This window comes from Paraclostridium bifermentans (genome assembly GCF_019916025.1).
GTDB lineage: Bacteria > Bacillota > Clostridia > Peptostreptococcales > Peptostreptococcaceae > Paraclostridium > Paraclostridium bifermentans.
Genome location: NZ_CP079737.1, coordinates 2,306,858 through 2,422,200 on the forward strand (window position 1 = coordinate 2,306,858; position 115,343 = coordinate 2,422,200).

Below are 115,343 nucleotides of genomic sequence, written 5' to 3' on the forward strand. Positions count from 1 at the left end.
ATATATTTATTTTAATTTTTACTATTTAATTCTTTATTATATTATATTTTATAAAGAACTTTTATTCTGTAACTTTATCACATTTCTGTAAATTAATTACTCTTATTAAGATATTCTAATTATACCCATACACTGTTTTCTAAATCAATTATTTTTTAGCTTTTTCGGTAAAATTATATTAAATTCTGTGCCCTCATTTAGTTTAGAATAAACTTTTATATTTCCTTTTAAACTCTTTACAATCATATTGGCAATACTAAGACCTATTCCCGATCCATCAATTCCACTTTCTCTTACAGCATCACTTCTAAAAAATCTATCAAAAACTAAATTTATATCTTTTTCATCAATTCCTATTCCACTATCTCTTATAGATATGATGCATATATTTTCTTTATTGTTTACACTTATATTTATATTGTCACCTTCATTTGTATATTTAAATGCATTATCAATAAAAATTATTAATAGCTGTCTTAACTTGCATTTATCACTTACTATAAAAGGATTATTTCCATTAAAACTGTAACTAAATTTCTTTTCATGTATATCTGAAATTTCCATATAGTCATTACTTATATTTTTTATTAACTCATATACATCAAATTCCTCTAGATTCAATTTTGTTATACTCTCTTCTTTCGTTAAATCTAGTAAATCGTTTACCATTTTTTTTAATCTTCTATTTTCTTTCATCGCATCTGCAATAGTTTCAATTTCATCACTTATAGAGTTTTCAGGATTTTTTAATAAACTTTCTAGTTTAGATGAAATTATAGTTATAGGTGTTCTCAGTTCATGAGATGCATCTTGTATAAATTTTACTTGATTGCTCCATGTTTTTTCAATTGGAACAAGTGCTTTTTTTGTTAAGTATAAAGCTATAAAATAAGTTGTTACTATAGCTAAAACTGTTCCTATAAAAAATATAACTAATAGTTTGTTTAGAAGTCCCATTTCAGAATCTATATTTCTTATAATTTGAATTGTATACCCATTTACATTAAATTTAAGCTCTCTAAATGTATATGAGTTATGTTTATAGGTATTAAACCCTAATCCATTACTGTTATTATATGGTATAGAATCTTTAAAATAACCATTTGGAGTAAAGAATTTCACCTTACTATCTTTATATATATATACCATATTTTTAGGATCTAATAGTTTAGGCGTAGAATATAAGTTATTTACATCTAGTTGCATTCCTATATATTCTAATTCTTCTTTTAAGTGTGTATCTACATTATTATATGTTTGAACCTTAAAATAACTATATATACAAAGTGAAAATATTATTAAAAAGCTACCAACAACAGCTATATTTATTTTTATAAGGTTTTTTCTAGTGCTATATAATATATCGTTATTTATCATCAAACATATACCCCACTCTTCGTTTTGTGATTATGTATTTATGATACCCATATTTACTTAGCTTTTTCCTAAGATTGCTTATGTATACTTCCACTATATCTATAGTTGAATCACTTTCCATTCCCCAAATCCTATCAAAAATTTGCTCTTTTAACAATATCGTTCCTTTATTTAAAAGTAAATATTCTAATAAATTAAATTGTTTATTTGGAATTTCTATCTCATTGTCATCTATAGTTACGACTTTTTTATTTAAATCAAGCTTCAACCCTTTAAATTCCAAAGTATTTTTACTATCAATTTTGCCTTTAGTTCTTAACATTGCATATATTCTAGCTACTAATTCTTCCATATAAAATGGTTTAGTTAGATAATCATTTGCACCTAACATAAATGCTTTAACTTTATCATCTAAACTTTCTTTTGCTGTTAAAATTAAAACCAATACATCTTCATTTTCTTTACGTATTTTTTCTAATATCTGAATTCCATCCATTCCAGGAAGCATTAAATCTAATACTACAAGATCATAAATATTTTGCTTTATAAGAAAATATGCATCTTCACCGTTACCTGTACACTCAACTTGAAAGTGAGTTTCTAATTCTTTTTTAATACTTTTTAATAAACTTAAATTATCTTCTACCACAAGGATTTTCATAATTTTTCCTCCATAATATTTATATGTATATATTATTATAAAGAATAAATTTTTTCTATATTTAAACATATAAAATAAAAGTGTTATCTAACACATTTTAGATAACACTTTTATTTTAAACCATATATTCTTTAAGATAAACACTTGAAAATTCAATAATTTCCTTATGAATAATATTTAATTCATGAAGCTCCCCATTTTTCAAATTATATACTCTATTAGATATTTCATCTAGTAAGCTAAAAAAAATTTCACATTCTATATCTCCTAGATTATCTATTTTCTCACTTATATCATTAGGTATATTTAATTCATCACTTTCTATACCATAAATTGATTCATTTTTTATATCTTCAACCATAGCCATAACAATAGTTATTATTTCATTTGTATTAAATGTACTACTTACCATTTACTAAAAGTTCTCCTTTTGATTTTAATAGTATAAGTTCTTTACAGTTTGTCTTTTTATACCAACTACAACTTTTGCAAACTTCTTCAATTATCTCTTCACTTATATTATTATATATCAAATTTTCAATTTTTTCATATTTATATATGCCTTCTTCTATATTGAAATAATTCATTATCTTTTTATCCATTTCAATTACTTCTTTATCTGTAGTACAAAACTTATAATCTATATTATTAGGACATTTATAACATACACTATCTAAGCTAGCAGTAATTTTTATATCTTGATTTTTAGATTTATTTAAACTTAAAATAATATCTGTCATATTATCAGTGAAGTCTTTACTGTAACCTCTTCCTATAAAAGCTTTCATGCAAAAAAGATGGTGAGGCCTAATTTCTAGCATAAAAATGCCTCTTTTTTAATTCTTCTTTTTACATTAATTCCAATAGTAGTAGCTAGTGCTACTTTAAATAAGTCTACCACTATAAAAGGTGCTACACACACCATAAATCCTTCCATAAATCCAACTCCAGCTACAAATGAATACCATAATGTTCCTATGGTATAATTTATCATAAGAGACACACTCATAGCTATCATTATAGGTAATATAGCATCATATTTATCGCTTACATATCCTATTAATAATGCCATCAATGGAAAAGCCATTATAAACCCACCTGTATATCCAAATAATATACCAGCTCCTCCGCTCATTTGCGCAAATACGGGCATTCCTATGGCTCCCAATAATATATATATAACCTGAGTTATAAATCCTTTTTTAGCCCCAAGTATTACTCCGCTTATTGTTACTGCAAATACTTGCATAGTAAGTGGAACTGTTGAAAATGGAAGGGGTATTGCAATTTGGGCTAAAATAGCTGTTATACTTGCAAACATGGCACAAATTATTAATTCTTTAGTGTTTAGTTTCATATATCCTCCTTATTAGTTAACCATATAAATTAAATAGTTTACATTTTTATTGTACATAGATTAAAACCTTTTTGTCAACTATTTAAAATTTTAAGTTAACGATAACTACAGCTAAAAAGCTATTTCAATATAAGAAGTTCTAAATCTAGAACTCATATCTTATATCAAAATAGCTTTTATTTTTATTATTTAACAAATAATTGTAATAAAACTCCTGCTGCTACAGCTGATCCTATAACACCTGCAACATTAGGTCCCATTGCATGCATAAGTAAGAAGTTTGAAGGATTTTCTTTTTGCCCAACCTTTTGAACAACTCTTGCTGCCATAGGAACTGCTGAAACTCCTGCTGCTCCTATCATTGGATTAACCTTTCCGCCGCTTACTTTGTACATTATTTTACCAAATAAAACTCCTGCTGCTGTTCCTACTGCAAACGCTACAAGTCCCATAGCAGTTATTCCTAACGTTTGTGAAGTTAAAAATGTCTCTGCATTTGCTGTCGCTCCAACAGTTAATCCTAATATTATAGTTATTATGTATAGCATAGGCCCTGTTGCAGTTTCAACTAACTTTGGAACCACTCCACTTTCCTTTATTAAGTTTCCAAACATAAGCATTCCTATAAGAGGTGCTGCTGTTGGCAATAACCCTATAACTAATATCATTATAACTATTGGGAATATTATTTTCTCTGTCTTTGAAACAGGTCTTAATTGCTCCATTTTTACCATACGTTCTTCTTTAGTAGTCAGAGCTTTTATTATTGGAGGTTGTATAACTGGAACTAATGCCATATAAGAATATGCTGCAAGAGCTATTGTTCCTAATAAGTGTGGTGCTAATTTTCCTGTTAAATATATAGCTGTTGGTCCATCTGCTCCACCAATTATACCTATAGATGCAGATTCAGGACCTGTAAATCCTAATAATATAGCTCCCATAAAAGCAAAGAATACACCAAATTGAGCTGCTGCTCCTAGTAAAAGTGTTTTAGGATTTGCAATTATCGGACCAAAATCTGTACTTGCACCTATGCATAAAAATATTAGAGGTGGGTAAATTCCTAATTTTGTTCCTTGATATAAGTAATATAAAAGTCCTCCATTTTCCGAATCGGTAGCTGCTTTCATTAAGTCAACTCCTGGCATATTAGCAAGAAGCATACCTATAGATATAGGTATTAAAAGATATGGTTCATACCCCTTTGCTATAGCTAAGTATAAAAATACACATGCTATTAAAATCATTATTATTTGTCTATAATCTACTATTGCAAATCCAGTGTTTGCAAAGAAAGTCTGTAACATTTCTAACACAGTAACGCCCCCTATTTTCTATACGATTATCCTATTTGTAATAAGCTATCCCCAAGATTTACATTTTGACCTTTTTCAACATCAACAGAAATAACTGTTCCATCTATTGGAGCTACTATTTCATTTTCCATTTTCATAGCTTCAAGTATAGCTATAACTTGGCCTTTCTTTACTTTGTCACCATTACTAACCATTATATTTACTATAGTTCCTGGCATTGGAGCATCTATAGCTTCTTCTGAACCTGCAACTTGAACTTCCTTCTTAGGTTGTGGTGCTTTATCTTGGATTGTAGGCTGTGGTCTTTCTCCTTTTTTTACTTCTTCAATTTCAACTTCATAAACTTTCCCATTTAATGTTATGTGATATGTTTTAGCGCTCATTTTTATCTCTCCCTTAAAAAATTCATTATTATATCTATTATTTTATTCTTGTTATTCTCTTTACATGAAGGTTAGGATTTATGTTTCCTTCACCTGCCATTATAGATGCCGCAAGTGCAACTACTACTCTATCTTCTTCATCATCTTCATCAAAAGCTATTTGTTCTTTTTCTACTTCTTTTTTAATAACTGTTTTTACTTGTGGTTTTGTTTTAAATATATATTTAAACGAAGATAATACAAGAGATATCAATATTAAAGTTAAAAATACTATAGTCATACTAGATATAGTTATATTGATAGCTTCCATTATACTTATTTCATTACCAAACATTAATTATCACCCATTTTCTACATAGTTACTGTTATATAGTGAATTTTATTTTCTTCACTTAACTCTTCTTCTTTTTTTGGATTGTATTTATTTTCTAAGAAGTTCGGTGCTACTTGTGGGAATAATGCATATGTTAATACATCTTCATCACACTTAGCTAATTTCCCAGCTTCAGACTTTATCTTTTCAAATTCTGGTTCTAAAAGATCTGCCGGTCTTATAGTTATAACTTCTTCTTCACCTATTATTTTTTTCTTAATATCTTTATCTATAGGTGCTGGAGCTTTTCCATATTGTCCTTTTACATAATCTTTTATTTCTTTTGGAACTAATTTATATCTCTCTCCAGTTAATACATTGAATAAAGCTTGAGTTCCTACCATTTGACTCATAGGCGTAACTAATGGAGGGTATCCAAGATCTGCTCTAACTCTTGGAACTTCTTTTAATACATCTTCGTATTTTTCAGTTGCATTTTGTTGCTTTAACTGAGAAAGTAAATTAGAAAGCATTCCGCCTGGAACCTTATAATTTAAAGTTTGAGGCTCTGTTAGTAACACTTTTGGATTTAAAGTACCTTGTTCCATATATTTATCTCTTATAGGTTTAAAGTATTCTGCAACTTCTAGTAAAGCTTCCATATTTAATCCTGGATTTCTTTCCATTTCACTAAATGTTACAGCTAAGGATTCTGTTGGAGGTTGAGATGTTCCTCCCGAAAATGGAGATATTGCGGTATCTATTATATCTACTCCAGCCTCAACAGCTTTCATATATATCATATCCGCTATCCCACTAGTACAATGCGTATGTAATTCTATTGGCAGGTTACTTATAGATTTCATCTTTTTAACTAGCTCATAAGCGTTATACGGAGTTAAAACTCCAGCCATGTCTTTTATACATATAGAATCTGCCCCCATAGATTCCATGTCCTTTAAAAGCCCTAAGTAATACTCTGTTGTATGAACATCACTTGTAGTGTAAGAAATTGCACACTGGCAATGCCCACCATATTTTTTGATAGCTTTCACAGATGCTTCGATATTTCTAACATCATTTAACGCATCAAACACTCTTATTATATCGATACCGTTTTCCAGTGAAAGTTTAATAAATTTATCAACTAGGTCATCTGCATAGTTTCTATATCCAAGAAGATTTTGTCCTCTTAAAAGCATTTGTAGTTTAGTATTTTTTACTCTTTTTCTTATTTCCCTTAATCTTTCCCATGGGTCTTCGTTTAGAAAACGTATGCATGCATCAAACGTCGCTCCACCCCAAACTTCCATAGAGTGATATCCTACCTTGTCCATAGTTTCTAATATAGGTAGTATTTCTTCTGTGGTTAACCTTGTAGCAATTAAAGACTGATGCCCATCCCTTAATGCTGTTTCAGTTATTTTTAACTGATTCACTATATCCTCACACTCCTAATTTTATAAATATATACCCAATTTAAAATTTTACCTCAATTACATTATATATTGTTTTGTTTAATTTCTAAAGCCTTTTTAACATTTTTTACTATTTTTATTAGTTGTTTTTCCATTTTAGACTTTTTTATTAAGCATTTCTTATTATTTTACTTATAAATAAAATATGCGTACTATAATACATATGTATTATGGTACGCACTTTAATATTACAAATTATCCAATAGTCCCAACTTCTTTAAATGGAAATAACCTCATACTTACTTCCCCCACTATTTCATTTTTATTCACAACTCCAACGTCTGAATCCCTACTATCTTTACTTACTAATCTATTATCACCCATAGCAAAATAACTATCACTTGGTATTTTTATATCTATATCTCCAGCTGTGTAAGTACCTTCTAGATAAGGTTCATCTATTAATTTATCATTTATATAGACTTGCCCACTTTTGATTACTAAATGATCATTTGGAAGTCCTATAATTCTTTTCACTAAACTTTTTTTCTCTCCATCCCTACTTTTCAAATCAGTTTTAAATACTACTATGTCTCCTCTATTCGGATTTCCAGTTTTGTATGCTAACTTATTTATTATCAAGTAATCCTTAGTATTTAAAGTTGGATACATCGATTCTCCACTTACAACTGTAGGTACAATAAAATATGTAACTATAAGCCCCATACATATAGCTAACGTTATAACCTTTGCCCATTCAATAGTTTTTTCTATAACTTTTTCTTTCATATTATCCCCCCATACATTTATTCATGTAATTAGTTTTCTATTTTTATAAATGTATGTCCTTCGCTAATTCCAAGCTTTCGTACTCTATTTTATTGCATAAAAAAAACCTAGATAACAATTTGTTACCTAGGTTTACATATATATTCATTATATTAAATAATAGGGTTTATCATTCTCTCTTTTAATACTTCTTTCGCTTTTTCATGGTATTTCATGTATTTTTCTTTCGGATAATCTCTAAAATTAGAAAGTTCTCCTTTTACTCCATATTGCCTAAATGGTATTAATTTAAACTTAGTATATCCATTTAAATTTTTTATATATTCAACCTCATCTATAAATGTATCCCAATCATCATTTATATTTTCGATTAATACAGTTCTTATTTCATATAGTTTTTCAGTCTTAGCACATTTATTTATATTATTAAAAACTATATTACTTTCTATTCCTGTAACCTTGATATGAGTATCCCCTTTAAACGCCTTTAAGTCAAACATAAATCCATCTACACGTTCTATAAGCTTATCAATATCTTTTTCTTTTACATTTCCATTTGTATCAACAAAAACATTTAGATTTGTTTTTTCATGAATAATATCAGCAAATTCTATTATAAAGTCACTATAAATAGTACACTCTCCTCCAGAAAACGTAATGCCATCTATAAGATTTTTATATTTATTGATATAGTTAAATAATTCAGTTGTATCGTAATAAGTAATTTTAGGTGAAGCAAATTTCTTACAAACACCTATACATTCATCACAATTTATGCATTTATTTTTATCATATTTTATTTTTCCTTCAAATGTAAGTGCCCCCGCCTTGCATACATCTATACACTCTTTGCATGAAAAGCAAATATTTTGGGTTTCTGGATTATGACAATATATACACTCCATATTGCAGCCTTGCAAAAATATACTTATCCTACATCCAGGCCCATCTATAAAACTCATATTTATAATTTTATTAACAGGAGCGTTCATTAAACAGTTCTTACCTTTCTTTCTTCAATTCCATTTTTCATACTTAATGCACCTAAAACAACTGAGTCTTCTCTTAAGTTTTTGCCTTCATTAAATTTATTTATATCAGTCTTTTTAACTAAGTATCCAGTTATTCTTACGAATTCTGAAGAATCACTGTTTATAGATAATACTCTTATTCCATTTTCAAGAGCTCCTTTTACAACTCTAAGCATTCCATCTATATTATTTTTTGCAGTTTCATCAAATAAATATATATCACTACACCCTGTATCAAAATACTTGTGAAGTTTTCCTGATAAATTAATGTGATCAAATATATCAGGCTCACATCCATACTTAATTCTAATTGCTGGAGTTGTATCTGTGTCCGATTCTAATCCCCCTTGTGCATGGACTCCATGCTTACCTTTTGTCCCTCCACAATATAGCGCATCTTCATTTCTAACTAACTCAGCAAATCGTTTGCATATTTCTTCTGCTACATCATTGGCTCTTTCATCATGACCCATTTGTTTTCCTGTAAATATTTCAACACATTCAAAAGTTCCATATATAGCTGGCATAGATGTAAACTTATTTAAATCTATTAACCCCTCTTTTGCTAAGAATGAACTTTCAAAGAACTTAACATCTTCAACTAAATATTTGATTCTAGCATTTGTAAGTTCTGATAGTGATTTTACTGCCTTTGGAAGTTGTACATTCATAAAATCTTCATAATCTTTACTTTCTTCTGCTAATGCTTTTAAATTTAATCTAGTTAGTGTATGTGCTCCACCACCTATTCTAAGTGAGTTATAACAACTAACTACACCATAATCTTCCCCTAAATCATTAGTCATTAATTTATGATTTACAAAATATGGCTTTATATTTTCAAGAGCTGATTCTATACCATACTTTATAAGGTCATCTGGAGTTTCTTCACTACACTTTAAAGTAACATTAGGTATAGCTTTTCTAAGTTCTCTTTCTATTTGTATTACTAGTCTTCCTACTCTGCTATCTTTTGGTCCTATATTCATATGAACAAATGCATCAGGTAATGTTCTATCTATGTTTATAAGTAGCATTTTTATTAAATTGTAAGCTTCTTTTTCACTTACAGTATCCATAAATTGTTCTAATACATCATCTATTTGCCCTACATAAACAGGATACCCAGTTATAGATGGCACATATTTATAAAGTATTAACATTGCATTAACAGCCTCATATAAATCTTTTGGTGGCTGTATATCTAAGTACTCACTGCCTTGTTTTATAAACTTTACATAGTCAGGTAATACGTATCTAGGTCTATATGGTCTAGCACCTTCATTCATATCACATAATATTTTTCTATCTAAATAAGACTTTGTTTCTTCGCTTATTTTTAAAGGCGCTAAAGAATCTTCTGCTAATCTTGCCATATTAGCTCTTTTTTCATGATATTGCATATCCATAGAGTGTAATATTTGTTCTATACTGTTCATTATTTAGTCCCCCATTATTTTATATTTATTATGTCAATTCTACCACACTAATAAACATTTGTTAATAGGAATAAACATTTATTTATATTTTTTATAATTTAATTTTATTATGCACTTAAATAAAGTAGCAGCTTAATCATATCGATAAGCTGCTACTTTTATTAAAATCCTATGTATAATCCAATTGTTAAAAATGCTATACACACTACAATTATTCCTCCTATTAATGGAGCGATATGTCTTAACCATTTAGACCATGGTATTTTAGCAAATGCCAGCGCTCCCATTAAAACTCCTGATGTAGGTGTAATTAAATTAATAATACCAGTTCCAAATTGATATGCAGTTATTATTAACTGGCTAGATACTCCAACTAAATCTGAAAGTGGAGATAATACAGGTATTGTAAGTGATGCAAGTCCTGAAGATGACGGTATTAAAAATGCCAATACAGATTCTAGCGCAAAAGATAAATTAATAAATATAAATTTAGGCAATCTACTTAATAAATCAGCTGAATAATTTAATAAAGTATCTATTATATGTCCATTCTGAGCTACTATGACTATACCACGAGCTAATGCAATAGCAAGTGCTGCAGATATTAAATCTGAAGCTCCATTTAAAAATGAATCAACTATTTCATCTTGCTTAAGACCTCCAAATATACCTGAAAAAATTCCTATCATACAAAATATCATAGCTATCTGAGGTATGTACCAGTCTAAATTTAAAACCCCATAAACCATCATGCACATTCCACCTATAAATATAGCTAGGACAATACCTTCTTTTTTTGTAAACTGCTTTATTGATAAATCCTCTACAATAAATTCACCTTTATTTTTTTGGTCATATTCATAAACAATCGACTTTTTAGGATCTTTCTTAACTTTATGGGCATGTAACATAACAAAACTTATTGAAAGTGCCATCAATGCCACAAAAATTAAGCTTCTATATCCTATTCCAGATCCAGGTGTTATATTGGCTAAAGCTTGCGCAATTCCAACTGAAAATGGATTTATAGTGGACGCTATTACACCTGTTCCAGAACCTATGAAAACTGTACTTATAGCTGTTAACGAATCATATCCTAAGTTCATCATTAAAGGTATAAATATCATATAAAACGGTAGGGTTTCTTCATTCATACCAAAAGTAGATCCCCCTAACCCAAATAAAATCATAGACACCGGTATTATTAACACTTGTAGCTTGTTAAGTTTTTTAACTGTATGGTTAATTCCTGATTCTATAGCTCCTGTTTTATTAACGATTCCAAAAGCACCTCCTACAAGAAGTACGAACCCAACTACTTCAGCAGCATCAATAAATCCATCTATAGGAGCTTTGAACACATCTTGAATTCCCTGAGGATTTGGTGCTACCTGTCTATATGTTCCTGGTTTTACCACCATTCTTCCATCTACATTTATTCTTTGAAATTCCCCACTTGGAATAATCCATGTAAGAATAGCAATTACTACAATAAGTAAAAATATTATAGTAAATGTATGTGGTATGGTGATTTTTTTCTTAAGTTTACTCATTTCCATTTCTCCTATTTTTTTACATTTTAAATTTTATGTAGAATTATATCATAATTTGTAGAAGAAATAACTATACTTTTAAAATTTAGAAATAGTCTAAACTTTCACCAATTTCACATTTATTATAAATTTTCACTTATAAAAATTAATACTCAACTAAATATAACATGTATGTATTTCATAATCATAATTACTTTAGTTTTAATCAAAAAAAGACACTACGTGTCTTTATGAGTTTTTTTTATTCTACTTTTTATTATATAAACTATCGTAAATATAACAGCTATTATACATACTAATAAAGAGTACTGTTTCAATATAGTTGTTATAATATGTATTTTATGTCCTAGCAAGTATCCTGCTGAAATTAAAGCCAAGTTCCATATTCCAATACCTATAGTTGAGTAAATTATAAAAGTTATTATATTCATTTTTATAACCCCAGCTACTATAGAAATAAATGTTCTAGCTACTGGAACTACTCTTGAAATCATTACAGATATTTTATCGTATTTTTTTATCCATGAATATGACGACATTACAGATTTTTCAGTCTTAGGAAACTTCCCTATTATAATTTCAATTAAAGGCTTACCAAATTTATATCCTAAATAATAATTGACTATACACCCAGTTATTCCTCCTAATATGGATATAGTTACTACTTGTGTAAAATTCATATTATATTTAAATGCAAATATCCCTACTAATGGTAAAACTAATTCACTTGGTAGAGGAAGGTTTGCATATTCTAATGCTACTACAATAAAAATACTAATTAATCCATAGTTTATTATAAACTCTTCAACTAATGACCTAAACTCCAACCTCTCCACCTCTTTTACTAAACTTTCTAACTACTGTGTTTTAAACAGTACTATATTTACTATCATATCATAGCTAGCCTAAATATATCAATATTATATTTTTACCCCATATTTTATAATCATAATTATAATTTAGTTATTATAGTTTTGAACTTTAGGGATTTATATAATTTTTTCTCGCATATTGTATTTATTAATTCTTTGAAATTTCAGACTATAGGTTGTACAATTTAATTATAGGAACATATATTTATAAACTTTGTGGGGGGGTTTCTATATGTCTATATTTTTTTTAATTTCTTTTATGATTTTTTTAATATATTTTTTATCTATAGTTTGTATAAGGTATAGTTATATATCTAATTTAGCTATAAAAAACAAACTTGATTTTAATTCATTTTACATAAGAAACAATATTTTAGCATACGATACAGGGTTTAATAAAATTACAGATAATATAGCATTTTCATTATATAAAATATATAATAGATGTTAGCCTAAAAAAAGCGTTAATTAAGTTTAATTAACGCTTTTTTTGTTAAAGTTTATCTATATATTCCTTCAAATCAACTTGAAATTCTTCTATTTCGTATTCATTCATACATACATCTTTTGAATTTTCAAATATTCCTTGATCTATTCTTATAATTTCTTTGCTAGCTTTTTCGTATATATCTATTAATATATTTCTTATCTCAAATTTTATATTATCTTTGAAGCTTTCTATATCTTCTATTATATCTTTATTCATCTGATCTTGTTTTAACTTATCATATAATACTTTTCCAATTCCTCCAGTTACCGTACCTGCTAAAAGTAGTGGTGGACAATAAGTAAGCATCGCTGCCCCTATTGTTACGCTTGGAGCTGACGCAGATAAAGCAGCTGCATATACAGCTAGTGCACTACCAGATGTAGCTCCAAGTAAAGCACCTGTTCCAATAGTTGCTAGCATTTCGTTCATATCTATTTCTTCTTCATTTAATTTAACCTTAGGTAAGTCTATATTGTAATCTCTATAGTTTATATCTTTTATAAACTCTTTTATTTTATTATTAGTCATGCTATTAACTTCTTTTATACATTCATTCCACTCTTTAAAAAATAATTCATCCAATTTTACTTTTTCATTGTTTATGACATTATTTATATAGTTATCATTTATATATTCTCTAGCTATATCCATATTTTTATTTATTCGATGTATTTCATCTTCTAAAAAGCTTTTATCCAACCACTCATTTATCTCAAATTCCATTTTAGCTTGTATATAATCAAACTTTCCATTTAATAAATTTTTATGATTTGATAATTCTTGTGATAGCATTTCTAATGACTTTAAGTATTCATAATGATATACCTTTTCTTTGTGTTTTAAGGCTTCTATAGATGAGTTTACGCTTTGAAGTTTTATTTCATCATTACTAGTTCTAATACTTTTTAAAAATTCTATTAATGATACAAAGTTTCTTTTTAATTCATCCGAGTATTCTGATACTAAATCATGTTCTTTTGCTACAGCATTTTTTATTATATTATTTTGATATTCTAAATGAGATGATATTATAAAAAATTTATCTATATATAGGTCATATTCATCTTCTATATACTCTAAAACTTCTTGATGATTATCATGTAGCAAATCTCCTTTGTTTAACACTCCAACTATAGGTTTCCCATAAGATGCAATTAATTCTACAACATCTTTTATATCTTCTTGCCCTATGTGAGTTGAATCAAAAACATATAATATTATATCGGCATTTTGTATATATTTTATAGATTTATTTTCATTTTCTGATGTAATACTTTTTAATCCAGGCGTATCCACTATACTAATATCCTTTAATACATCTGAATTTATACCTATATTTATGCAGTTTTGATCTATATCATAAGTTTCTTCTTCATTGTAAAAAATATTTATAATCGATGATGTAGCTTCTAATACATCTACCTCAGATACCTCTCTTCCTACAATAGCGTTAACTAATGTAGATTTTCCTGACTTAACCTCTCCCATAATCGCTAATTTTAATTGGCTATATGGTTTCTCTAACAAAATATCAAAATTATTCATTACTTCTTCTAGGTTATGTTTAATAATCTTTTTAAAAGGTACATCTTTTTCTTTCATTAAATAATTTCTAACTGGAGATTCTATAAAAGTACATCTAGCTTCTTCAATACAATTATTTAAGTTACCCAACATAATCGCCCCATTTTTTTAAAATATTATCGATATCATTAACTTGACTTAAATGTTCTTTTATTATCATATAATCTGTATATTTTCTTCTAAATGCTTTGGTGGATTTATTAATTATATCCTTTTCTATACTGCTTAATTGGATATCTAAATAATTTAATAAATTTGACCTTAATTTATTCCTTTCATCTATAATTAAGTACACATTTGTTTCATAATTTTTTATTTTTTTAAGTTTACTTAGAAAAGCTATTTCTTTATATTGATTGTTTTCTTCTTTTATTAAATATTCAATATTTAATATCTCTTTTGACTTGCTTATATTTACATTAATATGGTTTAAGTCATCTGTTTCATCACAACATAAAATTTTCTTATTTAAACTTAAATACATATTGTTAAGTTCTATTTCTAGTAAGTTTTCTAAATTTTTTAATTGAGTGTAAACACCATTAGTTTTTAAATTTTCAATATTTGTACATACGTTTATTTTCTTTTCAAAATATGATTTTAACTTTTCAATTTCATAGTTTATACTTCTTTTTACCTCGTCAAATTTGTATAAATCCTCATATAAATCTCTTTTATAAATATTGATTAGTTTTTTTAAATATTCTCCACTAATTTTTAAATGCATATACTTTGACTTAATTTGCATTTTTTCTGAATTTATCTTAAAATTGCTATCTATACTATTTCTTAGTTCTTCTATATTGCTTAAATTGGTAAGTTTCTTATCATTGCTTATATATCCATCAATTGCTTCTTTTGAAGATACAAAAACTATATCTATAAAATAGTTTTTATATAAATTTTTGACTTCTTCCTTAACTTTTGATAAATCATTGTCTTTATTTCTTATCTCATCGACTTTATTCACTGCACAAATTATATTATTATAATCATCGCTTAATATATAATTTTCATTCAATTCAACTATCATATCATTGCTTGATTTTGAAACTATATTTTTTGCATCTAAAACCCAGATTATGCCATCTGCTCTTTTATAATAATCAACCATTCGTTCTTTGGTATTTTTTAGTAAGTTTTGATTTAAACCAGGAGTATCTACTATAATAAAATCATTTAAAACTCCGCTTTTGTTTATATAATGTTTTACCTCTACAATATCATATTTATATAAATACTTTTCTTCTAAAGACTTTTTACACTCCTTTAAATCATAAATGCTTAAATCATTATGCTTTTTTATTTTTTCAAATTTGTCTTTTATAACTTTTTTTGAGTTCTTAACTTTTTCTTCTTCTGCTTCTAAAATTGATAGTCCTTCATTATAATTATAGGATTTTGTTTCATATCCACGGACAATATCCATTTTTTTATAATTAGATGATGTTACTATATCTAATCTCCAGGTATTCGGAATATCTTTTGTCTTTAATTTATTATCTTTTATCAATGAGTTTATTAGAGTTGATTTGCCATATTTTCCAGGACCCATAACAAATAATAAAAATGGTTCTTTAAGTTCAATTATACTTTTAGAAATTGCAGTTATTTCTTTTTCAATTTCAGCTATAAGCTTATACGTTTTGCTTGACTCTAAAAAAGATTGTATCTTCATATTTTTTAGATTATCTTTAATAATTTGAATATCCGAATGAATTTCTATATAAACTTTTTCTCTATTTGAATAGTACATAGCATCAATCCTTGAAATAAGTTTTTTATATACTTTACATTATATTAATATATATCCTATTAATATGACTTACTTTCTAAAACTAATTTAATTAAGCATAAAAAAGCTATGCAAACATTTAAATAACGTTTACATAGCTTTTTAAATAAATAGATATATTTTAATAAAAATGCTTTAATTGCTTTAATCTACTTGGATGTCTTAACTTTCTTATAGCCTTAGCTTCTATTTGTCTTATTCTTTCTCTAGTAACGCCAAATACCTTTCCTATTTCCTCTAATGTCTTAGGTATATCATCATCTAATCCAAATCTCATTCTAAGTACTCTTTGTTCTTGTTCACTTAGCCCTGTTAATAGTTCTTCGATTTTCTCTCTTAGATTATGTTGTTCTACTTCATGCATAACTACATCTCCAAAATATGCATCTGAAGGTATAAACTCAACTAAGCTACTATCTTCATCTTCTTTTATAGGTGTATCCAATGAAACTATGTTTTTATCTCGTTTAAGTAAATCTATTATTTTCTCTACTTCTATTTCACATGCTACTGCTAACTCTTCTATTTTAGGTTCTCTTTGTAGCTCTAGTGATAATTCCTGTTTTTTTCTTTTCACAAAGTTAATTCTTTGATGAAGATGAACAGGTATTCTAATAGTATTCTCACAATCATCTATGTATCTAGTTATACTTTGTTTTATCCACCATGTAGCATAAGTACTAAATTTATATCCTTTTTTATAATCATACTTTTCTACAGCTTTTATAAGTCCTATATTTCCTGCTTGAATTAAATCAAGCATATCGATATTTTCTTTTCTATATTTTTTAGCAATACTAACAACTAATCTGTAATTTGCATTGATAAATTCTTCCTTAGCTCCTATAAATGACTCATCTATTTTTTTAGCTAATTCAACTTCCTCTACCGCAGACAACATTTTGTACTCTTCAATTTCTTTTAAGTACATTTTCATAGCATTTGATGAATTTGATGAATCACTGTAAATGTAATTTTCATAAGTATGTTCTCTTTTAGCCCCCATAATCTACCCCTTCTATCTCTAATAATTTGTTAATCAAATTTAAAAAGTGTCTGTAGTTTCATCCTCATGTTAATAGTATGTAAACTTTTCTTAAAAAATACTTTTTAGTTGTCAACAAATTCCTATATCTATTATTCTACACTTACATGTCAAATTCCTTGATTTTTTTTATATTTTTTTAAAATAATATTTTATTAACTAGAATATTACTATAAAGAACAAAAGACTGCACAATGTGCAGTCTTTTACCCTCGAACGACAAAGTCAAATCCCTATTAATAAGTCCAATAATAATCTTGCCCCTATATTACGGTAAAATATTAATGAGATTATAACAGATTTATAATACCATTAATAAAAGGGTTTAGTCAAGCTAAACCCTCATATCATCGCAAATTTAAGCATATTTTATTATTTATTGTCGTGGTTACATCCGCAACTTCCACCACAGCATTCATGGTCTTCACCATGACTATGTCCTCCGCAACATTCATGATCTTCATGGTCATGATCTTCTCCACATCCACAATCATGAGATGCTTCATGCTCTTTTACTAATTCTTCCATTTCGAAGAACTCTTTTACCATCACATCATACTCTGGAAGTGATTCTTCTGTATCATATTCTTCACCAGTCCAATTTGCATACATCATTTCATTTCCATTAGTTAAAACAGCTCTTCCTGCTAAAGTTATATTATCTACATCTTCTAAGAAATCTACCGCTTTTTGAGCTACTTCCCCTTGTAAAGGAGTCTCTTCATCTAAACATTTTATAATCATAACAGGAGCGTAAAAATCTTCATTATCTTTTACGTTTACCATTATGTCTATTACACCTTCTGCACCTTCTTCAAATTCTGATAACGCTACATCTGTATCTATCATCTCTTGTGGAACAAATAAATCTTCCATTAAGTATTTTATAACTCTATCTTTTACTAATTCTTTTGACATAGTAAATCTCCTTTCATCTTTTGGTAATTTTACCTTTTAATAGTATACCATTTTTTTAATAATTTAACTAAATTTTTTGCTATTTATATGTAAATTTAAAGGTTTAATGCTTTTATACCCATCAATATAGTTTTTACTCTATTTTTGTATATATACTCTAATTTTTACATTATTGTAATTTATATATAATATTTACATAACTTAACAATGCATAAATGCTAGGCTTTATGATACTATAGTTACATCCAAGATATAGGCGCTGGGGGTAGCGCATCTTGCAGGTTACAATTCGGTAACATTTTCAAACAATTCATTTATAAAACTATAACATTAAAGAGGTGACTTAATTATGAATATCAAAGTAAAAACATTATTATCATTAGGTGTAGTATCTATAATAGGAGTTTGTTCTACACTACCTATCAATGCGGCATCAAATGAAACTGTATGCAAGAAAGTTCTTTGCGACAATAAAAGTTATGAGGAATACTTATCTGTTAACGTAAATGGTAAAGACTGTGCAACACCTATAAAGCCTTTACACTATTTAATACAAGATATTTTAAATAATAAAGGGAAGTGTCCTACTTCACAAGCTAAACCATCTACTCCTAATGTAGATAACAATACTGAATCTAAGCCTGAAGAAAAGCCTGAAGGCAATACTGGTTCTAATGCAAGTAAACCATCTACTCCTAATGTAGATAATAACACTGGATCTAAGCCTGATTCTAAACCAGAAGGCAATACTGGTTCTAATCAGGAATCTAAGCCTGAAGAAAAGCCTGAACAACCTTCTAATCCATCTGGTAACTTTGCAAGTTTCCAAAAAGAAGTATTAGATTTAGTTAATAAGGAAAGAACAAGCAGAGGTCTTCAAGCTCTTAAGTTTAACTCTGAATTATCAAATGTAGCTACTTTAAAATCACAAGATATGATTGATAAGAACTACTTTGACCATACATCACCAACTTATGGTTCTCCATTTGACATGATGAAGAAATTCGGTATAAGCTATACTTCAGCTGGAGAAAATATAGCTATGGGACAAGAAACTCCACAAGAGGTTATGAATGCTTGGATGAATTCTGACGGTCATAGAAAGAATATACTTAACCCAGATTTCACTGAGCTAGGTGTTGGTATAGCTGCAAAAGGTTCTTCTTTATACTGGACACAAATGTTTATAGGTAAATAATATAAAATAAATATAAAGCCTATAGCTTAAATTATTTAATAATTTAAGCTATAGGCTTTAATTATGTATATCCATCTATATACTTTCTTGTCTAATATTTTCTATTATACTTTCTTTGTTTAACTTTTTCATAGGTATATACGATGCAATAAATGTAACAGCAAATATGCCTAAAACACATACTAAAACTGACTTCCATGGAAATATCATACCAAATTCTACAACATCTCCAATAGTTTTATTCATAATTATATCTATTGCAATTGCTATAGGAACTCCATACACTAATGCTAAAACTCCATATAACAGACTTTCAAAATATATTATCCTGTTGAATCCACTAGGCGTTGTACCTATAGATTTAATTATTGCAAACTCTCTTTTTCTTAGATTTATATTTGTACTTATTGTATTTACTATATTTATTACACTTACTAAAGATATAATAAATATAAATCCATATACAAATGTTTTTATTATCTTAATTGATTGCTCAGTTTTTAATGATTCTTCTACTTCATCATATACATTATATGAATATTTTTTACCTATATCATTTACTGCTTTTCTTGTATTTTCTTTTTTATCAGAGTATATGTATATATTTGAATCATTTATTTCATAGCCTAATTTTGTACCTACCTCATTATAAGTTATAAAATCTATTCCCATATAATTATAATCTTTCATTCCTATAGGTAAATCTTCAGTAGTGGCTAAAACTTTTAACTTTATAGGTTCTATTATTTTTTTATCATTTTCATCACGATGCATTGTATATACATCTATTGTATCTCCAACTTTATAATTAGTTAATGAAACATAATAAGCTTTACCAGAATCTCTATAATAACTTTTATCTCTAAGTATTATACCATTTTCTTTTATAGCTGTTTCTTTATCAAAGTTCCCATCTTTCAATTTTATTGATTTTATATCTTTATCTGCTATAAATTGGAATCCATTGTTTTTTTCCATATCAAAGTCATATACAACTTCATTATTTTTGCTTTTTTTAGTATAAAAGTTATCTATTATTTTTTTATATTTTTTATTTATATTATTTTCATTAACATTTATACCCACTCCATAAGTCATAGCAACAATAGTTTTTTTTATTCCATTTATTTTATTTAAATCTTCTATTATATTATTCTTTTCTTGTATACCACTTTTCCATAATCTTATATCATAAGTCATTTTACCTGTATTGATTTCATTAGCTTTTTCAAATAAAGTTAAAAATCCACTAAATGATATAAATATAACTACACTAATTATTAAAGAAAATAATGTTATTCTAAATTTTTTCTTGTTTCTTCTTAAGTTTTTATATGCAAGAACACCTTCTGTTTTAAATAATAATTTAATTAACTTAGAGTTTTTTACTTTTCCTAATTTTAGATTACTACTATTTCTTATACATTCAAGTGGTGATGTTTTAGCTGATTTAATAGCTGGAAATACTGCTGATACAAATATTGTAAATATTACAATTACTGCACTTACTACTATTACGTATGGGTTATAAACTAATCTTAAATTCATATTTCCAATTTGTGAATTATTAAATAATGCTTGTATCAATTTTAATACTAAATCAATAGCAAAAGTACCTATTATTAACCCCAATGGTATTCCTATTAAACTAACTATAATAGCTTCTATAAATACTAATTTCATAACTTGATTTTTAGTAGCACCTATAGAATTTAATATTCCGAATTGTTTTCTTCTTTCACTTATTGATATGCTAAATGAGTTATACACTGTAGCTATTGTGCATATAACAACTAATACTATTACAATAAATATTGCTATACTTACTGCTTTATCAATATTTGCATAAGCACTTGCACCTTTTAATCTTAGTAAAGGTTCATTAAATGATAGATTCTTATAATGTACACTGTTATCATTATTTTTCTCATCTAAACTATTACTTTCAACTTCTTCTTCTTTTAACCCTAAGTTTTTTGCTATAGATTCTGATATTTCATAAATTTCTTTTGGGTTATTGGCTAATACACCTACTTTTAATATATCCTTTTTGGATTTACTATTTACATCTAAGTATGTTATTGAACTTACAACATCATTACCTATATCATTTTTAGGTTTTTTCATAATACCAACTATTTTAAAATCTTTACTTTGTTTATTTACTATAGTTTCATGATCCCATACTATTGGATCTTCTAGATTTTTTCCATCTGCTGATATTCTTTTTCCAATTTCTAATGTTATATTATCTCCTATTTTTTTATTAATTAAAGGTATAGCACTTTCACTTAATACTATTTCACTATTATTTTTAGGAAGTTTACCTTCTTTTAGTTTTACTTGATAACTTTCAAAAGTATTTTTATCATATTCTTTTACTTCAACCAAGTTTTTATTTTTATTATTTAATTTTGAATATCCTAAACTATCATACACAAAGTTTTTAGATAAACCTGCACTATTTGTTATAATATCTAAATCATCTTTTTTCACATTATGAAACATAGCATGATAATCTCCCTTATCAGCTATTGTTTCTCTAATCTGATAATCTATAAAACTTTCAACCATATTACCTATCCCACATATTAAAGCTGTAGATAATATTATTCCTATTATTGTAACTATTGTTCTTTTCTTATTTTGTTTTAAATATCTTAAAGTTAAGCTGTAATATAAGTTCATTTATATCACCTCATTAGCTATAATCATTCCATCTTCTATGGATATCACTCTATCTGCTTGTAATGCAATATTATTATCATGAGTTATCATTATTAAAGTTTGATTGTATTTTTTTACCGATAACTTTAAAAGTTCAATTACCTCCTTAGAGTTTTTGCTATCTAAGTTTCCTGTTGGCTCATCTGCTAGAACTATTGCTGGTCTATTTATAAGGGATCTACCTATAGAAGTTCTTTGCTGTTGTCCTCCACTTAATTCATTTGGAAGGTGATTTTCTCTTTCTTTTAATCCTAAAGTTTTTAATAAATCATTTAAATATGCTGTTTCTATTTTTCTATTATCAAGTTCTGCTGGTAGTAGTATATTTTCCTTTACACTAAGTACTGGTATCAAATTATAAAATTGATATATAATCCCTATATTTCTTCTTCTAAATATGGATAAGTCTTTTTCTTTTAAGTTGTATATATCTACATCATTTATAAATACATTTCCACTAGTTGGTTTATCAACTCCACCTAATAAATGAAGTAAAGTACTTTTCCCACTTCCACTAGGTCCTACTATTGCAACAAATTCCCCTTTATTTATTGATAAATTAATATTTTTTAAAGCATCTACTTTTGCTTCTCCCGTGCCATAACTCTTTGTTAAATTTTCAACTTTTAAAATTTCCATATAACCTTTACTCCTCATTTTGTAAATTTCACCTTATTTAGTTCATAATACTTATGTTACTTTTAATTTCTTAACTTAATTTTAAAGATATAAAATTACTTTAAAGTGAATTAAATATTACAAATTAGTCACTTAGATTTTATGGAATATTATATTAAACTGAGTTCCTTTGTTTTTTTCACTTTTGACATAAATATCACCATTTTGTCCTTCAATTATAGACTTTGCCATAGCTAGTCCAATACCTACGCTATCTTCTTTTGAACTACTTTTTCCTTTGTAAAATCTTTTAAATATATGAGGTAAGTCTTTTTTATCTATCCCTTCTCCACTATCTTTTATTACAATTTCTGTGTATAAATAATTTTCTTCATAACTAATATCTAAGCTTCCACTAGAAAAAGTATGTTCTACACAATTTTTAATGATATTAACTAAAGCTTCTATAGACCAATTCATATCTCCTAAAAACATAGCTTCACTATCACCATTTATACTCACATCTATATTTTTAAGTTCTATTGGAATTAAACTTGGCTGAATAGACATTTTTATTAATTTTTTAACATTTACTTTTTCACTTTTAAAATTTATTACTTTAGCTTCTACTTTCGAAAGTTTTAGCATGCTTTTTATCAGCCATTCCATTCTATTTAACTGAGATTTTATCTTTTCTAAAAACTCTATTTTAGATTCTTCTGGCAGGTCATCATACATTAAGTCATTAAGTATTATAAGTGATGTCATAGGTGTCTTTAACTGATGTGAAATATCAGAAATAGTATCATTTAGAAATATCTTTTCCTTACTTAAAAGTTCTACTTTTTCTTTAAGTATATTAGTCATTTTCAAAAGTTCCGTTTTAAGAAGACCTATCTGACCTTCCTGATTTTTATTTTTCATCTCAAATTTTTTACCTTCTGAACTATTGTATACATATTCAGTCATATCTTTTATATCACTGTATATAGTCTTAAAATAATGCATAACTAAGATTAAAATAGAAATAAATAGCACAAATATAGATAACAAATTCATACTAAATATATCCTTTATACTACCTCTTATAATTGGCTCATTATTTAATCTTATATTTTTATCATAGCTATATTTTTTTAGTATTTCTTTACCTAAACTTATATCATCTTTTGATTTTCCTTGAGTTACTATTCCTACAATATTATTTTCTAAATTAGGATGCTGAGATAATATAGATCCTATTATAGCTTGATTATTTTCTACTACTTTATCTTTTATTATATTTACACTTATAAAACTAACTCCTACGCAAAGCATTACAGTAATCACAAATAATATAGTGTAATTTTTTATAAAACTTTTTATTTCAGCATTAGATAGAAACACTATTTTCACTTCCGTTCCACTTATATCCTAATCCCCTTACTGTAAGTATGTATTTGGGATGACTTGAATCATCTTCTATTTTTTCTCTAAGTCTTTTTATATAAACAGTAATTGTATTGTCATTTACAAAATCACAAGCAACATCCCATAATTTTTCTAGTATTTTAGTTCTACTTAATACAACATTATTATTTTTAATTAATATTAATAATAGCTTGTACTCAACAGAGGTTAACAAAATTTCCTCTTCACCTTTGTAAACTCTAGCTTCTAAAGTATTTATAGTTAAGTCTTTAAATTTAATTACCTTTTTATTTTCATTGCTACTGCCTTTTCTCCTAAGTACTGCATTCATCCTAGATATAAGCTCCCTAACTCTAAAAGGTTTGGTTATGTAATCATCTCCTCCAATATCTAGCCCCATAACTACATTCACTTCTTCATCACAAGCACTTAAAAATATTATAGGAGTATCTTGAGCTTCTCTAATTTCCTTGCAAAAATCGTAACCATTTCCATCTGGTAGCATTACATCTAAAAGGATTATATTATACTTTTTATCTTTAATACAGGTTCTACTTTTCTCTAAATCATTGCATATATCAATATTAAAGCCTTCTTTCTCTAGTGCATACTTTACTGCAAAAGATATTGCAATATCATCTTCTATCATAAGTACATTTGTCATTTTCTCACCCAATTTCATGTTTATTTTAATCAACGTATAAAGTAATTCAAACTATATATTAGTTTCTTTCAAGTTAGTTAATCCAATCTAATATTTTCATATAACTATTATCATATATTATTTTATTTAAAATCAATGTCGAAGTTTGTATTATATTCGATTTTTTTATATTAATTAAAATAACCTTAAAAAAGATAGTCATTAACAACGTTAAACAAATAGAGATATTATCTGTTTAACATATAAATATAAGCATCTTACTCTTATTTTTTATTTTGTTAATTAATCATTCATTAGATGCATATATAATATTTGAGTAAGAACCCTAAAAATGTTATAATTTTGTAATCGTCAAAATTTACAAAATGCTTTATTATATTAGTATCTGTTTAAATTATTTTAAAGGAGATTAAATATGAGTTTAAAAAAGAGAGTTACGTCAATTATTATATGTTGTACTGTTATATTAGGAAGTTTTAGTTTAGTATTCGCAGATTCTTCAAGAGTTGTTACTTTAGGAGCTAACTTAAGTCCTGATCAAAAACAAACTATGCTAAAATACTTCGGTGTAAATCAAAATGATGCAGTTATACTTGAAGTAAATAACAAAGAAGAAAGAAAGTATTTACAAGGTATAGCCCCTGAAGCTCAAATAGGAACTAAAACTTATTCTTGTGCTTATGTTGAACCTACTAAGGCAGGAAGTGGAATAAACGTAAAAACAGCAAATATTACATGGGTTACTTCAGCTATGATAGCTAGTACACTTGCTAGTTTAGGTATAACTGATGCTAACTGTGTAATAGCTGCTAATTTCCCTGTAAGTGGAACAGGAGCCCTTACTGGTGTAATGAAGGCCTATGAGGATGCTACTGGTAAGCCTCTAGATGAAAACAAAAAGGAAATAGCTACAGAAGAACTAGTTGTAACTGGAGACTTAGGCCAAGATATAGGTCAAGATAAAGCTACAGGAATAGTTAATGATGTAAAAACACAAGTTATTAAAAATAATACTAGCGATACAGTTCAAATCGCAGATACAATAAATAATATTACTAATAACTATAATGTAACATTATCACCTGAGCAACAAAAACAATTAGAAGATTTAATGCTTAAAATTTCTAAGCAAGATTATGACTACGGTAAAATGAAAGATGCTTTAAACAGCGTATCAGATACTGTAAATGAAAACTTAAAAGATCTAGGCGAAAGTGTAAATAATTCAGGTATATTAGATACCGTTAAAGGATGGTTTACTGGAATTGGAGATTGGTTTGCTGGATTAACAGGTTCTAAAGATGAAAATCTAGGTATATTAGAAAACACAAATGATAGTTTACTTGGTGAAAATGCACACATAGATGCTACTAACAAAGATGCTATAAATTTACCTTCTAGCGAACAAGTTGAAGGATTCTTTGGTAAGGTATGGCATTGGTTTACAGGATTATTCAATGGAGATTCTAACAACTCAGAAAATAGTAAAAACAATAATACGACTGAAACAAGTTCTCCAAATGAAAGCCCTGAGCAATCTAATGAATCTAATTCTAATGAAGTTAATAACAATGAAAATGTAGATTTAAATAATAATTCAAATACAAATCCAGTTGAAAACCAAAATAATAACGTAGACAATAATACACAACAAAATAACTAAAATAAAAAGGCAGATAAATTATTATCTGCCTTTTATATTATCCTATAGTCTTTACTAACTCTTCTTCACCTAATATACGCGTTATTCTAACTCCGAAATTTTCATCTACAATTACAACTTGCCCATAACCAATTTTTCTACCATTTACATTGATTTCAACTTCTTGTCCTTCAAATGTATCTAGCTCAATTAAAGACCCTTTTGATAACTCAAATACATCTTTTAATGCTATTTTCGTTCTACCAAGTACCGCACTTACTTTAAGTTCTATATCTAATACTCTATCAAAATTTTCACTCATATGATTACACTTCCTTTTTTACACTATCTGTTATGATAACACCACGCTTATTTTTAATAAGACCTGGTTTGCATTTAAAAGATCTTGCTCCTCCTACATTAAGGTCTATATCTCCATCTATTTTAGTATCTAGAGTTATAACATCTCCAAGCTTTAAGTCTAATAACTCTTCTACACTTATTTCAGTTCTACCTAATACTGCAATCATTTCTGCACTTGTTCCACAAATTTTATTATAAATAGCATTTGTGAATTCAAAGTCATATTCAATATTTTTACTTTTAAAAAGTCTTTTTGGCTCTAATTGCTCTAATACTGGTTCCATACAACTGTATGGGTTGCAGAAAGACATTCTACCTACTTCTTTATTTCCATCCATCATTCTCATGTGAGATATTAATACTGACTCACTAACTGGATATTTTTTACTAGAACCTACATTTGTGTAAACATTAGAAACCTCTCTATGATCACAACCTTCAAATATATGCATTTTAGTTAAAAACTTACTACCTATATAAGATATTAACTCTCGGTCTACTTCTGTTAACTCTCTATTGTAATCACTGAATACTCCATCTCCTCCAAGTATTAAATCTACAAATGTAAGCGCAACACTCTTATCAATTTGATATATAAGACCTTGAATTAGTGGCTGTATTGAATGTTCAATAATTACTGAGTCATTAGAGATCATATTCATAAACTCTTCGTAGTTTGTTTGTTCTATTTTTTCTAATTTACACACTATATTAGGTCTTTTTAATTCATAAGCTACAAATAAATTTATATTCTTACAAAATTCTTCTTCTATTATAGATAAGAATCTCATATTTCCTGTAGAATATCTTTGCGGCTTTTTAAAGTCATATACAACAATTCCTTGGCTCATAATATATCTTTATCTCCTCTATAAATTTCATTACTTTAAAAGGTCATATACAGTTTTCTTACTTTAAAGACTATAAATAAATCTTTGGATAATATAAAATAACCTCTTATACTTTAATTTTATAACTTAGATAAAGCTGATACTATGATTTCCTCTTTAAATGGCTTTACTATAAATCCTTTTGCTCCATATATTATAGCTTCTTTCATTCTAGCTTCTTGTCCTAATGCTGAAACCATTACTACAGAAGCTGCTGGATCAATTTTTTTAATTTCTCTTAATGCTTGTAAACCATCCATTTCTGGCATAGTTATATCTAGTGTTACTATATCTGGCTGTAATTCTTGGTATTTTTCAATAGCCATTACTCCATTTTCCGCTTCTCCTACTATTTCAAAATCATAATTTTGAAGCATCGTACGTATAGACATACGCATAAATGCTGCATCATCAACTATTAATACTCTTTTCATAATTTCTTCCTCCATTTATGTCAATTATTATCTTTTTTTATTTTATATTTTTCTATACACTGATGGTTTAACTCTTTGAAAATCAGTTTGCAGGTTAGATAAATTTTCTGACATACCAATAATTAAATACCCTCCAGGTTTAAGCGAGTCATATAATCTTTTTATTAATCTTTGCTTTGTAGGTGTATCAAAGTATATCATTACATTCCTGCAAAAAATAACATCATATTTGCATTTTTCCCAACCTAAACTATTATTTAAATTAAAGTATTTAAAATCAATTAACTGTTTTACACTATCATCAATTACATAGTTTTTTTCACTTACTTTTTTAAAAAAACTCTTTTTCCATACAGCTGGCAATTTTGATATTTTATCTTCTGAATAAATGCCAGCCTTAGCTTGTTTTAATACATTATCAGAAATATCTGATGCAGTTATATTAACTTTAAATTTTGAACTTTTTCCAAGTATAGATGATACTAACATAGCAATACAATAAGGTTCTTCTCCTGTAGATGATGCTGCTGACCAAATTTTAATTCCGCCAGCATGAGGCCTTTTTAAACTAGGCATTATTATTTCATTTTTTAAAAAGTCATAATGTTGCTCTTCTCTCATAAAATATGTAAAATTTGTAGTAAGCTTCTCTACAAGTGTTGATGCTTGTTCTCCTGTGCTATCTTTCATTAAATTATCTATATAACTTTTAAAATCCGTAAATCCTAATTTTTTTACCATTAATAGTAATCTGGTTTCTATTAATGTTCTTTTATTTTCTAAGTTTATTCCATAGTTGTTATACATATAATTTTTTAAGCGTAAAAAATCTTGATTAGTTAGTTCCATCGTTAGTATCCTCTATAATTTTAACTAAAGAATCGCAGTCTAATATCATTTGAACATCATCATTAATTTCACTAACACCTTTTATAAAGTTTTGTTTGTAATCGTCTTTACTTGAGTTCATTTTCATAATTTGGTTAGGTAAAATAGTAATAACTTCATTTACTGCGTCAACAATCAGTCCAATTTTTTCCATACCATTCTCTATTATAATTATACACGTTCTTTCATTATAGTCTATAGGTTCTATATCAAATCTCATTCTAGCATCCATAACAGGTATAATATTACTTCTTAAATTTATAATACCCTTCATATATTCAGGAAGAAAAGGAACCTTTGTTATTGGCAATACCTCAATAATTTCTATAATGTAATTTGATGATAATGCGTATTTTTGACCGTTTATAATAAATACCATATATAAATCATCAATTTTGCCCTCTATTATTTCATCATTTGCATTCACAAATAATACACCCTCCTTTTAAATAACTTTTTCGCGTTTTCCAACACTCTTAATAGTTAGCTTATTTGTAAGAGTATCAAAGACAATAGTCCTTCCACAAGAACCTAATACATCTTCAGAAACAATAGAAATATTCAACTTAGCTAATGTCTCTTTGCATGATTTTACATTTTTTTCTCCAATGGTAAAAATACTACTACCAGAGTTTTTAAAATTAAACATATGTGCACCACCAGCTAACTTAGCTTTTATAAGTCTTTGGTTAGCCCCGGATTTTATCATTTGCTCATATAATAAATAAATTCCACTATCTGCATATTTCGATTTATTATCCATTTTCTTATCAACCTTTGAATCTGGAAGTAAAATATGTACTAATCCTGCAATTTTATTTATTTCATCATACAAAACAACTCCACAACATGACCCAAGTCCAACCGTCATTATTTTTTCTGGTGCTCTTACAATGTTAGATTCTGCTATTCCTACTGTTATAATTTTCATTAACTGTTCTCCTAACAAGCAAAACCTAATGAAGATAGTAATTTCTCACATGACTCAACTTTAGGAATAAAGTAATATTTACCTTCTATATTATTATCTGTTGTAAAGAAATCAGTTTCTATACATAGTATTGAATCTGAAACTGGACCATATAGTGATATAGGTAGATTCATAATTGCTCTAACCATATCTACACTAAAATACGGAATAGAAGGATCAATACTTAAACTAGTCATATCTGATATTGCTGTTAAATATGTACCACATAATATGTTACAAATTTCTCCTATTGAACTTAATTCTTTACGCACTAAATCATAATCTTCTTTATCAAATTCTAAATTAGTTCCAGTTACTTTCGATAATAAATTAATAGCAGAATCAAGTTTCATTATAACTAGTATAAAGCCTTCCATATCTCCTGATAATTGTAAAACAGTTCCTACAACTAACTCTTCTGGAGAGTCATAACTATTAGTTATATCTGAAAAACTGATTAAATCACTCTTTGGGATTCCTATATCTACAATCTCATTCAACATCATACCTAATGAAGTAGATGCATTTCCTGATCCTATATTACTAATTTCTCGAAATACATTTAATTTATCACATTCAAAGTTCATATATACCTACTTTCTATCTACTCTTTATCTCTTATTGTAGATTCTGATCTTTTTAATTGATTTAGTATTGCATTTGGTATCATATCTAAAGAAGTTTCTTTCAAAACTGCTCCAATATTTTTTGCTGCCATAGGCATTCCATAAACAACACACGAATGCCTATTTTGCCCTAATGTATATCCACCTGCATTCTTTATATCAAGTAGTCCTTTAGCTCCATCGGATCCCATCCCAGTTAAAATAATACCTATAGTATTTTTTTTCGAAGCTTTTGCTACTGATTGAAATAAATAATCTACTGAAGGGCAGTGTCCAGTGACTTTTTCACCCTCTTTAATTTCTAATACATATTTATTATTTCTTTTTTCAACTCCCATTTGTAAAGCTCCAGGAGCTATATATGCATGTCCACTTAAAATTTCTTGTCCATCTTTACCTTCACATACATTTATAACACACTCTTTATCTAACCGCTCTGCATATCTTTGAGTAAATACAGGTGGCATATGTTGAGTTATTACTATTCCTGGTAAGCCAGCTGGTAACTGTTTTAAAAGTTTTCCAACAGCCTCTACTCCTCCCATGGAAGCTCCAATAGCAATTATATCTGTATTAGATTTACTTTTTATATTTTTTGTCACACTTTTTTTATTTGCAACAGTATTAGGTTTATTTAAATTATTTCTTGAATAATTATCTTTAACTAGTTTAGCTACAGATGCCTCTTTTATTTTGCTCGCTAATTCATTTGCAAAATTGTTCATTCCTCTTGAATCTGGTTTTTCTACAAATCCAACTGCCCCTGCATTTATTGCCTCAAAGCATCTATCATCTGCACCACTTATAACAATAGTTGGTATTGGACATTGTTCCATTAAAATTTTTAAAAACTCAATACCACTCATGCCTGGCATTTCAATGTCTAATGTCAATACGTCTGGTCTTAGTTCTATTATTTTATCTCTAGCTTCATAAGGGTCTTTAGCTGTTCCTACAATCTCTAATTCTGAAAATTCTTGAAGATACTTAGCTATGACACGACGAAATATACTAGAATCATCAATTATTAGAACTTTTATTTTTTTATTTACTTCCATATAACGTCTCTCCTTCTGAGTATTTACGATGTCTTATAACTTTAGTTTGATCTTTTTTATTACTCACTTATAATTGCATTTGCATCAATTATCAAGCTAATAGATCCATCTTCTAATATAGAACATCCAGACATATATGATTGAATTTTTTCAAATTGCGTTAATAATTCTGGTATAGGTTTTATTACCACTTGTTGCTGTCCAATAATTCCATCAACAATAATACAAACATTACCTATTTCAGATTCAACTAAAATCATAATTCCATTGTCATTTTTTTCAGTATCTATTCCTAATATGTTTGATAGTCTTCTAATCTCATAACAGTTTCCTCTTATTATACTGTGTTCTTCTCCATTTGGATTTTTAACTATCTCATAAGCACCTTCTCTAAATACTTCTTTTATGTTAAGTGATGGTATTATATATATTTCATTACCTACTCTAACTTTCATTCCATCAACAATTGCTAAAGTTAAAGGAATTCTAATTACTATATTAGTACCTTGTCCTTTTTCACTATCAATAGCTATCGAACCTCTTAGTTGCCTTATGTTAGTATATACAACATCCATTCCAACTCCTCTACCAGAGTACTCACTTACAGCTTCCTTTGTAGAGAATCCAGGTGCTAGTATAAAGTTATAAGCTTCTTTATCACTTATTTCATCTATACTTTTACTTGTAATTCCTTTTTCTATAGCCTTTTTAACAATTGCTTCTTTATTTAATCCTCTACCGTCATCTTTTATTATTATAACTACATCTCCGCCAGTGTTTTTAGCTTCTAATAGTATAGTTGCTTTCTCTGGTTTTGAAGTTTGTTGACGTTCCTCTGGAGTTTCTATTCCATGGTCCATACTATTTCTAATCATGTGCATTAATGGGTCCGATATGTTCTCAAGAATATTTTTATCAACTTCAGTTTGATCTCCCACTAATTTTAACTCTACTGATTTACCAGTTTTTCTGCTCATATCTCTTACAACTCTTTGCATTTTTGTAAAAGTTGAAGATATAGGAACCATTCTCATAGACATTACTACATCTTGTAATTCAGTTGTTAACTGATGTAATCTTCTAGCTTGCTTTTCAAAATTATCACGATTGAAATTTTCTAGCTGAGATTGTTTTTCTACCATAGATTCAGTTGTTACAATCTCGCCTACTAAGTTCATCAACATATCAATTTTACTTATATTTACACTTAGGTAGTTATTCTTGCTATGTGTGTGATGTTGATTTTCCTCTTGTTTTGAATCTTTTTTTACAGACTTATTTTCATCATTTGCTTTTTCATTTTTTTCTTCTTTATTAGGTTTGTTTTCTTCTTCAATATGTTGAATTTTTTCTTCAACAACTATTTCTTCTTTTATTTCCTCTGTTTTAACTTCAGGAATAATAGTTTCCTCTATTACTGTCGCAGCTATTTCTTCTTCAAATGTTTCTTTACTTGAAGAACTTATATTAAATACACTCTCTAATTCATCTGCATCTGTAACTTCTTGTATTTCTAAACTTTCTAAGAACATAGTTTCTTTTATGCATTGTTCTATTGACTCTTTTTCTTCTTGTGTACTTAAATATATTCTAAATCCATCATTTATTATTTCATTATCACATTCAACTTCTAAGTTTTCGGGAATTGTTTTTATAAATGAACACTTACTTTCTATCATAGCAAGTACTCCTAGAGCTCTAATTCCCTCCATGCCGCAACCATTTTCAAATGAAACTTTAGCATAAAACTGTTTTTCTCCATCCTTAGGCATTTTTATCTCAATTTTTTCTTCTAACTCACTACTTTGCGCTATATCTTTTTCTTCACTTTCAGACTCTTCTTTTAATAACCCTCCTACTCTTTCAAGTAGTTCATCTATACTGGCTTCTGGAAGTAATCCATCCTGAACATTTAATATTTCTTCCTTTAAAAAATCTATACTTACTAAAACTACATCAACTAGTTCTTCCCACTTATTGTTAGAAAGTTCTCTTCCATTTCGTATTTCATCAAAAACATCTTCTATGCTATGTGTAAGCTTAGTTAAACTATCATATCCCATCATAGCTGAAGACCCTTTAATAGTATGCATTGCACGGAAAATTTCTTCAATTTCTTCTTTTCCTAATTTTCCTGTATCAGATTGCCCAACAAGTAGAATTTCTTCTAATTGTTCTAGTAATTGCATATTTTCATGAACATAAAATTCATTTAAAGAATCCATTCCGCTCATACTCTGTCTCCTTTATTAATTAAACTTTTAAATTTTTAATCATTCGTAGCAAAATAATTTACTTCGTTTTTGTTAAAATCTATATTTTTATTTGAATCTCTTAAAACAAACTTATCTATAAGTGATTTTAGCATTTGAGCTTGTCCACTTAATTCTTCACTTGCTGCTGCACTTTCTTCTGATGTTGCTGAATTTGTTTGTACAACTTCAGAAATTTGATCTACACCTACTGTAACTTGAGCAATTGAATTAGCCTCATCTTCAGATGCTTTTGCTATATCATTAACTAGTGCAGTAGTTTTGCTTGTTGTATTTATTATTTTTTGAAGCGACTGAGCTGTGTTATCTACAATTTTTGTTCCATTTTCTACTGCTTCTATTGAATTTTCAATTAATGTAGATGTATTTTTCGCTGCTTCTGCTGATTTTGCTGCTAGATTTCTTACTTCATCTGCAACTACTGCAAATCCTTTACCAGCTTCTCCTGCTCTTGCAGCTTCTACTGCTGCATTTAATGCTAATATATTAGTTTGGAATGCTATATCATCTATTGTTTTTATTATTCTTCCTATTTCATTAGATGTAAATGATATATCTTCCATTGCTTTAACCATTTCTTTCATTTGCTCATTACCATCTTTAACTTGATTAGCTGCATTTACAGTTAATGAGTTAGCTTTTTTTGCATTTTCTGCAGTTCCTTTTATTTTTTCAGATATTTCATTTATAGTAGAAGATAATTCTTCAATTGCACTTGCTTGTTCTGTTGCTCCTTGTGATAACATTTGAGATCCACTAGCAACTTGATCTGATGCAGCTCCAACCTCTTCAGATGCTATGTTTATTTGTTCCATTGTTTCGCTTAAATCATTTGTTATCTTACTTATAGATTTTTCAATATATTTAAAGACTCCTATATATTCAGCTTTAGTATCTGTATTGAAATTTCCCGATGAAACATCACCTAAAACTCTAACAGTATCTTCTATAATATCTTTTATTTTATTGCTCATTTGAGTCATGCTATTTGATAAAACCCCTAATTCATCCTTTGACTCATAATTTAAATCAATATCAAAATCTCCAATAGCCATTTTATTAGCAGCTACTTCTAATTCTTCAATTGGTTTTTTTAAGCTCTTTGTAATGTAAATACATATAATAGCTCCTGATACTATACTAATAACATTTAAAGTTGTTGATATAATTTGTGAAGTTTTCACTGATGCAGATACATTCTTATCAAAATCATTCCCTATTTTTTCAGCCTCTTTAAAAAGATTTTCTGATGTTTCTGTACATGCAGTAAATACTTGTGCATATCCAGTAAGATCTATTTCAGTCATAGGTCCTTTAAAATTTGGTTGTTGAGTTGTATTATATATTTTTTCATACTCTTGCTTTAATTGTTTTGCATCTTCCTCGATACTATCAAGATATTGACTAATTTTTTTATTTTCTATAGCTTTTTCAGGTCCACTTCTTATATTTTGAATTGTTTTTTCAAGACTATCAAACTCTGCTAAAACTAACTTTCTTGTTTCTACGTGCTCATTATCTGCAAATCCACCATTTATTCTTCTTGAAATTCCAACTAAATCTCTACGTATTCCCATGGCATCAGTTGTTAATTCATATGGTCCTTCAAATAACTCGTGACTTACTCTCCCTGCTTCTTTCAAATTATATAATGTATATAAATTTGAAACTGTTGTAAGCACTAATAAAATTACAAAACAGATACCTAACTTTTTACCTATTTTTAAATCCTTCATGTGTATGCCTCCCCGTACTTCATTTTGAATAAAGTTAATAAAATTAGTTCATTTAATAAAACAGTTTATCTTATTTTTTATACGGATAAATACATGCATACTTTAGAATATAATTATATAAATAAAAATTTTTTTCACTTTGAAATTAATTTTTCTATTCACAAAAATAGAAGCCTCAAAGCTTCTATTTTTTATAAATATTTATTAAGAATATTTAACTTTTAATATTAATTTCTAGCTAAGACTTGCTCATCATCTCTAGAAAAACTTATATTATTCTTAAGTTTATTTTCATCCTTTATTTTAAAATTCTCTATTAAAGATTTTAACATTTGAGCTTGTCCATTTAACTCTTCACTTGCTGCTGCACTTTCTTCTGATGTTGCTGAGTTTGTTTGTACAACTTCAGAAATTTGTTCAACACCTAATGTAACTTGAGATATTGAATTAGCTTCTTCTTCAGACGCTTTAGCTATATCATTTACCAATTTAGCTGTTCTATTTGCTGTATTTATTATTTTTTGAAGCGATTCTGCTGTATTATCTACAATTTTCGTTCCATTTTCTACTGCTTCTATTGAATTTTCAATTAATGTAGCTGTATTTTTTGCTGCTTCTGCTGATTTTGCTGCTAGATTTCTTACTTCATCTGCAACTACTGCAAATCCTTTACCTGCTTCTCCTGCTCTTGCTGCTTCTACTGCTGCATTTAATGCTAATATATTAGTTTGGAATGCTATATCATCTATTGTTTTTATTATTCTTCCTATTTCAGTTGATGTAAATGTTATATCTTCCATAGCTTTAACCATTTCTTTCATTTGGTTATTACCTTCTTGAACTTGTTTTGCAGCATTTAAAGATAGTGAATTAGCTTGCTTAGCATTTTCAGATGTATCTTTAATCTTTTCAGATATTTCAGAAATAGTTGAAGATAACTCTTCAATAGCACTTGCTTGTTCTGTTGCTCCTTGTGATAACATCTGAGATCCACTTGCAACTTGATCCGATGCAGCTCCAACCTCTTCAGATGCTATATTTATTTGTTCCATTGTTTCACTTAAATCAGTTGTTATTTTCCCTATAGAATTTTCAATTTGTTTAAAAACGCCTATATATTCTGCATTTGTCGCTACATTGAAATTTCCTGATGCAACTTCGCCTAAAACTCTAACTGTATCTTCTATAATATCTTTTATTTCATTACTCATTTTAACCATACTGCTTGATAAAGTTCCTAATTCATCCTCTGATTCATAATTAACATCAATATCAAAATCTCCACTAGACATTTTATTAGCTGCTACTTCAAGTTCTTCTATAGGTTTCTTTAAACTTCTTGTTATATATACACATATAACCACACCTATTATTACTGAAATAATATTTAATGCTATAGATATTGTTCTTGAAGTTGACGATGTTTCTTTCACACTTTGATTAAATTGAGTTCCTAATTTTTCTGCATTTTCATTTAATTTTACAGATTGATCAACACAAGAACTATATACATCCCAATACTTTGTATTTTGTGCTGTCATTTCTTCAGCATGTTTATAATCTTTTTTTTCTAAAAATGCATAAACTTGTTCATATTCATTTTTTAAGTTATCCATTGAACTTCTTAAATTACTAATTGATGTCTGGCTATTTTTTACAAGTTCACTTTCTTCACCTGAAAAAGATTTTTCAATTAAATCGATTCTTTTATTTACACTCTCAAAATCTTCTAAAATTGTTTTTCTATACTCCACTGGCTGTTCTCTAAGAATTGAATTACCTATATTTCTACCTATTGAAACTAAATCTCTACGTATCCCCATACTTTCTGTTGTGACCACATACGGTCCTGTAAATAAATCATTATTTAATTTTTCAGATTTTTTTAAGTTTGATATAGAATAAAGATTTGCAGCTACCGTAACTAATAATACTGCAATAAAAGACAAACTTAATTTTTTACCTATCTTTAAATTTTTCATATTTAGCCCTCCTTGCTTTAACTTTGCTGATATTACAAATCAAAATAATTTGCTCTATCTTTATACGGATAAATACATATATGCTTTAGAGTTTAATTATCGGAAATTAGACTTATTAAATATTAAAATATTTTTATTCAATAATTGTTTACTTTAAACTAACTACTATATATTCAAATATTTTTTCTTAGCATAAATAAAAAAAAGAAGCTTTAAAGCTTCTTTTTTAAATAATTTATTTAATAATTATTAAATGCTAATTCATTTTCTTCATCTTCATTAAAATTCATATTGTTATTTGATCTATTTACACCTTTCAAGCTAAAGTTATCTATAAGTGATTTTAACATTTGTGCTTGTCCATTTAACTCTTCACTTGCTGCTGCACTTTCTTCTGATGTTGCTGAGTTTGTTTGTACAACTTGTGATATTTGATCTACACCTAACGTTACTTGATTTATAGAGTTTGATTCATCCTCTGATGCTTTTGCTATGTCATTTACTAAAGAAGTAGTTCTATTAGTCGTACTTATTATTTTTTGAAGTGATTCTGCCGTATTATCTACAATTTTTGTTCCATTTCCTACTGCTTCTATTGAATTTTCAATTAATGTAGCTGTATTTTTTGCTGCCTCTGCTGATTTTGCTGCTAGATTTCTTACTTCATCTGCAACTACTGCAAATCCTTTACCAGCTTCTCCTGCTCTCGCCGCTTCCACTGCTGCATTTAATGCTAATATGTTAGTTTGGAATGCTATATCATCTATTGTCTTTATTATTCTTCCAATTTCATTTGATGTAAATGTTATATCTTCCATTGCTTTAATCATTTCTTTCATTTGATCATTACCTTCTTGAACTTGTTTTGCCGCATTTAAAGTTAAAGAGTTAGCTTGCTTTGCATTTTCTGAAGTTCCTTTTATCTTTTCAGATATTTCATTTATAGTAGAAGATAATTCTTCTATTGCACTTGCTTGTTCTGTTGCTCCTTGTGATAACATTTGAGATCCACTAGCAACTTGGTCTGATGCAGCTCCTACTTCTTCAGCTGCAGTATTTATCTGCTCCATTGTCTCACTTAAATCAATTGTTATTTTATTTATAGAGTTTTCAATATATTTAAAAACACCTATATAATTTGCATTTGTCTCTGTATTAAAGTTCCCTGATGCAACATCTCCTAAAACTCTAACTGTATCAGTTATAATTTCTTTTATTTCCCTACTCATTTTATCCATACTACTTGATAAAGTTCCAAGTTCATCTTTCGATTCATAACTTACAGAAATATCAAAATCTCCACTAGCCATTTTATTAGCAGCTATTTCAAGTTCTTCTATAGGTTTCTTTAAACTTCTTGTTATGTATATACATATTATTATACCTACCGCTATAGCAAAAACACTACTAGCTATTGATATCGCAGTAGCTTTTGAAGAAATTTCTTTTACCTCTTTATTAAATTCTATTCCTCTAGCCTCTGCCTTTTCATTAAGAGCTGTTGCTGTTTCAACACACTTGTTATACACTTCCCAGTATGGTGTATTTTTTTCAGTTATTTTTATAGCACCATTGTAGTCCCCTCTTTCCATAGCAGATTGAACTATTTCAAATTGTTCCCTAAATTTTACAATAGATGATTCAATGTCATCTATTAACTTTTTATCTCCATCAAATGAACTTCTAAGCAACTTTATATTTTCCTCAACACTATCAAAGTCTTCTCGTACTATCTTCCCATAATATTCTGGACTTTTTTCTATCATTGCATTTCCCATATTCCTACCAATAGAAACTAAATCCCTACGAATTTTCATCGTTTGATTTGTTGATTTATAAGGTCCTTCAAATAACTGATTACTTAGCTTTTCTGATTTTTTCAGGTTATTTATGGCATAAAAATTTGCACATGCTGTAATAATTAATAAAATACCAAAAGATATAATTAATTTTTTACTTATTTTCCAGTTTCTCATAAACGTATCTCCTTACCCCTTAATTTTTAATTTATTTGTAATTATGATACGGACAAACGTTTTAACACTTTAGATTTTATTTATCAAATAAAAATAAAAAAAGGCTTATAAAGCCTTTTTTTATTTTTTTATCTATTTAGTTTTTATTCCAAAGAATTCTTTTGTATCATTCATAAATTTAGTGAAATCTGATTTTACATTTTCATCAACTTTCAATGTATCACTTAGTCCTTGTCTAAATTCCACTTCTGATTTAGACATTAAATCATTTGGTATTTCACCTAATTTTTTTATTCTAGTATCTAATTCTTTACTTAATTTTTCTGATTCAGATATTAATTTATCATTCATTTCTTTTACTTTAGCATCTTTAGTGTCAACTTTTTTTAGTGATGTTGTAAATTCATCGACTTGCTTCTTGCTTTCTTCATAATTTTTCTTTAAATCTGCTACATATTTTTCATTTCCTGGGTAATCTTTTGTAGCTTCATCTACTCTTATTTGCTCATAACCATTGTAGTTGTCCAATCTAGCCATATTAGTTTGATATAATTTACCAAACTCTGTTTTGTAATTTTCTAAAGTCATATCCTTATACATGTTATCTTGATTTTGAGTTGTTGATTGTGTTACTTTTTTTTCTTCTGTTTTTTCTGCTGTTTTATTTGTACATCCTACAGCTCCAAAAGTAAGTACTCCTATTAATCCTAGCATTACCAGTTTTGAATATTTCATGATTTACCTCCAAGTTTATTTGTTTAATTCTATATTTAAATAACTTTTTATACTTTTTATAGAATTTTCAAACTTATCCGTAATTCTCTCAGATATTTGAAAATTTGATTCTATATAATCTATAAAACTATCTGAATCTAAAGAATGTTTTTCGCTGGGGATGGATTCCAAAGCATTTATCTTACTATTTATTTCAGCTATTAAAGTATTGCTATTTTCTACTAAATCATTATTCATATCCGTGAGCTTTAAATCTTGCATTACCAAATTATTCATATCTTTCTTAAATCCTGATATATGCCTTTCACATATTCCTAGTAAATTTTTGTATTCATCAAGATAGTCTGTATTACTTGTTAGTTCTTGATTTTTCAAAAACTTTTCAGCATTATCAAATTCTTCTATATATAGAGGTTCTATATATTTTTTATATGAATTAGTAAATTGCTCATTATATTCAAAGATGCTTAATCCATTTTGATTAACACTTTCATTATTGTTTGAATTATGATTAGTACTTTTATAAAAACTACATCCACCTAATAAAACATTACCAATTATGATACAAATCATTGATAATATTTTAATATTACGCATAAAAATTCTCCTTCCAACAGACTACATTCATATTATCTCTATAAAATCAAATTTTATTTATCTAAATGAAATATTTATTTTTTCACTTTAACAAAGTACTTTGTATGAAGAAGTTCATGTGCCTTATGACTCAATGGTTTACCTAAATATTTATCATAAATAGCTTGTACCGCTGGGTTTTCCTTTGATACTCTTAAATCAGATGATTTATCTATGTTGTTTAATCCCTCTGCTCTTTTTTCTATACTTTCAATTCTTTTTTTAGCTTTAGGTTGACCTCCGCCACCTACACATCCACCTGGACACGCCATTATTTCTATTGCATGGAAAAATTCTTCTTTAGCTCTTATTTTATCTAGCATTTTACCAGCTTCCTTTAGTCCATATGCAACTCCTATTCTAAGCTTTATTCCATCTACTTCTAGGTCACATGATCTAAATGAATCCCATCCTCTTAAGCAAGTAAATTCTACATTTTCTAACTTTTTACCAGTCATGTTTTCTATTGCTGTTCTAGTTGCAGCTTCAATTACACCACCAGTTCTTCCAAATATTATTCCAGCTCCTGTATATTCACCTAAAACTTGATCTATTTCTTGATCCTCAATTTCTTTTAAATCAATTCCTGAGTCTTCAAATATTTTTATAAGTTCTCTAGTCGTTATAACATAATCTACATCATAGTTTAGACCTCTTGAAAATTCATGTCTTGATGCTTCATACTTCTTAGCTATGCATGGCATTATAGCTACAGAGGTTACTTCATCTCTGCTAAGTCCTTTTTCTTCTTTAGCCCATAAATCTTTAGCAACTGTAGCAAACATCTGCATTGGTGATTTTGCACTTGATGGAACATCTAACATATCTCCGTAGTTTTGTTCTATAAATTTAACCCAAGCAGGACAACAAGATGTAAGTATTGGAAGCTTAACATCTTCATCCCCTGCGAAGTGTTTTTCTAATCTTTCTTGTAGTTCCGCTGCTTCTTCCATTATTGTAAGGTCTGCTGCCCAAGTAGTATCAAATACATAGTCTACACCTAACTTTCTAAGTGCAGCCGCAATTTTTTTCTCAACATTTGTCCCTGGTTCAAACCCAAACGCTTCTCCTATAGCTACCCTTATAGCTGGTGCCATTTGAGTAATTACAATTTTATTAGGAGTAGCTAAATCTCTTAAAAATTTAAGAGTATTATCTCCAGCAGTTATCGCATCAACTGGGCATGATGCTATACATTGACCACAATGAGTACATCTATTGTAGTCAATATAGTGTTGTTCTTTTCTTTCTCCTACTATACAGTCAACAGGACAAGCTCTTTTGCATGCTCCACATCCTATACATTTACCTGTTATTGTAAGCTTAACAAGATTATTACATTGAGCTGTATAGCACTTTTCATCTTCTATATGTTCTTCTATTTCTCCATAAAACTTATCTATTATTTCTTGCATTATATTGTGTTTTTGATTTAAAGTATTTTTTACTTCATTTGCAAGCTCTCTTAATATGAAAATATCTCTCATATTAGATCTGCCTTTACTAATTCTATCTAATATCTTCCACATTTCCATTATTTCATTTTTAACTTTTGCATATTTTTTAAATTTATCATCTTTCATTTTTCCCATTAAGAAATCTATGTAGAATTTAGCATACTGAACTATACAGTCTTCTTGAGAAAGAATTATTATAGTTCTACTACACTCTGAGTTAAACAAAGTAAAATCTAGTTCTTTGTCTAAACTATCTTCTGTTAAAAAACCTCCAAATGGAATTCCTAATTGAGCGGCTTTAAAATCCCTATTTTTTATTATTCCTCCAGCTAAATCTATAATATCCTTAAGTGTTGCACTTTCCGGAACTTCTATAATTCCAGGGTTATTTATTTTACCTGAAATAGCAATCTTTCTACTACTATCAGTAATTTGCTTTAGCTCTTCTTCACTAAACACTGTGAAAACAGATCCCAATGAACTTTGAATTATTGTTGATTTATTATCTCCCATTTTGAACTCTCCTTAAATAGAAATTAAATTTACATTATTAATTAACTTCTCCATTATTGTAACATAATATTCCAATTAATTTTTGTAAAAAAAAAGTTAAGTTGAAACATAATGTCTCAACTTAACTTTTTATTATTTATTAAATTTATCTATCTCATTCAACAACTCTTCAACTAAGTTATCGCCCTTTATTTTTCTGATTATTTCACCTTTTTTAAATAATAATCCTTCCCCTTTTCCTCCTGCAATTCCTATATCTGCTTCTTTAGCTTCTCCAGGACCGTTAACTGCACACCCCATTATAGCAACAGTCATATCCTTATCTACTTTATTGATTTTTTCTTCAACTTCATTTACTACACTTATAAGATCTATATTACATCTTCCACATGTTGGGCAAGATATAACCTTTATTTTATCATTTAGTAAATCCAAGCTTCTAAGTATCTCTTTACCTACTATAACCTCTTCTGTAGGGTCTCCTGTAAGAGATATTCTTATAGTATCTCCTATTCCTTTTAATAAAAGAGCACCTACTCCTATAGAAGATTTTATAGTTCCTTTTTTCACACTTCCTGATTCTGTTATCCCTATATGAAGAGGGTAATCAACTTTTTTAGATATAAGTTCATATGCCTCTATAGTTTTGTAGATATCAGATGATTTAAGCGATATAACAATATTGCAAAAATCTAAATCTTCAAGTATTTTAACATGCCCAAGAGCACTTTCTACAAGAGCTTCAGCTGTAGCAGATCCATACTTTTCTAGAAGTTCTTTTTCTAATGAACCTCCATTTACACCTATTCTTATTTTAAGATTTTTTTCTTTACATTTATTTACAACCATCTTAACTTTCTCTATACTACCTATATTTCCTGGGTTAATTCTAACTCCATCAACCCCTTGGTCAATAGCCTCTAAAGCTAATCTATGGTCAAAATGTATATCTGCAATCACAGGTATATTTACATTTTTCTTAATTTCACCTATATTTTTAGCAGCTTCCATATCTGGAACAGCAACTCTAACTACATCACATCCAACTTCTTCTAATCTTTTAATTTGTTCTATTGTAGCTTTTGCATCTCTTGTATCTGTATTTGTCATAGATTGTATAGATATAGGATTGTTCCCACCTATCTTTAAACTTCCTACACTAACTTCTCTACTAAGTCTTCTTTCGTAACTCATAATCTCACCTTCACTTTCTAGTAAAACGTTGCTACATTCCAACTAATCTAACTATGTCTTTATATGTTACAAATAACATAAACACCATTAATGCTCCAAATCCAATTAGATTTACCATACCTTCTTTTTCTGGATCTATCTTTTTCCCACCTCTTAAAAACTCTATAAATAAGAAGAATAATCTTCCTCCATCAAGAGCTGGTATAGGAAGTAAATTCAATACCCCTAAATTTAAACTTATTACAGCTGCTAAATATAACACATTAATTACACCTACTTTTGTAGCATCTGCAACTATGCTTATTACACCTATAGGCCCTGCAACTGACCCTTCTAATCCACCTGGTAAATTTCCTGTTATTAATTTCCCTAAAAATGCAATCATTTGACTTAACATAGCTATTGTTGATTTTATAGCCATTCCAAATGATCCCAGAATATCTTTTTTATTTTCTGGATATATACCTATTATATAGTTACCCTCTTTAGACTCTGGAGTAACTTCTACATTTTTTTCTTTTCCATTTCTATCAATAGTTAATTTTAATTCTTTTCCCTTAGAACCTTGAATACTTTTGCTTAACTCATTCCAACTTTTTATATTACTACCATTGATTTCAGTTATAGTATCTCCAGCTTGAATTCCAGCTTTTTGAGCAACACTTCCATCTATAACATTTTTTAGTGTTGTGCTTGGCATTCCTTGATACATGTATATACCAGCTAAAATTACAGCTGTAAGAATTATATTAAAAAATGGTCCTGCAAATAATATACTTGCCCTTTGAAGTATACTCTTATTTCCAAATGCTCTTGGATCATGTGAGTCTCCATCTTCACCTTCCATAGCAACATATCCTCCAAGAGGAAGTAGTCTTATGCTATATACAGTTTCACCTTTTTTAAAGCTATATATTTTCGGTCCCATACCAATAGCAAATTCATGAATTCTAACACCTGCTTTTTTTGCAAATAAAAAGTGTCCAAGTTCATGAATAAAAACTATCACACCAAAAGCTAAAATAGCTATTAATATAGTTATTATATTCATATTTTCACCATCCTATTTTATACACTGTTTTACAAACTCACGGCTCCAATTGTCTATATGTAATATCTCTTCTAATGTCGGTTTTTCTATACTTTTATGTGCTTCTAACGTTTTTTCAATATACTTAGGAATATCGTAAAACTTAATTTTATCTTCTAAGAACTCATTTACTAAAACTTCATTTGCCGCATTTAATACTGCACAATATGTACCTCCCATTTTTAAACTATCATAAGCTAGTTTCAAGCATGGGAACGTATTTAAATCTGGCTTTTCAAATGTTAAACTGCTTAGTTTAGAAAAATCTAATCTTTCAAAATCATTAAGTAGTCTATTTGGATATGTTAGAGCATACTGTATAGGTAATTTCATATCAGGGCATCCCATCTGAGCAATTATAGAGCTATCTACAAACTGAACCATAGAATGTATTATACTTTGGGGGTGAACCACTACATCTATTTTATCCGGTTCTACATTAAATAACCATTTAGCTTCTATAACTTCTAATCCTTTATTCATAAGAGTTGATGAGTCTATGCTGATTTTTCTTCCCATACTCCAATTCGGATGTTTTAATGCTTCATTTTTAGTTACATATTCTAGTTCTTGCTTAGATTTTCCTCTAAATGGTCCTCCTGATGCAGTTAAAATTATACTATCTATTTCTTTGTTATTTTCACCATTTAAGCATTGAAATATAGCACTATGTTCACTATCTACAGGAAGTATATCTACATTTCTTTTCTTCGCCTCTTCCATTACCAATTGACCTGCTGTAACTAAAGTTTCTTTATTTGCAAGTGCTATAGTCTTACCTTTTTTTATTGCCTCAAGAGTAGGCACTAAACCTATCATACCTACTATAGCAGTTAAAAGTACATCTATTTCATCTAAAGATGATATTTGTACCAGGCCTTCCATTCCACTTAAAACTTTTATGTCTATATCGCTTGGTATCATATTTTTTAATGCTTTAGCACTATCTTCATCATATACAGCAGCATACTTTGGTTTAAATTCAATTATTTGTTCTAATAATAAATTTATGCTACTATTTGCAGATATAGCTACTACTTCAAACTTATCTTTATTTTTTCTCACTACATCTAATGTTTGAGTTCCTATAGAACCTGTTGACCCCAATATTGATATTCTTTTCATTGCCTTTGTATTCCTTTCTGATAATTTAAATATTATACAATTAAAGCTTCAGAAACCCCTGAAGCTAAATAAATAAATATATTGCATAATAAACAAATGGTGCTACTAGTATAACACTATCAAATCTATCTAATATACCACCATGTCCTGGTATTAATTTTCCATAATCTTTTATTCCTACGTATCTTTTTATAGCTGATGCAAATAGATCTCCAAATTGTGCTACAATACTTCCTATGCTTCCCACTAAAACCATGTGAGGTATATCTAACTTGAATATATAGCCAAATATTACACAACAAATCGTAGATCCTAAAATTCCACCAATACTGCCTTCGATTGTCTTTTTAGGACTTATTGTAGGTATTAGTTTGTGTTTTCCAAATAAATACCCACTAAAATATGCAAATGTATCTGTCATGAATGATATAATAAATATCAACCATACATAAATTGCACCTAATTTAAAATCATTAATTGTTAAAACTATATAATCTAAAAATATAGGAACATAAAATATTCCGATAAACGTTATAGAAAAATCTATAATATTTTTTTTGCCTGATAAAATATAAATTATTCCTACCAAAAATAGTAAAAATACAATTACATATGTGTATTCATTTTTCAAATTTAAAATATGCTTTAAAGACAAGTATACGGCAAATAAATATCCTAAAATACTTATAGGTTGTATATTCTTACTTTTAAATGCCTTATAAAACTCATCCAATGCAATAATTCCTATAATAGCTTCTGCTATATATAGTGGTAGCCCCCCATATATTACAAATAGTAATAATGGTATTAGCGCTAATGCAGCAATGATTCTTACAACCATAAAATAATCTCCTTACTTAAGTCCACCAAACCTTCTGTCTCTACTTTGGTAAACATATATAGCTTTTCTTACTTCATTCCCATCGAAGTCAGGCCAGTATACATCTGTAAAATAAAATTCTGAATATGCAATTTCCCATAATAAGAAGTTACTTATTCTCTGTTCACCACTAGTTCTTATAATTAAGTCTGGGTCTGGTATAGACTTAGTGCTTAAATATTTTGTTATAGTATCTTCAGTTATATCTTCTATATCTATTTTACCACTTTTACAATTTTTTACTATATCTACAACTGCATTTTTTATATCATTTCTACTACCATAATTTAATGCTATATTTAAGTTTAATCCAGTATTATCTTTAGTTATATCAATTGCATTTTTTATAGCATCTAGAGATTTACCAGGTAATACATCTATATCACCAATAGTTGTTATTTTTACATTATTTTTATGTAGTTCTTTAAGTTCTTTGTTTAGATATGTATATAGTAGGTTCATCAAAGCATCTACCTCTAACTTTGGTCTTTTCCAATTTTCTGTAGAAAATGCATATAAAGTTAAGTGCTTTACCCCTAATGCTGAACATTCTTTAGTTACAGCTCTTATAGCTTCAACTCCAGCTTTATGACCCACTGTTCTTGGAAGGAGTCTTTCTTTTGCCCATCTCCCATTCCCGTCCATTATTATTGCTATATGAGTAGGTACGTTACTTAAGTTTATGTCATATATAGTGTTTTTATTCATAAACTACCTCCCAATAAAATTTTCTGACTCCTATTTTAAGGAGTCAGCAAAGTATGTTTGTATTATTTCTATACTATTTCCTACTTTAGATATTTTAATAACTCTAGGAATAATTAAAGTATCTTGATCTTTGTAGCCATTTATAGTAGTTATAGTATATTGTTTGTTTTCTTTTTTAAAAAAGCTCTCTACTTCTTCAGTATGAAGTCCTAATAAGTTATAATAACTTTCCAATATTATACCGCCATTATATCTTGTTCTTTAGCTTTTAATAACGCATCTACTTCTTTTACAAACTTATCAGTTAATTTTTGAACTTCATCTTGAGATTTCTTTAAATCGTCTTCAGTTATATCGCCATCTTTTTCCATTTTTTTAAGTTTATCGTTAGCATCTCTTCTTTCATTTCTTAATCTAACTTTAAACTCTTCTGATACTTTACCAGCTTGTTTAGCTAATTCTTTTCTTCTTTCTTCTGTTAAAGCTGGAACTGATATTCTTATAACTTGTCCATCATTAGTTGGGTTTAATCCTAAATCTGAGTTTCTTATAGCTTTCTCTATTTCAGCCATAGCAGTCTTATCCCAAGGATTTATCATTAAAGTTCTAGGTTCTGGAACTGATATTGCACCTACTTGATTTACAGGAGTTGGTGTTCCATAATAATCAACTCTTATTTTATCTAACATTTGAGCATTAGCTCTTCCTGCTCTTATTGTAGTGAATTCTGATTTAAGAGCTTCTATTGTTTTATTCATTTTTTCTTCTAATTGTTTTTTTACTTGTGCGCTCATTATATTTTCCTCCTTAATAATTTATTATTTTACAGTAGTTCCTATATTTTCACCCATAACCGCTTTTATTATATTCTCTGTAGAAAGTTCAAATACCTTTATTGGTATCTTATTATCCATACATAAAGATGTAGCAGTTGAGTCCATAACTTTAAGTTCTTTTTGTAAAACTTCTATATAACTAAGTTCTGTAAACTTTTTAGCATCCGCATGTACCTTTGGATCTTTATCATATACTGCATCAACATTTTTTGCTAATAATATAACTTCTGATTCCATTTCTGCAGCACGAAGTGCAGCTGCTGTATCAGTTGAGAAGTAAGGATTTCCTGTTCCCGCTCCGAATATAACAACTCTAGATTTTTCTAAGTGTCTAACTGCCTTTCTTCTTATATAAGGTTCTGCTATTTGTCTCATTTCTATAGCAGTTTGCACTCTTGTTAATACATCTATGTTTTCAAGAGCATCTTGTAGAGCCATAGCATTCATAACTGTAGCTAACATTCCTATGTAGTCAGCAGTAGTTCTGTCCATACCTTCTGATGTTCTTCCTCTCCAGAAGTTACCTCCTCCAACAACTACAGCTACTTCTACACCTATACCTTGAATTTGTTTTATAGCATTAGCTATCTCATTTACAACATCATTGTTTATACCAAATCCCTTTTCTCCAGCTAGTGCTTCTCCACTTAATTTAAGTAATACTCTTTTATACATCGGCTTTGTCATTTGAAATCCTCCTTAGTTAATCCACTTTTTAAAAAAGAGAACACCGAAGTGTTCTCTTTTGGTTAATTACTTAAGTTGCTTAGCAACCTCTTCAGCAAAGTTTTCTTCTTTCTTTTCTATACCTTCACCAACTTCGAATCTTACGACTCTAGCAACCTTTATTTCAGAACCTACTTTTTTAGCAACGTCTGCAACTAATTGCTTTATAGTTAAATCTGGGTTTTTAACGAAAGCTTGCTCTACTAAACAAACTTCTTTTAATTGTTTTTCTAATCTTCCCTTTATCATCTTTTCAACTATATTAGCTGGTTTTCCTTCATTTAATGCTTGTTGAGTTAATATTTCTGTTTCATGAGCTATGTAGTCTTGGTCTACGTCATCTTTAGAAACATACTTAGGATTCATAGCAGCAACTTGCATAGCTATATCTTTTCCCATTGCTAATACGTCAGCATCTCTTGCTTCTGTTTCTAATTCAACTAATACACCTATTTTACCACCACCGTGGATGTATCCTGCAACTTGTCCGTTAGTAGATACTTTCTCGAATCTTCTTATGTCTAACTTTTCTCCTATAGTAGCTATTCTGTTGTTTAATACTTCAGATAAAGCTCCTTCTTTATGAGATTCAGCTAATAATCCAGCTACATCTTCTTTCTCAGTAGCTAAAGCCATTTCAGCAACATCTTTAACGAAAGTTTTGAAATCTTCGTTTTTAGCAACGAAATCTGTTTCTGAGTTTATCTCAACTATAGCACCAACTGTGTTATCAGCGTTCATTTCTATAGCAACTAATCCTTCAGCAGCTATTCTATCAGATTTCTTAGCAGCTTTAGATAATCCTTTTTCTCTTAATAAATCTATAGCTCTTTCCATATTTCCTTCAGCTTCTTGTAAAGCCTTTTTACAGTCCATCATTCCGGCACCTGTAGTTTCTCTTAACTCTTTAACCATTTGTGCAGTTATAGCCATTGGTATTCCCTCCTATATATTACTAATGGTAAGGGTATACCCCCTTACCATTAAATTATTTTATTATTCTTGATCTTCAGTTACTTCTTCTTGATCATCAGCTATAGCTTGTCTTCCTTCTATTATAGCAGTTGCCATAGCACCAGTTATTAACTTAACAGCTCTTATAGCGTCATCGTTACCTGGTATAGCAAAGTCTAATTGCTCAGGATCACAGTTTGTATCAACTATACCTATTACTGGTATACCTAATCTGTGAGCTTCTTGTATAGCTATGTTTTCTTTTCTTGGGTCTACTACGAATATAGCAGCTGGTAATTCAGGCATATCTTTTATACCGTTTAAGTATTTCTCTAATTTTTCTTTTTCAGCTCTTAATTTTATAACTTCTTTCTTAGGAAGAACGTTGAATACTCCTTCTTCTTCCATTTTTTCTAACTTTCTTAACTTGTCTATTCTAGTCTTTATAGTTTTGTGGTTTGTTAACATTCCACCTAACCATCTTTCGTTAACGTAGAACATTCCACATCTTTCAGCTTCTTCTTTTATAGCTTCTTGAGCTTGTTTCTTAGTTCCTACGAATAATATAGGTCTTCCAGTTTCAGCTACTTCTTTAGTGAATCTGTAAGCTTCCTCAACTTTTTTAACAGTTTTTTGTAAGTCTATTATATATATTCCATTTCTCTCTGTGAATATATATTGAGCCATCTTAGGGTTCCATCTTCTTGTTTGATGTCCGAAATGAACACCAGCTTCTAATAATTGTTTCATTGATATTACTGCCATTTTTACCTCCTGGTTTTACCTCCGACTTGATCAACTCTCTAAAAAACCCTCTAGGCACCTTTTAGAGATCACATAGTCGTGCGTTATTTTATTTTTTACCTCAGTTAGTATATCATAGCCTATTATAAATTACAATATCTTTTATAAATTTTATATCCTTATTATATATGTACTATTATTTTCTATTTTTCTTCATTTCCCTAAGTAATTATTGCCAAATTTCCAAAAATATATTCAACTTAAATCATAAATCAATTTTTCTTTTTTTTACCCATAAAAAATAAGATAGAGTTAATACTCTATCTTATTTTTTTACTATTTTGAAAACAACATTTTAACTTTAGTAATTAAAGAAGCATCATCAACATCTTTCGCACTAACTATATCAATACTACCCAAGATTTCTCCATTATCAGTATAGTATTTAATCACACCTAGTACATCACCCTCTTTAATAGGATATTCTAATTCTTTTAAAGTTAACTGTGTATTTAAATTTTCTTCATTTCCTAAAATTGTATATAACTCATCTTTAGTTCTAAGCTCTACTTCTAATTCTTCTAATCCCTTTATATATTTTTTACCTATTAAATCATTTTTACGTATTACTTTTTCTGTATGATAATTATCTTTCCCATAATTTAGCATGTCTAATGATGCTGATAATCTTTTATTTTTATGATTAGCACCTAAAGATACACCTATAACTCTATATTTTCGCATATCATTTTGTTTTTTTACATTCATTGAAAATGATAAGCAATATCCTGCATTGCCTGTATATCCAGTCTTAATTCCATCAACATCAGGTATTATTCTTAACAAAGGGTTAGTGTTGTTTTTTTCAAATCCTCTATTTGGATTTGAATAGGTCACCATGTCGGTAACCGATGTAACTTGTTTTTCATAATTATCAAACATATACTTACCAAGGGTTGCAATGTCTCTAGCTGTTGATATATTTTGTTTTGGTTGAGCCTTAGGATTTTGTAAGTCATATATAGGTAGTCCATGAGGATTCACAAAATGAGTATTGCTCATTCCTATATCTTTAGCCTTTTTATTCATAATTTTTACAAACTGCTCTGGACTTTTACCTATATGAGTAGCTATAGCAATTGCTGCATCATTTCCAGAAACTATCATCAACCCTTTCATAAGTTCAATTAACTCTACTTCTTCATTTTCTTTCAAATGATAACTTGATCCTTTTACAGATGCTATTTTTTTAGTTATCTTAATTTTATCCTTAGGACTTACCTGCTTGTTTTCAATAGCTTCTATAGCTATTAAAAACGTCATCATTTTACTTAAACTAGCTAATGGTCTTTTTTCATCTGGATTTTTAGCATATAAAACTCTATTTGTATCTTGGTCTATTAATATAGATGATAAAGAATACTTATCTACTTCCTTTTCTTTTTCTGTTGCAAATATAGTATATGGAGTTACAAATGCTAAAATTAAAATAAATGATATGATTTTCTTTACTCCTAATGTCATTTTTTCACCTTCTTAAGTTAATAAGTATATATTAATTTTTCACTTATTTACCTAAATATATATCTAGTAATTATTTACTATCTTGACATTTTCCTAAAAATTACAGAAGCCCATGATGCTCCCATAGTTACTCCAAGAAAAATTTCTATACTTACTAGAGCTTTTCCAGCTATATTAATTACTATCATATCTCCATATCCTACCGTACTGAATGTAACCATACTAAAATACCATAAATCAATATAATTTTTAATTAACTCATATATATTTTTAACTTCACCTATTTTTATTATTTTATTATTATATTTAACTCCAGTTATCATATATAAAATAGCAAACAAGCTTATTATAAAAAAAGATATTATAAAAATATTTAGAGGCTTTTCTCCATATCCAATTATTATCCTTGATAAAAAATCCATAAATTTAGCATTTATATATTGCATATTACTTCTAAATGCACTTCTTTTTATACATCTGCCTCCATAATATCTTTCCATATAATAATAGTGTCCAAGTTTTTCATAATCTCCAGTTACACTACACTGATTTTTTGCTATTCTATAATTAACCTTTGCATTTTCATAATCATTTTTACTATACTCTATATTTTTCAATAAAACTTTGGAACAGTTACTAAAAATAATACCATCTAATCTAGGCATATTTTTTATATTTTCAAAATAAACCTTTTGACCTTTTATCTTTGAATGGATAAAAATCTTTTCACTAGTTAAATTTTCAGCAAAATCTACATTTTCAAATATACAATCTCCATAAAAAACACAATTTTTAAAAGATACATTACTTTTAAATATGACATTTCTAAAAATAATATTTTTTTCAAATCTACAATTATCAAATATCACATCTTTTTTAAATAAAGCATTAGAAAAATCTATATCTTCATTTTGACTTAACTCATATAATTTGTCTGTATTTATAATAACAACTTCATCAAATATTAAATTAGTATAATCTATGCATTGTTTTTTTTTGAAATTTATATGTGATCTAATCATCGACTATACGTCCTCCAAATTTTATAGTTATTATTTTTTGATATTAATTAAAATTTATTCATAATATAATATTTTAACTCATTGCATAAAAAAACTGTTTCAAAGATAACTTTGAAACAGTTTTATATTATAGTCATCCCAAGCACTAAAAAAGAAACAATCGCAATTGCTCCTAATGCTGCAAATTTACTAAATCTATGTATGTGTTTTTTATTTTTTACATATTCATCCTTATGTACTATTAAATCTTGTTCAATATTTTCATTTTCTTCATCTTTTTCACATATATTTTCAACTTCATATAGATATTCACTTAAGTCTATCATAACTTCTTGAGGCGTTTGATATCTATGCTTTCGACTTAACAGTTTTTTTACTATATTTATAATTTTTTCTGGATTTTTTCCGGTGTCGATTTTTCGCCAGCATATACCCTTGTCCATTCTTTTTATAATTTCCTCTTCACTTTTTGCTTCTCCATAAGGGTGTTCTCCAAATATCAATTCAAATAAAATTACTCCTAAAGCATGAAAATCGCTACTTTTATCTGTATATCCTAGACAAATTTGATGAGGGCACATATACTTTAAGTTTTTAGAAAATCTTTTTATTCCATTATTAAAAATTTTATTATTAGATTTTATAATTCCAATATTACTTAACTTTACATTATATCCTTCATCTATAATTATGTTACTTGGCTGTAGACATCCATGATATATATCATAGCTATGTATTACTTCTAGTGCATTTAATATTTGTCTAAAAATTATAATTATTTCATCCATATTCAATTTATGAAATTTAGTTAATTGGTTCAAAGTGCTACCTTCCATATACTCACTTATAACATAGTATAATTCCGTTCCATTTTCAAGCTTATCCATCCCTACATCTTTTACTTTAAGTATATTTGGCGAGTTAATTTCATTTATAGATGTTGATTCATCAATTAAGTTAGATATAAATTTTTCACTTCTAATTATTCCTTTATCTATGATATTTATAATGACCAGCTGCTTATCGTAAGAATCTCTGCCTTTATATAGACACGAGTTAGAACATCTTCCTATTTCTTCTACAATTTCATACCTTTTTCCTATATATACCAAATAATCTCCCTCCCAATATGCGTGCAAACATTTTCTATCCTTAGTTATATTATAACAATTTTGGAAATAATTGTAATTAATAAGTATTGCATGACCACATTTATATTTTTTTGTGTTATTGTATCGTTTCAGTGTTATTAGTTTATTTTTGTGGTCATACCCATTTATTATTACCTTTAAACTTTTTAAAAATTCTTGAAAATCAATATAGAGGTGTTTTAATCTTTACAAAAATATCCGTATACAATTTAATAGATTCATAGAAGTCAAGCAACTATAATCCTTAAAAATTATATACGGATATATATATATATTATTTAGTATATTATTATTAATTTTATTTTTTCTTGTACGAGCTTGTTGTTATGTACTCTTTTTTTGTTATTTTACCGTTTGAGTCTTTAAACTCTCTATAAGTCTTAACCACTCTACCACTTCCCACATTTTCAGTTACTACACTTATATTTTGTTTATCCTTTGAACTACCATATATAGTACTTGTTACTGTTCCATTATATGCTGAGTTTTTTATGTATATAGGATGTTTATACGGATTTTTAAATTTCAAATCTATAGATCCATAAGCAACCGTTGCATCTTTTCCTTTAGGAGCATACGTAGATGGTAGTGAATGGTTTCTAACATTTGTTATATCAAGTCCTGAGTAAAGCGCTGAATTATATATAGTTGTAGATACTTGACATACTCCCCCTCCAGATCCATCTTGTACCTTACCATTTACAATTACAGGTGCATCTTTATACCCATTAGATCTACTTCTAGGTCCCGTTGATGTATTATATGAAAATTCTTCTCCTGGCATAAGTACTATGTCACTAGTACTATTAGATGCCTTAATTATATTGTAAGCTCTATTAGCCGATGAATTTGTGTATCTAGTACTGTGAGTTGCCAATAATGAGTCTACACTTTTTAACATCTCTGCAGTTATACTTGGTTTCTCGCTTTTTATTGAAAGCGCCATACCACTAAACTTATTCTCAGCTAAGTATTTTTTTATGTTTTCCTTACTAGATTTTTTATCCAGTTCTTGTCCTATAACCTCTGGAGTTATATTAAAACTTCCTGAATCTGATATATATAACTTTGCATCAGCAACTTTTTTATTTGCCTTATTACTTATTTCATCTAATGCTGAGTCTAATTTTTTTTCATTGTATGTCGGATTTATAGCTATTACTTCTTTTTTTCCTCTTTGAAGCGAAATAACTCTTTCTACATTCTTGAAATACGAATCAGTTTTATTAAATTTGTATGCATTATCAACAAACTTATTTACATCGTATTTTAAATCAATTTGATTCGGATTTATTATAAAATTTTTATCATTGTAATCTACATCTATACTCTTAGGCTTGTATTCATTGGCTACAGCTAATTTAGCCTCATTAGGTGTAAGATCTGAAACATTTACATTTCCAATATACATATTGGTAGCTATCTTGCCGTTGTAAATATACTTGTTATTAAATGATTTTATGCCTATAGATGCTATTATTATAAGTGTTAAAATAATTGCTGCTATAATACTTAAATTTTTTTTTGATGTAATATCAAGTCTTACTCTTTCTTTTTTTTCTTCTACTGCTACATTTTGTTGCATTTCATTCCCCCCTACTTTGCTTAAGATAATTATATTTAAATGAACTTTATAAAACAACGTTTCTTAAGTATATGTAACTTTATTGTCACAATTGTAGAGGCTTGTATATTTATATAATAAATTCTCCTATTACAGGATAATGATCAGATAAATCAATACATTTAACTTTATATCTACTCGGTCTTAGATTTTTAGACATAAATATATAATCTATTCTAGATTTACTAGGTTGAAATGTCTCTATATTCTCACAATCAAACAGTACAGCTAAATCATAATAGTCTTTAATTTCCACATCTTTTTGGTTAAAATCACCACATATAATAATTTTTCCTCTTAAATTTTCTACATAATTGTAAATTTCATCAATCTGTATTTGTCTTTCTTCCTCATTTAATCCTAAATGAGTATTTATTATGTTAACTAATTTGCTATTTATAAAAAATTGAGTATGGATAAATCCCCTTTGCTCTTTTTTACTACTTAAATAAAATCCATCTGTGTACTTTACACATTTAATAAAATATATAGCAATTCCATAATTATCACCTTTTAGCTCTACAGTTTTAAAAAAGTAACCTTTTATATTTAAATCATTTAAAATTTTATAATGTATACTCTCCAAAACTTCTTGAAGGCATATTACATCTGCATTTATATTTTTTAAAAAACTTAATAATCCATTTAAGGTATCTTTATTGTGTGCATCCATACCTTTATGAATGTTGTAAGTTATAATTTTCATTTATCCTCCTAAATTTCAGTTGCATAAATTTTAACTTCTTTCTTTTTTTATCCTTGTACATTTACCTTGATTTATAACAAATAAGAATCCCATTTTTTTATATAATTCATCTAGTTCTCCTATGCTAACATCTCCCTTTCTTAGGTTATTTATAGTTATTTCCTCTAGTCTTCTATTTGATATCATCATTGGTTTTTCTCTCCTTCATAAATTAATAATTTATACTATTTATATTCATGTATGTCATTATTTATTACTAAACTTTAACCGAACAACTGTTCCTTCATTACTTATTATAAATCAAACACCTGTTCGTTTTCAATAGAAAAATATTATTTTTTATGTTTTTTTGTCATTTTTTGTGAAGAAAAAAAAAGAGTGCTATATAATAATTTTTAATATTATATAGCACTCTAATTAACTAAGCATTTATTTATTTTATCTATTTTAAGGAATTTTCATATTGTATACAATATACTATATATCATAAATCATATTTTGTCAACACAATAAACTATACTTTTTATATATAGTGTACACATTTTAAAATTTTATAAATTCAAATCTAATTTTTAGTTTTTTTATTATTTAAAAACATGTAATACGATGCTGAAAATATTATTATATATCCTATAAAACTATACTTATCCGGAATCACATTAAATACTACTATACTTATAATAGCTGAGAATATTATATTTGAATAATCAAATATAGATATTTCCTTAGCCGGTGCATATTTATATGCAAGTGTTACTCCGAATTGTCCAATACTTGCAAAAACTCCTCCTAAAACTAAGTATACAAATTGTATAATTGTCATAGATTTGTATGACATAATGGCAAATGGAAATATTGAAACAGTTGAAAATAATGAAAAGAAAAATACAACAGTGTAAAATTTTTCTTTTCCACCAAGAACTCTTAGGCAAGTATACGCTGCTGCTGCAAATATTGCCCCTAAAATCCCTGCAACATATGGTATTATATCAAAATTCAGAGTAGGTTTTATTATAAACAAAGCTCCTATAAATGCTATTATTACTGCTATAGCTTGATTTGACTTAATTTTTTCTTTTAAAAATATAGCTGAAAAAATTATTACAAAAAATGGACTTAGTTTATTTAACATGTTTGCATCTGATAAAACCAATCTATCAATAGCGTAAAAATTTAGTATTATTCCTAAAGTCCCAAATATAGACCTTAAAATTAATATTTTTCTATTTTCTTTACTTCCAAACGCGCTTTCTTTGTATTTTAGTATTAATGAAAATGCAATTATACATGATACTAAATTTCTAAAAAAGGTTTTTTGGATACTAGGTAAATCACCCGATAGCTTTATAAAAGCTGACATCATTGCAAACCCAAATGCAGATAAAATTATAAATACAATTCCTTTATTTCTATCACTTAAATTATTTAATTTTCCCAAATTTCACACCTCCGTAGCTAAATATATATTGTATACAGTATAACATATAATAAAAGGTGTTTTTACAATATCTTCTTAGCTTCTATTATTCTTTGTATTATCGTTATAAATATAATAGCCGAAAATAAATTTGTAAAAATTACTATATAGTTTGGAACTAGTATCATTAAACTAAACATTAAAAACCCTTCACTTCTTTCAGCAACTCCAGCTTGATAATAAAAAGATTTCATACCTTTTTTTTCTACTAAAGCTCCTACTGTCAAAAATATAGTCATTGAAATTATAATACATATAAGTAGCACAATAAAATTAATTCTTGCATTTGAGTACCTCATTGCTAATGATAATATTATAGAAGTTTCAACAATTCTATCAAAAGTTATATCCATTAATGTTCCAAATAAAGATGTTGTTTTTGTTTTCCTAGCTATAGAACCATCTACAGCGTCTAAGTATCCTGAAATCCAAAGAGTTATAACTGCAAGTATATTCATATCTATATATATAAATACACTTGTCAATATTCCTAAAAGCAAAGCTATAACAGTTACATTGTTTGCAGTTAAATTTAGTTTAATAAAAAAATTAGCTCCACAATTTATAATTGGATCTACATACTTTCTACCGTGTGTATCTAACATAATTTCACCTACTTCTTCTGTGTATTTATAAACTTATTTTTTAAAACTATTGACGATAAAATTAGCAGTATAAGTGCCATTATTGATAGATAAAAACTATTGCTACCTATATCAACCGATTGAGCCCCAATATTTGTAAAGACAAGAATACCCGGAATAGTACCTATTATAGTTGCAAATATAAAATCTCTATATTTTATATTTGTAAGACCCGCTCCATAACTAATCACATCAAACGGAAACAACGGTATAAGCCTAAGTAATAAAATCACAAAAAAACCTTTTGTGTTTATCATTTCTTCTATATAATCTAATTTTTCTTTCGTAATTTTTTTCACAAAATTTCTTCCAAGTTTTCTAGATATATAAAAAGATAAACTCGCCCCTAAAAGGGCTCCTATAAGTGTGTATATATATCCTTTAGTTAATCCAAATATAATTCCTCCTCCAATTGCTAAAATTGAATCTGGAAAAAGAGTTAAAGGTACTAATGCAAACATTATAATATATACTAAAGGTGCTAGTTTCCCAAATGAAGTAACATACTTTTGTATATCATTTGGTCCTATATCCATGTTTAAAATTTTGTATATAACACTTCCAATTACAAAAATTACAATTCCCGATAACAATACTTTTAAAAATTTACTAAATTTATAATTCATACCAACCTCCAATTAATTATTTGCATAGTGTAGTTGTTTTATATCTTGTAATCCATTTATTAAGTGTTTTTGTCTTAGATTGTGTAAATAAATTTTTGTTTATAACTTCTTCATTGAATAGTAAATCTAATATATGGAGTATATTTTTATTTGAATTTAACAATGATTCACAGCATGATTCACAATAACAAACTATATTTTCACACACAGTCTCATCAGCCCTACTATTCATCTGTTTTAAAGCAAGTTTATAATTTGTTACTCCAACCATACCTCCAGCTCCACAACAAACAGTATCTTTTTTATTATTTTTAAACTCAATTATATTTAAACCTAACTCACTTAAGATCCATCTAACACTTTCATGTATTTGTTTTTCATGTCTTGTAGAACATGAATCATGAATTGCTACCTCTATTCCTTCATACTTATGTTTCAAATTATCAGGAACTCCAATTTCATTTATAACTTCATATACAGTCTTTATCTTAACATTTTTACTGTAATTTTTTATAGTGTTGTAGCAATTCGGACATGCAACTATAATCTCTTCTATTCCTTCTTTTTTTATATATTTTTCTAAACTAGAATAATATTTTTCAAACTTATCTTCATCTCCCATTGATAATGTTGGTTTCCCACAACATTTCAAGGTCATTCCAATATTGGTATAGTATTGTTTTAAGTATTCATATGTTTTCAAAACTATATCTTCACTATAACCACTTAAACTACATCCTGGTAAAAATACAGTTTTATTATTGTTAGTTTTTAAATTTTTTGAAAATATAGGTGAAAAACTATTCATTTGATGAAACCTAACAACTTTATATCCATCTCTTTTTACTTCTTGTTTATTGTTTAAAACTGCATATTTTCGTATTTTATAAAATGTAGATTTTAGGTCTATCCCTTTGGGACACTTACTCGTACATAATCCACAAAGCATGCATGAGTATGCAACTTTTCTTATATCTATACTACCCGTTAAAATCCTATTCATTAAATCCTTTGGTGAGTTCTCAAACTCTTTCATCATAGGGCAATTATAAAAACATAGCTTACAATTTATACATTTATTTTCATCATCTTTAACTTTATTTTTTAAATTTTCATTTAGCTCCATTCATCCTCACCTCTCATATATACAAAATGAAATATCCCAAAATTTGATTAACAAATTTGGGATATTTCTTATACTAAATATTAACTAACTTTATTTTTATCATTATATATTTTCTTTAGTACATATATCAAAACACTTATAGCACTAAGTGTAAGAATTCCCATCATCATTAATTTAGCCCCACCAGTAAGCATATCACCAACATACGAATATATTATAGTCGCTGGAAGCTGACCAATTCCAGTAGCTATAAAAAATGATACAAAGCTCATAGATGTTAATCCTGCCGCATAACTAACTAAATCAAATGACATAAATGGAAGTAATCTTGCTATTAATATTGTATGTTTTCCATATTTATTAAAAAATTCATCCACACTATCAATTGCAAACTTACTTGTAAGTTTTCCTACTGTATCTCTTCCTAAAAATCGTGCTATATAAAAGCATAGTGCTGCCCCTGCCATCGCACTAGTCCAAGAAAGAAGTGCCCCTTTTACCCATCCGAATAATGCTGCATTTGCAAATGTTATTAAAAATGCAGGCAATGGAGCGGCTACGGACTGAAGTATCATTAAAATAAATGATATAATTGGCGCCCAGATTCCAAATGATAAAATATACTGTTTTAAGCTTTCTAAATTTAACATACTTAAATAAAATATCATTTGATTTATAAATCTATTAACAGGTCCTATAAATAAGTATATACCTATAATCAAAAGTAAAACTCCTATTTTTACAACTAAAGATTTTTTCCTCATATTTTACCTCTTATTTCTCAACAGGATTAGTTTTATCTCCTGCCCACTCATAGTAAGATGCATCATAGTTTTTAACATTATCATACCCTATTGACTTTAATATTAATGCCATATGTCCTGATCTAATTCCAGATGTACAATAAGTAACTATTTCATCATCTTTATTTATACCTGCATCTTTGAATAGCTTTTCTAAATCTGCTTTAGATTTTATAGTCCCATCTTCATTATACACTTCATTAAATGGTATATTTATAGATTTAGGTATATGTCCACCTCTAGCTTCTCCAAACTTAGTAGCACCATCATACTCATCTTTTTCTCTTGTATCTATTATTTTAACATCATTCATTTTTTCTTTTAACGTCTTTGTATCTATATTTATATCATTTTTAAGTTCTTTTATAACATACTCTGATTTCTTAGGATCTACTTTTTCTTTAGATATTTCTTCTCCGTTAGATTTCCAAAGGTCCATTCCTCCGTTTAACATTCTAACATCTACTCCACTTTCTTTGAACATCCAAGCTAGTCGTCCGTCTTCACCCCATCCATTTTTCTGAGCATAAACAATAACTTTTTTATCTTTATCGATTCCAAGGTCTGAATATATCTTAGATAATTGTTCTTTATCTAAAAGAGTTCCCCAATCCTTGTCTCCTGCTTTGCCTTCCATTTTGCAAAAACTTTGCCAAGCTACATTTATAGCTCCTGGTATATGACCTTTATTATAGTCATCTTCACTTCTAGCGTCTATTATCAATATATCTTTATTCTTTAAATTTTTATTTAACCAGTCTACACTTGTGAAATATTCATTATTTTCATATGTATAATCCTCTTTTGTTGTTTTTACACTTTGTTCCTTATTTGTAGTGTTAGTGTTTTGTTCATTTTTTTTATCAGCACAACCTACTACTAACCCGCTAGTTATTAATAATGAACTAACTATTAATATTGCTTTTTTACTTCTAATATTCATATGAATCCTCCCAAATAATTTTCAAGAATTTTTTGTCACTTTTTGTATTACATCTTGGATTATATCATAATACATATTACATCAATTATAGAAAAAATCTATATATTCATTGTTTTATATAGTTTTAATCTATTTAACTTGCTAAATCTGAAGTTTAAATAGCAATAAAAAAGATCAGATTCAAATCTGATCTTTTTTATTGCTATTTAAACATTTTTTTACTAGCTTTTTTCATATCTTTTGCAACTTTTTCTCCTGCATGTTCTACTGAGTTTGAAAAAGATTGTATACCTTTTGACATATCATGGCCTAGTTCTTCCATTTTATGTCCCATTTCTTTAAACATTTTATTTTTCTTAGCCATCATTTTCACCTCTTTATCATTTTATAAATTATTTTGCTCACAATTTATATTTCTATTCTTCCTAAAGAGGCAAGGCTTTAAATATCTATATTAAAAATTTAAGTATAAATACAAATCCTATAATTACTGTAGTTATGCTTATTTCTTTAGCTCTACCAGAGAATAATTTTAATATTATATAAGATATAACACCAAATACTATACCATCAGCTATAGAGTATGATAAAGGCATCATTATTATAGTTAAAAATGCTGGAATAGCTTCTGTAAAATCTTCTAAATTTATTTCTTTTATAGGCTCTATCATAAATAGTCCAACTAATACTAGTGCCGATGCTGTAACAGCTGGAGTTATTATAGAAAATAAAGGTGCAAAGAATAATGCTAAAAAGAACATAACTGCAGTTGATACAGCTGTAAGACCTGTTCTTCCACCCTCTGCAACTCCTGATGCACTTTCAACAAAAGTACTTACTGTACTTGTCCCTAAACAAGCTCCTATAGTAGTTCCTACTGCATCTGCAAATAATGCTTTTTTAACGTTTGGTACTTTACCATTTTCATCTAACATTTTAGCTTTTGTAGCAACTCCTACTAAAGTCCCTATAGTATCAAACATATCCATAAATAATAGTGTAAATAACACTATAACCATATCTAAAGAGAATATGTTATGCCACTCAAAGCTAAGTACAGTTGATGAAATTGAAGGAGGCATGCTCATTACTTTTGTTGGTATATCTATAACACCCATAGGTATTCCAATTATAGTTGTAACTATCATTCCTATAAATAATGCACCTTTTATGTTTTTAGCTAATAATACAGCTGTTATTAATATACCTATTAAAGCTAATAATCCAGTTCCTGAAACTATATTTCCAAGAGCTAATATAGTTCCTCCACCTTCAGGGTGAACTATAACTCCAGCTCCTTCTAATCCTATTAGTGAAATTAATAGTCCTATACCTACCGAAATAGCTTTCTTTATATTATTTGGAATAGAATCAACAATAGCTTCACGCACATTAAATAATGTTAACATTATGAATATAAGTCCTTCTAAGAATACTGCTGTTAATGCAAATTGATATGAATATCCCATTCCTATTACTATCGTATATGCAAAAAATGCATTTAATCCCATACCTGGGGCTAAAGCAAATGGTAATTTCGCATATAATCCCATCATAAGAGTAGCTATAACTGCAGATAAAGCTGTAGCTGTAAATACCGCTCCATAGTCCATTCCTGCTGCAGATAGTATACTAGGATTTACTATTAATATGTACGCCATTGTCATAAAAGTAGTAATACCTGCTAAAATTTCTGTTTTTATCGTAGTATTATTTTCTTTAAGTTTAAAATACTTCTCCATTTACGTCCTCACTCTTTCTGTCGAATTTTGTTTTTTCACAGAACTCTATCATATCATATTTTAAATTTTTATGCACATTTTTTCGAATATTTTTTTGTTTTTGTATATTTATGTATGTGTTTTTATTTTATACTTTGTATTATTATGTAATTGAAAATGTTTTTATATTCATCTATAATTAAATATTGAACTTAATTTTTTAATGTTATGGGAGGAAATTGTAAAATGGAAATAAAAAGATATGAAGGCACTGGTAGAATGAGTAGGGCAGTTGTACATAACAACACAATATATTTATGTGGTCAAACACATGGAGAAGGTGATGTTAAGGAACAAACTAAGATGGTATTACAAAAAGTAGAAGATTTACTAAATAAATATGATTCTGATAAAGATCATATATTATCTGTAACTATATATTTAAGAGATATGGAAGACTTTGCTGATATGAACTCTGTTTGGGATGCTTGGGTAAACGAGGGTTCTGAGCCTGCTAGAGCTTGTGTTGAAGCTAGATTAGCTAGAGAAGCTTTATTAGTCGAGATGTCTGTTACTGCAGCAGTTAAATAATTAAGAGTAAAAGCTATAAAACACAAATTTATTTGTATTTTATAGCTTTAAAATTAAATTTCACTATTTTTTAATATAAAGTTTATACTATCCTCGGGTTTATTCTCTATATATTCTCCCATATACAAGGTATTCCCATTTTTTTCATCTACTACAACTATAGTATTTTTCAAATCATCATCACCAGAGTACTCTCCTCTAATAGCCTTATAACTTCCCATACAAAGATACAGCTTTTTATTTATAACTCTAAAAGATTCTATATGTGACATTTCATTTAATTTTTCAACTTTATACTCTTTGTTTTTATCTATTTTATTATTTTTCAAATCGATTGTGTATTGAATTATATTTGTATAACTCTCATCTCTATCATTTTTGTTAAGTAAATATAACTTTCCATTTTCTATGCTATATTGAATTGTATCTGTATCGATTGATTCAATGTCCTTATTATTAATTATAGGTCCTTCCATATATTCAAATTTATTTTTTTCCATATCATAATAAATTAAATATACTTCTCCATTTTTCTTTTTATCATTGGGATAAGTTTCTATTGTTGAATACAATTTATCATCATATTCAAAACATATTTGATTATTACTTATTATTATTTCACTATCTTTTTTCTTTTGAACAAATTCTCCAACTTTATCAATTTCTTTTTTATTTAAATTAAATTTATAAATATCAATCGCTACATCACCACTACCTGTAATATTTCCTTTTGCAGAGTACTCAACATCTTCAGATACACTAGATAATATATATATATCTTCATTTTTAATACCAACCGTTAGTCCATAAGAAAAATTACTTTCTCCATCAAAACTTTTTGGTAAATTTAAATCATATTCTTCAACATTACCACTCTTAAGGTTTTTATTAACTATTTTAAAACTTAAGTTAGCATCTCCTGTACCTGTATAGTTTATTCCTGTATCCTCTATGTAGCCTATATTTTCTTCACTACAATATCTCTGATTATCTTGATGTACATTTTTAAACATTTCTTTATGTTCATCTTTCACCTTAATATTTTCGCTTAGGTTGTATATTGACTTTGAATTCTTTTTCACTGTAAATTTATCTTTTGATGTTATAGTTTGAACATTTCCATACAATCCATTTTTAGTTTGAGATATAAATAATACATCTCCGATTTCATTCCTCTCTCCCTTTATATCTACTAATTCATGCTTTGGTTGATTTATAACAACCCCTAATAAAACTAGTATAAAAGAGAATACTGCTAATCCTAAAATTGTAATTGATAATTTTTTATTCATATAAATCCTCCTTTATACACAAACCCTTTTATTTATTAATCTATACGAAATCAATATTGATACCATAAGCAATACAATATAATACATTATGTGATTTAGTAGTAAGTTTCCTAAGATCCCACTATCTAATCCTATTATAAATACATATCCTATTATAGTAATTAAAATATATCCAACCCCTAATAATACTCCAACTTTTTTAAATGATCTTTCTATTAACACTCCAGTAAATATAACTACAACAGCAAGTATTACCCCAAATAAATCTATCATTAAAAAATCTAATAAGTATGCCGATACTACATTTATTTGATTAACTGACTGCATCATATTAGAGTATACGTTCGCAAAATTTGGAGAACTTATTCCAGCAAGTATTTTTATAATATTTAAATCAATATACCAAAATAAAAATTGACATGCGATCGCTCCATATATCATAACAATTACCATAATTAGCTTAGCTAGATATATATTAAATCTTGGTTGTGGAAGGCTTAATAATGTATATATGGTTTTACTTTTTGAATAATAGTCTCTATACCATATAATAGTTGCATATAATAAGCAAAATAATATAGCTACACCTAAAGCCATACTTCCGTATACGTATATATCATTTTTTGTAAATTCATTTATAAAACTATAACCTAAATTAGTTTTCAATATATCTATATTCATAGGCAAATTATTTTCTAAACTAATCCTTTTTACAGAATCATATAAAGTTTTCATAACTCCAGCTAAATTAGCTATAAATAACGTTCCTATAAGCAAGAAGTACAGTTTGTATATTCTTTTAAACTCTATATTATATAAAGTGAGTATCCTATTCACCTTTATATACCTCCCTCATTTTATCTATTATTGATTTTCCTTCTTCTTCACGAGTCTTTTCTGCATTGAAAACTAGAGAAAGTTTCCCCTCATCAATAAGAATTACGTCATCTGCTATCATTTCAATTTCAGCAATTTCATGAGTGGTTATTATTATACTTTGTTCATCACCTACATACTTAGTCATTACACCTAAAAAATCTTCTCTTTTAAATATGTCTATTCCTGAAAATGGTTCATCTAATATAGTATACTTAGCATTTTGAGCAAAGCCTAGTATAATTTTAACCCTAGCAATATTTCCCTTTGAAAGCTCTGAAATTTTTTTATCATCAGTCAAATTGAACAATTTCAGCATATCATATGCTTTTTCTCTATCCCATTTTTTATAAAATTCTTTCATAAATTCAAAACTTTCTTTTATCGTAAGTTGTGCAAAATAGTTGTCCACATCTGGGACAAAAGCTACTTTTTCATATGTTTTATAATCTATTTTTTCTCCATCTATTAATATTTCACCTCTATCTAATTTTACAAGTCCGCATATAGATTTCAAAATAGTCGACTTTCCAACACCGTTTATTCCTAAAATGCAAGTTATCTTTCCCTCATGGATTTCAAAGGATATATTGTCTAATGCTTTTACTTTTTTGTACTTTTTACTAGCATTTTTAATTTCTATCAAATTTACCCCTCCTAAAACCTATCATTTATTATGTTTATAACTTCTTCTTTTTTAACATTTATAGCTTTCATGCTTGCTATAAACGAATCCATGGATTCATTTATCAAATCTTCCTTTATTTTTGTTATTATAGAACTATCATCCGTTATGTTACTTTGATAGTTTCTATGAGTCGTTATTATCCCCATTTCTTCCATTTCTTTATATGCTTTTTGAACAGTATTTGGGTTTACTTTTATCATAACTGCCATATCTCTCCTTGACGGTATGATATCTCCTATTCCTAATTCGCCTATTACAATTTGTTGCTTTATATATCGTATAATTTGAATATATACTGGTTCTTTATCGTTTGGAATAAAACTCATAATTTTCACCTCCGTATCACTGTACCATGCAAATAGTACACCTCTAAGTGTATTATATATATAGTACACTTAGAGTTCAACTGTAAATTTAAGTAATAAAGTCATTTATATATATAAATACATTTAATTTGTTAACCCATACATAATAAAGCCCTCATATTTATATAAATGAATTAAGGAGGTGATTTTATTTTAGATAAACTTAAATCCTCTATGAAGAATCAATTTAATATATACGAAAACTATAAAGTGTCTGACTATAATTTTGATTTTATGGGGGAGTATATACTTACCAATTCAAAATACTTTTTAAATAAAAAAAGAGTAATTTGGTCTTATGATAATAAAGAGTATGTATTTGCAAAAGAATTAGATAATCTGTCAATTGATTACTTAGAAAAAAACTTGTTATCTTTTACTGATTTTGCTATGAAAAATCTTGTACAGGTCGATGAAAATCACATGTCCACAACCATAACTCTCTTTGTATCTACAAATCATATCGATAAAATTTTAAAATCTAAAATACCCAAGATAAAAAAAAGAAAAAGCTATATGTTAGGACTTAAAGGCTATTCATCACTCAGAATAATTCTTTTTGATAAATCCACAAATGAATTTATTTATAACTGCGATTCTAAAGATGTTATTCATTTTTATAAGGAGGTTTTATTATGAATTCATTAACACTACTTTTAATAAGTGCACTTATTCTTTTTATAGGATATGTATGTTACGGTGGATATTTAGCTAAAAAATGGGGCGTAGATGATACAAGAAAAACACCCGCTCATACTAAATATGATGGTGTTGACTATGTTCCCGCTAAATCGCCAGTATTACTCGGACATCACTTTGCTTCAATTGCTGGTGCTGGCCCTATAGTAGGTCCTATCCAAGCAGCTATATTTGGGTGGATACCAGTTGCCCTTTGGGTATTAATAGGTAGTATTTTCTTTGGTGGTGTTCAAGACTTTGGTTCTTTATTTGCATCTATTAGGCATGAGGGTAAATCTATAGGTGAAATAATAGAATCCAATATGGGTAAAAGGGGTAAAAAACTTTTCGCATTATTTGCTTGGTTAACTCTAGTTTTAGTTGTTGCAGCCTTTGCAAATATAGTAGCTGATAACTTTGTTTCTACCCCACAAGCTGCTAGCGCTTCAATATTTTTTATAGTTTTAGCAATTTTGTTCGGTATAGCAGTTTATAGATTTAAAATGCCTTTAATTCCAGCTTCTGTAGTAGGTGTTTTAATGTTATTTGAATGTATTTACTTAGGTTTTTTATTCCCTATAGCTTTAAGTAAACAAACTTGGATAATATTACTTATGATCTATATTTTCATAGCTTCTGTAACTCCAGTTTGGATATTACTTCAACCTAGAGATTATCTTAACTCTTATCTATTATATGCAATGATAATTGGAGCCCTTTTAGGTATTGTTATATTAAGACCAGAAATACAAATGGATGGATTTATAGGCTTTAATGTCGGAGGCCAATACTTATTCCCTGTACTATTTGTAACCGTTGCTTGCGGAGCTATTTCAGGATTTCATTCACTTGTTGGATCTGGTACATCTTCAAAACAATTGTATAAAGAATCCGATGCTAAAAAAATAGGTTATGGAGCTATGCTTATAGAAGGTCTTCTTGCAATTGTTGCGCTTATAACTGTAGCTTATATTTCTAACAAACAATTCGGAAATTTATTAGGAAACGGTGGGCCTGTCAACGTATTTTCTGAAGGAATTGCTAATTTTATGGCATCATTTGGTGTACCATTTGGCATAGGCAAGACATTTACATCGCTTGCTATATCTGCATTTGCACTTACATCTTTAGATACTGCTACTAGACTTGGTAGATTTATATTCCAAGAGTTTTTCGATACAAATGGATTGAACAACAAAGAAGCTACAAAAGCCAATCCACTTAGCAATATGTATGTTTCTACAACTATAACAGTTGTATGCTCTGGTCTTTTAGCTGTTATGGGATATGAAAAAATATGGCCTATATTCGGATCTGCAAACCAACTTTTAGCAGCAATAGCATTAATGGCTATAGCTATATGGCTTGCTAATTCAAATAAGAGCTTTAAAGAATTTATAATTCCTATAATTTTTATGTTTATAGTTACTATAGTATCATTATGTTTTAATATAAAAGCTAATATAGGGGTCAATTATACACTTGTAATAATAGCAGTTCTTTTACTTGTTTTAGCTATTATATTAATAAAAGAAGCTATTATGTTTATAAAAAAAGAAAAAACTTTAAATAAATAAATAAAAAATAAGCTATCTTAAAAAAGATAGCTTATTTTTTATTTATTTAAATAGTTAAAACTTAAATCTCTATAAAAGTTTGCTTGAGTCAAACTTATATATGGAATTAGCCATAAAAAACCTATTCCAAATGTAAGTGCAGATAAAATAGCCCAGCCTATAAAGCTTAACTCTATAACAAAAAATTTCCATTTATTACCCTTCATCATTTTTATACTTAATCCCATAGCTTCTATAGTACCTAAGTGCTCATGTTCTATTATTATATATGGAGTTAGCATTAAAGCTAGTTCAAGTATAGTTAAAAGTATTAACAGTACCAATATCACCAAAATTCCAAATATAAATCCTGCTCCGAATCCTGATTCTGAAAAAGTAAATACAACTGTTCCACCTAGTGCTATACCTATTATAATAAATGTAGCTACAAATACAATTGCAGATAATATAACTGTATATATTAATGCCTTTATAAATTTACTTTTAGAAACTACAACATCTGAAAAAGAACCATTCCCCATTTTTTCAATAAACATTAAGTAAAAGTTAGGAATTCCTATACTTATAAATACTCCAAATCCAAATGACACTACAAACATTACTAAAGCTAATAACATAGACTCTGATTGTCCTTGCAACATACTTATTATTATAGATGCTACACTATAAGATAGTGTCAATAATACAGGTATCTTCCAATTTCCCTTTAGTTGACTTTTCGATAATTCTTTTAATTGAACTCTATCGATTTTAAACGCCCCCTTATTTTTAATTTGTATGACATTTAAAACTACATACATTATATTATATTAAAAACTTTTTATTTATTGATTAAATTATTAATTTATTGATATATATATTATATAAAAAATTTTTTCGAGGTGATTTTTAATGATAACAATAATTTCCCCCGCAACAACTATGAATTTTGATATAAACACTAATTTCAAGTCTTCTACTCCTTTTTTTGAGTCTGAAGTTAAGTATCTTATATCTATTTTAAAAAAGTTAACTAAAGATGAAGTAAGCGCTCTAATGAATCTAAGCAATGACTTAACTAATTTAAATTTTGATAGATATCAAACATTAGGTACTGAATCTAGCAAATACTTGCAAGCTTTACTTGCTTTTGATGGTCAAGTGTTTAATTGCATTAAAGTAAATGAATTTGATGAGTCAGACTTTGAATTTGCAAATTCTCATTTAAGAATCTTATCCGGTTTGTATGGTGTACTAAAACCTTTAGATATGATACAATCTTATAGACTTGAAATGAAAGCTAAATTAAATAATGAACAAGGAAATGACTTGTATAAATTTTGGAAAGAAAAAATAACTGATTATATTTATAATGAACTTAATAATCAAGAAAATAAAACTTTGCTTAATTTATCATCAAATGAATATTCTAAAGCTATAAATCTTAAAAAATTATCTAAAGATTTTCAAGTTGTAAATGTAGAGTTTAAAGACTTCAAAGAAAGTAGTAATACTTATAAAGTTATAGGTATTTACTCAAAAAAAGCTAGAGGTCACCTAACTAGCTACATAATTAAAAACAAAATAGATTCTATAGAAGGTATTAAAAACTTTAATTACGATGGATATACTTTTAATGCAAATTTATCTGATAGTAATTCAATAATATTTACTAGATAGTAACAATTATTATTTTTAGATTAAAAAGTATTATTTTGGGTATATATCATTTGACTTAAAATTTGGAGGTTTCTGACTATGAAGTATAACTACACACAAGAGTTAAATAATATATTAAATAAAACATATAAAGAAATTATTTTTAGAATAGCTACAAGTAATGAAAACATAGATTTTTCAAAAGAAAATTTAGATAAAACAAAAAAACTACTTTTAAGTGAAAAAGTTTTTATTGGAAGTGATTTAGATAAGTTTATTATAAACTGTATACCATCAGGCCATGAGGGGAACTTATTTAGAGTATCAATATCAAAACATCATGACAGACTTCATCCAAGATTTGAAAACTATAAAGGAGAACCTGTATCTGATTCTAGTTATTCTAAATTTGGACTTTTACTTTGGGAAGAACATATGAACAATTTATTAATATCAGATATTCAATCATTATTTAGCCAAGAAGGATTTGTAAACTTTGTGAATAATGATTTAGATAGTTGTTTGAACGAGTTATCCATTAAGTTAGATAAATATAAAAATAATTCAATAGAAATAGAATTTAAAAACAAAGAAAGCTTATTAAGCACAATTGCTGATATGATCGTTAATGAATCTCTTGATTTTGAATTTGCTCATATATTAGTTGATATGGATAAACTTAGAGATGATATGGCTAAAATGTCTACTACATTTGACGTTTATAATGAATTCGATAAATTAGAAGACGATACTAAGTATTGCATAATAAATTATCCTAAATACAATTATGATGAATTAATTGAAGTATTAACAAAGGATTATGGATTTAAATTATTAAATGAAAATTGTTTATCAAAAAACAAGTAAAACAAAAGGGTAACTATATAATTTTAGAAATAAAATTTTTATAGTTACCTTTTTAATTGATTTATTATCTTTTTATTACACTACCAAAGAAATCTACATCTATATGATCAAACTCTACATCTGTTTTTCCTTCATAAGTAATGTATATACCATCAATCCATTTACCTTTGTAATCTCGTTGAAGTAAACTTTCAACAATTGTGTATGTTGTTACGCTAGCTCCTGTACTTCCTTGAAAAAATGTATTGCTCCACAATTTGTTTTCTTTATCTTCTTTAATATTTATGTAAGCTATATTATTCTCTATTTTAATTAACTCTATTGGAGCATTTTTAAATTGTAATTTTGATACTTCTTTGATAATTATATTTACTTTATCATTCATAGATAAATTATCATCGATTTTGATATCACTTATTATTTTCTTTTCACTTGTATTAGAATCCATACTTATTATTTTAGCATCATAAATTGTTGAGTTTTTTTCCTCATTTTGCTTATCAGTATTTAAATTACTAGATGCTTGTATCTCAGATTTATTATCCCTTTTAACATCAACCTTGTTGTTACATCCGCTTAAAACCAACATACATATAAATATTAAGCAAAAAACTTTTTTTAACTCTTTCATATTTATACCTCCATATTTTACATATAACATCTATTTTAATTATATGAATCAAATATAGAAATATTTTATATATTTTTAGTTGTTTATACTGCTTAATTCATTCGCCAATTCTTCATCTTCTTTAGCCCATAAGAGAGTTCTATCAACTGCTCTCTTCCATCCTTTATATAAAATAGTTCTTTTTCTATCATCCATACTAGGTGTAAATTCCTTGTCTATTTCCCATTTTTCTTTTATTTCTTCTATACTTTTGAAAAATCCTACTGAAAGGCCTGCAAGATATGCAGCCCCTAAAGCTGTAGTTTCTATTATTTTAGGTCTATCAATATTCACATTTAATATATCTGATTGGAATTGCATTAAGAAGTTATTTGCACTTGCTCCTCCATCAACTCTAAGACATTTTAACTGCATTTTAGAATCCTCTTGCATAGCCATTAAAACATCTTTTGTTTGATATGCTATAGATTCTAATGTAGCTCTAACTATGTGCCCTCTTTTTGCTCCTCTTGTCAATCCAAATATAGCTCCTCTAGCATACATATCCCAATAAGGAGCTCCTAATCCTGTAAATGCAGGAACTACATAAACTCCATTAGTATCTTGAACTTGATTTGCATAGTATTCCGATTGTCCTGAATCATATATTAGCCTAAGTTCATCTCTTAACCATTGAATCGATGCTCCTCCAACAAATATACTTCCTTCTAAAGCATAGTTAACTTTTCCATCTACTCCCCACGCTATAGTAGTCAATAATCCTTTTTCTGATTCAACTATCGTATCACCTGTGTTCATTAATAAAAAGCACCCAGTTCCGTAAGTATTTTTAACACTGCCTTGCTCAAAACATGTTTGCCCAAATAATGCAGCTTGTTGATCTCCTGCACAACCTGCTATAGGTATTTGTGCACCAGCTAACATTTCCGAATCTGTGTATCCATAAATTTCACTAGATGGTCTAACTTCAGGCAACATACTCTTTGGTATGTTTAATTCACCTAGAATTTCTTCATCCCATTTCAAATCTTTTATATTGAAAAGCATTGTTCTTGATGCATTTGAATAATCTGTAACATGAACTTTTCCTCTCGTTAAATTCCATATAAGCCATGTATCTACAGTTCCAAATAAAAGTTCTCCATTTTCAGCTTTATCTCTTGCACCTTCTACATTTTCTAAAATCCAATTTATTTTAGTAGCTGAAAAATATGCATCTACCAAAAGTCCTGTTTTTTCTTTTATAGTAGCTTCTAAGCCTTTATCTTTTAACTTATCGCATATGTCTGCTGTTCTTCTACATTGCCATACAATAGCATTATATACAGGTTTTCCCGTATTTTTATCCCATACAATTGTAGTTTCTCTTTGATTTGTTATACCTATTGCTGCAATTTCATCAGGTCTTATAAAAGATGTTTCTAGAACTTCTCTTAGTACACCACTTTGACTTCCCCAAATTTCCATAGGATTATGTTCAACCCAAGAGGCCTTTGGGTATATTTGAGTAAACTCCTTTTGTGCAGTTGAAACTATATTACCATATTTATCAAATAATATTGCCCTTGAACTAGTAGTTCCTTGGTCTAATGCTATTATATATTTCTTTTCCATAATACTTCTCCTTAAGTTACTTTGTTAACATATTGTTCTTTAAGTAAATATTAGCAATAAAACAAGCCTACTACAATAATTTTAAATAAAGTTATTTTTTAAACAACTTATCTGATATATATTTCATATTCACATTTTTTGTAAGTTATAGGGGTTCCATTTGTTTTATCATTATCAAATTGAACAACTTCAATTTTGTGTTTACCCTCTTTTAAATCATTATCACATATAGTTAACGTAACAGAACTTTCTTTCCCTAGCTTTTCAACTGTATTTAACTTTCCATCTATATATATATAACTTACTCTAGAATCATCAAAGTCTTTTGAGCTAAGTCCAACTTGTCCCAACCCTTTTTTTTCATCTCTATATACAGTAGGAATAGAGCCATCTTCTGAATTTGAAACATGAGTAGTAACTATTATACTACCCTTACCTATATCCCCTTCCACTCCAGATGGGATTGTTTTTTCAACTTCAACTCTATTTTCAACAACTTCCTTAGAACATCCAACAATAAATACCATCATTAAACACAATAAAAATAATAATTTTTTCATTACATCCTCCAAAATCTCAATATTATTACTCTTTAGTGTTCCCAATTTTATACAAAAAAAGCATGAATTAATATATTAATTCATGCTTTTAAAAGAATTATTTTAATAAATAATTATTAACGTAGCATTTTATATTGCCTTTTTTGACAATTATGCAAAGAAAATAACTATTTACTAAAGTTTTATTATGCAGCTTCTAATTCTTCATCTTCGTCTTTTTCTTGTCTAGATTTTATAAATTTAAATACATAATGAACTGCCATACCCACTCCAATAGCAAATACTAAGTCAAATACTACTGTAAATGTAAAAGTTATAAGCAGTACTAAAACATCTGATTTACTTGAAGATAATAGTTCCTTAAAATGAGACCATTCTCCCATATTATATGAAACAATAATAAGTATAGCTGCTAAAGTCGTCATTGGTATTAGCTTTGCGAAAGGCATAAGAATAACCATTATAAGTAATAATGTTATAGCATGTACCATTCCTGATATAGGGCTTCTACCTCCATTTTTTACGTTTGCAGCAGTTCTTGCTATAGCTCCAGTTGCAGGAATTCCTCCAAATAAAGAAGATGCTATATTTCCTAACCCTTGTGCTACAAGTTCCATATTTGAATCATGTTTATCATCTATCATATTATCTGAAACTACACAAGAAAGTAGTGATTCTATAGCTCCTAATAGTGCAATTGTAAGTGCTGGATTTATTAAGTTTATAATTGTTTTTACATCCATATGTGGTATTTGTGGCTTAGGTATTGAAGATGATATTTCACTAAATCTAGTACCTATTGTGTCTGTTGGTAAGTTTAATAAATTTACAGCTAATGTAGAAACTATTAGCGCTATTATTGAAGCTGGAACCTTTTTATTTACCTTAGGCCAGTAAATTAAAATTAAAACACAAGATAGACCTATTAGAAATGATGCTATATCAAAAGTAGATATGTTTTGTATATAGCTTTCAACTTTGCCTATAAACTCTGCTGGCACATCCTCTATTTTAAATCCAAAAAAATCTTTTAATTGAGTTGTAAGTAATGTTACTGCTATTCCGCTCGTAAATCCTACTGTAATTGTTTGTGGTACATATTTTATTAAAGATCCAAATCTAAGTAGTCCCATAACTACTAATATAATTCCTGCCATCATTGTAGATGTTATAAGTCCAGTTATTCCATAAGTTTTAACTACTCCATAAACAATTACAACAAATGCTCCTGTAGGTCCTCCTATTTGAACCTTACTACCACCTAGAAGAGAAATTACAAACCCTGCAAATATAGCAGTTATAAGACCTTTCTCTGGTGATACTCCTGAAGATATAGCTAATGCTATCGAAAGTGGTAAAGCTATTATAGCAACTATTATACCTGCTATTATATCTTTTCCAACTTGATCTTTAGTAAGCTCATTATCTTTCATCATTTTAAATAACTTTGGTGACACGAAAACACTTCCTTCCAAAACTAAATATTGCAACATTTAATATATTAATCCTATTTTTTGATAAAGTCCATACATAATTTTTAAAATTTGTGTTAAAAACAAAAAAGATACTCCGCAATCGAAGTATCTTTCATATTCCTTAAATTTCGTTCAGTTTTTGAAGTAATTCTTCTAAATCTATATCATGTATATATGCAGCTTGTTCTAAAGTTTCCATTTGTGCTGAAGGACATCCTAAACATCCCATTTCATAAGACATTAAAACATTTACTGAATTTGGTTTTTTATTAATTAAATCTCCTATTAAGGTATTTTTATCTATTTTCATTTTAAATTCTCCTTTAATAATAGTTCGTATTTTTCTAATTTTATTACATCTTAATATTATAATATTTTTAAACTTTTTTCCGTAACATACGTTACATTTTTAATTTTTTTGTTAATAATTAAAAGCATGAAAATCTTTATTATGGTAAAATTTTATTTTACATTAAAATTTTACATTCCCATTTATTTTCTTTTTAATGTTTTTATGATAAAATATGTTATATATTTATGCTTGCTTGAATATAAATTTAATTGTGAAACTTGTACATACTATAAATATATTTTAAATTTCAAGCATAACTTGTTATCATAATTTAAATTTGAAATAATCTAGGAGGATTAATATGAGCTTAAAAGACAAATTCGCATCATCATACGCTAGATCTAAAACAATGTCTGGCCCTGAAAAAAAAGCTAATGAAATAATGGGGAAATTATTACTTAAAAAGAGTATTATTCCTATGATCATAATGTTAGTTGTTTGGATGACAGGTATATACTTTAAAGTTAATGGTTGGGTATTATTCGGAATCGTACTTGTTATCGCTGTTGGTACTTATTTTTACATCAAAAAACAAGGTGACAAATATCAAAACTTCAAACCTTTTGTTGGAAATTTAATAAGCCTTGAGAAAAAGGGTAAAAAAGAGTATGTAGCTATAATAAAACAAGGTAAAAGAGTTGATAAGCTACAAATAAAATATGGTGGCGAAGAGTTAGAAAAAGTTAAAAAGAACCAATTAGTTCAAATAAGTTATAATAAAGATGAAAAAATTGCAATCGTTGTAACTAAATAATTTTTCAAAGGAAAAGCTTCTACTAAATTAATGTAGAAGCTTTTTTATATTACTCTTTTAATACATACTTTTTATATATTTTAAGCGCATTCGCAAGTTGATCTGGGCAAGATGATTCTCTATTTTTGCATGGAATTTTTTCAAATGCTTCTATAATTTCATCAATATTCTTTCCTTCAATCAAATTTTTAATTCCTATTAAATTCCCTGCACAACCCCCTTCAAATATTACATCTTTTAACATGTCTCCTTCTATGTCTAATAAAATTGATTTTGAACAAACACCACTAGTATAATATCTATACATACACATCACCTTATTTTAATATTTTATACATATTTATTTATAAACATTATAATTTATGAGGATTTTAAATATTTTTTTATAATTTATATTTTATATATATCAATTAGTAGTTATAATTATAATAATAGCTATATTTGCTCTGAATATATTAGATAGATTGTGTATATAATCTATTAGATTATCTTTTAGGATGTGATACTTATGAGTGATGTGTTAAAAGAAAACAAACTAAACTTATTTAATAATTTATTTAAATTTTTATTTCTTATGTTTTGGGTTATGTTTTGGTTTATAGGAATAATCCTTACAGATTATAAATTTAATAAAATAGCAATATACTTTTTTATTGCATATAGTTCAGTTTGTATAATATATATTATTAGTTATGTAATTTATATGAAAGCTTCAAATAATTTTGAAAAAAAGATAGAAATTTTTTATAAAATTTCAACGCTTTTATCATTTATTTTCTCCACATTAAGTTACTATATATTCCCTATTAGTATTATGTGGTTTTTAATTAAGCTATCATTATTATTTACATATATGTATATTTCTATATTAAAAGTTTATAAATACAAACTTGAAGAAGGCGTTGTTGGTATACTAGCATCTGCTTTAATGCTATTTATGTTTCTTAGATACTAAAATTATTAGTTTTTTGAAATATTAGACATATTTAGTATTTTTTGATATTATTTATCTTAGTAGTAAAATACTATTAATAATCAAATAAAAAGGAGTTATTATAATGGAAAGAACAGTTTTAGCCACTATCGGTGAAAAAGAAATAACTAATATTGATATCGAGAATGCTTTAAAAAGCTTAGACCCATACCAAGCTATGCAATTTAATACAGAAGAAGGTAAAAAAAGATTACTAGAAGATTTAGTAAATCAAGAGTTATTCTACCTTGAAGCTAAAGACGAAAATTTACATAATGACGAAAATTTCAAAGCTGAAATGAAAAGAATAGAAGAAAATATGTTAAAACAATATTCTATAAATAAAGTTTTAGCATCTGTTAAATTAACTGATGAAGAAATAGCTAACTTCTATGAAGCTAACAAAACTAAATTTGTTAAGCCTGAAACAGCATCTGCTAAACACATATTAGTTGATACTGAAGAATTAGCTAATGACTTATTAAACAAAATAAATAGTAATGAAATATCATTCGAAGAAGCAGCTAGAGAGCATTCTTCTTGCCCATCTAAAGATGCTGATGGAGATTTAGGTACTTTCCCTAGAGGACAAATGGTTCCTGAGTTCGAAGAAGCTGTATTTAATATGAATAGAGGCGACGTACAAGGTCCAGTTAAAACTCAATTCGGATATCACTTAATAAAAGTAGAAGATAGACACGAAGGTGGTCAATCTGAACTTGATGAAGTTAAGGAAGAAATAGCTAAAAGCTTAATGTACCAAAAACAAAATGAAGTTTACTCTTCAAAAATAAATGACTTAAAAACTAAGTATAATAATTTAGTAAAATTAAACGACTAATAAAAAAAGATAACTAATGGCTAAACATTAGTTATCTTTTTTATGATTTTATCTTTTTATAGCAATATTCAATTATATCTCTTCTTTTAATTATCCCAATAAAAATATTTTGGTCATCTATAACTGGCACAAAGTTTTGGTTCATAGATTTAGATATCAAATCTTCTATATTTGCATTTATAGATACAGGTTTATTGTCCATTCTTCTTTTTACATCACATACATATACATCTTCTATGGCTTTTAATTCTAAATTCAAATCATTCTTTAGATACCATAGTAAGTCCCCCTCTGTAATAGTTCCTACATACGCACCTTCACGATTTATAATAGGTATAGCAGAATATCTATGATACTCCATCTTCTCTAATGCCTGTCTCATTGTATAGTCATCATATATATATGCTACTTCACTTTTGGGTGTTATAAAAAATAGTATATTCAAATACTACACCTCCTATTAAGTAGTATAAACTAAAAAATACATCTATCCATATTTTATCATATATTTAATAAGATTTGAATAAATTAGATTTTATTTCTAATTAAAAAATTTGCTTTGCTTGCTCGGATTTTTAATGTTTTAATAATAAAAAAGCTATTTTTATTTAAATAAAAATAGCTTTTTATTATTAATAATTAACTTTTATTAAATGGAACTTTATTGCTTTATCACTCCAACCTAAATCCCAAGGCACTAATAATCTATCAGTGTTGTGACATGTTACAAGTGGATATCCTTTAGAATCTACTCCAGTAACAGTGGATACATGTGTTATTCTTCCATTTTTTTCATAAGCAACTATATCGCCAGGAGTCATGCTATATGCTAGCTTGTACACTTCTTCGTACGAACCTTTTCCTATTAATGATCCTCTTCCACTATATACCAAATAATTTTTAAATCCTTGGGCATTTACCCAAGCTTTGGTCCCTTCTGTTCCTTCGTAATTCCATGTTCCATTTTTCTTGAATCTTCCACTTTCAAACATAATTTGAGATGCATAGTTTGCACAATCTCCTCCATCGGGATTGAAATCTTTATATTTTGAGTTAAATTTCATTCCATGCTCTTCATCTGCGGCAGCTCCACAATATTTATGTGCATAGTCAATTGCTTTAATCTGTTCAGTGGTTAAGTTTGCATCCTTCTTTTCTTGAGCCAATATATAATTTCTAATATCATCTGATTTTATGTTATCTAGATGAAGAGAATCTGCAAATGGGTCAGTATACCATTCTTTTGTAATTATATATTCATTATCTACAATTCTCATATTAAGATAATGATATGTTCCTATCCTAAACATATTTTTCATATCTGGTTGATTCTCATAAGAATAATTGTATTCAGTAGATACAGAACATATAATTCCATATAAATTTTCCTCTTTTTCTTTTACTTTACTAATTTTAACTCTAGTTTTTATATCATTAAATTTAACACCTTGCTTATATGACCAGTTTTCTAAATATTTCATTTTAGTCACTTCTTGTTCATATGCCCATAATCCAAATTTATGATTTACATCATATAATTTTTTCAAAACATCATCATTTTTAGTCAATATAGCCTCATTTCTATGATCAAACAAATTTTCAAGTAAAAGTTGAAATTGTTCTTTTTCTGGATCTTTATTAGCTTTTACAATTTCATTTCCTCTTATAAATGCATTCAACTTTAGTTCATTTTTATTGTTTAAAATAATTGTAGTAATAATACAAATTCCTGCTAATACTAATATTCTCCTTAGTTTTTTGCCTTTTGTATTTTTTATGTTCAAGTTTGTTCCTCCTATCAAATAATAGACTTTATCTTAAGAATATAGAGTATTTCAAAGCTAACATAATATTTTATATAGTTTTTACATTTTTTTAGCCAAATATAATTAAATTTATGGTATAATTGTCTAACATTAAATTAAAGGAAAGAGGTGCTCAGTTGCTAACAAAAATGAAACTGTCTAAAGTAAATAATGTTCTTACTAATAATATATATGCAAATTTTCGTTTTTTAAGTGAGGAAAATTTTGGTGATGTCTCAAAACTCTACGAAGAAGTGAGTAATTCTATGGATAATAAAAATTGGTTAAAAAGTAGAGATCATGCCGGATTAAAAAAAACCGTCGATAATGGTGGTTTTATAATTGGTTGTTATGTAGGTTTAGATCTTATTGCTTGTGCTCTTTGTGATGTCCCTAGCATAAAGGATTTAGAACTTTTATCTTCTTTAGGAGTTTCTGTTGAAGACTTTAAAAGCACTTATATATCAGGTTTTGTTATGGTTCATCCTATGTACAGAGGAAATTCGCTTCAAAGTAAATTACTTGATTTAAGAATAGATATAGCTAAATCTCAACGTAAAAAATATATATTAACAGTAGCTGCTGTAGATAATATTCACAGCATAAACAATATTTTAAATAAAGGATTTGAATTCAAAACTCAACAAGAAAATGAATATGGAATTTTAAGAAACATATTCTTAAAAGATTTATTCCCTTGTGATGAAAATGAAAATTTCATAGATAACAACATTATGACTGATGTAATATAAAAGAGACCTTTGAAATAAAGGTCTCTTTTTCCACGTTGTAAGGTTCTTATATGTCTTTGTACTTCATAGTATATATTATTCATAATTGTTAATTTTGCTACACTTTAATTTAAAAGATAAGTAACACTTATTATTTATTTTTATAATATATTATTAAGTTAGTTTATACTTTTCAAGGGGGTATTTTATGAATATTAATGATAAGGCAAAAGATTTAGCATTGTGCATAAGAAATACTAGTGAGTTTAAAACTATGAATAAAGCAAAGAAAGATCTTGATAGAAATTCAACTTTAAGAAAACAATTTGATGAATATGTAAAAAAGAAAAACCTTATATATTCTAGATATAAGATAGAGGATGCATCAAAAAAAATAAGTCAATTAAATAGAGATTATGATAAATTTTTTAATCATCCTCTAGTTTCTAATTATATGAATGCAAATAGAAATTTTAATACGATGATGGAAAACTTATATAAACAAATAGAATCTGAATTAACTAAATAAAAAAATAAAAGAGACGATTACGTCTCTTTTATTTTTCAAAGTGTTGATAGTCTTTTAAATTAGACCATTCTCCACCCCATGTCCACCCTCTTTTAGTAAAGGCATTATAGCATGCATCACCCTTTTTTATCATTCCCTTAATATTTTCATTTCTTTCTATGTAATCTTGACCTTTCTTAGGGCTTACAACTCCATTTTTGACCATAGGATTAATAAGAGGATTTATATCTATAGCTAATCCTTTTGAATGGTTTGATAATACTTTTGATCCGTCTACAACCCTATAACAAAACGAAGATGTATTATTATTGGACATAGATAATTCATCATCTGCACCATAATTATCAATTATACTTACTTTTTCTATAGGATACTTATTTTCATAAAGTTCTTTAAATATATCTATAACTTCTTTCGATACCTTTTTACTAACTACCATATCTCCTATGTGTGGCTTATTATCAAATCCATAATATGTTATTTTTAAATAATCCAAAGAATCTTTATCAACAGAATCTTTATCAGGAATAGAGTTCCCAATCATCTTTCCATATATATTATCTGGAATATTTTGAACTTCAAATAAAGGTTTAAATTCTTCTTTCTCTATTTTTTTAGTTACTTTTTCCTCATTAGATTCTTTCTTTTCATTAAATGTATTACACCCAATACATGCTAAAATCACGCAACTAATTGTAGCTACGTATAAAATTTTTTTTAAAAACATTATAACTTTTCCTTTCTTTACTTAAAATTAACTATACATATATACTATTATTTTACGCCAAAAAAATCAAAGCTCATAGCTAATAACTATGAGCTTTGATTTTTTTATTTAATTAATCCTCTAAATTATACATCATATTGTTCATCATATTTTGCATATACATATAATAGTTCATCCACATATCTTGCATTTCTTCCATTCCCATATTTTCCATATACATATATGGCTCATCCATTGATGGATATTTATTTGCAAACTCACCCATATATTGCATTGGTTCCATATTATATATAGGATTTATATATAATCCAGTTTCCTCTTCTTTGATTAACATTATATCGTCTAAATTACAATATTCGTCATCATTTTGATTATTGTTGTGTCCATTGCAGAAGTTAAATTCACATCCACATGATTGTTTCACTTCTTTTTTAGGTTTACAATAAGTTGGACTTACATATTTAGGTTCGCATGTACAACTTGGTTTTTCTTCTTTACATGTGTTAATTGGTTTACATGATTTTTCTTCTTTGCATGTATGAATTGTTTTGCATGGCTTACATGATTTCTTTTCTTTACATGGTTCTTCTATTCCTAAATCCACGTAGCAAGATTTTTTCGGCTTACAGTCTTCCATTTCATAACATCCTGCAATTTTTTCTTGGCATTTTTTCATCATATCTTCACATTTTTTAGATTTACCTTCGTATTCTTTTATCTTTTCTCCAGCAACTTTGTAGCACTTCATAGCCTTTTCATCACACTTCATAGCTTGAGAATATAGACATTTTGCTTGTTCATTTACATTTTGAGATTTTTCATATAAGCATTTCGCTTTTTCACAGTATTGTTCTGCTTCATCTCCTGCTTGCTCTGCTTCTTTGTATAAACATTTCGCTCTTGCACAAAGGTCTTCCGATTTACATAAAAGTTGATTTGCTTGTTTTCTAAGTTTCTCAGCTTCTGTTTCATTGTCCATAGACTCTTTAGCTAATTTTTTAGCTTTAGCTTCTAACGCTTTAGCTTTTTTATCAAATTCTTTAGCTTCTTCATATGACTCTACAGCCAAGCATTCACAATCTAAAGCTTTTTTAAATAATCTCTCAGCTTCTTGTGCTAACTTAACACAGGTATCATCAAATTTTATTTCACAGTCATCACATGGCCCTGGAGGACAGCAAGTTGGTTCTAATTTTTTTACCGGTTCACATTTTTTATAAACTGGTTTTTTACATGGTTCACAGTAGCTTTCTTTTTCTTTTTTTGGATTGCAACCTATATTTGCAGAACAGCTATTATAGCATTTTTTCTTTTTTCTCATTGTACTCATAGCTAGTCAAAACCCCTTTGTTGTATTTTATTTTAACTAAGCAAATTAATATGCTTAATACTAATTATATGAAAGTATCTTTGTGTGGTTACTAATAATGTCTAAAATATATACAAAAATTACCTTTAAATTTATTTTTTTCTTACTATAAATTTTCTTTTATTACATAAGATATATATGAATTAAAATTTATATCAAAACACTAAATTATAGTTGATTGGAGTGATTAATTTGAATAATAACAAAATAAATAATGAAAACATTAATAATCAAATTGATGATTATACTAAAAAAGGACAAGAGTATATAGAAAAGGCTGAACAAAAAGCTAATGAACTTTTGTCAAAAGCTAATGGTGTTGCACATGATGTGGTTGATAAAACAAATGACATGGCTGAAGATATGGAAAATGTAGTAAAAAAAAAGACAACTATGAGTCTAAAGTAGACTATCCTTATGATGAATGTTGCTGTGGTACAAATTTTGAGTGTTTTGATGAATCAAAAACTACAGTTGACTATATAAAGGATTATGCTAAAGAACATCCTGTAATGACAGCTACAGCAGTTTCTGCTACAGTTTTAACAGGACTTAGCTTAGTTAGTCCAAAAACAAGAAAAGTAACTGTACCTGTTGCTAAATATGCAGTTAAGCAACAAGCAAAATTCACATTAGGAGTTGGAATGTTAGCTATGGCTACTTACTTATCAAGTAAATCTGACTTTAACTCTTATAACTAATAAAAAAGGAGCTTTTAAAGCTCCTTTTATTTTAAATATTTCTAATATTTATTATTTGTGATTTTATATCTACATTATATTTATTTTGATTTTCTTCATTTTGTTTTATAGTTCCATTAAATTTTTTCATAGGTTCCTGATTATTATCTTGTTCATCTTCAAATGATATATTCTCAGAGGCATCTAAATTAAATTCTATATTATATTTATCCGTAGGTAAATCTAAATACGTCATCCCATTTTTATTGTCTATATTTAATTTTTTTGCAATAGGAACTGTAGATTCTATGTTTATACTAGGTGAATATTTTGTTGCTATTATATTAAATGTTTCTGGTATAAAGTTTTCTATATTTTCAATAAATACATCATCAGGCATAGATTGTAAATATACTCCTGCAGTAGTACTTATATTTATATTCTTTATTCCTAATATTTCACTAGCTTTTAGATTTATATCTCCATTTGAACTTATAGTTAAGTTCTCTAAACTTTTAACTTCTTTTGGTAATGTTATTTGACTGTATTCAGTTGAAAAAGTTACTCTTTCATTTAATACATCCTTATCCGTTATAATTAGATCTCCATATCTAGTTTTCGCTTGTATATCTACATTATTTGGAACATACACAATTATTTTATTTGAACCTAGGTTCATCATATTTATTACAGCATCACCAAATCCCTGAACTTCCAAATCTATATGTCTATTTTCTTCATTCTGTTTTATATCAAATCTGTTTTCTTTGTTATCTATAGTTAGTGTATTATTATTTAAAATACCTACTTGAACAATTTTAAGTTTGTCAGAGTTACTTTTTTTAACTTCTACATTTATGTTCTTAGTGTCTATGTCTAATTGTTTTATGTCAACTTTCTTTTCATATATTGTAACTTTTTCACTTGCTTTTTTTGCACATTCATTTATATAGTTAGTTGCAAATGGTACTGCAGCTATCGATGATGATATAGTACCTATAATTCCTATAGCAATCAATATAACTGCAAATATAGTTATTTTTTTATTCATCTATATCATCTCCTTTATAATTTATTTTGTTTTCTTTTGCATGTATATATTTTTTCTTATTTCTTAACCAGTTTATATATTGCTTATATATTTTTTTTCCTAACTTCATAATATATAAATAAACCTGTATTACTAATATATCAAGCCCTATAATTCCTATACTAGAAAATACTATAAGTGCAGCTACAGAGCTGTCCAGTCCAAGCAATGGTCCTGAAGTTCCTAATAACGCAATAAATGCTATGTTTAATGCCCCAATAGTTAATCCTGCACTTGCCATCATTAATATAAATAAAACCCAAATACACATTAATCCAAAACTCAAACAAGCTAGTAGTACTTTTATAAGTTTAGTTGATAATCCCTCATCATCATTTTTTAAATTTGGAGTTAACTTATTATTTATAACATCTTTAGTTTTATAGTAACTGTCTTTTAATCTTATTTTGACTTTGTTTACACCGTCATAAAATTTATCAAATTTTTTGTTACTATTATTAATTTTGCTTTCTTTCATCTCTCCTACTAAATCTCTAACTATAGATTTAGGTGATCCTAAGGATTCTATAATTTGTAAGTCACTTTTTCCTTCTATTTCTCCATCTATAAAGTATTCTTCATAATCTCTTAATATATCATTGACCTCATCATCAGAAAAGTGATTAGATAAATAGTCTTTTAATATTTCTAAAAATTCTCTTTTATTCAACCTTAATACCTCCTTAATCTAAATTAATAAGATAATCTACTGCGTTGGTAAAGTTTTTCCATTCTTTTATAAGACTTATTAAATTTTCTTTACCTAACCCCGTTATCTTATAATACTTTCTAGCTGGCCCTTCATTTGATTCTAATATATATGTCTCAAAATACCCTTCTTTAGTCAAACGTCTAAGTAAAGGATATATAGTTCCTTCATTCACTTCTATAACCTTAGAAATGTTTTGAACTATTTCATATCCATACATATCTTTTTTAGATATAAGAGCTAGAACACATATCTCTAAAACACCTTTTTTGAATTGTGTATTCATTTACTCCATCCTTTCTATAAAAATAACTACTATGCTTTATATAGTACCTTGTTTAATCATCGTCATAACCATATGATAGCACACTACTGTGCGCTACACAATACCTTGTTAAATTTTTTATTCACCTCCCCTCGATCTCTCTAACTAAAAAAGTCGTACTTTATCACAAAGTTTAAGTGCACTATCTAAATTTAACCGACATTTACAGGCATATTTTTAAGCCTGTATGGAGGAAATTTAGATAGTGCACTAATTAAAGCTTGTGAAAAGTACGACTTTTTAGCTTTTATTATTTAACGTATTCTGTTACTAATTTTATAGTTTCTATAATAGACTCTAAGTTAGTTCTTTCATATCCATGAGATGCAAATATTCCAGCACCTATTAAAGCTGTTTTAACATCATATCCAGCTTTTAACATAGCTCCTGCATCTGATCCGTAATTAGGATAAGTATCAACTTTATATCCTATATTATTATCTTTAGCAATTTGGATAAGTCTGTTTGTTAATTCATAATCATATGGTCCACCTGAATCTTTTGCACATATACATACATCGTACTCAGTTGAGTTTTGGCCTTCTCCTGGGCATCCCATATCTATAGCTATAAATTCTTTAGTTTTTTCTGGTACAGCTGCTGATGATCCATGTCCAACCTCTTCATAATTACTGAAGAAAAAGTTTACAGTATGTTTTGGTTTTATTCCAACAAGCTTTAGATACTCTATAACATATAAAGCTGCTGCAACTGAAGCTTTATCGTCTAGATGTCTAGATTTTACAAATCCAGAATCAGTTATTTTAACTCTAGGATCAAAAGATATAAAATCTCCTACTTCTATTCCTAGCTCTTGAGTATCTTCTTTAGAACAAACTTGCTCATCTATAACAACTTCATAGTTAGCAGGAACTCTTGGAAGTTCTCTACAGTCAGAGTGTATATGCACAGATGGTTTTATAGTTTGAATAGTACCTTCATAAACCGTTCCACCTCTTGTATGTATTTTACAACATTCACCCTCAACTGAAGTCATCATATATCCACCAACTTGAGTTAACGCCAATCTTCCATTTGCTTTAACTTCTTTTACCATTGCCCCTAATGTATCTACATGGCAAGATAAAGTCTTTTGATATTCATCGTCATCGCCTTTTATTGTAGCAACTACAGCACCCTTATTTGTTACTTTATAATCAACATTTAAAGTTTTTAAAACTCCTGTTATATACTCCATTATATTTTGAGTATAACCAGATGGACTTGGTATATTTAACACTTCCGTTAAATATTTTTTTACTAACTCAGATTTATATTCCATAACCTAAACCTCCCTATTTTTATAAGTTTCCTATAATTAAATAGTAAAATAAATAAATTATTGTCAGAGATATTAATATTTTTTCTATTCCAATTACTAAAAGTTCCATTTTTTTAATTGGAATATCAGTACTATCTACATATACCATATTAGTACTAATTGATATCGTTTGCACTATAGATATTATAAATATTATAAGACCAGATATATCTTTTATATCATTATTTATAAGTTCTATATACCTTCCTCCATTAAACATGCCTAAACATAAAGCTTCGTTTATTTGAACTTTTGATGGCAAATTAAACATTTCTATAATTGGATAAGTAATTTCACCTATAGTGTCAATCAATCCTGTATTATTTATTAAAAACTCTCCTACAAATATAATTATAACTAAATTGGGTAATATTGTCATAATTATATTAAATGATTCTTTAAAATTTTCAAACATGTAAAATATTAAAGAATCATTTTTTTTAGTAGATACATGTCTCCTTATTGCATTTTTAAACTTATCCTTTTTAAAACTACATTCTTTGTAAGAACTTTTGTATAAATAAGATTTTTTCTTAACTTTTAAAGGCCATATCCTACACATTAAAAAGTTAACAACTAAGGATAAATTTATAACCATAAAAATAGTAAATGCTACAGACTTTAAGCTTAATTCATCTGCTAAATAGTAACAATTTAAAATGCTAGTAAAAGAAAAACAAGAAATCATTATGCACGCTTCACTTTGTCTAAGTTTTCCTTTTTTATATAGATGGCTAGTCATAAACATCCCACTAAATATATCTACAAATAAATACACTAATATATTTAATACACATTTTCCACTTAGTTTAAAAGCTTTTTTAGTGTATTTTTGAAAATATGCTTCAAAAATTTCTAATAGACCATACTCTGTTATAAGAGGTAAAAAGAAAGAACTTATTGATAGAATAATCACTGATTTAAACAAAAAATCTCTCATAAATAGTAAACTGCTATTATTATATGCCCTAAATTCAATTTTAGAAAAAATTATAAGTATGAATAATATACTTATAGGTTTTATGCACTTTATTATATTACTAAGTGCATCATATTCCTTTTCTTTGTGTTTAATTATAGGTAATACAGATCCTATAGATACCATTATAAATAAATACAACTTAATTAATTCTATATACCTAGATTGAATAAAAAAGTATAAATGATATATAATTGTATTTGTAGAACCTTTTAAATTTATCGGCAAAAAAAATATAAAAATACCACAAATTGAATATATTACTATTCTAAACGAATCCATTAATTCAAAATTTTTATATTCATTGCTTTTTTCTTTTGTATCAATTCCTTCCATCCATTACCTCCATACATATAATATATAATTGATTTAATATTTATATAAATGTATAATACTATCATTAATTAAATTTTAAAAAAGAGGTGATATATTGAATAACACCAAAAAAACAATATTGATTCTTACCGCTCAATTTGGAGCCGGACATATAAGTGCAGCTAATGCTATTAAAGAATACATACTTGAAGAACAGCCTTCATATAAAGTTGTTATACAAAACTTTATAAGTGCAAGTGTTCCAAAAATGAATAAGCCACTTGTTAAACTTTATGAAGCTAATACAAAATATACTCCTGGACTATACAATTATTATTACTATTTAAAAAAATCATTTGACTCTAGACATGATATAGCTTATAAAATGTATACTCCAAAATTATCACAGTATATAATGGAAACTAATCCAGATCTTATAATTTCAACGTTTCCTATGGCTTGCACTTGTGTTGATTATTTTAAAACTAAAAATCCTGAGTTTAATGTTCCAACTATTACAGTAGTTACTGACGTTGTCGATAGTCTTGAATGGATTTATCCAACTACTAATATGTATTTTGTAGCTTCTCATGAGATAAAAAATAGATACGTTCAAAAAGGCATAAATCCTAATATAGTTAAAGTAACTGGGGTTCCTGTAAAAAAAGAATTTGAGCATAACTCAGAACAAAATTCATCTCAAAAACATAAGCTACTTATAGTTGGTGGTGGTAGAGGTTTATTTGATATGGAAGATGATTTTTTTTACTACATAGATGATTTATTAGACTTAAATGGAGATGCATTAGAAGTCACTATAGTGTGTGGTAAAAATCAAAAACTTTACGATAAATTAACTGAAAAAAAACCTCTTAAAAACATTAATGTTTTAGGATTCGTAACAAATATGCCATGTCTATTGAAAGAACATACATTATTGATAACAAAACCTGGTGGTGCAACTTTATTTGAAGCTATAAAAAGTGAAATTCCAGTAGTTGTGATGCTTCCTAAAGTTGGACAAGAGATAGAAAATGCCCGATTTATAATAGATAAAGGTATCGGCATTGTATATAACGATGAGGATGACTTAAAAAACTTATTAGATGCTTTAGTTGATAAAAGATTAAACGATCGAATAAACTTCATGTTAGACAATATAATTAATTTTAAAAATTCTATAGATTATAATAAAATTGCATCTTTTGTTACACAATTAATAGGGACTTTATAAAATAGTCCCTTATTTATTAATATTTTTGTATTTATTAATATTTATTATCTTTGATTCATTTGTAACAAATTTAATATTTTTTATATTACTTTTAGTTAATATATATTTTGTGTTCTTTATAAATTTAGAAATTAGCACAGCTTCTCCTATAAAAAATATAATACATATTGAAGCTTCAATGTTTAAATTATTCAAATATCCTGTTTTTCCTAAGCTAAATACTGAATGAGATTTTACTAAAATTAATATTAATATATGGATAATTACAATTGATGTAAGCTTATAAAATTCTTTATATAAGTTATTTTTTTTGATTGAGTTAATGATTTGAATTTGACTGAAATTAAGGATTTTCAATATATCTATGTATATCTGTTTAAATATATTTCTATCTACTAAGTTTAATATCACTATAACTATAGAAACAATTATTAAACAATATATATTATATATATATATATGATAAGGCTCATTTAATCCTATCTTTAAAGATTGCATAAAGGTGTATCCAATTGAAAAAAACAAACCTGAAAAATTAAATCTAAACTGATTGTATTTAATGATCATAGAGTATGCAATTAAAATCATAGTAGTCGTCATAAGAGAATATATTTTAGATTCTCCTTTAAATATAGAAAATAGAACAACCGGAGCAATAAAATATACCAAGGCATCTCCTATAAGCCTTTTTTTCATAAATCCACCTCCATTTTATTGAATATTTCAAATCTTCCTATAATTTCCCTCTATATAAAATAAATTCTATTAAACTACTTTTTCTCCTCCTTTTCCATAGTTTTTATTCACAAAAATAAAGACTATCTAACGAAAGTTATATGGATCATATTACTTTACCTAGATAGCCTTTATTTTTTATGCTACTTTTTCAGTTTTTGAATTTTCATTTTTATCATCTTCTAATAAACCTAATTTTTTAGCTAATATCTTTGTAGTACTAGCTTGTACTATTAATGTTATTAAAATCGTCATAAATACAACTGATGAAATTATTTGATAACCTGGAAGTTGCATAGATACAATTATTCCTGATAGAGCCGCTGGTATAACCCCTGTTTCTCTTACCCACATCATAAATAACTTATCTTTAAAATTCCATTTAGCTTGTCTATCAAATAATGTACATATTAAAACTACTAATGGTCTTGCTACAAACATTAAAACTAAAACTACTAATAATGAAGGTAACCAGTATTGTGCTAGTGCAGATAAATCTACATGAGTTCCTAAGACTATAAATATAGCCATTCTACATAATGCTCCTACACTCTCTCTAAAGCAATGTTCTGCATGAAAATCAATATCTGGTACCCATAGTCCGAATAATTTTCTATTTCCTGCTATAAGTCCTGCTATAAATACAGCCATATATCCACTTCCATGTAACTTAGTAGCTATTTCATAAGCTAATGCAACCTTTAAAACAGAAATTATTGGTGCATATGAGTGGAATACACCCCATTTTTTGTCTGACACTAAAAGTGAAAATAATAAACCTATAACAACTCCAACTGCTAACCCTACTACTACTGAAATTAATAATTCCTTTGCACTTTCACCAAGTGAAAATGATCCTGATGTTATAACTGCTAATAAAGTACTTACTAGTATTGCTCCTACTGCATCATTAAATGCTGATTCACTTACTACTGTTTGCTTAATTTTATCTTTTATTGCAACTTGCTTAAATACTGGTATAAGTGCTGCTGGGTCTGTAGATGCTATTACTGCACCTATAAGTAAAGCCGTCATAATTGATACTGGGAAAATCTTACTAGTTGCTAATCCAACTACAACCGTAGATATTACAACTCCTAAAGTTGAAAGTAAACCTACACTAATTTTAACTTTATTTAAAACTTTTAAATTTATCTCTCTACCGCCTTCATATAATATAAATGCCGATCCGAAAGTCAGTATAAGATTATTTTCTATTGGAAAAGCTTCTATACTTATTATATTTAAAACAGCTGGTCCTATTATTATTCCTGCTATTAAATATAAAATTACATCGGGTAATTTTAGTATTTCACTTAATTTACCTAATACTATACCTGTTACTACTACTACTGAAAATATAAACAATAGATTGTTGGTAGCAATTGCCTCCATTGTATTTTCCATACTGTTCACCCCATTCTTTCCATTAATTAGATTTCTAACTGTTTCCTTATCAAACAATTAATAATTATAGTACTCTTGAAATATAAAGTCAATTACTTAATAATTTTTCATTATATTTCAAAAACTCAAACAATTACCTTCAAAACCTTTTTATTTTAATTTTTATTAAATAATTGGTAATACCAATTTCAAGAATAAAATAAATTCACTAAAATTCTTTCTTTATTAAATCAAACAATAAAAAAGCTTATATAATAAACTTTTAATTTTTTATCATATAAGCATTTAATTTCAATAGTTTTTTAATTTTTATCTAGAAGTTATATCTAAAGGATTTTTTAACTCTCCATTTATCGTTACTTCAAAATGAACATGATTACCTGTTGATCGTCCTGTTGAACCTACCTTAGCAATAGGTTGACCTTTATATACTAAATCACCCTCGTTGACTATATTTTGACTATTATGTCCATATATAGAAGTTTTTCCATCAAAATGTTTTATAGCCACTACATTTCCATATCCATTTTGAATACCTGAAAAACTTACAACCCCATAGTCAGTAGCTAATACTTCAGTTCCATAATCAGCAGGTATATCTACACCCTTATGAAGTTTTCTTTCTTTAGTTATAGGATGAATTCTATAGCCAAAAGGAGAACTCAACTCTGTAAATCCTGGAACAGGCCAAGATCCATAATTTACTTTTCCATTCATTTCATTTTTTAAATTATTTTCTTGGTTTTCTAAATTTTTAACTTGATCATTTAAAGGTAATTTCGACGCCTCTAAAGCTTTTATTTCTGACTCTACAGAATTTTTCAATAAATCTTCATTGTCTTTTAAGCTCTTTTCATCATCAACAAAGTTTAATTGAACAACTTCCACATCACTAGATTCTTTTTGAATTAACTTTTTTTCTTCTATAGATTTATCTATATCTGAAATTTTTTCATTGATATTTCTTTGTTCAATTTTTAAGTTGTATATATCTTTTACAATTTGTTCACCTGATGAATTTTCAGTTTCTGCTCCATATATATTAAGTGTACTCATAGTCGTTATTAAACCTACAGCCATTAATATTTTAAAACTCTTAATCATACTTTTTCCTCCTTCTTAATAACTATTTCTTAATATAGACAAGTTAAATATAAATTATTCAAAATTTAACTTAATATCAATCACAATGGACAATCAAGTTTAATAAAATAATATAAACTATTTGTTTAAACCTATTAATTTATTTAAAAAGGGGAAGATAATATGATTAAAAATCAAGAGGTTATCTTTGGAATTATATCTGCTATATTCATAATAATATATTCTGCATCATACATACTTTCTGATATATATTTGATAGTCAACTCTAGAACTTTAAAATCAAATATAAATAAAGTACTCCCTACTCTTAGCAAACTAAATACACCTTCACTAATACTATCACTTGCATGTTTAATACCTCATATTTATACATTAAAATCTAATTTTTCTATATTTGATAGTAGTTCTATGTTATTATTTGTATTGTTTATGGCAACTTGCACAAAGTTAAATTTTTTAAATAAATTAAAAATAAAACAATACTCATCTATAATTGCTTATTTATTAATAGTAAGTTTATCTGTTCATATATTTTTCAGATAAAAATTTCATTCAATATAACAAAGGGATTAAGCTTTGCTTAATCCCTTTCTAAGTTCTAAATAAAAGTAGTTTAATATACTCTTTTATCCAATTGTAAAAACTATTAAAATATGTTTTTTTGATATTGAATATATTTTTGTTGAACTTCTTTCATTTTCTTTTTCATTTCTATTTGAAGATTCGATGCTGTTTCATAATCTTTAATTTCTATAGAATCTTTTATTCTTGTAAATAAAGATTTTTTATTCATTGTATCTTTCATTAAACAATGTTTTATATAGTTTATCTCTTCCCATAATACTTCATCTAAAACGTCCATATCATCATTTATGTGTAATTTTTTTAAACTTCTTATTATATCTATATTATCTTGTATAATTCTATTTTTAAGCTCTTTTTTCCATTTGTCTATAGCCCCTACTTTAAATGAGTCTATTATTTTATCTGAAAATACATTTCCTTGAGTTAATGATTCTAATTTATAGCTTTGAGTTTCTAAGTTTTTCATATTCTCATATACAGTAGCTGGAGGAGTTGAAAATCTTTGATTTCTTTCTTCTTCTTCATAATCTTCAAATACATCATTTTCGTCTCTATAAGCTCTATTTTTTTCTAGATAAAAACTATTTTCGCCTATATCTTTTGATAGTTCCTTCTCTAATTCCTTTGTACCTAATTTACTCTCAGCAACAGCCTTTATTCCATGAATTATAGTTTGGTATGCTCCAGCTATAACTAAATAAGTATTAGATAATGGATTTGGAGATCTAAGCTCAAATCTTGTAGATAAAGGACTATTAAGATCTCTTATAAGTCCAACTAATATAGATCTATTTCTTGATGGAACTTCATAAGAGTGACCTACTGATGTAACTATACAAACAGGGGCTTCAAAACCTGGAACTAATCTATTGAATCCATCATTAGACGAAGTAACAAATGGGTTTAGTACTTCATAGTTTCTAAGTATTCCCATTAAAGCTCCATATCCAAACTTTGTAGTATAATCATTTTTCATATCTTCTGGTGAAAATAAATTGACTATCTTTCCATTTTTAAGCTTTGCACTAATTCCAAAGTGAGTGTGTTCTCCACTTCCTGCAACACTATCTAAAGGCTTAGCTTTGAAAGTTACTTCTAAACCACTTCTACAAAAAACGTCTTCTATAACTTCTCTAGCCAATAATTCATTATCCGCGCATTGAAGTGGTGTTGAATATTTCCAGTCTATTTCTAATTGTTCCATTGCATGGTTAGTTTTTCCATCTATACTAATAGAGCTTGTTATTCCTCCAACCTCTTTATGACCCATTTCTGGTTCTACCCCTAAATTTTGAAGTATTATTAGACTATTTTCTAGACAAGTTCTTATAATTCCTTTTGTTCTTTTCCAATACTGTTCTTTTAAACTTTGAGATACATGAAGAGCTTCTATATCAGCTTTATCTTCCGGTGTGTTTACCCAAAATTCTAGTTCTGTTGCAGCAGTTAGATTTATACTTTCTATTTCATCTACGCTACTTATTCCTAGACCTTCAAGCATGTGTGGTTGTTGTGATATTATGTTCATTATAACTTCTTTTGTGTATTCTTCTGACTTTTTTAAAATCCCTCTAGAGCAAACTCTTTTTCCTTCATGTAATAAAAATGCTGGTATTTTTAAAGTTCCTATCGGTAAGTTGCACTTATTACACATATTTTCCATATTATAATCTATATACCAAATAGCATCATTATCTGGCATTAAATCAACTTTTGCATTGTTTAATGTTGCTATATTGTATAATTCAACACTAGAACCATCAGTTTGTATCCCTGAATTTAAAAATCCTGTAATATCATCTAGAAAAAGTTCTATAGGTATTTTTTCATCTATAGCATTTCCACCTAGATCAACTCCCATCAGAGATACAAATTTTATATTTTCATGTTGAGACAATAGTTCCTTTAAATCTTTTTCATTGTGACTATGTTTTTCAATAACATATAATAAAGATTGCATTTTTATCCCCCAATTCACTGATTTTATTTTATGATTTGCAAGTTATAATGTTTTTCAGAATAAAACACTTTTAATTCGCAATATAATTTATATTATTATAATATATTTGTATTTTGTTCGCAATATATTTAATTTTTTAAATTTACTTAAAAATCCTGTGTATGATTTTTTTTTTACATAGGGTATACTAAATTAATAACCAAAAATTTTTAGGAGAGATTCGTATGGAATATATAGTTTTCGATTTAGAATTTAATCAGGGGTTTGATAAAGAAAATAACAAAACATTTTCTAATGAACAATGCCCTTTTGAAATAATACAAATAGGAGCTATAAAACTTGATGCTAATTTTAATATAATCGACAAATTTAGTAGTTTTGTAAAACCCAATATATATAAAACCATCCATCCATTCGTTGGAAAAATGACTCATATAACATTGGACAAAGTAAAAGATGCACCTTCTTTTTCAAACGTATATAAGGAATTTAGAAAGTTTATTTCTAGCAAGTCTAGTATAATGTGCGTTTGGGGTTCTGGAGATTTAAAGGAGTTATACAGAAATATAAATTATTACTCACTTACTTCAAAAGGATTGCCCCAGTTATATATAAACGTTCAGCAGTATGCATCATCTTACTTTAATAATCCAACTGGCCAAAGTATCGGCCTTCAAAATGCTATACAAATTTTGCAACTTGAACAAGACAAAGCATACCACGATGCTTTAAACGACGCTTACTATACAGCTTTAGTTTTAAAAAATATCTACGATGAAAATATAGTTGCAGATACTTATGTATATACACCTGTTAAATCCAATAGAACTAGATCTAAATCAGTTAAAAAGAAAGTTAACTACCTTGCTTTATTTGAAGAATTTAAAAAGATACTAGGAAGAGATTTAACTTCAGATGATAAGAAACTTATAGATTTAGCTTATAAGATGGGGAAAACTAATCAGTTTTTAATAGATGATATACCAGCTCCAACACCTAAAGCTTCACCTAAATCTAGTAAGAAAAAATCAAAACATGGTTTTAAGTATAAAAAAAGAAGATAAGTCCTAATTTTAGGACTTATCTTTTTTATATATTTTTATGCATTCAAAAACAACATTTTTATATTTTCATATTGTGCAAACTCTACAACATCTATTGGTTTATCTTCATTTCTAAATTTGCTTTCTTTTCCTACATATACATTTACATTTCCAACTTGATTGTATACTTCATCTATAATATTTATAAAATCTTCACTTTTTAAGCTTTCTCCTTTAGACTTTATAAATACTACACTTTCATTATCTTCATTTCTAACTATAGACTCTATTCCAAACAAAAGACTCTCTTCTTTTATATAAACAACTTCAGCTCCTAAAGCTATCCCTTTATTTACTTTTTCTTTAAGCTGTACTATATTCATAATACCCTCCTTTATTTAACAGTTTATTAAATTATATTAAAGGTATTATGATTTTATGTTTTATTTTATCACTAACTCAACTGGACAATGATCAGAACCTAGTATTTCAGTATGAATGTCTGCTGATACCAGTCTATCTTTTAACTTATCAGATGCACAGAAATAATCAATTCTCCATCCAGCATTATTGTTTCTAGCATTAAATCTATATGACCACCAGCTGTATACGCCTTCTTTATCTGGATTAAAGAATCTATAAGTATCTATAAATCCTGAATTTAAAAAATCTGTGAATTTATTTCTTTCATCATCTGTAAATCCAGCATTTTTTCTATTTGTCTTAGGATTTTTCAAATCTATCTCTGTATGAGCTACATTTAAATCCCCACACATTATAACAGGTTTTATCTCATCTAACCTATTTAAATAATCTCTAAAATCATCTTCCCACTTCATTCTATATTCAAGTCTTTTTAAACCCTGTTGTGAATTTGGAGTATATACTGTCACAAAGTAAAAATCTTCAAATTCTAATGTTATAACTCTTCCTTCATTATCATGCTCTTCTATTCCTATTCCATACTTAACATCTAATGCCTTATTTTTTGAAAATACAGCAGTCCCTGAATAACCTTTCTTTTGAGCATAATTCCAGTAATCGTAATATCCTTCAAGATCTAAATCAATTTGACCTTCTTGAAGTTTTGTTTCTTGCAAACAAAATATATCTGCATCTATTTCTTTAAAAAATTCCATAAAGCCTTTAGTTACACAAGCTCTCAGGCCGTTTACATTCCAAGATATAAATTTCATATTTTTCTCCTTTGTATCTACTTAAATTTTATTTTTTTTGCAAAGTCTTGTGGCTTAGTTGAAGATACATATATTCCATTACTTACTTCAAATCCCCCAAAGTTATATTTTCTAGGAATTACATGGAAATGCAAATGAAATAAATTATCATTTTCTAATCCCTTTGGATGCGCATGCATACATAAATTAAAAGGCATATATCCACATTCAATGTATATTTTTTCAAATACTTTTTTAAATATATAGGCAAGTTCATTTAAGTTTACTTCACTTAAGTTTTCAAACTTAGAACTATCTTTACATATTATTCTAACTTCATTGTTATACATGGATGCATATGGAATTAACACCAAAAACTTTTCTCCGTTATGCACAACTCTTTCATTTAAACTTATTTCTTCATTTATTACTTTCTCATACAAACTTTCTTTTTTACTTTCATAGTACTCTTTTAGTATCTCTACTTCATTTTTTATATATTTAGGTACTAAAGACATAGAAATAATTTGTGAATGAGGATGAGCTAAAGATGCTCCAGCCTTCTTAAGAAAGTTCTTAAATATACTAATATATACAGTGTCTTTATTTTCTATATACTCTTTATACCTATTTTGGTATGCGAGAAACATATTTTTAAATTCAATTTCACTCATATTATAAAAAGAACCATTGTGTCTGTATGTATCTATAATAACTTCATGAATTCCACTTATTCCTATTGCCCCTTCTTCTATTATTGGATATTTATTATAAATAGATTTACATATCCATCCAGAATCACCCTTTATTTGAAAAGTAGTTCCTGCTGAAAGTTCTTCATTCCCTCTACAAAATGGGCACTTCTCTTCATAAATGTTAGCTAATTCTTTTTCATCTTCAATTTTTTTCATATCAGTCGGTCTACCTGTTCTATCAGGAGCAAATATAATTACATCTCCACTAAATAAATCTACCCTTAAATCACTCAAATTTAACACCTCTATTCAGAGTATTTATTAATTAATTAATTTTTAAATATATACTTAATATAATATCTTCAAAATACTACTTTGCTATAATATTTTTTGTAAATCTATAGTTATAATTTTACATATTTTATCACAGATTGTAAATCTTATAAAACCCTTATGATATCTGAAAAAACTGAGTGCTTTTTACCTTCGTTTATGATATTATTCTCTTGTAAGGGGATTTTACATATTTTTCATAATACAGGGGGTATTAAAAATGTACTTTTCTAATAGAGTTATTTCTATGCAATCTTCACCTATAAGAAAGTTAGTTCCTTATGCAACAGCTGCTAAGGAAAAGGGAATAAAGGTTTATCATCTAAACATAGGTCAACCTGATATAAAAACACCTAAAGGTTTTTTTGATGCTGTCAATACTTTCAATAGCGATGTTTTAGAGTATGCTGTATCTCAAGGTTTGCCTGAGTTAATAGATGCAATGATTGATTATTATGCTACATATGACATGAATTTTGAAAAAGATGAAATACTTATAACTAATGGTGGTAGTGAGGCTTTATTATTTTCCATGATGGCTATTTGTGATCCTGGTGACAACATTTTAGTTCCTGAGCCATTTTATACAAACTACAATGGTTTTAGCTCTTGTGTAAACGTTTTTGTAAAACCTATAACTACGCATCCAGAAAATGGATTCCATCTTCCAAACAAAGAAGAAATTTGTTCTAAGATTGATAAAAACACTAAAGCAATACTTATATCAAATCCAGGAAATCCAACTGGAACTGTTTATACAAAAGAAGAAGTTCATATGTTAGCTGATATAGCAAAAGAAAATAACTTATGGATAATCGCTGATGAAGTTTATAGAGAATTTGTTTATGATAACTTAGATTATATAAGCTTCGGAAATATAGAAGAAATAAAAGATAGAGTAATAATAGTTGACAGCGTATCAAAAAGATATAGTGCATGTGGAGCAAGAATAGGGTCTTTAGCTTGTAAAAATAAAGAGTTCATTGCTCAGGTTTTAAAATTATGTCAAGGAAGATTGTGTGTATCTACTCTTGATCAAGTAGGATCTATAGAATTGTACAAAACTCCTAATACTTATTTTAAAAAAGTTAATGAAGAATATGAAAAAAGAAGAGATGTTTTATATAGTGAATTAATGAAAGTTGAAGGAGTAATATGCAAAAAGCCAACAGGTGCATTTTATATACTTGCTAAATTACCAATAGAAAATGCAGAAGATTTTGTAATCTGGATGCTAAATGAATTTGATGTAGATGGAGAAACTGTTATGGCTTGCCCTGCTGAAGGCTTCTATGGAACTGAAGGCTTAGGTAAAAGCGAAATAAGACTTGCTTATATATTAAATGAACATGATTTAAGGAAAGCTGCAAATATTTTAAAAGAAGGTCTTGAAAAATATATGGAAGTTAAAAATGATTTAGCAACTAATAACTAAATTTAAAATAGACTAATCAAATGATTAGTCTATTTTTTCGCCACTTTTTACACTTACTGTTAACTTGTCTCTTAAATTGGGTGCTTATGCACATACCCTAGCTTTCTTTTATAAGTATTTCTTCTAAGTTTTTTATAGAATCCATAAATTTATTACGATCTTCTTCATTTAATTCCAAGAATCTTGATTCTAATCTAGTTCCTAATGCTTCTAAAAAGTCTTTAGCTATCTCTTCACCTGAAGTTGTTAAGTTTAATATATATTTTCTTCTGTCTCTTGAATCTCTTGTTCTAGTTAAGTATCCCTTTTTAGTTAAGTCATCTACCATAGTAGTAAGACTTCCTTTTTCTATATTTAATTTTTCGCATAAGTCCGTCATCGTTATTTCCCCATTATTATTTATGAATACAAGTGCTCTTAATTGTGTTCTGTTTACATTTATATTTGCGGCATACTCTTTTAAAGACTCTAAATATAGACTAGCATGTATCTTAGGAAAAGTTTTTGATACGAAGTCTATAATTTCTTTTATTATTTCATTCATTTCTTCACCTCCACCCCCTTAAAAGTATTGTCAAACTCTAGTTTACACTAATTCCTTTGTATAGACAACACCCAAAAATACTAATATGATTGTGTTGCAATTTTAACATTATTTTTCAAATTTGATTTTATTTTCTAACTCTTTCTACATTTTTCTACATTTAAACTATTTACAAAATTAATTTTTTATAATATAATTGAATCATAACCGCAAAAAGCGGGAAAACAATAACAAGCATTTATTTATTTTAATCAACGAGGAGGAAAACTTTTTATGATGCAAATTATAACGAGTACGGCACTATTATTAGTTGTACTGGCATTATTCACTTTATTCAGTTACAAAGCACCTCACGGTATGAAAGCTATGGGTGCACTAGCAAGTGCTGCTTGCGCAAGTTTCTTAGTTGAAGCATTCCACGCTTCATTATTTGGACAACAATTTGGAATCTCTTTCTTAGAGCAAGTTGGAGCTGCAAACGGTAGTTTAGGAGGAGTTGCTGCTGGTATATTAGTACCATTAGCTTTAGGAGTATCTCCAGTTTATGCAGTTTTAGTTGGTTTAACAGTTTCAGGATTCGGAATACTTCCAGGATTCGTTGCAGGATACTTAATATCATTCGTTGTTAAGTTCTTAGAGGAAAAAACTCCTGCTGGTCTTGACTTAATAGTTATAATATTAGTTGCTGCTCCATTATCAAGAGCAATAGCTATGTTTATGAACCCAATAGTTAATGATACATTAATGCAAATAGGACAAGCTTTAACAGCTGCTTCTACATCTTCTCCAATATTCATGGGTATAATACTTGGAGGATTAATAACAGTTGTTGCTACTGCTCCATTATCATCAATGGCATTAACATCTATAATAGGTTTAACTGGTCTTCCAATGGCAATAGGTGCATTAGCAGTATTTGGTTCTTCTTTCATGAACTTTGTATTCTTCTCTAGAATGAAGTTTGGTGATAAGAAAGATACTATAGCTGTTGCTATAGAGCCATTAACTCAATCAGATATAATATCTGCAAACCCAATACCAGTATTCACTACTAACTTTATAGGTGGAGCATTATCAGGTGTTGTAGTTGCTTTAATAAGTACTTACGTTGCACCTCTTGCAATAAGTGTTCCAGGTATGGCTACTCCAATAGCTGGTTTCGCTGTAGCAGTTGGACAAAACGGAACTCCTGCTTTAATGGCTGCTGCTGGATGTATAGTAGTAAGTATATTCGCTGGATTCTTAGGACATACAATATTCAAGAACTACAAAATAGTTACTGCTGATATAATACGTGGTAACGGAAATGACGAAGATACTGCTGCTTAGTCAGCATATTATAAAAGCACATCATATGATGTGCTTTTTTTATGCGCAAAAAATTTCAATGTCTAATTTTGTTGATTCTTCTATTTGAATCTCATTAAAAACTTCTTTCATTACAGGCTCTTCTCCTTGTCCTCCATATATAAATATACCTAAAACAGTGATACAACAAAGCGCATATAACTTCATAATTCTCCCCTCCCACATAAATTGTATACGAATTGCAATCAATTGACTACAAATACACCAAATATTATGGTAATTTTTTAACAAATTACTAATTTAACTAACATATCGCAAATTTCATTAAGAAAAAAAAGCATAAGTCCAATGACCTATGCCTAATTTTTATCTTTTAAATTTATAGCACTTACCTATCTAACACAAAATATACTTAAAATCCCTGGACCTGCATGAGCACCTACACAAGATCCTACATCTACTATTGAAATTCCATTAGGATTTAACTCCAAAGTTGCAAGATCCTTTAATTTACTCATATCCTGATTACAATCACCATGTCCTATAGCAATTTCTTTTCCTTCCCCACAATATTCTTTAGTCATATCTACCATCTTAGAAAATACATGTTTCTTTCCTCTTACTTGCGCTACTGGCATTACTAACCCATCTTTAACTTCTAATATAGGCTTTATCCCTAACATATTTCCTATAACAGCCTTAGATGATGATATCCTACCACCTCTTTGCAAGTATTTTAAGTCATCTACAGAAAATACTACATACATATTCTCTTTCATATATTCTAATTGATTTAAAATATTATCTATACTATCACCGTCTCTAGCCATTTGTGCAGCTTTAACAACTTGCATCCCGCAGCCATATGAAAAATTCATAGTATCAAAAATATATATTTTACCATTCGTATCATTTTTTGCCATTATTGCACTTTGATATGTCCCTGTAGCCCTAGATGATCCTGATATGTATAAAATTTCTCTACCTTCATTTACAAATTTATCAAATACAGATTTAAATTGAGAGTATGTAGCTTGTGATGTTTGAGGCATTTTTCCATCTCTCAACATATCATAAAATTCTTTAGGCTCTAAATCTATACCATCTCTATATTCTTTATCATCAAATCTAACCGTCAACGGAACCATTTCGATATCATACCTATCCCTTAACTCTTTTGATATATCAGATAAACTATCACATACTATCTTTAAATTATTCATTGCAACTCCTCCTTTGTTTTGAATTTTCTAAAAAAAGCAGATTTTTTCTTTATTAAAAATCACTTTTATCGAGTCACCTATAATTGTATTTATATCATGTTTCTTAATATTCATATAAATAACAGCTGCATTACTAAACTTCTCATTTTTTATTACAATAGTAAAGTCAAAAGGATTTTCTGTAATATTTATAACTTCCATATAAATCTCATCACTCCTTCTATTATCACTAATTTTTATATCATATTCACGTATACATAAATATTGTAAATTTTTATATTGGTTTGCATTGTCTATAGCAATATTTAAATTCCAATCTATTGCATAAATCAAATTATCATTTATAAATTTAAATCTTGATATATTTTTAAACCCTGTTAATTTTGCTTCTTTTATAGATTTCGGATTATTGAATAATTCATATTTATTTCTTGTTACTACTCCAACACCTTCATCATATACAACTATATCCTCACATACTCTGTAAGCTTCATTTATATTATGTGTTACAAATATTGTGCTCCCCTTATATCTGTTCAGTATAACTCTTAAGTTTTCTTCAATTTCACCTCTTAAATGGTAATCTAACGCTGATAATGGTTCATCTAAAAGTAATATATCTGGTTCTTTTGCTAAAGCTCTTGCCAGTGCTACTCGTTGTTGCTGCCCTCCTGATAGTTGATTTGGTAAATTATTTTTTACTTTTTCTAAATTAAAATCTTCTATGTATTTATTACAAATTAAATTTTTGTTTTTTTTATCTATATTTTTTAATCCTATTTCTATATTTTCATATACAGTCATGTGAGGAAATAATGCATAGTTTTGAAATACAAAGCCCACATTTCTTTCTTGAGGTTTTAAATTTATATTTTTCTCTGAATCATATAAAACTTTACCATTCAAAGTAATTCTACCTTTATCTGGATTTTCAAGTCCTGCGATGCATTTCAAAGTCATGCTTTTGCCGCACCCAGACTCCCCTAATAATCCTGTAGTTTTATTTGTTTTTTCTATAAATACCCTTAACTTATAATTTTTTAAAGTTTTTTCTATATTCACATATAAAGACATTTTAATTCCCTTTCCCAAATTTTTTATCTCTAGATTTAGATATAAAATTTGATATAGTTATTACAATCGCTGAAATTCCAATGATAATCATAACCCAAATCATAGCTTTATTCATATCACCACTTTCAACTGCAAAAAATATTGCAATAGGGATAGTTTGAGTTTTTCCAGGTATATTGCCAGCAATCATAAGTGTCGCTCCGAACTCTCCAATGGCTCTTGCAAATGATAAAATTACAGCTCCGATTACCCCAGGGTATGATATTGGTAACATTATTTTCATAAATATTTCCTTTTCACTAAGCCCTAACGTCTTTGCTGCAAATATCATGTTATTGTCTATTTGCTCAAATGAACTTTTTAAACTTCTATACATTATAGGAAAAGATACGATTACAGCTGAAATTACAGTAGCTGTCCATGTGAATATGAGATTTATATCTATTGTTTTAAGTATCATTCCCACAGGTCCATTTTTTCCTATTGCAATTAATATAAAAAATCCTACTACTGTGGGAGGTAATACAAGTGGTAAAGTTAGTATAGTATCTATCAAACTTTCATATCTTCCTTTATACCAAAATATTTTATAAGATATACTAATACCTAAAATAAAGGTTATTAAAGTTGCCACAAGTGATGTTTTGATAGATATAATTAAAGGCGAAATATCCATATATTGCTCCAATCTAAAATATTAAAAGATTATAAAATTTATTCATAACCTTTTTACGCTTTATTAATTTATACTTTTTATTATATATTCACCTCATTTCTTAGTCAAATATATGCGTTTGTTTATATATTTTTACATTTTCCGACATTTTACCTATGTTATAAGTACTTATTCTGGGGTATAATAATAGATATTAATATAGGTGGTGATTTTTTGTTAGATTTAAATTTAGAAGCTAATAGATGTTTAATTTGTAAAAATGCTAGATGTAAAAGTGCTTGTCCTATAAGTACAGATATACCTACTGTAATAAATTTATATAAAGAAGGTAAGATAAAAGAAGCTGGTGAACTTCTATTTAATAATAATCCGCTTTCTGCTGTTTGTGCAATTGTTTGCCCGCATGAAGATCAGTGTGCTGGTAATTGTATAAGAGGAATTAACGGAGAACCAATTCAGTTTTATAAAATAGAAGAAGAAATTTCTAAAAATTATTTAAAAGATGCTGATTTCTCTAATATAAGCAAAAACGAAAAAAACATTGCTATAGTTGGATCTGGCCCTGCTGGTCTTACAGTTGCATTTGAGTTGGCAAAAAAAGGCTATAATATAACTGTGTTTGAGAAAAATGAGCAGCTTGGAGGAATTCTTAGATACGGTATACCTGAATTTAGGCTTCCAAGAGAAATAATTGATAATTTAATCAATATACTAAAAAATATGGGAGTTAAGTTTAAAATCAACGCTACAGTTGGTCCTATACTTACATTAGACAAGTTACTTGAAGATGGATATGATTCTATATTTATAGGTACTGGAGTTTGGAATCCAAGAAGATTAGAAATAAAAGGAGAAAGCTTAGGTCATGTACACTATGCTATCGATTACCTACGTTCTCCTAAGAATTACGACTTAGGAAATAAGGTTGTTGTTATAGGTGCTGGTAATGTTGCTATGGATGCTGCTAGAAGTGCTAAACATTATGGTTCAAAAGATGTTTTTGTAGCATATAGACGTGACTTTGATAATATGACAGCAACTAAAGCTGAAATTCACGAAGCTATTGAAGAGGGTGTAGAGTTTATGACTTATAAAGCTCCTATAAAAATAGTTAATGAAGGTATAATTTTAGCTGATACTAAAAAAGTAGTTAATGAAGATGGAACTACTTCTTTAATTACTGTAGAAGGTAGCGAAAAGTTATTAGAATGTGATTCTATACTAGTTGCAGTTAGCCAAGTTCCTAGAAATACTATTGTTTCTAATAACAAAGGCTTAGACGTTAATAATAGAGGACTTATTATGACAGATAATAGCGGGCATACTACTCGCGATGGAGTATTTGCTTGTGGAGATGTTACTCATGGTGCTAAAACGGTTATAGAAGCTGTTGTTGCTGCTAAAATTGTTGCTCAATCCATAGATGAATATTTAAAGTAAACCTTATTAATACATGAGAGGTTGAATAGTTATATAAATTAAAACGGAGATGATTTAATGTCAGAAAAAATAGAAAATCTAACTCAGATTTTAAAGGAAAGTAATAATATAGTATTCTTTGGTGGAGCTGGAGTATCAACAGCGTCTAATATACCTGACTTTAGAAGTTCCAACGGATTATTTAATGAGAAATTAAATATTACTTTAACTCCAGAGCAATTAGTTTCTCATACTTTTTATTTAAAATATACTAAGGAATTTTTTAATTTTTATAAGAAAAAACTTATATATCCTGATGCAAAACCTAATAATGCTCACATTGCTTTGGCTCAACTTGAAAAGATGGGTAAACTTAAAGCTGTAATTACTCAAAATATCGATGGGCTCCATCAAATGGCAGGTAGCAAAAATGTATTTGAACTTCATGGGTCTGTACATAGAAATTACTGTGTTAATTGTAATGAGTTTTATGACTCTAATTTCATTCTTAATTCAAAGGATATCCCAACTTGCACTAAATGTGGACATACAGTTAAACCTGATGTAGTTCTTTATGAAGAAGGTTTAGATGATTATATAATAAAAGAATCCATTAATGCTATATCTAAAGCTGATACTTTAATTATCGGAGGCACATCACTTGTAGTGTATCCTGCAGCAGGACTTATAGACTTTTTTAAAGGGAAGAATTTAATCCTTATAAATAAAAGTACTACTCCTGCTGATAATAAAGCTGATTTAGTTATAAATGATAGTATTGATATAGTATTATTTAATGCCTTAAATAAAATTTAATAAATTTAATTAATATAGAGATTTTGTATATTTAACTTAATCTCTATGTTTTTATTTTAAATAAAAATAAGAGGATACAATGTAACTTTATATACATCGTATCCTCTTATTTTTAATATATAATCAATTAATCAATCTTCACTATACTAATACTTTAAATTGATATCCATTATCTTTATAGTATTTTATTAATTGCGGAAGAGCTTTTGCAGTATTTTCTTTACCATAAGTATCATGCATTAAAATAACTACCATTTCTTTTCCCTCTGAAGTTTTTACTGCATAGTTGTATAATTCTTCAGGTGATTTCTTTTTACCTTCAGCATCTCCACTTAAGGCATTCCAATCTATTGCAGCCATACTGTTAGCAGCCATATATTCATCTAAAGGTTCCATACCTTTCCATGACATATGTCCACCTGGACATCTTATAACTTCTGTTGAGAAGTAAGGTCCTAAAACTCTTTTTAATATATCATCAGTCTTTTTAAAGTCACCTTTGAAAGCTTCTAAGTCTAATGTTCTATTTGGGTATAATATACCATAATCATGGCTATATGAGTGATTTGCTATTGCATGTCCTTCTTCAAGCTCTTGCTTTAGTAAATCTTCAGCTTTCTTTCCACCACGCTCTATATTAGATCCTGTTACAAAAAATGTAGCTTTAACATCTTCATCTTTTAATGTTTTTAATATCTCTGGAGTAACTGTAGTTGATGTTCCATCATCAAAAGTTAAAAATACTATCTTTTCTCCATTATTTGAATAGTCTCCGCTTTTTAATTTCTCTGCAACTTTTTCAGCACTGTAGCTGTAACTTTCTGCTCCATGCTTAACTCCGATTATTTTCTTTTTAGCTTCTTCTTCTTCTTTACGTTTTTGTTCTTCTGCTGCAAGTCTTTTCTCCTCTGCAACTTTTTCTTCTTGTTTTTCTTTTATTGTTTCATCCACATAGGCTTTAACTTTATTAAAAGAACCAAATATAACTACACATACTACCATTAGTAAAAATGCTCTTTTAACATTTAGTTTTGCCCGTTTCTTATTTTTATTAGAGCTAGAAAAAATATTGTTATTTTTTTTCATAACTTCCCCCTTACTGTCACTTAATGTCACTTTTTATTATATATACATTATACGCTAATTAATCCATTATGTGTATTACAGCTTCGTAACAACTATTTCAAAATGGTAACATATTGAAAAAATTAAAACAAATTTAATAATTTTATTCCTGTTTTTTAAATTTTATTAAATCATTATATATTATTTTTTAAGTTTTATTCGTTTATATAATACGTAAAAAAACTGCATACGCAGTTTGTTTTAAGACTAATTAAATTTTTTCTTTTCCGATTTCTTCATTTTCACTGTAATTACATACAATGCTTCCAAACTCTTGTTGATATCGCATAGTCGTATTTATAATTATATAACCTAACCCCAAAAATATAAAAACTAAGGTAATCCCAATTACCAGTTTTATCTTTAGCCTCATATGGGACCCCCCTTTTTACTTATTTCCATTTTTTACCTCAATTAAATTATATACCATTTTTTGACCATTTAACAGAAATTATTATCTATTTTTTTCTACAAATTAATGCATAATAAAAGCTGGTTAAAAACCAGCTTCTTTATTTAAACTTTATTTTACCATTTTCTATTGAATCTAAAACTACTAATGATTGTAAATTTATATTTTTTTCATCTAAAAGTTTAGCTCCATCTTGGAATCCTTTTTCTATAACTATTCCAACTCCAACCAAGTTAGCTTGAGCTTGATCAACTAATTCACTTAAACCTATTGCAGCTCTTCCGTTTGCTAGAAAATCATCTAGAACTAATATATTTTCACCTTTATTTAAATACCTTTTTGAAACTCTTATTGTATAATTTTTAGCTTTAGTAAATGAATATACTTCAGATTCATAAACATCCTTATCCAAATTTTTAGATTCAACTTTTTTTGCGAATACCACAGGTACATTTCCAAAATGTTGGGATGCTATAGATGCTATAGCTATACCTGAAGCTTCTATTGTAAGTATTTTATCTATTTTTTTACCTTCAAATCTTTTTGAAAATTCTTTTCCTATTTCATTTAAAAATGCTACATCTAATTGATGATTTAAAAAACTATCTACTTTTAATATATCATTACCTGAAATTCTTCCTTCAGTTAATATTTTTTCTTTTAACTTTTCCATAAATATGCCTCCAAATTTTAGTATACTGCATAAATAATATTGAGAAAGTTTAAAAAAACTCCTGTCTAAAAAGACAGGAGTTGTATTTACTATAAAAAATAATAAACAAACTTCCTGTAGTCAAATCATTTACGGTGATTTGGTAGAAACTCTTGACCCTTATCGTCAAATTTATACAGATATTGTAATCAGTTTATCTAATTATAAATCATTAGTATGTATTAATCAATATTTATTTTATTTATCTCATTTATGTTAAGCGGTTTAAAATAATAATATCCTTGTATATATATCTTTTCATTTTTTATATTTTGTATAAAATCTTTTTGACATTTATATTCTACTCCTTCACATACAATGGACTTATTCGTAGCTTTACATATATTAGATAAAAATATAATAATTTCCTTTACAAAAATTGAACTTTCTATACTATCTATAAAGTATTTATCTATTTTAACTATATCAAAATCTAATTTTTCTAATATATCTAAATTAGAATATTCAACACCAAAGTCATCTATAGCTATCATAAATCCACATTTTTTTAATTTTTCTATAGACCTATTTATTTTACTTAAATCATTTATTCCAACTTTTTCTAAAATTTCTATACATATACTATATTTTTTCATATTCATTAAAATTGATATATCACATATTTGTTTTATAAATGTATCATTTTCAATTTCATTTAAAGACATGTTTAGTGATATATAAAATTCATCATTTTTCATATTATTGTATTTTTTTATAATGTCATAATCATTTATTGCAAGTTTTAATATATGTAATGAAGTTTCAAATAGCATATCATTGTTTTCAATATCTTTTATAAAAAAATAAGGGGTTAGTATTTTATTATCTTTTCTCAATCTCAATAACCCCTCAAATCCAATTATTTCATTTTTTTTAGGATTTACTATAGGTTGGTAGTATAAAAAATATTTATTTTTCTTCAAATCTTCTCTTATGATTTTTTTCATCTTGCACTTTTTAATATATGGTAATTTTTTTTTATAAAAAATATATACTAAAAATGTAATAATGCTTAATCCTATTAAAATAATTACTTTGAAATTACTTTTATACATACCATCCCCTTTATTGAAATATATATCTTTAAGATTATCTATCGGACTATATTTTTGTTTAGAATACAACTTTAACTTGTTATCTATATCTTTTACAAGTTGTTTATTTTTTTTATTTCCGGCTATGTAAACAGGCCCTGTTGAATATTCAAAAATCTCATTCATATCGCTTAACTTTGTATTATTTGTATGAGAAATAGTAGCATCAATTTCATTTTTTATTAATAAGTCATCAAGTTCTTTATAAGATTGAGCTTCAACAGGAATTACTTTTATATCCCTATTTTCTAATAAATCCATTATCCATTTCGAATTAGTTTCTCCAGGTATATGTCCAAACCTTAGATTTTTCAACTCTTTTAAATTTCCATATTCTATACTTTTATTGGTGTATATACCATAGGTTTCTAAAGTTATATAACTATCTGTAAATTCAAATTCATTAACTCTATCTTCTGTTCTATTAATTCCAATAAGTAAATCTAAATCTCCATTTTTTAACATACTCATTGCTTGTAAAATATTAGTATATTTATACTCATATTCAATTCCCAAATCGTTGCATATAGTGTCTAATATATCGTTATAATATCCAGTTGGATTTCCTTTGTCTATATAAAAATACGGGTTATAATCATAAAATCCAACTTTTATAACTTTATTTTTATATGGTTTCTCCTGTGAATATATATTATTATCAATTATGGGTATTAATACTATGAGAATAACTAAAATGTTACTTATTTTTTTAAGCATAATTCTCTCCGTTTCAATCGTTTTGTATTTAATAATAATATTATCTTTAATCTTTCTTAACCATATATTCCCATTTTATTCATACCATAGTTTAATAAAATTCATACTCTCTTTTGATGGGTAAAACATTTTATCTTTACCTTTTTGTCCTACAGCAAAAATAGAAAACCCTTTAATATACTTTTCATTGTCAAAGGCTATTTTATATGCGTTAAAACATCTAGCTTGTTCATCTCCATTTACCAAGTCAGATACATTATTGTTCCAAGGGTGTGTTGCCGCATATTCAAGTCTTGGAAATCCTAATTCCCCTAAAAAAATTTTTTTATTATATTTATTTGCAAAGTTCTCAATTTCTTGTTTTATATTTTGATTTCTATTGTTTACTGTAGAACTATTTATGCATTTAACCAACTCCTCAACTGTATTTATAGGTTTATCACTAAGCTCAAAATAAGCTGCAATAGATATAAAATCTACTTTCGAAAACAATTTGTTATTTAATTTTTCATTATATAATTCTTTACTTTTGAGATCCCATTTTGCAGTGTACCACCATGAAGTTTTATATGTTACAAGTCCTTTGAATCTCTTTTTCGTAAAATCTATTATGTCACACCAATGTTGTTCATAAGGTTCAAGCTTACTGAAATTAGATGCTGTATTTATAATGTCTACTTTACATGGAACTGCTACCTCATCAATTAGCTCGCTTAATATACTTTTCCAATCATTAAAAAATTGTTCTTTATCTTTAGGATTATATTCAGTTTCATATTTACTTCCATTGTCAATCCATGGAAATGCTTCTAATATTACTGTTTTATTATTTTCTTTCAAAATTTTAATAATCTGTATGGCCTTATTTTTACTGTATTCATCTATAATCATTTTGTTAGATTCTAAAGAAGGTATTTTTATAACTATAGGTACATTTACAGTATTTGCATTTAACACTTTTATATCTTGTAATGCCTGATTAATTTCATAATCTGTAGATAAATTTACTGAATTTAATTTATCTGGTACTTCTGCTTTATCATATTTACATGCAACTGTGCCTCCACATAAAACTAATATAAGTATTAAAATTATTACCTTTTTCAAGATTATCAACTACTTTCTATATTTTAATATTAATAATATAGCTGATATTATTACAGTTAAGAATAAAAATCCTGCAATAAGTACAAATGTTAAACTTGATTTCTCTAATTTAAATTTAGCAGAGTTATCTTCGGGTTCTTCATCTCTTGTGTTGTTTTCTTTGAAACTTATGTCTTGAATACCTCCATCTCTATTTACTACAGCTGCATCCCCTTTTAAATCTCTGGTTAAATTATTATCAGATAAATACCTTACTGATGAACTCAAGCTATTTTTATCTAAAGAAGATACGAT

Annotated in this window: 121 protein-coding genes and 1 riboswitch (1 of these 122 cut by a window edge); of the genes, 22 read left to right on the forward strand and 99 right to left on the reverse strand. The window is 27.6% G+C overall.

The features are described 5' to 3' along the window. Positions 1-144: 144 nt before the first annotated feature. From KXZ80_RS11060 to KXZ80_RS11125, 14 genes are all read right to left on the reverse strand, one after another. Positions 145-1,377 (reverse strand): sensor histidine kinase, encoded by a 1,233-nt coding sequence (locus KXZ80_RS11060; protein ID WP_021433535.1) that lies wholly within the window; start codon positions 1,375-1,377, stop codon positions 145-147. Further along, complete coding sequence (locus KXZ80_RS11065) at positions 1,367-2,038, reverse strand: response regulator transcription factor (RefSeq protein WP_021433536.1); 672 nt, start codon at positions 2,036-2,038, stop codon at positions 1,367-1,369. Before KXZ80_RS11065 ends, KXZ80_RS11060 begins: the two co-directional genes overlap by 11 nt. A 115-nt stretch (positions 2,039-2,153) precedes the next feature. Then, positions 2,154-2,450, reverse strand: coding sequence for a hypothetical protein (locus KXZ80_RS11070; RefSeq protein WP_021433537.1), 297 nt, complete (start codon positions 2,448-2,450; stop codon positions 2,154-2,156). After that, positions 2,440-2,859 (reverse strand): DUF1284 domain-containing protein, encoded by a 420-nt coding sequence (locus KXZ80_RS11075; protein WP_021433538.1) that lies wholly within the window; start codon positions 2,857-2,859, stop codon positions 2,440-2,442. Before KXZ80_RS11075 ends, KXZ80_RS11070 begins: the two co-directional genes overlap by 11 nt. Then, complete coding sequence (locus KXZ80_RS11080) at positions 2,853-3,395, reverse strand: biotin transporter BioY (RefSeq protein ID WP_021433539.1); 543 nt, start codon at positions 3,393-3,395, stop codon at positions 2,853-2,855. Before KXZ80_RS11080 ends, KXZ80_RS11075 begins: the two co-directional genes overlap by 7 nt. 185 nt (positions 3,396-3,580) lie before the next feature. Next, positions 3,581-4,705: a sodium ion-translocating decarboxylase subunit beta gene (locus KXZ80_RS11085; RefSeq protein WP_035115600.1), complete on the reverse strand. Its 1,125-nt coding sequence runs from the start codon at positions 4,703-4,705 to the stop codon at positions 3,581-3,583. Between the two features lie 35 nt (positions 4,706-4,740). After that, complete coding sequence (locus KXZ80_RS11090; RefSeq protein ID WP_021433541.1) at positions 4,741-5,097, reverse strand: biotin/lipoyl-containing protein; 357 nt, start codon at positions 5,095-5,097, stop codon at positions 4,741-4,743. A 37-nt stretch (positions 5,098-5,134) separates the two neighbouring features. Continuing rightward, positions 5,135-5,431, reverse strand: a complete 297-nt coding sequence (locus KXZ80_RS11095; RefSeq protein WP_021433542.1) for an OadG family protein — start codon at positions 5,429-5,431, stop codon at positions 5,135-5,137. Between the two features lie 17 nt (positions 5,432-5,448). After that, entirely contained in the window at positions 5,449-6,849 is a 1,401-nt protein-coding gene (locus KXZ80_RS11100; protein WP_021429473.1) for an oxaloacetate decarboxylase subunit alpha, read from the reverse strand. 234 nt (positions 6,850-7,083) lie between these two features. Further along, positions 7,084-7,617: a signal peptidase I gene (lepB, locus tag KXZ80_RS11105; protein WP_021433543.1), complete on the reverse strand. Its 534-nt coding sequence runs from the start codon at positions 7,615-7,617 to the stop codon at positions 7,084-7,086. 152 nt (positions 7,618-7,769) lie between these two features. After that, positions 7,770-8,609 carry a YjjW family glycine radical enzyme activase gene (locus KXZ80_RS11110; protein WP_021433544.1) on the reverse strand — a complete coding sequence of 280 codons (840 nt, stop codon included), beginning with the start codon at positions 8,607-8,609 and terminating at the stop codon, positions 7,770-7,772. Next, on the reverse strand, positions 8,609-10,087 hold the full coding sequence (locus tag KXZ80_RS11115; protein WP_021433545.1) for a YjjI family glycine radical enzyme: 1,479 nt from the start codon (positions 10,085-10,087) through the stop codon (positions 8,609-8,611). The genes KXZ80_RS11110 and KXZ80_RS11115 overlap by 1 nt, the downstream gene beginning before the upstream one ends. Positions 10,088-10,248: 161 nt before the next feature. Continuing rightward, a complete protein-coding gene (locus KXZ80_RS11120) occupies positions 10,249-11,640 on the reverse strand; it encodes a YfcC family protein (RefSeq protein ID WP_021433546.1) in 1,392 nt (463 codons plus the stop codon). A gap of 218 nt (positions 11,641-11,858) precedes the next feature. Beyond that, positions 11,859-12,467, reverse strand: a complete 609-nt coding sequence (locus tag KXZ80_RS11125) for a DedA family protein (protein ID WP_021429435.1) — start codon at positions 12,465-12,467, stop codon at positions 11,859-11,861. Between the two features lie 277 nt (positions 12,468-12,744). Between KXZ80_RS11125 and KXZ80_RS11130 the strand changes: the two genes are divergently transcribed. Next, the gene (locus tag KXZ80_RS11130) at positions 12,745-12,963 is read left to right on the forward strand and encodes a hypothetical protein (RefSeq protein WP_021433547.1); all 219 of its coding nucleotides are present in this window, start codon (positions 12,745-12,747) and stop codon (positions 12,961-12,963) included. Positions 12,964-13,005: 42 nt separating this feature from the next. Here KXZ80_RS11130 and KXZ80_RS11135 read toward each other — a convergent pair whose 3' ends face one another. From KXZ80_RS11135 to KXZ80_RS11150, 4 genes are all read right to left on the reverse strand, one after another. Further along, positions 13,006-14,679: a dynamin family protein gene (locus KXZ80_RS11135; protein WP_038285318.1), complete on the reverse strand. Its 1,674-nt coding sequence runs from the start codon at positions 14,677-14,679 to the stop codon at positions 13,006-13,008. Further along, complete coding sequence (locus KXZ80_RS11140; protein WP_021433549.1) at positions 14,669-16,342, reverse strand: dynamin family protein; 1,674 nt, start codon at positions 16,340-16,342, stop codon at positions 14,669-14,671. Before KXZ80_RS11140 ends, KXZ80_RS11135 begins: the two co-directional genes overlap by 11 nt. 160 nt (positions 16,343-16,502) lie before the next feature. After that, positions 16,503-17,387, reverse strand: a complete 885-nt coding sequence (locus KXZ80_RS11145; protein WP_021429490.1) for a sigma-70 family RNA polymerase sigma factor — start codon at positions 17,385-17,387, stop codon at positions 16,503-16,505. Between the two features lie 411 nt (positions 17,388-17,798). Then, the gene (locus KXZ80_RS11150; protein WP_021433550.1) at positions 17,799-18,344 is read right to left on the reverse strand and encodes a type I restriction enzyme HsdR N-terminal domain-containing protein; all 546 of its coding nucleotides are present in this window, start codon (positions 18,342-18,344) and stop codon (positions 17,799-17,801) included. A 349-nt stretch (positions 18,345-18,693) separates the two neighbouring features. Here KXZ80_RS11150 and KXZ80_RS11155 point away from each other — a divergent pair, with 349 nt between their 5' ends. Then, positions 18,694-19,542, forward strand: a complete 849-nt coding sequence (locus KXZ80_RS11155; protein WP_021433551.1) for a CAP domain-containing protein — start codon at positions 18,694-18,696, stop codon at positions 19,540-19,542. A 75-nt stretch (positions 19,543-19,617) separates the two neighbouring features. Here KXZ80_RS11155 and KXZ80_RS11160 read toward each other — a convergent pair whose 3' ends face one another. The 4 genes from KXZ80_RS11160 to KXZ80_RS11175 form a co-directional block, all read right to left on the reverse strand. Further along, a complete protein-coding gene (locus KXZ80_RS11160; RefSeq protein ID WP_021433552.1) occupies positions 19,618-22,230 on the reverse strand; it encodes an ABC transporter permease in 2,613 nt (870 codons plus the stop codon). Further along, positions 22,231-22,908, reverse strand: a complete 678-nt coding sequence (locus tag KXZ80_RS11165) for an ABC transporter ATP-binding protein (RefSeq protein ID WP_021433553.1) — start codon at positions 22,906-22,908, stop codon at positions 22,231-22,233. It lies immediately after the preceding gene. A 132-nt stretch (positions 22,909-23,040) separates the two neighbouring features. Then, entirely contained in the window at positions 23,041-24,282 is a 1,242-nt protein-coding gene (locus tag KXZ80_RS11170; RefSeq protein WP_021433554.1) for a sensor histidine kinase, read from the reverse strand. Then, positions 24,260-24,961 carry a response regulator transcription factor gene (locus KXZ80_RS11175; RefSeq protein ID WP_021433555.1) on the reverse strand — a complete coding sequence of 234 codons (702 nt, stop codon included), beginning with the start codon at positions 24,959-24,961 and terminating at the stop codon, positions 24,260-24,262. Before KXZ80_RS11175 ends, KXZ80_RS11170 begins: the two co-directional genes overlap by 23 nt. Before the next feature lie 415 nt (positions 24,962-25,376). Here KXZ80_RS11175 and KXZ80_RS11180 point away from each other — a divergent pair, with 415 nt between their 5' ends. After that, a complete protein-coding gene (locus tag KXZ80_RS11180) occupies positions 25,377-26,624 on the forward strand; it encodes a DUF1002 domain-containing protein (RefSeq protein ID WP_021433556.1) in 1,248 nt (415 codons plus the stop codon). Positions 26,625-26,661: 37 nt separating this feature from the next. Here the strand turns inward: KXZ80_RS11180 and fliN are convergent, their stop codons facing one another. The 39 genes from fliN to KXZ80_RS11375 all read right to left on the reverse strand — a co-directional run bounded on the left by fliN (position 26,662) and on the right by KXZ80_RS11375 (position 64,785). Then, complete coding sequence (fliN, locus tag KXZ80_RS11185) at positions 26,662-26,925, reverse strand: flagellar motor switch protein FliN (protein WP_021433557.1); 264 nt, start codon at positions 26,923-26,925, stop codon at positions 26,662-26,664. Positions 26,926-26,929: 4 nt separating this feature from the next. Next, entirely contained in the window at positions 26,930-27,817 is an 888-nt protein-coding gene (locus KXZ80_RS11190) for a flagellar motor switch protein FliM (protein WP_021429527.1), read from the reverse strand. A gap of 119 nt (positions 27,818-27,936) precedes the next feature. Then, positions 27,937-28,290, reverse strand: a complete 354-nt coding sequence (locus KXZ80_RS11195; RefSeq protein ID WP_021429429.1) for a response regulator — start codon at positions 28,288-28,290, stop codon at positions 27,937-27,939. 42 nt (positions 28,291-28,332) lie between these two features. Next, positions 28,333-29,139 (reverse strand): CheR family methyltransferase, encoded by an 807-nt coding sequence (locus KXZ80_RS11200; RefSeq protein WP_021433558.1) that lies wholly within the window; start codon positions 29,137-29,139, stop codon positions 28,333-28,335. Further along, the gene (locus KXZ80_RS11205; protein ID WP_021433559.1) at positions 29,126-29,605 is read right to left on the reverse strand and encodes a chemotaxis protein CheW; all 480 of its coding nucleotides are present in this window, start codon (positions 29,603-29,605) and stop codon (positions 29,126-29,128) included. The genes KXZ80_RS11200 and KXZ80_RS11205 overlap by 14 nt, the downstream gene beginning before the upstream one ends. Positions 29,606-29,623: 18 nt before the next feature. Further along, a complete protein-coding gene (locus KXZ80_RS11210; RefSeq protein WP_021433560.1) occupies positions 29,624-30,109 on the reverse strand; it encodes a chemotaxis protein CheD in 486 nt (161 codons plus the stop codon). Positions 30,110-30,120: 11 nt separating this feature from the next. Then, positions 30,121-30,735: a chemotaxis protein CheC gene (locus KXZ80_RS11215; RefSeq protein ID WP_021429539.1), complete on the reverse strand. Its 615-nt coding sequence runs from the start codon at positions 30,733-30,735 to the stop codon at positions 30,121-30,123. Positions 30,736-30,752: 17 nt separating this feature from the next. Then, entirely contained in the window at positions 30,753-31,832 is a 1,080-nt protein-coding gene (locus tag KXZ80_RS11220) for a protein-glutamate methylesterase/protein-glutamine glutaminase (RefSeq protein ID WP_021433561.1), read from the reverse strand. Between the two features lie 59 nt (positions 31,833-31,891). Next, positions 31,892-34,066, reverse strand: a complete 2,175-nt coding sequence (locus KXZ80_RS11225) for a chemotaxis protein CheA (protein WP_021433562.1) — start codon at positions 34,064-34,066, stop codon at positions 31,892-31,894. Positions 34,067-34,101: 35 nt separating this feature from the next. Then, positions 34,102-35,841: a methyl-accepting chemotaxis protein gene (locus KXZ80_RS11230; protein WP_021433563.1), complete on the reverse strand. Its 1,740-nt coding sequence runs from the start codon at positions 35,839-35,841 to the stop codon at positions 34,102-34,104. 227 nt (positions 35,842-36,068) lie between these two features. Then, a complete protein-coding gene (locus KXZ80_RS11235; RefSeq protein ID WP_021433564.1) occupies positions 36,069-37,823 on the reverse strand; it encodes a methyl-accepting chemotaxis protein in 1,755 nt (584 codons plus the stop codon). A gap of 239 nt (positions 37,824-38,062) precedes the next feature. Further along, the gene (locus KXZ80_RS11240) at positions 38,063-39,799 is read right to left on the reverse strand and encodes a HAMP domain-containing methyl-accepting chemotaxis protein (protein ID WP_021433565.1); all 1,737 of its coding nucleotides are present in this window, start codon (positions 39,797-39,799) and stop codon (positions 38,063-38,065) included. A gap of 132 nt (positions 39,800-39,931) precedes the next feature. Continuing rightward, a complete protein-coding gene (locus KXZ80_RS11245) occupies positions 39,932-40,534 on the reverse strand; it encodes a hypothetical protein (protein WP_021433566.1) in 603 nt (200 codons plus the stop codon). 15 nt (positions 40,535-40,549) lie between these two features. Next, the gene (locus KXZ80_RS11250) at positions 40,550-41,131 is read right to left on the reverse strand and encodes a hypothetical protein (protein WP_021433567.1); all 582 of its coding nucleotides are present in this window, start codon (positions 41,129-41,131) and stop codon (positions 40,550-40,552) included. 74 nt (positions 41,132-41,205) lie between these two features. Then, entirely contained in the window at positions 41,206-43,140 is a 1,935-nt protein-coding gene (locus KXZ80_RS11255) for a [FeFe] hydrogenase, group A (protein ID WP_021433568.1), read from the reverse strand. 132 nt (positions 43,141-43,272) lie between these two features. Continuing rightward, positions 43,273-44,334, reverse strand: coding sequence for a flavodoxin-dependent (E)-4-hydroxy-3-methylbut-2-enyl-diphosphate synthase (ispG, locus tag KXZ80_RS11260; RefSeq protein WP_021433569.1), 1,062 nt, complete (start codon positions 44,332-44,334; stop codon positions 43,273-43,275). A gap of 31 nt (positions 44,335-44,365) precedes the next feature. After that, the gene (gene rseP, locus KXZ80_RS11265) at positions 44,366-45,385 is read right to left on the reverse strand and encodes an RIP metalloprotease RseP (protein ID WP_021433570.1); all 1,020 of its coding nucleotides are present in this window, start codon (positions 45,383-45,385) and stop codon (positions 44,366-44,368) included. A 12-nt stretch (positions 45,386-45,397) separates the two neighbouring features. Then, complete coding sequence (locus KXZ80_RS11270; RefSeq protein WP_021433571.1) at positions 45,398-46,549, reverse strand: 1-deoxy-D-xylulose-5-phosphate reductoisomerase; 1,152 nt, start codon at positions 46,547-46,549, stop codon at positions 45,398-45,400. A 64-nt stretch (positions 46,550-46,613) separates the two neighbouring features. Further along, a complete protein-coding gene (locus KXZ80_RS11275) occupies positions 46,614-47,390 on the reverse strand; it encodes a phosphatidate cytidylyltransferase (RefSeq protein ID WP_021429455.1) in 777 nt (258 codons plus the stop codon). Positions 47,391-47,402: 12 nt separating this feature from the next. Then, positions 47,403-48,137 (reverse strand): isoprenyl transferase, encoded by a 735-nt coding sequence (locus tag KXZ80_RS11280; RefSeq protein ID WP_021429498.1) that lies wholly within the window; start codon positions 48,135-48,137, stop codon positions 47,403-47,405. A 30-nt stretch (positions 48,138-48,167) separates the two neighbouring features. Next, the gene (locus KXZ80_RS11285; protein WP_021429454.1) at positions 48,168-48,371 is read right to left on the reverse strand and encodes a hypothetical protein; all 204 of its coding nucleotides are present in this window, start codon (positions 48,369-48,371) and stop codon (positions 48,168-48,170) included. Positions 48,372-48,373: 2 nt separating this feature from the next. Beyond that, positions 48,374-48,931, reverse strand: a complete 558-nt coding sequence (frr, locus tag KXZ80_RS11290) for a ribosome recycling factor (protein ID WP_021433572.1) — start codon at positions 48,929-48,931, stop codon at positions 48,374-48,376. A 24-nt stretch (positions 48,932-48,955) separates the two neighbouring features. Beyond that, positions 48,956-49,660, reverse strand: coding sequence for a UMP kinase (pyrH, locus tag KXZ80_RS11295; RefSeq protein ID WP_021429515.1), 705 nt, complete (start codon positions 49,658-49,660; stop codon positions 48,956-48,958). 66 nt (positions 49,661-49,726) lie between these two features. Further along, complete coding sequence (tsf, locus tag KXZ80_RS11300) at positions 49,727-50,632, reverse strand: translation elongation factor Ts (RefSeq protein WP_021433573.1); 906 nt, start codon at positions 50,630-50,632, stop codon at positions 49,727-49,729. Positions 50,633-50,695: 63 nt separating this feature from the next. Beyond that, positions 50,696-51,418, reverse strand: coding sequence for a 30S ribosomal protein S2 (rpsB, locus tag KXZ80_RS11305; RefSeq protein WP_021433574.1), 723 nt, complete (start codon positions 51,416-51,418; stop codon positions 50,696-50,698). Between the two features lie 315 nt (positions 51,419-51,733). Further along, entirely contained in the window at positions 51,734-52,921 is a 1,188-nt protein-coding gene (locus tag KXZ80_RS11310) for a D-alanyl-D-alanine carboxypeptidase family protein (RefSeq protein ID WP_021433575.1), read from the reverse strand. Positions 52,922-52,998: 77 nt separating this feature from the next. Next, on the reverse strand, positions 52,999-53,943 hold the full coding sequence (locus KXZ80_RS11315; protein WP_021433576.1) for a potassium channel family protein: 945 nt from the start codon (positions 53,941-53,943) through the stop codon (positions 52,999-53,001). A gap of 122 nt (positions 53,944-54,065) precedes the next feature. Beyond that, complete coding sequence (locus KXZ80_RS11320) at positions 54,066-55,055, reverse strand: protein kinase domain-containing protein (RefSeq protein ID WP_021433577.1); 990 nt, start codon at positions 55,053-55,055, stop codon at positions 54,066-54,068. Between the two features lie 337 nt (positions 55,056-55,392). Continuing rightward, complete coding sequence (locus KXZ80_RS11325) at positions 55,393-56,679, reverse strand: VanW family protein (RefSeq protein ID WP_021433578.1); 1,287 nt, start codon at positions 56,677-56,679, stop codon at positions 55,393-55,395. Positions 56,680-56,788: 109 nt separating this feature from the next. Next, positions 56,789-57,424 (reverse strand): endonuclease/exonuclease/phosphatase family protein, encoded by a 636-nt coding sequence (locus KXZ80_RS11330; protein WP_021433579.1) that lies wholly within the window; start codon positions 57,422-57,424, stop codon positions 56,789-56,791. 30 nt (positions 57,425-57,454) lie between these two features. After that, entirely contained in the window at positions 57,455-57,613 is a 159-nt protein-coding gene (locus KXZ80_RS11335; protein WP_021429484.1) for a hypothetical protein, read from the reverse strand. Between the two features lie 376 nt (positions 57,614-57,989). After that, a complete protein-coding gene (locus KXZ80_RS11340) occupies positions 57,990-58,862 on the reverse strand; it encodes a DMT family transporter (RefSeq protein ID WP_021433580.1) in 873 nt (290 codons plus the stop codon). A 62-nt stretch (positions 58,863-58,924) separates the two neighbouring features. Continuing rightward, on the reverse strand, positions 58,925-59,506 hold the full coding sequence (locus KXZ80_RS11345; RefSeq protein WP_021433581.1) for a CDP-alcohol phosphatidyltransferase family protein: 582 nt from the start codon (positions 59,504-59,506) through the stop codon (positions 58,925-58,927). Between the two features lie 8 nt (positions 59,507-59,514). Then, on the reverse strand, positions 59,515-60,171 hold the full coding sequence (locus tag KXZ80_RS11350; protein ID WP_021433582.1) for a TVP38/TMEM64 family protein: 657 nt from the start codon (positions 60,169-60,171) through the stop codon (positions 59,515-59,517). 16 nt (positions 60,172-60,187) lie between these two features. Beyond that, complete coding sequence (locus KXZ80_RS11355; RefSeq protein ID WP_021433583.1) at positions 60,188-61,297, reverse strand: (Fe-S)-binding protein; 1,110 nt, start codon at positions 61,295-61,297, stop codon at positions 60,188-60,190. Positions 61,298-61,377: 80 nt separating this feature from the next. Next, positions 61,378-62,061 carry a TVP38/TMEM64 family protein gene (locus KXZ80_RS11360; RefSeq protein ID WP_021433584.1) on the reverse strand — a complete coding sequence of 228 codons (684 nt, stop codon included), beginning with the start codon at positions 62,059-62,061 and terminating at the stop codon, positions 61,378-61,380. 10 nt (positions 62,062-62,071) lie between these two features. Beyond that, positions 62,072-63,043 (reverse strand): sulfurtransferase, encoded by a 972-nt coding sequence (locus KXZ80_RS11365; RefSeq protein WP_021433585.1) that lies wholly within the window; start codon positions 63,041-63,043, stop codon positions 62,072-62,074. A 202-nt stretch (positions 63,044-63,245) separates the two neighbouring features. Beyond that, on the reverse strand, positions 63,246-63,410 hold the full coding sequence (locus tag KXZ80_RS11370; RefSeq protein WP_021433586.1) for a hypothetical protein: 165 nt from the start codon (positions 63,408-63,410) through the stop codon (positions 63,246-63,248). Between the two features lie 82 nt (positions 63,411-63,492). Further along, entirely contained in the window at positions 63,493-64,785 is a 1,293-nt protein-coding gene (locus KXZ80_RS11375; protein WP_021433587.1) for an NCS2 family permease, read from the reverse strand. A 225-nt stretch (positions 64,786-65,010) separates the two neighbouring features. Here KXZ80_RS11375 and KXZ80_RS11380 point away from each other — a divergent pair, with 225 nt between their 5' ends. After that, complete coding sequence (locus KXZ80_RS11380) at positions 65,011-65,355, forward strand: RidA family protein (protein WP_021433588.1); 345 nt, start codon at positions 65,011-65,013, stop codon at positions 65,353-65,355. A gap of 53 nt (positions 65,356-65,408) precedes the next feature. On the opposite strand, the gene KXZ80_RS11385 is transcribed toward KXZ80_RS11380, so the two are convergent. The 4 genes from KXZ80_RS11385 to KXZ80_RS11400 are packed head-to-tail and all read right to left on the reverse strand — an operon-like array spanning position 65,409 to position 68,537. Beyond that, entirely contained in the window at positions 65,409-66,647 is a 1,239-nt protein-coding gene (locus KXZ80_RS11385; RefSeq protein WP_021433589.1) for a hypothetical protein, read from the reverse strand. Positions 66,648-66,659: 12 nt separating this feature from the next. Continuing rightward, complete coding sequence (locus tag KXZ80_RS11390; RefSeq protein ID WP_021433590.1) at positions 66,660-67,484, reverse strand: hypothetical protein; 825 nt, start codon at positions 67,482-67,484, stop codon at positions 66,660-66,662. Further along, positions 67,477-68,169: an ABC transporter ATP-binding protein gene (locus tag KXZ80_RS11395; RefSeq protein ID WP_021429577.1), complete on the reverse strand. Its 693-nt coding sequence runs from the start codon at positions 68,167-68,169 to the stop codon at positions 67,477-67,479. The genes KXZ80_RS11390 and KXZ80_RS11395 overlap by 8 nt, the downstream gene beginning before the upstream one ends. 11 nt (positions 68,170-68,180) lie before the next feature. Further along, positions 68,181-68,537, reverse strand: a complete 357-nt coding sequence (locus tag KXZ80_RS11400; RefSeq protein ID WP_021433591.1) for a GntR family transcriptional regulator — start codon at positions 68,535-68,537, stop codon at positions 68,181-68,183. 213 nt (positions 68,538-68,750) lie between these two features. Here KXZ80_RS11400 and KXZ80_RS11405 point away from each other — a divergent pair, with 213 nt between their 5' ends. Both KXZ80_RS11405 and KXZ80_RS11410 read left to right on the forward strand, forming a co-directional pair. Further along, positions 68,751-69,215 carry a hypothetical protein gene (locus KXZ80_RS11405; RefSeq protein ID WP_021433592.1) on the forward strand — a complete coding sequence of 155 codons (465 nt, stop codon included), beginning with the start codon at positions 68,751-68,753 and terminating at the stop codon, positions 69,213-69,215. After that, positions 69,212-70,831 carry a carbon starvation CstA family protein gene (locus tag KXZ80_RS11410; RefSeq protein WP_021433593.1) on the forward strand — a complete coding sequence of 540 codons (1,620 nt, stop codon included), beginning with the start codon at positions 69,212-69,214 and terminating at the stop codon, positions 70,829-70,831. Before KXZ80_RS11405 ends, KXZ80_RS11410 begins: the two co-directional genes overlap by 4 nt. 38 nt (positions 70,832-70,869) lie before the next feature. On the opposite strand, the gene KXZ80_RS11415 is transcribed toward KXZ80_RS11410, so the two are convergent. Beyond that, entirely contained in the window at positions 70,870-71,631 is a 762-nt protein-coding gene (locus KXZ80_RS11415; RefSeq protein ID WP_021433594.1) for a DUF975 family protein, read from the reverse strand. Positions 71,632-71,722: 91 nt separating this feature from the next. Here KXZ80_RS11415 and yaaA point away from each other — a divergent pair, with 91 nt between their 5' ends. Together yaaA and KXZ80_RS11425 are read left to right on the forward strand one after the other, a co-directional pair. Then, a complete protein-coding gene (gene yaaA / locus KXZ80_RS11420) occupies positions 71,723-72,490 on the forward strand; it encodes a peroxide stress protein YaaA (protein WP_021433595.1) in 768 nt (255 codons plus the stop codon). Positions 72,491-72,568: 78 nt separating this feature from the next. Continuing rightward, positions 72,569-73,336, forward strand: a complete 768-nt coding sequence (locus KXZ80_RS11425; RefSeq protein ID WP_021433596.1) for a hypothetical protein — start codon at positions 72,569-72,571, stop codon at positions 73,334-73,336. Between the two features lie 64 nt (positions 73,337-73,400). Here KXZ80_RS11425 and KXZ80_RS11430 read toward each other — a convergent pair whose 3' ends face one another. The 5 genes from KXZ80_RS11430 to KXZ80_RS11450 all read right to left on the reverse strand — a co-directional run bounded on the left by KXZ80_RS11430 (position 73,401) and on the right by KXZ80_RS11450 (position 77,926). After that, complete coding sequence (locus tag KXZ80_RS11430; protein WP_021433597.1) at positions 73,401-73,967, reverse strand: hypothetical protein; 567 nt, start codon at positions 73,965-73,967, stop codon at positions 73,401-73,403. Between the two features lie 75 nt (positions 73,968-74,042). Next, positions 74,043-75,581, reverse strand: coding sequence for a glycerol kinase GlpK (gene glpK / locus KXZ80_RS11435; RefSeq protein ID WP_021433598.1), 1,539 nt, complete (start codon positions 75,579-75,581; stop codon positions 74,043-74,045). A 107-nt stretch (positions 75,582-75,688) separates the two neighbouring features. After that, positions 75,689-76,141, reverse strand: a complete 453-nt coding sequence (locus KXZ80_RS11440; RefSeq protein ID WP_021433599.1) for a hypothetical protein — start codon at positions 76,139-76,141, stop codon at positions 75,689-75,691. Between the two features lie 185 nt (positions 76,142-76,326). After that, on the reverse strand, positions 76,327-77,598 hold the full coding sequence (locus tag KXZ80_RS11445; protein WP_021433600.1) for a SulP family inorganic anion transporter: 1,272 nt from the start codon (positions 77,596-77,598) through the stop codon (positions 76,327-76,329). 139 nt (positions 77,599-77,737) lie between these two features. After that, positions 77,738-77,926, reverse strand: a complete 189-nt coding sequence (locus KXZ80_RS11450; protein WP_021433601.1) for a DUF1858 domain-containing protein — start codon at positions 77,924-77,926, stop codon at positions 77,738-77,740. 343 nt (positions 77,927-78,269) lie between these two features. On the opposite strand from KXZ80_RS11450, the gene KXZ80_RS11455 reads away from it, so the two are divergent. Then, on the forward strand, positions 78,270-78,722 hold the full coding sequence (locus tag KXZ80_RS11455; protein WP_021433602.1) for a hypothetical protein: 453 nt from the start codon (positions 78,270-78,272) through the stop codon (positions 78,720-78,722). Between the two features lie 49 nt (positions 78,723-78,771). On the opposite strand, the gene KXZ80_RS11460 is transcribed toward KXZ80_RS11455, so the two are convergent. Next, the gene (locus KXZ80_RS11460) at positions 78,772-79,029 is read right to left on the reverse strand and encodes a TIGR03905 family TSCPD domain-containing protein (RefSeq protein WP_021429622.1); all 258 of its coding nucleotides are present in this window, start codon (positions 79,027-79,029) and stop codon (positions 78,772-78,774) included. Between the two features lie 201 nt (positions 79,030-79,230). On the opposite strand from KXZ80_RS11460, the gene KXZ80_RS11465 reads away from it, so the two are divergent. Further along, positions 79,231-79,677, forward strand: a complete 447-nt coding sequence (locus KXZ80_RS11465) for a hypothetical protein (protein WP_021433603.1) — start codon at positions 79,231-79,233, stop codon at positions 79,675-79,677. A 103-nt stretch (positions 79,678-79,780) separates the two neighbouring features. After that, the gene (locus KXZ80_RS11470) at positions 79,781-80,536 is read left to right on the forward strand and encodes a peptidylprolyl isomerase (protein WP_021433604.1); all 756 of its coding nucleotides are present in this window, start codon (positions 79,781-79,783) and stop codon (positions 80,534-80,536) included. A gap of 40 nt (positions 80,537-80,576) precedes the next feature. On the opposite strand, the gene KXZ80_RS11475 is transcribed toward KXZ80_RS11470, so the two are convergent. Both KXZ80_RS11475 and KXZ80_RS11480 read right to left on the reverse strand, forming a co-directional pair. Further along, positions 80,577-80,981 (reverse strand): CBS domain-containing protein, encoded by a 405-nt coding sequence (locus KXZ80_RS11475; protein WP_021429554.1) that lies wholly within the window; start codon positions 80,979-80,981, stop codon positions 80,577-80,579. Between the two features lie 187 nt (positions 80,982-81,168). After that, a complete protein-coding gene (locus KXZ80_RS11480) occupies positions 81,169-82,314 on the reverse strand; it encodes an amidase domain-containing protein (RefSeq protein WP_038285747.1) in 1,146 nt (381 codons plus the stop codon). A gap of 164 nt (positions 82,315-82,478) precedes the next feature. On the opposite strand from KXZ80_RS11480, the gene KXZ80_RS11485 reads away from it, so the two are divergent. Together KXZ80_RS11485 and KXZ80_RS11490 are read left to right on the forward strand one after the other, a co-directional pair. Beyond that, positions 82,479-83,093 (forward strand): GNAT family protein, encoded by a 615-nt coding sequence (locus KXZ80_RS11485; RefSeq protein ID WP_038285323.1) that lies wholly within the window; start codon positions 82,479-82,481, stop codon positions 83,091-83,093. A 187-nt stretch (positions 83,094-83,280) separates the two neighbouring features. Further along, entirely contained in the window at positions 83,281-83,601 is a 321-nt protein-coding gene (locus KXZ80_RS11490) for a YlbF family regulator (protein ID WP_021433607.1), read from the forward strand. Positions 83,602-83,629: 28 nt separating this feature from the next. Here KXZ80_RS11490 and KXZ80_RS11495 read toward each other — a convergent pair whose 3' ends face one another. Together KXZ80_RS11495 and KXZ80_RS11500 are read right to left on the reverse strand one after the other, a co-directional pair. Next, positions 83,630-84,328 (reverse strand): M15 family metallopeptidase, encoded by a 699-nt coding sequence (locus KXZ80_RS11495; protein WP_021433608.1) that lies wholly within the window; start codon positions 84,326-84,328, stop codon positions 83,630-83,632. Between the two features lie 112 nt (positions 84,329-84,440). Next, the gene (locus tag KXZ80_RS11500; RefSeq protein ID WP_021433609.1) at positions 84,441-85,658 is read right to left on the reverse strand and encodes a hypothetical protein; all 1,218 of its coding nucleotides are present in this window, start codon (positions 85,656-85,658) and stop codon (positions 84,441-84,443) included. A gap of 231 nt (positions 85,659-85,889) precedes the next feature. Between KXZ80_RS11500 and KXZ80_RS11505 the strand changes: the two genes are divergently transcribed. Beyond that, positions 85,890-86,105: a hypothetical protein gene (locus tag KXZ80_RS11505; protein WP_021433610.1), complete on the forward strand. Its 216-nt coding sequence runs from the start codon at positions 85,890-85,892 to the stop codon at positions 86,103-86,105. 104 nt (positions 86,106-86,209) lie between these two features. Then, positions 86,210-86,398 (forward strand): hypothetical protein, encoded by a 189-nt coding sequence (locus KXZ80_RS11510; RefSeq protein ID WP_021429692.1) that lies wholly within the window; start codon positions 86,210-86,212, stop codon positions 86,396-86,398. A 31-nt stretch (positions 86,399-86,429) separates the two neighbouring features. On the opposite strand, the gene KXZ80_RS11515 is transcribed toward KXZ80_RS11510, so the two are convergent. The 5 genes from KXZ80_RS11515 to KXZ80_RS11535 all read right to left on the reverse strand — a co-directional run bounded on the left by KXZ80_RS11515 (position 86,430) and on the right by KXZ80_RS11535 (position 91,137). After that, positions 86,430-87,428 (reverse strand): DUF4097 family beta strand repeat-containing protein, encoded by a 999-nt coding sequence (locus KXZ80_RS11515; protein WP_021433611.1) that lies wholly within the window; start codon positions 87,426-87,428, stop codon positions 86,430-86,432. Beyond that, entirely contained in the window at positions 87,421-88,137 is a 717-nt protein-coding gene (locus KXZ80_RS11520; protein ID WP_021433612.1) for a DUF1700 domain-containing protein, read from the reverse strand. Before KXZ80_RS11520 ends, KXZ80_RS11515 begins: the two co-directional genes overlap by 8 nt. Before the next feature lie 13 nt (positions 88,138-88,150). Then, a complete protein-coding gene (locus tag KXZ80_RS11525; RefSeq protein ID WP_021429543.1) occupies positions 88,151-88,462 on the reverse strand; it encodes a PadR family transcriptional regulator in 312 nt (103 codons plus the stop codon). A 289-nt stretch (positions 88,463-88,751) separates the two neighbouring features. After that, positions 88,752-89,783 carry a M42 family metallopeptidase gene (locus KXZ80_RS11530; protein ID WP_021433613.1) on the reverse strand — a complete coding sequence of 344 codons (1,032 nt, stop codon included), beginning with the start codon at positions 89,781-89,783 and terminating at the stop codon, positions 88,752-88,754. A 19-nt stretch (positions 89,784-89,802) separates the two neighbouring features. After that, the gene (locus tag KXZ80_RS11535) at positions 89,803-91,137 is read right to left on the reverse strand and encodes a YjiH family protein (protein ID WP_021433614.1); all 1,335 of its coding nucleotides are present in this window, start codon (positions 91,135-91,137) and stop codon (positions 89,803-89,805) included. 94 nt (positions 91,138-91,231) lie between these two features. Between KXZ80_RS11535 and KXZ80_RS11540 the strand changes: the two genes are divergently transcribed. Next, on the forward strand, positions 91,232-92,350 hold the full coding sequence (locus KXZ80_RS11540) for an MGDG synthase family glycosyltransferase (protein ID WP_021433615.1): 1,119 nt from the start codon (positions 91,232-91,234) through the stop codon (positions 92,348-92,350). Between the two features lie 9 nt (positions 92,351-92,359). On the opposite strand, the gene KXZ80_RS11545 is transcribed toward KXZ80_RS11540, so the two are convergent. The 3 genes from KXZ80_RS11545 to KXZ80_RS11555 all read right to left on the reverse strand — a co-directional run bounded on the left by KXZ80_RS11545 (position 92,360) and on the right by KXZ80_RS11555 (position 95,596). After that, positions 92,360-93,046, reverse strand: a complete 687-nt coding sequence (locus tag KXZ80_RS11545) for a hypothetical protein (RefSeq protein WP_021433616.1) — start codon at positions 93,044-93,046, stop codon at positions 92,360-92,362. Between the two features lie 177 nt (positions 93,047-93,223). Beyond that, the gene (locus KXZ80_RS11550) at positions 93,224-94,492 is read right to left on the reverse strand and encodes a cation:proton antiporter (RefSeq protein WP_021433617.1); all 1,269 of its coding nucleotides are present in this window, start codon (positions 94,490-94,492) and stop codon (positions 93,224-93,226) included. 309 nt (positions 94,493-94,801) lie between these two features. Then, positions 94,802-95,596 (reverse strand): M23 family metallopeptidase, encoded by a 795-nt coding sequence (locus KXZ80_RS11555; RefSeq protein ID WP_021433618.1) that lies wholly within the window; start codon positions 95,594-95,596, stop codon positions 94,802-94,804. A 162-nt stretch (positions 95,597-95,758) separates the two neighbouring features. Here KXZ80_RS11555 and KXZ80_RS11560 point away from each other — a divergent pair, with 162 nt between their 5' ends. After that, positions 95,759-96,139: a hypothetical protein gene (locus KXZ80_RS11560; protein WP_021433619.1), complete on the forward strand. Its 381-nt coding sequence runs from the start codon at positions 95,759-95,761 to the stop codon at positions 96,137-96,139. Positions 96,140-96,242: 103 nt separating this feature from the next. On the opposite strand, the gene KXZ80_RS11565 is transcribed toward KXZ80_RS11560, so the two are convergent. After that, a complete protein-coding gene (locus tag KXZ80_RS11565) occupies positions 96,243-98,141 on the reverse strand; it encodes a type I glutamate--ammonia ligase (protein WP_021433620.1) in 1,899 nt (632 codons plus the stop codon). A 224-nt stretch (positions 98,142-98,365) separates the two neighbouring features. Here KXZ80_RS11565 and KXZ80_RS11570 point away from each other — a divergent pair, with 224 nt between their 5' ends. Continuing rightward, a complete protein-coding gene (locus tag KXZ80_RS11570; RefSeq protein WP_021433621.1) occupies positions 98,366-99,205 on the forward strand; it encodes a 3'-5' exonuclease in 840 nt (279 codons plus the stop codon). A 35-nt stretch (positions 99,206-99,240) separates the two neighbouring features. On the opposite strand, the gene KXZ80_RS11575 is transcribed toward KXZ80_RS11570, so the two are convergent. The 3 genes from KXZ80_RS11575 to KXZ80_RS11585 are packed head-to-tail and all read right to left on the reverse strand — an operon-like array spanning position 99,241 to position 101,348. Further along, positions 99,241-99,567, reverse strand: a complete 327-nt coding sequence (locus tag KXZ80_RS11575; RefSeq protein ID WP_021429765.1) for a hypothetical protein — start codon at positions 99,565-99,567, stop codon at positions 99,241-99,243. A 60-nt stretch (positions 99,568-99,627) separates the two neighbouring features. Further along, complete coding sequence (locus KXZ80_RS11580) at positions 99,628-100,380, reverse strand: exodeoxyribonuclease III (RefSeq protein ID WP_021433622.1); 753 nt, start codon at positions 100,378-100,380, stop codon at positions 99,628-99,630. A 17-nt stretch (positions 100,381-100,397) separates the two neighbouring features. Beyond that, positions 100,398-101,348, reverse strand: coding sequence for a galactose-1-phosphate uridylyltransferase (locus KXZ80_RS11585; RefSeq protein WP_021433623.1), 951 nt, complete (start codon positions 101,346-101,348; stop codon positions 100,398-100,400). Between the two features lie 259 nt (positions 101,349-101,607). Between KXZ80_RS11585 and KXZ80_RS11590 the strand changes: the two genes are divergently transcribed. Next, positions 101,608-102,822: a pyridoxal phosphate-dependent aminotransferase gene (locus tag KXZ80_RS11590; RefSeq protein ID WP_021433624.1), complete on the forward strand. Its 1,215-nt coding sequence runs from the start codon at positions 101,608-101,610 to the stop codon at positions 102,820-102,822. 97 nt (positions 102,823-102,919) lie between these two features. Here KXZ80_RS11590 and KXZ80_RS11595 read toward each other — a convergent pair whose 3' ends face one another. Then, positions 102,920-103,366, reverse strand: coding sequence for a MarR family winged helix-turn-helix transcriptional regulator (locus KXZ80_RS11595; protein WP_021429767.1), 447 nt, complete (start codon positions 103,364-103,366; stop codon positions 102,920-102,922). Between the two features lie 273 nt (positions 103,367-103,639). On the opposite strand from KXZ80_RS11595, the gene KXZ80_RS11600 reads away from it, so the two are divergent. Next, positions 103,640-104,695: a PTS sugar transporter subunit IIC gene (locus KXZ80_RS11600; protein WP_332840958.1), complete on the forward strand. Its 1,056-nt coding sequence runs from the start codon at positions 103,640-103,642 to the stop codon at positions 104,693-104,695. Between the two features lie 39 nt (positions 104,696-104,734). On the opposite strand, the gene KXZ80_RS11605 is transcribed toward KXZ80_RS11600, so the two are convergent. From KXZ80_RS11605 to modB, 4 genes are all read right to left on the reverse strand, one after another. Next, positions 104,735-104,881 (reverse strand): hypothetical protein, encoded by a 147-nt coding sequence (locus KXZ80_RS11605; RefSeq protein ID WP_021429609.1) that lies wholly within the window; start codon positions 104,879-104,881, stop codon positions 104,735-104,737. 185 nt (positions 104,882-105,066) lie between these two features. Beyond that, complete coding sequence (locus KXZ80_RS11610; RefSeq protein WP_021433626.1) at positions 105,067-105,897, reverse strand: DegV family protein; 831 nt, start codon at positions 105,895-105,897, stop codon at positions 105,067-105,069. A gap of 27 nt (positions 105,898-105,924) precedes the next feature. Beyond that, entirely contained in the window at positions 105,925-106,971 is a 1,047-nt protein-coding gene (locus KXZ80_RS11615; protein ID WP_021433627.1) for a sulfate/molybdate ABC transporter ATP-binding protein, read from the reverse strand. Between the two features lies 1 nt (position 106,972). Continuing rightward, positions 106,973-107,647 (reverse strand): molybdate ABC transporter permease subunit, encoded by a 675-nt coding sequence (modB, locus tag KXZ80_RS11620; RefSeq protein ID WP_038285326.1) that lies wholly within the window; start codon positions 107,645-107,647, stop codon positions 106,973-106,975. A 213-nt stretch (positions 107,648-107,860) separates the two neighbouring features. On the opposite strand from modB, the gene KXZ80_RS11625 reads away from it, so the two are divergent. After that, on the forward strand, positions 107,861-109,087 hold the full coding sequence (locus KXZ80_RS11625; RefSeq protein WP_021433629.1) for an NAD(P)-dependent oxidoreductase: 1,227 nt from the start codon (positions 107,861-107,863) through the stop codon (positions 109,085-109,087). Positions 109,088-109,144: 57 nt separating this feature from the next. Further along, on the forward strand, positions 109,145-109,882 hold the full coding sequence (locus KXZ80_RS11630; protein WP_021433630.1) for an NAD-dependent protein deacylase: 738 nt from the start codon (positions 109,145-109,147) through the stop codon (positions 109,880-109,882). Between the two features lie 141 nt (positions 109,883-110,023). Here the strand turns inward: KXZ80_RS11630 and KXZ80_RS11635 are convergent, their stop codons facing one another. From KXZ80_RS11635 to KXZ80_RS11660, 6 genes are all read right to left on the reverse strand, one after another. After that, a complete protein-coding gene (locus tag KXZ80_RS11635) occupies positions 110,024-110,968 on the reverse strand; it encodes a polysaccharide deacetylase family protein (RefSeq protein ID WP_021433631.1) in 945 nt (314 codons plus the stop codon). A 250-nt stretch (positions 110,969-111,218) separates the two neighbouring features. Continuing rightward, positions 111,219-111,380: a hypothetical protein gene (locus tag KXZ80_RS11640; RefSeq protein ID WP_021433632.1), complete on the reverse strand. Its 162-nt coding sequence runs from the start codon at positions 111,378-111,380 to the stop codon at positions 111,219-111,221. Positions 111,381-111,519: 139 nt separating this feature from the next. Continuing rightward, entirely contained in the window at positions 111,520-112,092 is a 573-nt protein-coding gene (locus KXZ80_RS11645) for a xanthine phosphoribosyltransferase (protein ID WP_021433633.1), read from the reverse strand. A gap of 97 nt (positions 112,093-112,189) precedes the next feature. Beyond that, positions 112,190-112,291, reverse strand: a riboswitch (purine riboswitch). Between the two features lie 22 nt (positions 112,292-112,313). Beyond that, positions 112,314-113,942 (reverse strand): EAL domain-containing protein, encoded by a 1,629-nt coding sequence (locus KXZ80_RS11650; RefSeq protein WP_021433634.1) that lies wholly within the window; start codon positions 113,940-113,942, stop codon positions 112,314-112,316. Positions 113,943-114,017: 75 nt separating this feature from the next. After that, positions 114,018-115,058 carry a glycoside hydrolase family 113 gene (locus tag KXZ80_RS11655; protein ID WP_319026162.1) on the reverse strand — a complete coding sequence of 347 codons (1,041 nt, stop codon included), beginning with the start codon at positions 115,056-115,058 and terminating at the stop codon, positions 114,018-114,020. Continuing rightward, a protein-coding gene (locus KXZ80_RS11660) for a cellulose biosynthesis cyclic di-GMP-binding regulatory protein BcsB (RefSeq protein ID WP_021433636.1) crosses the window boundary here: on the reverse strand, positions 115,059-115,343 show its 3' portion. It continues 1,782 nt past the right edge of the window; 285 of the gene's 2,067 nt are visible here — the last part of the coding sequence; its start codon lies off the right edge, out of view — the gene reads right to left on this strand; the stop codon is at positions 115,059-115,061.

Excerpts from the sequence above, each read along its gene's own strand:
- KXZ80_RS11060 (WP_021433535.1), bottom strand. The coding sequence starts at position 1,377 with ATGATAAATAACGATATATTATATAGCACTAGAAAAAACCTTATAAAA.
- KXZ80_RS11065 (WP_021433536.1), bottom strand. The coding sequence starts at position 2,038 with ATGAAAATCCTTGTGGTAGAAGATAATTTAAGTTTATTAAAAAGTATT.
- KXZ80_RS11070 (WP_021433537.1), bottom strand. The coding sequence starts at position 2,450 with ATGGTAAGTAGTACATTTAATACAAATGAAATAATAACTATTGTTATG.
- KXZ80_RS11075 (WP_021433538.1), bottom strand. The coding sequence starts at position 2,859 with ATGCTAGAAATTAGGCCTCACCATCTTTTTTGCATGAAAGCTTTTATA.
- KXZ80_RS11080 (WP_021433539.1), bottom strand. The coding sequence starts at position 3,395 with ATGAAACTAAACACTAAAGAATTAATAATTTGTGCCATGTTTGCAAGT.
- KXZ80_RS11085 (WP_035115600.1), bottom strand. The coding sequence starts at position 4,705 with ATGTTACAGACTTTCTTTGCAAACACTGGATTTGCAATAGTAGATTAT.
- KXZ80_RS11090 (WP_021433541.1), bottom strand. The coding sequence starts at position 5,097 with ATGAGCGCTAAAACATATCACATAACATTAAATGGGAAAGTTTATGAA.
- KXZ80_RS11095 (WP_021433542.1), bottom strand. The coding sequence starts at position 5,431 with ATGTTTGGTAATGAAATAAGTATAATGGAAGCTATCAATATAACTATA.
- lepB (WP_021433543.1), bottom strand. The coding sequence starts at position 7,617 with ATGAAAGAAAAAGTTATAGAAAAAACTATTGAATGGGCAAAGGTTATA.
- KXZ80_RS11110 (WP_021433544.1), bottom strand. The coding sequence starts at position 8,609 with ATGAACGCTCCTGTTAATAAAATTATAAATATGAGTTTTATAGATGGG.
- KXZ80_RS11115 (WP_021433545.1), bottom strand. The coding sequence starts at position 10,087 with ATGAACAGTATAGAACAAATATTACACTCTATGGATATGCAATATCAT.
- KXZ80_RS11120 (WP_021433546.1), bottom strand. The coding sequence starts at position 11,640 with ATGAGTAAACTTAAGAAAAAAATCACCATACCACATACATTTACTATA.
- KXZ80_RS11130 (WP_021433547.1), top strand. The coding sequence starts at position 12,745 with ATGTCTATATTTTTTTTAATTTCTTTTATGATTTTTTTAATATATTTT.
- KXZ80_RS11135 (WP_038285318.1), bottom strand. The coding sequence starts at position 14,679 with ATGTTGGGTAACTTAAATAATTGTATTGAAGAAGCTAGATGTACTTTT.
- KXZ80_RS11140 (WP_021433549.1), bottom strand. The coding sequence starts at position 16,342 with ATGTACTATTCAAATAGAGAAAAAGTTTATATAGAAATTCATTCGGAT.
- KXZ80_RS11145 (WP_021429490.1), bottom strand. The coding sequence starts at position 17,387 with ATGGGGGCTAAAAGAGAACATACTTATGAAAATTACATTTACAGTGAT.
- KXZ80_RS11150 (WP_021433550.1), bottom strand. The coding sequence starts at position 18,344 with ATGTCAAAAGAATTAGTAAAAGATAGAGTTATAAAATACTTAATGGAA.
- KXZ80_RS11155 (WP_021433551.1), top strand. The coding sequence starts at position 18,694 with ATGAATATCAAAGTAAAAACATTATTATCATTAGGTGTAGTATCTATA.
- KXZ80_RS11160 (WP_021433552.1), bottom strand. The coding sequence starts at position 22,230 with ATGAACTTATATTACAGCTTAACTTTAAGATATTTAAAACAAAATAAG.
- KXZ80_RS11165 (WP_021433553.1), bottom strand. The coding sequence starts at position 22,908 with ATGGAAATTTTAAAAGTTGAAAATTTAACAAAGAGTTATGGCACGGGA.
- KXZ80_RS11175 (WP_021433555.1), bottom strand. The coding sequence starts at position 24,961 with ATGACAAATGTACTTATGATAGAAGATGATATTGCAATATCTTTTGCA.
- KXZ80_RS11180 (WP_021433556.1), top strand. The coding sequence starts at position 25,377 with ATGAGTTTAAAAAAGAGAGTTACGTCAATTATTATATGTTGTACTGTT.
- fliN (WP_021433557.1), bottom strand. The coding sequence starts at position 26,925 with ATGAGTGAAAATTTTGATAGAGTATTAGATATAGAACTTAAAGTAAGT.
- KXZ80_RS11190 (WP_021429527.1), bottom strand. The coding sequence starts at position 27,817 with ATGAGCCAAGGAATTGTTGTATATGACTTTAAAAAGCCGCAAAGATAT.
- KXZ80_RS11195 (WP_021429429.1), bottom strand. The coding sequence starts at position 28,290 with ATGAAAAGAGTATTAATAGTTGATGATGCAGCATTTATGCGTATGTCT.
- KXZ80_RS11200 (WP_021433558.1), bottom strand. The coding sequence starts at position 29,139 with ATGGAACTAACTAATCAAGATTTTTTACGCTTAAAAAATTATATGTAT.
- KXZ80_RS11210 (WP_021433560.1), bottom strand. The coding sequence starts at position 30,109 with ATGAAAATTATAACAGTAGGAATAGCAGAATCTAACATTGTAAGAGCA.
- KXZ80_RS11215 (WP_021429539.1), bottom strand. The coding sequence starts at position 30,735 with ATGAACTTTGAATGTGATAAATTAAATGTATTTCGAGAAATTAGTAAT.
- KXZ80_RS11220 (WP_021433561.1), bottom strand. The coding sequence starts at position 31,832 with ATGGAAGTAAATAAAAAAATAAAAGTTCTAATAATTGATGATTCTAGT.
- KXZ80_RS11225 (WP_021433562.1), bottom strand. The coding sequence starts at position 34,066 with ATGAGCGGAATGGATTCTTTAAATGAATTTTATGTTCATGAAAATATG.
- KXZ80_RS11230 (WP_021433563.1), bottom strand. The coding sequence starts at position 35,841 with ATGAAGGATTTAAAAATAGGTAAAAAGTTAGGTATCTGTTTTGTAATT.
- KXZ80_RS11235 (WP_021433564.1), bottom strand. The coding sequence starts at position 37,823 with ATGAAAAATTTAAAGATAGGTAAAAAATTAAGTTTGTCTTTTATTGCA.
- KXZ80_RS11240 (WP_021433565.1), bottom strand. The coding sequence starts at position 39,799 with ATGAGAAACTGGAAAATAAGTAAAAAATTAATTATATCTTTTGGTATT.
- KXZ80_RS11245 (WP_021433566.1), bottom strand. The coding sequence starts at position 40,534 with ATGAAATATTCAAAACTGGTAATGCTAGGATTAATAGGAGTACTTACT.
- KXZ80_RS11250 (WP_021433567.1), bottom strand. The coding sequence starts at position 41,131 with ATGCGTAATATTAAAATATTATCAATGATTTGTATCATAATTGGTAAT.
- KXZ80_RS11255 (WP_021433568.1), bottom strand. The coding sequence starts at position 43,140 with ATGGGAGATAATAAATCAACAATAATTCAAAGTTCATTGGGATCTGTT.
- ispG (WP_021433569.1), bottom strand. The coding sequence starts at position 44,334 with ATGAGTTACGAAAGAAGACTTAGTAGAGAAGTTAGTGTAGGAAGTTTA.
- rseP (WP_021433570.1), bottom strand. The coding sequence starts at position 45,385 with ATGAATATAATAACTATATTAATAGCTATTTTAGCTTTTGGTGTGATA.
- KXZ80_RS11270 (WP_021433571.1), bottom strand. The coding sequence starts at position 46,549 with ATGAAAAGAATATCAATATTGGGGTCAACAGGTTCTATAGGAACTCAA.
- KXZ80_RS11275 (WP_021429455.1), bottom strand. The coding sequence starts at position 47,390 with ATGGTTGTAAGAATCATTGCTGCATTAGCGCTAATACCATTATTACTA.
- KXZ80_RS11280 (WP_021429498.1), bottom strand. The coding sequence starts at position 48,137 with ATGAATAAAAACACTATATATGACATAAACTTAAGTAACGTACCTACT.
- frr (WP_021433572.1), bottom strand. The coding sequence starts at position 48,931 with ATGAGCGCACAAGTAAAAAAACAATTAGAAGAAAAAATGAATAAAACA.
- pyrH (WP_021429515.1), bottom strand. The coding sequence starts at position 49,660 with ATGACAAAGCCGATGTATAAAAGAGTATTACTTAAATTAAGTGGAGAA.
- tsf (WP_021433573.1), bottom strand. The coding sequence starts at position 50,632 with ATGGCTATAACTGCACAAATGGTTAAAGAGTTAAGAGAAACTACAGGT.
- rpsB (WP_021433574.1), bottom strand. The coding sequence starts at position 51,418 with ATGGCAGTAATATCAATGAAACAATTATTAGAAGCTGGTGTTCATTTC.
- KXZ80_RS11310 (WP_021433575.1), bottom strand. The coding sequence starts at position 52,921 with ATGACATTAGGAGTAAAGAAAATCATATCATTTATTTTAATTTTAGCA.
- KXZ80_RS11315 (WP_021433576.1), bottom strand. The coding sequence starts at position 53,943 with ATGATTAGATCACATATAAATTTCAAAAAAAAACAATGCATAGATTAT.
- KXZ80_RS11325 (WP_021433578.1), bottom strand. The coding sequence starts at position 56,679 with ATGCAACAAAATGTAGCAGTAGAAGAAAAAAAAGAAAGAGTAAGACTT.
- KXZ80_RS11330 (WP_021433579.1), bottom strand. The coding sequence starts at position 57,424 with ATGAAAATTATAACTTACAACATTCATAAAGGTATGGATGCACACAAT.
- KXZ80_RS11335 (WP_021429484.1), bottom strand. The coding sequence starts at position 57,613 with ATGATGATATCAAATAGAAGACTAGAGGAAATAACTATAAATAACCTA.
- KXZ80_RS11345 (WP_021433581.1), bottom strand. The coding sequence starts at position 59,506 with ATGTTAGATACACACGGTAGAAAGTATGTAGATCCAATTATAAATTGT.
- KXZ80_RS11350 (WP_021433582.1), bottom strand. The coding sequence starts at position 60,171 with ATGAATTATAAATTTAGTAAATTTTTAAAAGTATTGTTATCGGGAATT.
- KXZ80_RS11355 (WP_021433583.1), bottom strand. The coding sequence starts at position 61,297 with ATGGAGCTAAATGAAAATTTAAAAAATAAAGTTAAAGATGATGAAAAT.
- KXZ80_RS11360 (WP_021433584.1), bottom strand. The coding sequence starts at position 62,061 with ATGAGGAAAAAATCTTTAGTTGTAAAAATAGGAGTTTTACTTTTGATT.
- KXZ80_RS11365 (WP_021433585.1), bottom strand. The coding sequence starts at position 63,043 with ATGAATATTAGAAGTAAAAAAGCAATATTAATAGTTAGTTCATTATTA.
- KXZ80_RS11370 (WP_021433586.1), bottom strand. The coding sequence starts at position 63,410 with ATGATGGCTAAGAAAAATAAAATGTTTAAAGAAATGGGACATAAAATG.
- KXZ80_RS11375 (WP_021433587.1), bottom strand. The coding sequence starts at position 64,785 with ATGGAGAAGTATTTTAAACTTAAAGAAAATAATACTACGATAAAAACA.
- KXZ80_RS11380 (WP_021433588.1), top strand. The coding sequence starts at position 65,011 with ATGGAAATAAAAAGATATGAAGGCACTGGTAGAATGAGTAGGGCAGTT.
- KXZ80_RS11385 (WP_021433589.1), bottom strand. The coding sequence starts at position 66,647 with ATGAATAAAAAATTATCAATTACAATTTTAGGATTAGCAGTATTCTCT.
- KXZ80_RS11400 (WP_021433591.1), bottom strand. The coding sequence starts at position 68,537 with ATGAGTTTTATTCCAAACGATAAAGAACCAGTATATATTCAAATTATA.
- KXZ80_RS11405 (WP_021433592.1), top strand. The coding sequence starts at position 68,751 with ATGAAGAATCAATTTAATATATACGAAAACTATAAAGTGTCTGACTAT.
- KXZ80_RS11410 (WP_021433593.1), top strand. The coding sequence starts at position 69,212 with ATGAATTCATTAACACTACTTTTAATAAGTGCACTTATTCTTTTTATA.
- KXZ80_RS11415 (WP_021433594.1), bottom strand. The coding sequence starts at position 71,631 with ATGTATGTAGTTTTAAATGTCATACAAATTAAAAATAAGGGGGCGTTT.
- yaaA (WP_021433595.1), top strand. The coding sequence starts at position 71,723 with ATGATAACAATAATTTCCCCCGCAACAACTATGAATTTTGATATAAAC.
- KXZ80_RS11425 (WP_021433596.1), top strand. The coding sequence starts at position 72,569 with ATGAAGTATAACTACACACAAGAGTTAAATAATATATTAAATAAAACA.
- KXZ80_RS11430 (WP_021433597.1), bottom strand. The coding sequence starts at position 73,967 with ATGAAAGAGTTAAAAAAAGTTTTTTGCTTAATATTTATATGTATGTTG.
- glpK (WP_021433598.1), bottom strand. The coding sequence starts at position 75,581 with ATGGAAAAGAAATATATAATAGCATTAGACCAAGGAACTACTAGTTCA.
- KXZ80_RS11440 (WP_021433599.1), bottom strand. The coding sequence starts at position 76,141 with ATGAAAAAATTATTATTTTTATTGTGTTTAATGATGGTATTTATTGTT.
- KXZ80_RS11450 (WP_021433601.1), bottom strand. The coding sequence starts at position 77,926 with ATGAAAATAGATAAAAATACCTTAATAGGAGATTTAATTAATAAAAAA.
- KXZ80_RS11455 (WP_021433602.1), top strand. The coding sequence starts at position 78,270 with ATGAGCTTAAAAGACAAATTCGCATCATCATACGCTAGATCTAAAACA.
- KXZ80_RS11460 (WP_021429622.1), bottom strand. The coding sequence starts at position 79,029 with ATGTATAGATATTATACTAGTGGTGTTTGTTCAAAATCAATTTTATTA.
- KXZ80_RS11465 (WP_021433603.1), top strand. The coding sequence starts at position 79,231 with ATGAGTGATGTGTTAAAAGAAAACAAACTAAACTTATTTAATAATTTA.
- KXZ80_RS11470 (WP_021433604.1), top strand. The coding sequence starts at position 79,781 with ATGGAAAGAACAGTTTTAGCCACTATCGGTGAAAAAGAAATAACTAAT.
- KXZ80_RS11490 (WP_021433607.1), top strand. The coding sequence starts at position 83,281 with ATGAATATTAATGATAAGGCAAAAGATTTAGCATTGTGCATAAGAAAT.
- KXZ80_RS11495 (WP_021433608.1), bottom strand. The coding sequence starts at position 84,328 with ATGTTTTTAAAAAAAATTTTATACGTAGCTACAATTAGTTGCGTGATT.
- KXZ80_RS11500 (WP_021433609.1), bottom strand. The coding sequence starts at position 85,658 with ATGAGTACAATGAGAAAAAAGAAAAAATGCTATAATAGCTGTTCTGCA.
- KXZ80_RS11510 (WP_021429692.1), top strand. The coding sequence starts at position 86,210 with ATGACAGCTACAGCAGTTTCTGCTACAGTTTTAACAGGACTTAGCTTA.
- KXZ80_RS11515 (WP_021433611.1), bottom strand. The coding sequence starts at position 87,428 with ATGAATAAAAAAATAACTATATTTGCAGTTATATTGATTGCTATAGGA.
- KXZ80_RS11525 (WP_021429543.1), bottom strand. The coding sequence starts at position 88,462 with ATGAATACACAATTCAAAAAAGGTGTTTTAGAGATATGTGTTCTAGCT.
- KXZ80_RS11530 (WP_021433613.1), bottom strand. The coding sequence starts at position 89,783 with ATGGAATATAAATCTGAGTTAGTAAAAAAATATTTAACGGAAGTGTTA.
- KXZ80_RS11535 (WP_021433614.1), bottom strand. The coding sequence starts at position 91,137 with ATGGAAGGAATTGATACAAAAGAAAAAAGCAATGAATATAAAAATTTT.
- KXZ80_RS11545 (WP_021433616.1), bottom strand. The coding sequence starts at position 93,046 with ATGAAAAAAAGGCTTATAGGAGATGCCTTGGTATATTTTATTGCTCCG.
- KXZ80_RS11550 (WP_021433617.1), bottom strand. The coding sequence starts at position 94,492 with ATGGAAAATACAATGGAGGCAATTGCTACCAACAATCTATTGTTTATA.
- KXZ80_RS11555 (WP_021433618.1), bottom strand. The coding sequence starts at position 95,596 with ATGATTAAGAGTTTTAAAATATTAATGGCTGTAGGTTTAATAACGACT.
- KXZ80_RS11560 (WP_021433619.1), top strand. The coding sequence starts at position 95,759 with ATGATTAAAAATCAAGAGGTTATCTTTGGAATTATATCTGCTATATTC.
- KXZ80_RS11565 (WP_021433620.1), bottom strand. The coding sequence starts at position 98,141 with ATGCAATCTTTATTATATGTTATTGAAAAACATAGTCACAATGAAAAA.
- KXZ80_RS11570 (WP_021433621.1), top strand. The coding sequence starts at position 98,366 with ATGGAATATATAGTTTTCGATTTAGAATTTAATCAGGGGTTTGATAAA.
- KXZ80_RS11575 (WP_021429765.1), bottom strand. The coding sequence starts at position 99,567 with ATGAATATAGTACAGCTTAAAGAAAAAGTAAATAAAGGGATAGCTTTA.
- KXZ80_RS11580 (WP_021433622.1), bottom strand. The coding sequence starts at position 100,380 with ATGAAATTTATATCTTGGAATGTAAACGGCCTGAGAGCTTGTGTAACT.
- KXZ80_RS11590 (WP_021433624.1), top strand. The coding sequence starts at position 101,608 with ATGTACTTTTCTAATAGAGTTATTTCTATGCAATCTTCACCTATAAGA.
- KXZ80_RS11595 (WP_021429767.1), bottom strand. The coding sequence starts at position 103,366 with ATGAATGAAATAATAAAAGAAATTATAGACTTCGTATCAAAAACTTTT.
- KXZ80_RS11600 (WP_332840958.1), top strand. The coding sequence starts at position 103,640 with ATGATGCAAATTATAACGAGTACGGCACTATTATTAGTTGTACTGGCA.
- KXZ80_RS11605 (WP_021429609.1), bottom strand. The coding sequence starts at position 104,881 with ATGAAGTTATATGCGCTTTGTTGTATCACTGTTTTAGGTATATTTATA.
- KXZ80_RS11610 (WP_021433626.1), bottom strand. The coding sequence starts at position 105,897 with ATGAATAATTTAAAGATAGTATGTGATAGTTTATCTGATATATCAAAA.
- KXZ80_RS11615 (WP_021433627.1), bottom strand. The coding sequence starts at position 106,971 with ATGTCTTTATATGTGAATATAGAAAAAACTTTAAAAAATTATAAGTTA.
- modB (WP_038285326.1), bottom strand. The coding sequence starts at position 107,647 with ATGGATATTTCGCCTTTAATTATATCTATCAAAACATCACTTGTGGCA.
- KXZ80_RS11630 (WP_021433630.1), top strand. The coding sequence starts at position 109,145 with ATGTCAGAAAAAATAGAAAATCTAACTCAGATTTTAAAGGAAAGTAAT.
- KXZ80_RS11635 (WP_021433631.1), bottom strand. The coding sequence starts at position 110,968 with ATGAAAAAAAATAACAATATTTTTTCTAGCTCTAATAAAAATAAGAAA.
- KXZ80_RS11640 (WP_021433632.1), bottom strand. The coding sequence starts at position 111,380 with ATGAGGCTAAAGATAAAACTGGTAATTGGGATTACCTTAGTTTTTATA.
- KXZ80_RS11645 (WP_021433633.1), bottom strand. The coding sequence starts at position 112,092 with ATGGAAAAGTTAAAAGAAAAAATATTAACTGAAGGAAGAATTTCAGGT.
- KXZ80_RS11650 (WP_021433634.1), bottom strand. The coding sequence starts at position 113,942 with ATGCTTAAAAAAATAAGTAACATTTTAGTTATTCTCATAGTATTAATA.